The following is a 115,343-nucleotide window of genomic DNA, read 5'->3' as shown; positions in this document are numbered from 1 at the left end:
GTCGCGACTGCGGGCGCGGCGGCTGCGGCTTGGGCGTGTTCGACTACGGACGCCTCCACACGCAGACGTGCGGCATACATTTGACGTGCGACGACTGCTTTGCTGTCGCGTGCGTCCATGAGCTGCCCGAGTTGGTCGAGGATCTCCTCCGACGAGGTCTCTCGGGAGAGGGAATCGCGGCCACCCCGCCGCCGCACTTTCGCGGTCACTGCGTCCATGACCTTCTCGGTCATGGGTGCTGCGGTCAAATCTCTTCCCCGCCAGGGAACTTCGGTGATCGTCCCGGTTTCGGGATGGGGAAACCACAGCTGTGATAGGTCGTTGGCGTCGACGAAGAACGGCATCGCACGATCCTCGGGCCGGAACTGCCCAGTGTGGGTTGACCCGTACTGACGCACCAGTTCTGAGCTGTATACGAGATTCTTGTGCTCTACCCCGGTGGGGGTGGGTGTCAGCCACACCACCGGAAGGAACTGGTAGAGCAGGTCGTGACGTTGGGGAACGTCGATGCGCCCAGTGGCTTCGAGCGCACAGTCAAACATCTCCAGCGGAGAGAGCTTCACGTCGGGGGCTTCGGGGAGGGTCAGTCCCGAATGCGGATCACGGTGATAGGACAGTGCTATCCAGCGGCGCAGCGTGGTTTCGAGCTGGCTCGCGGTCAGCAGCGGCTCGTCGGCTGCCAGAAGGCCTCGTTGACTGGGGTTCCTTCCCTTATATCCCGGGATCTGCTGGACCGCAGCTTGTATTGTCTCCCACCAGCGTTCAATGTGCGCGTTGTCGTTGCTCTTGCCTCCACGATTGGGAAGTAGGTCAACTCCGAGCTGTTGTAGCAGCAGTTGTGTCTGCTTGGAGACGTTGATAGATCCGCGGTCCACACGCACGCCATCAGGCATGACTGAAGGGATCGTGTGAATGCCGTCGAGTGGTCGGCCTTTCACAGTCCGTCGGCCGCGGCCACGTCCGGGGAACACTGCGTGGGAATCGCTGAGGTCGATCGCCCCGGGCAGGCCCGCCCATCTCCAGTGGTCGACGGTCGTTCCCTCGACGAGCATGTGGAATGGTCTCAATATGTCGTAGAGCAGCATCGCGAGGTCGGTGTTGTTCGCGTCCATTGGACACACTCTGCATGCGAGCACTACGCGGGTTTTCACGTCAATTGCCGACAGGATTTGAACGCTGCGGGCGGTGCCGTCGAATTCGTCGTAGACGAGGTTGTCGCAGCGGGTGGCGTCGATTGCGACGACTTGCCCCGGCCGGATAGCGGGGTACCACTTGTCGCCCGCCACTTCGCGTAGTCGCCGCGAGCGGTGCGCACGGGGTGTCTTGCCATTGGCTCGCATGAGTTCGCTGAGGTAGCGGTCGGTGGCTCGCGCGGGCGTGCAGTCATCTTGGCCGCGCTTCTTGAGGTCCACGCGTATTCGGCGGTCCAGTTCACGTTGGCTCACCGCACTCAGGTCTCCTTGAAGAGCGGCTATTTGACGGTCTGCGGCCGCACGATAGAGCGGTGACACGCGGTCGAAGTCTGCTGTGGCGCGGTCGCTTCGGTGATCGACGAGCCCAGCGATACCTTCTCTTTTCCATTTCCGAACCCACCGTTTCACCGTCGCGACACTCACGTTTGTCGACTTGATGTCGCCGTAAGCTTGGCGGTGGAGCTTCTTGGAATCGAGACCTGCCGCTCTGCTGAGTGTGTCTGCCGCGTGTTGAGCCTTGGTGTTCAGTGACTGGTTTTCGCACGGGTCGTATGGCCACTGCGGTTCGTCGGCTCGTGCGAGTTCCACGAATCCGTCCCGAAACCCGGTCTCGATCAGTTGCACCACTTCGAGCCGGAGCAGGGCATTCTCTCGCGTGCTCTCAGGTAGCGAATCCCACCACGGCAGCAGCGCCTGGTGCATTCCAGCGAACTTCCCGTTGTCGACGCGGCGCGCAGTCTGGAACTCTTCCCACGGGACTGTGTACTGGGCTCCCGTGGCGTCACGCACCGTGTAGTTGCGTGCGGTGATCGCCGTGAGCAGTCCCATGCCGTTGGGCATGAGCACGCGTGCACCGATTTCGAGGGTCTCCCTGGTCATGCTGCACACACCCTGCTGGCACCAGTGATCTGCGAGCACAGGTCGATCGCGACGTCCCCACGCCAGATCATGTGCCACAGGGCAGACTTCAGTTCACCCGATCCGTCGTCGAGATCGAATAGCGCGTGCATCGACGTACCCGCTGCGGCTGCTGCGCGAATGACGTCGACATACTTGTGAGTCCATTCGCATGGCCGACGGAACCCGTTGAGCTGTATCAGATTCAATCGTTCGCACACCGACATTCCGGTGAATACGCGGTAGTCCCACCCCACTCCAGCGGCCGCATCCGCCGTCTCGGCCGACTTCTTCAGAAACGCGCCGTCTTGGTCGTCGTCCGATCGGCAATCCCAGACAGTGACGCCCAGAGGTGAGATCTGCAGAAGATCAGGCGTGTGGAGACCTGCCGTTGGCAGAGAGATCCGAAACGGTTGGGGTAGCAGTCGGCTCGACACCGTCGGGCGATCGAGCCGTCGGTGCAGGTCGTGTTCGAGGCCGGACTCAAGTTCATGGCTGCACGGTTGTCCGTTCGAGCTGTTGACTGCGCACCAAACCTTCACCTTGATGTTCGATGACAGCTTCGACCCACCTACTGCGCGGACCGGCGCCCATACGGATAGTTCACTGTCGGTGACGGTTCGAGGGTCGAACTCGCACAGTTCGCCGTTGGCGTCTCGGTGCTTCCATATCGCCGACATGGCCTGTGGATCGTTTTCGGCAGATCTGTTGCTGGACTTGACAGCGCGCTGAGGGCGCGTTGAAATAGACATACAAAATCCCTCCGTGGGATGTGTAGGTGTGAATCGTCAGATGGTTTGGTGTGGAGCCGTGACCATCTGGCGTTTTCATTCGTGAGGAACGGCGCTGTCGCCGACCAAGGAATTCATCAGCCTTCCTTCATGCCTCCTCTGACGGTCGCTCCGCTAGCGGGATTGCTTGCGTGTGTGCCTATTGAAACACCGTTCGACGACATGACCCGTGTTCGTAACAGTCACACATGTTCTGTGCGACACGGCCAACGTGGTTCCGATCTATCGACCTACCCGCCCAGCCGGGGACCTCGAGCACACCGAAAACCTCAGTCTCCGGCACAGGTTTTTGCTCATCTCGTCCGCACAATCCGCGTGAGTCCGTGGGCTTTGGCGTAGCCTCACACCGCCAGAAACCGAGACCGGAGAATTTACACAAATTAACGCTGAGACCCCCATACTCGCCCCTGTCAAGGGCCGCAGACTCACCGATCCCAATCATGCGATCGGGACGTCAGGCGGTTTGGCTCACCTCATATGAACAGCGGGCTACGTCGACCTGCTGTCGCTGCAGGTCAGCGATTTGATCCGGCCTCACGCGTAGTCTCAGCTCATGCGAGGTTTCGGTTTCGGGGTGGTGTCAGTTCTCGCTGCGGCGTTAGCGTTCGGCGAGATCGTTCATTGGTGAATCGCCCCGGGTTTGCTGGAGGCTCGGTTAGTTGGTTCCGGCCTCTGCTGGGACCGGGTTCTCACGGTAGCTGGTGACCGTGTGGGCCGCCCAGTAGGCGGCCTCGTACTCGACCGGCGGGACGTGTCCGATCTCGCCGTGCAGACGGCGGTGGTTGAACCACTCGATGTACTCGGCGACCGCGATCTCGACGTCGCCGACACCGCCCCGCCCGCTCTTCGGGCGCATGATCGGGTTGCGGATACATTCCGCCTTGAATAACGAGTTGAACGCCTCGGCCATCGCGTTGTCATACGAATCACCCTTGGAGCCAACCGAAGTCACCGCTTCAGCTTCGGCGAGACGCTCGGTGTAACGAATCGCTCGATACTGCACTCCGCGGTCCGAGTGGTGAATCAGTCCGGCCACATCCTGGCCGGCACGATCACGCGCCCACAATCCCATGTCTAAGTGGCTTTCATCAATCGTTCGACGGTGCAGCGCGCCACGTCGATATCCTTTCTGCGTAGTTCGGCGTGGACCTTGCGGGCACCGTAGACGCCGAGATTGTCGGCGTGCACGGTGCGGATCTCGCCGAGCATCTCCCGGTCACGCACCGTGCGTGGCGCCTCGGTCTTCTGGGGGCTCAGGTGGGCTCGTACCGTGGACGGAGCGATCTGGGCGGCCGTGTCGCGTAGGGCCGCGCAGATCGGATCGACTCCGTGTTCGTCGCGAGAAGCGGCGACGAACTCCACGATCAGCGCTGTGGGCGGTCGATGAAAGTCGGCCCGGGGCGCGGTGAATGCCTTGCGGCATTCCCGTCTCCCCGGACCGCTTCCCGAACCCGGCGTGCACCTTTCAATGCACCGGGCTCTCCACGAGAGCCGTTGTCGCCTCGGCGTTCACCGTGTCGACAGGTTCTGGCCAGGGTGAAGGGATCACCGAACCGCGGTAGCGGTATCGGGTGGTGCCGATCTTCTCCAGATCGATCAGTTCCCGTTCCTCCCCAGCGGGCCACCATCCGCCGCCGCAATAGCGGCGGCGGAGTTGCGTCCAAGTCGTTTTCGGGTGTTTGCGGCGTAACCATCTCCACACCGTCTGCCACAGGTAGTGGCTGATGTACGAGAAGACCGCCGAGGACACCCCGGCCCGGAAATATCCCGCCCATCCCCGCACACTCGCGTTCACGCGGCGTAACAGGACATCGAGCGGTTGGCCGACCCCGATCTGTCTGCACAACGTCTTGATCTTCCGGCACGCGGCCACCACGGCCTTCTTGGACGGATAGACATACACGTAGTGCCGGTTGGTTCCTCGTTTGCGATGTCGCTGGATGCGCCACCCGAGGAAATCCAACCCGTCGTCGATGTGGGTGATCAGGGTTTTGTCCGGTGACAGACGCAGCCCCATCGTCGCCAGCACGGCGGCGATGTCCTCTCGGAACTGCTCGGCATCGGCCCTGGTGCCCCGAATCATCAGGCACCAGTCATCGGCGTAGCGGACGAGCTTGAAATTCGGCAGGCCGTGGCGCAGGCGTGCCGCCCGCTCGGCCTTGCCGGTATTCGGCCCGCCCGCGAGCCCGGCGATGTACTCGTCGAGCACCGACAAGGCGATATTCGCCAGCAGCGGTGAGAGAATCCCACCCTGCGGGGTACCGGCGGTGGTGTCTTCCAGCAACTTGTCCTCGGTGAGGATGCCCGCCTTCAGAAATGCCTTCACCACGGCCAGGACGCGTTTGTCGCCGACACGTCGACGCACCCGGCCCATCAGGGCCGTGTGGTCGATCTCGTCGAAACATGCCTTGATGTCTCCCTCAACAACCCACTCGTAACAGCGAGGTCGGGTCGCGAGGTAACGCACCTCGGCCACCGCGTCATGAGCCCGGCGCTTCGGACGGAACCCGTAAGAACACGGCAGAAAATCCGCTTCGAAGATCGGCTCCAACACCAGCTTCAACGATGCCTGGACCACCCGGTCAGCGATCGTGGGGATACCCAGTCGGCGCAACTTACCGCCACTCTTGGGGATCATCCGCTCACGGACCGGCACCGGCCGGAAACTGCGGTCCTTCAGACCAGACCGCAATCCGTCAAGGAACTCCTCAACGCCCTGCACCTGCGCGACGCTGGACGCGGTACGCCCATCCACCCCAGCAGTTGCGGCACCCTTGTTCCCGCTCACCCGATCCCACGCCACCAACAGAAACGCGCGATCGGCAACAACATTGAACAGATCGTCGAACCTGCGATGCGGGTCATCGCGTGCCCAACGATGCAGTTTGGTCTGGATCTTCAGTACCCGGCGTTCCGCCTGCACCAGCGCGGACTCCAGTTCGTCGGTATTCACCGTCGACCACTCCTCCTGACATTCCAGTACTGCCACTGCGTCTTTCGCTGGTCCCTTTCGCCCTGTAGCCGTCTCTCACGGCCGCCGAGACGGGCACGTCACCACCCGCGACTACTACGAGACCTCTGCCCCAACCTGCACCTGTCAGCCGGACACGGGCCTTCCACCACGACGAGCCGGATGCTCGCCACGACGGGCCACACACAGGTCGGTTCCCACGTTCACCAGGAAATCGATCGGTCAGGGAGGCACCCAGCTTTACCCCGGCAGCATCGCCACGGCTACGCCGCAGACCTTCACCGTGGCCTCCTCACCGCCCGAAATACACGGCCTCGGAGACGAAACCCTCGGAGATAGAGGATGTCGAGCACTGCAGACCGGCCCAGATCCGCCAGGTTGGAGCCGGCTTCGCGGTTACGGGGCGTCCATCACTGGTTCGCTCACGCTGTACCTTCTGACCTTGCTCGACGAGCCCGCACCGTCTGGCAGTACCAGCACGACTCGCCTTTGTCGGGGCCGCTTGCCACCCTTCCCGGCGCTCCCCGGATCAGGCTGCCCCCAGCTTCATCAGGCCGCTGCGACGACCCGAAAGAGACGGTCTCTCACCACCTCTCGATATACCCAGCGCCTCGTGGCGCACATCTCCGCGGCAAAAAAGCCGACGCCTGCTTCAAGATCGTGTTCGCCCGCCGCAGCTCGCGGTTCTCCCGCTCGAGCTGCGCGATCCGCTCGGAATCGCTGCTCGTGGTCCCCGGCCGCTGCCCGCCATCGATTTCGGCTTGCTTGACCCAGGTGCGTAGCGCCTCCGGGTGCACACCGAGTTGATCGCCGATCCGTTTGAACGCTCCCGGCCGTGTGGCCGGGTCCTTGCGGGCTTCCACCGCCATCCGCGTCGCTCGCTCCTTCAGCTCAATGCTGTACTTCCGAGGTGCTGCCATGCTCTCCATCCTTCACAGGTTCGAGAGCCTCCGACGAACCCGGGGCGGTTCATTGGCGTGGCAGCCACCGTGGGGTGTGTGAGCGGCGTGCAGGCGTCACTTCGGAAGCCGTAGTGGTCCTTGGCTATAAGAACGCAGGGGTGCGTGTCAATCGAGTGAATCAAAGCTAACCCCCGCTAGCTAGTGTGATCTTTCGCCCACCGAAAGCCCGCGGAGTGGTTAATCTCAAGAAGCTCTCGCCCAAGGAGGTCACCGTTGCGGGTAATCATCGGGATCATCGCAGTGCTGATCGTGCTCGGCTTTCTCGTTGCACACTGGCAGGTCGCCCTGCTCCTCGCCGTGGTTGCTCTGTCAGCGTTTGTCCTTCCCGGTGTGATCCGAACGATTCGCAAGAACCGCTACTTCGCGAGCGACGAGTTCCTAACGCACAGGCAGCGGCTCGCGGCGATCGTGGCCGAACACAACGAAATCGCCAGTTACGCGGCAGAAATTCGCAACCGAGGGTCATTCGAGCTCGGAAGGTCGGCGACGGGGAACCAATCACATCTCGCTTTGTTTCAAAACACAAGTAACCACAACTACCGGCGTGATCGAAACATCGCGAACTATCAGGCACCCAACGTGCACAACTGCTCACTACAAGTGGTGCGCAACGCCAGCGGCGACCCACTCAAGTATCTGATGAAGTACTTCGGCATCAAGGCCGACGAAACACATCTAGCCGACGTGGAGAGTCTCGGCGACGACATCGCCCGCCTCGAAGGTGCGGTCGCGAACCTGCACGAACGGGAAGCAGGGATCACCACATCGTTCAATCCTCCCGCGTTCATTCTCAAGCACTACGCCGACGAATTCATGGCCCAAGCCGGTGTGACCCTGTCACCGATCGAGGTGCCTTACCCCGTGTACACCTTCGAGTACGTCAGCGCAGGCGGCAACAGCTCACAACGAACCACAGTCACCCTCGATACCCCAACAATCGACGCGCTCATCGAGACGCTGTCCCAGAAGATTCGATTCCGAAAAAGTGCAGACGGCCAGCGGGCGCTCATGACCGCCCGACTGCGCGAATCAATCAAGGTCCGAGACAACTACGCCTGCCGACAATGCTCCATCTCAGGAGCCGCCGAACCCCACCTGCTGCTCGAAGTCGACCACATCGTTCCCGTATCACGTGGCGGTCTATCTACCATGGAGAACCTTCAGACGCTGTGCTGGAAGTGCAACCGTTCAAAGTCGAACAAGATGCCGGCCGCATAGACCCACCGATCGCCCACGTTCGTCCGGAAGCAGCGACGGCCGCCGCCTGCGGGAGAGCATTCGTTGCTATCCCGGAGCCACTGAGGTCGTCCTCATCAGTCGATTCGACTCGGCCCGACGAAGGAACAGCACTGCAAACACATCTGACCCAGTTACACACATACTTGACCCAGCCATAAATCGGGAAATTCCTGGTCAACCACATCTCTCGCTGGGTCATATTGGTGTCGCACTGGTTCATCTTCCCTGCAAATCAACAACCGAATGGCACACTCGTACCGAGCCGATGCCCAGGTGTCGACGTGGCTACATCGCATCGTCGTCAACGCATGTCTGGACAGGATACGGCGAGATAAGTTGCGCCCCACGGTTTCTCTTCCCGAGTTCGACGTCCCGGCGATGGCCAGTCGGGAGGACCGATACGCTGCAGTCGACTTGTCGATGAGCATCGGAGCAGCTCTGGACAAGCTGCCGGCAGAGCAACGCGCCGTGGTCATCGCCCTCGATGTCGAGGGTCTCAGTATCGCCGAGACCGCACAGCGCTTGGGTGTCGCAGAGGGAACTGTCAAGAGTCGCTCGTCGCGAGGGCGGCTTCGGCTGGCCAAACTGCTCGGACATCTACGGGATGGCTCGTGAATGACGGACGCAGAGAATCCGACGGGAACGGATCGGGGCCGGCCAACGTCCTATGTGGCAATGACGTCGTATATGGCAATGAGACAGCCCCGCCACGATGTCAGCCATCGGCGCACGGAGAGGAGGACCTTGCCACGATGAGCACTTCCTACCCGGAACCCGCTTCCTACCCGGAGCCTCCGTATTCCGACGAGCTCCTCGCCGACTTGCATGCCGGCGCGCTACCAGACGATGTCGCCGCCCACGTGCGCAGGCGGATCGTCGACGACCCCGCGGCGGCGCAGGTACTGGACGCGCTCGACCGCACCGGTGAGTCACTACGTGAGCTTCCACTAGATTCGACACCCGTTCCGCCAGAGGTTGATTCACGGATCGCAGCGACGCTCTGGGCTATCCGGGCCGAGTCACAGCAGTCAGCAGGACGCCAGCCCGATGAGCATGCTGGGTCCGAAACCGTCACCGATCTCACCGAGCACAGACGACGTTCGACGCCGCGCGCCCCGCGGACACGAACCGTTGCGTTCATCCTCGGCGCTGCAGCAGCCGTGGCGGTTGTCGTGGGAGTAGTGGCGGTGATCGCCACCGGACACAACGACGATCAGAGTGCCGGGGTGCAGGCGCAACCCTCGACCTCTGCCGAGACGACTCGCCTCGGCGATGCCGACCTCGACGGCGTCGAGAAGGCCGCAGCGCTGTCGGTGCTGGGAAGAACGACCCACGCACCGTTTGAGTCCGATGCAGCACTGCGACGCTGCACCGCGGCCAACGGCATACCGGCATCCACACCGGTGCTCGGCTCCGGAGAGGTCACCGTCGGAGGGTCCGACCGGGTGGTCATCCTGCTCGGAACCGGGCAGGCCGGACGATTCGACGCGCTCGTCGTCGAACCCAGCTGCGATACCGACAACCCCGCGACTGTCTCCAAGACCAGGCTCGGAGGCTGAGAATCACTGCACCACCAGCGGCGGGAACATCTGCCCTTAGGCTTGTGTTGAATGAGCCGACAACGCGCACCGGGGATCCGGCACGACAATGCGCGTCGCCACAAGCACGGAGGATGGATGAGCACCACAGACAGCGACCAGATCCACGACCTGATCATCATCGGGTCCGGGCCGGCCGGATACACCGCTGCCGTGTATGCGGCACGAGCCGAGCTCTCTCCCATCGTGTTCGAGGGCACCCAGTTCGGTGGTGCACTGATGACCACCACCGAGGTGGAGAACTATCCCGGGTTCCAAAGCGGCATCCAGGGGCCCGCCCTCATGGACGAGATGCGTGAGCAGGCCCTCCGCTTCGGTGCCGACCTCCGCATGGAAGACGTCGAGGCCGTTCGGCTGACCGGAACAGTCAAGGAGGTCGACGCCGGAGGCGAGACCTACCGCGCCAACGCTGTCATCCTGGCGATGGGCGCCGCGGCCCGATACCTGGAGATCACCGGTGAGCAGGAACTGCTCGGCAGGGGAGTCTCCGCATGTGCCACGTGCGACGGCTTCTTCTTCAAGGACCAAGACATCGCGGTCATCGGCGGCGGCGACTCGGCAATGGAAGAGGCAACATTCCTGACCAAGTTCGCGCGCAGCGTGAAGCTGATCCACCGACGCGATGAGTTCCGGGCGTCGAAGATCATGCTCGAACGTGCCCGTGCAAACGACAAGATCGAGTTCGTCACCAATGCTGCGGTCACGGGCGTGATCGGTAGCAACTCGGTCACAGGGCTCGAACTGACCGACACACGCTCCGGCGACAAGCGCACCATCGACGTCACCGGCATGTTCGTCGCGATCGGCCACGACCCACGCAGTCAGCTCGTTCGCGGACAGGTCGATCTCGACGACGACGGCTACGTCAAAGTACAGGGCCGAACCACCTACACATCGATCCCCGGCGTGTTCGCGGCGGGCGACCTCGTCGACCACACCTACCGGCAGGCCATCACCGCCGCAGGGAGCGGCTGTTCGGCGGCGATCGACGCAGAACGGTGGCTCGCCGAGCAAGGCGACATCGAGCCGATGCCCATCGAGGGCGACGTGGTCGCGACAGCGGCGCCGACCGCCTGACCTGCACATCTCGAGCTTTTTGACACTTGTCACCACGTCCAGAGGAGGACACATCATGGGAGCAAACACCGTGGCCGTCACCGACGCCACCTTCAAAGACCAGGTACTCGAGTCCAACGGACCCGTCCTCGTCGACTTCTGGGCAACCTGGTGCGGTCCGTGCCGCATGATCGCGCCGGTTCTCGAGGAGATCGCCCGAGACCACAGCGACAAGCTGACAGTCGCGAAGGTTGACGTCGACGAGAACCCTGGCGTTGCCCGCGACTACAAGATCATGTCGATTCCGACGATGATGCTGTTCGAGAACGGGAAACCGACCAAGACCATCGTCGGGGTCAAGGGCAAGGCCGCACTGATGCGCGATCTCGACTCCGTTTTGGGGACCAACGCCTGATCCGAATTCCAGCAGTGAGACCGCTCATGTGCTGTTGTGGTTCGGCTCCGACCACCGTCGAGCGCCTCACCAGGCGATCGACGGTGGTCTGTACCGTTGATTTGACATCCGCAACTCGCTGCTGCGTATCGTCTCCCGCGACCGGTAGCCTCGGTTTCGCGGCACAGAACGGCCCACCCGATCGCGTGGATGAGTTTTGTTCACATGCTGCGACCTGAGACAATTCACTTTGGTTCACTGTCGTCCTGTTCCCAACAGGTGACATGTCCAATTGAGGAGATGAGATGGCAACGTTCCGACTGGGAGATCGTGGGTCGGCAGTAGCCGAGATTCGATCGATCCTCTCCGGACAGGGCCTCCTCACCTCGACCCCCGGGCGCCATGCAGCACCCGACGAGGAAGCAGCACCAGCGTCCGCTCCGAACGGCGCAATCCTCCACAGCACCGAGGACGCGCTCTTCGACACCGATGTCGACCACGCAGTGCGCGCATTTCAACAGCAACGCGGTCTGATCGTCGACGGCATCGTCGGGCAGGCGACCTACCGCGCGCTGCGCGAGGCGTCGTATCAACTCGGTGCGCGGGTGCTCCTCTACCGGCTGTCTGCTCCGATGGTCGGCGACGACGTCGCCACCTTGCAGAGCCGACTCCAGAATCTCGGCTATTACACCGGACTCGTCGACGGTGTCTTCGGTGAGAGCACCCACAACGCTGTATGTCTGTACCAGAGCGAATACGGACTCTCGGCCGACGGCATCTGTGGTCCAGCGACGCTGCGCGCCCTTGATCGACTCGGTACTCGTGTGACCGGCGGATCTCCCTACGCAATCCGTCAAGAAGAACACGTACGACGCTCCGGCCCCCAGTTGTCGGGCAAACGCATCGTCATCGACCCGGGAACCGCTGGGCTGCACGCACTCTCGACTGGATCGGTCGCCGAGATCGAATCCCGCGTGCTGTGGGATCTTGCCGCACGACTCGAGGGGAGAATGGCCGCCGCCGGCATGGAGACGTTCTTATCCCATGACGGCCGAGGCCACGCATCCGACGACGAGCGCGCTCGGGTCGCCAATCTCGTCGATGCCGACATGATGATCTCGCTGCGCTGCGGACACCACGACACCCCTGCAGCCAATGGTGTGGCCTCGTTCTACTTCGGCAACAACCGCGGATCGTATTCGACGATCGGCCGCAACCTCGCCGACTTCATCCAGCGCGAAATCGTCGCGCGCACACCGCTGACCGACTGCCGCGTCCATGAACGCACCTGGGACATCCTGCGGCTCACCCGGATGCCGGTCGCTCTCATCGATGTCGGCTACATCACCAACCCTGACGACGCCAAGGTGCTCGACGACCCGCACTACCGCAATGTCATCACCGAGGCGATACTCGTCGCGGTGAAGCGACTTTACCTACTCGGCGAGAACGACCGGCCAACGGGAACCTACACGTTTGCCGAACTTCTTGCGGCGGAACGTATTTCCGGCTTCTGACTGTCAGGATCGCCCGCACCTTACGGTGCGGGCCAGCTTCTCGACGCCGCGGTGTAGCGGATCAGCCCGATGCGACGTCGCTGTGCGTACTTCGCAATGCTCTGTTCCGGCTCGCCGTCGGCACCGTGAGCCGCTCCCGTCCGACCAGGTCGATCGCGGCCATGACAACGAGCTTTTCCAAGGCGCTCTCCACCTCGAACTTCCAGCCGAGACCCTCGTCCAGCTCGAGACGGAAACGGGGAAACCGTGCGTGCGAAGCCACCACATCGAAGGCCGAATCCTTCAAAAGCTGCGCATCGATCATGCACTGCCCACAGAGGTCCTGACCCGGACCGTCGAGGATCTCGCGTGCTATCTCGACGACAGCGTCGTCCGACCACGTACTCAGGTCTCCGAAATCGGTTGTACGCGAGGTACTTCTGGCATCGACGAATGTCTCACCGCTCAGATCTGCTGCAGCAGAATGTTCCTCGGTGCTGGCCATCCCCGCTCCACCGTCGGGACCACCGTGACGGACGAGGCCGAACGCCTCAACGGCACGAACACCGCGGCGAACCAGATCAGACACGGCGGCGTCGATGAGTAGATCGGCTGCATCCTCAAAACCTGGCTCGGTACGCACCGACGTCAACAGCACTGCATCGGCACTCACCGGCGACGTCGGGAAACTTCGAGAGCGCGGTACCCGACCGGGCGGAGCATACAACGCGGCACCGACTACGACACCGGTCGATGAGTCGATCGCGATCTGGCCGCAGGTGCCCCACTCGAGAAGCACCGATGAAATCCAGGCTTCCTTGTCGAACTCGCTCTCGAAGTTCGTAAAGCGGGTTGCTCCGGCAAGCGGATCGTCGTCGGCAGGGGGAGTGTCGCCCCCACTCGATGTGCGCGGCGGCGCAATGGTGAATGACGGATCGACCTCCCAGAAGACACAGCGACGGGTATGTGGCGGCAGTGACTCGAAGGATTCGAGGTCGAGACCGGAAATCGTGAAGTTCATCGTGAAGTCTCGTTCCGGAGCGTGCACGAAGCGTCGTCGAACGTGAAAAATGATGCCCCGCAGAGTGTTTCGCGGTTCGTGCGGGTGGTGTACTGCTCGACTGTCACTGTGACGAAACTTTCGGATGCGGAGGGTCGCGAATTCTCGTGGTGCCGGCGGCCCTGAGTCAGGGTCCTCAAGGTCGCTCGGCAGTCGAGATCACGTCTTGGGGTCGATCAACCCCACAATACGTTCGAGGTCATCCACGGAGCCGAACTCGACGACAATCTTCCCCTTACGCTTCCCAAGGCTGACCGTCACGCGAGTGTCGAGTCCGTCCGACAGGCGCTCGGCGAGATCTTGCAGACCCGGCATCTGCATCTGCCGACGCTTTGGGGTAGGGGTGGGCGTCGACGCCCCGTCGCCGCGGTTTGCGAGAGTCACCGCCTCCTCTGTGGCCCGCACCGAGAGTCCCTCCGCGACAATGCGCGCCGCAAGTGCTTCCTGCTGATCGCTCCCGGTCTCCAGCGACAACAGGGCGCGAGCGTGTCCGGCCGACAGTACGCCCGCCGCAACTCGTCGCTGCACCGGGATAGGAAGCTTCAGCAACCGGATCATGTTCGTGATCACCGGTCGCGACCGTCCCAAACGGGCGGCGAGTTCCTCGTGGGTGACGTCGAACTCCTCGAGGAGCTGCTGATACGCAGCCGCCTCTTCCAGAGGATTGAGCTGTGCGCGATGAATGTTCTCCAGCAACGCATCGCGCAGCATGTCGCCGTCGGGAGTCTCGCGCACGATCGACGGAATCGCGTCGAGACCGGCTTCCTGGCTGGCTCGCCAGCGGCGTTCTCCCATGACGATCTGGTACTGAACACCGTCGGACGTCGGTTTGGCGAGCTTGCGCACGACGATCGGCTGCATGAGCCCGAACTCTTTGATGGAGTGGATGAGCTCGGCCATCGCCTCTTCATCGAAGACGCTGCGCGGCTGGTGGGGGTTGGGCTGGATGAGCGCGGGCGCGAGTTCTCGGTACACAGCGCCGACCTCATCGGCAGAACCGGCAGCTCCGGTCACAGGTGCGTCACCGGATGCGGGGGAGACCTCGCTCGGCGACTGATCAGCGGATCCCGATGCGGTGCCTGCGGGGGAAACGGGTGCACCGTTACCGCCGTTTCCCTTACCGATCACGACGTCGGCTGCGGCCGAACCCAGCCGGGGGGCCGTCGAATCGTTTTCTGTAGGCCCGGTCGGAATGAGAGCTGCAAGGCCCCGGCCGAGTCCTCCGCGTCGTTGGGCGTCTCGTTGACTCACTGCTGTCCTCTCGAGAGGTCCGTGGGGGAGGGGAATTCATCCTTGGCGCGCATGGCGAGTTCGCGTGCTGCGTCAAGGTAGCTCATTGCTCCACGTGAACCCGGGTCGTACTCGATGATCGTCATTCCGTATCCGGGTGCTTCGGAAACCTTGACGCTACGGGGGATCACCGTGCCGAGCACCTTGTCGCCGAAGTGGCGGCGCACTTCGTCGGCCACCTGATCGGCGAGTTTGGTTCGGCCGTCATACATGGTGAGCAGGATGGTCGAAACGTGGAGATGCGGATTCAGGTGGGCCTGTACTAGTTCGATATTCCGCAGGAGCTGGCCGACACCTTCCAGCGCGTAGTACTCGCACTGGATGGGGATCAACACCTCGCGTGCCGCCACCATCGCGTTCACCGTCAGTAGCCCGAGTGACGGCGGGCAGTCGATGAAGATGTAGTCGAAGCCGAACTCCGCGACCGATGCGTCGTTGAGGGCGTTGCGAAGCCGATTCTCACGAGCAACCAGTGACACCAGTTCGATTTCGGCGCCGGCCAGATCGAGGGTGGCGGGTACGCAGTAGAGGTGGTCGTGGCTCGGGCTCTGCTTGACGGCATCTTTGAGGCTCACCTCTCCGAGGAGCAGTTCATACACCGACGCGATGTCGGGTGCGCGATGGTCGATGCCGAGTGCCGTACTCGCGTTGCCTTGCGGGTCGAGATCGACCACCAGGACACGAAGCCCGTGCAGCGCGAGCCCGGAAGCGAGGTTCACCGCGGTCGTCGTCTTTCCGACGCCGCCCTTCTGATTCGCAACGGTCATGACGCGCGTCTGCGGGGGCCGAGGTAACTGGCCGGCACCGCCAGGAGTCAGGACTTGACTCGCTCGGGCTGCGGCGGCGGCGATGGGGGTGTCGTCAAACTGCTCGGACGTCGACGTGGCCGTCGGAATCGTTTCACGTGAAACATCCGGCTGTTGATCGGTCACGCTGTGGCTCCTCTGCGATATTTCGTAAGCATCGTCGGCGTCCAATGTGTTTCCGCCCCTCCATCGTGCGTCGCGCACGATCCCTCACCCACACCGATGTCCTGGTTCATTTTGCTCCCTCATGCCGCCGCAAACCAACTGCAGTAGTCAGCGACATGGACTTCGACGCCGGTCATCTCACTCGACGTCGTTGTGGAGCACCACGCTTGTCGCCGATCACGAGTGTCGTTGGTTGATCAACAACCGACACCCCCACAGATTGGACGCGAAGATCGACGATTCCGTTCCGCTCCGCCGCCTTCCGATCACGTTCTATCTCGTCTGGAGCAGACGAACCCTTGAGCGCAATCATCCGACCGCCGTCACGGATCAGGGGCGCAGACCACCGACTCAGCCTGTCCAGCGGGGCCAATGCTCTCGACGTGACGACGTCGGCGAGGGGCACCTCTGCACGCACCGCCTTCTCCTCCGCTCGGCCTCGCACCACGCGCACAGCCAGTCCCAGAGACTCGACGGTTCGCGAGAGGAACTCGCTCCGACGGAGCAGTGGCTCGATCAACGTGACCGTAAGGTCCGGACGCGCAATGGCCAACGGGATGCCTGGGAGTCCGGCACCGCTGCCGATATCGACCACGGACTCACCCGACTCAATCACTTCCTCGACGCACGCACAGTTGAGGATGTGCCGATCCCAGAGCCGCGGGACCTCCCGCGGGCCCATCAGGCCGTGATCGATTCCGTCGGTGGCAAGAATTGCGCAGTACTGCTGCGCAACCCCCAATCGATCGCCGAACACCGTCGCCGCTGAAGGGGGAGGGGAGGAGGCAACCATCGCACGCTCCATCCCATCGCCGACCATCTCTTGCGTACGCCTGTCGGTTTCCGCGCCTTCGGATCCGTCGTGTTTCACGTGAAACAGAACCCTTTCCTGTCGAGGTGACGGTCAGCGTGTTTCACGTGAAACACACCGAATAACACGCTTGTTATTCCTACAGGTGAAACGACAAAGTCCCGGCCGTAACCGGGACTTCGTGTAGTGAGCTCCTCCACAATCTAGCGGAGGGCTACTTGTTCAGTTCTTGATGACCACCACGCGCCGCTTCGGCTCGGCACCTTCACTCTCGCTGATCACCCCATCGACCGCGGCGACCGCGTCGTGCACGATCTTCCGCTCGAACGGGGTCATCGGATCGAGCTGCTCGCGCTCACCCGAATCACGCACGCGCTCAGCCACCTCGCGACCCAGACGCGCGAGACGCTCGCGCCGATCCGCACGCCAGCGAGCGACGTCGAGCATCAGCCGACTCCGCTCTCCAGTCGCCTGCTGCACCGCTAACCGGGTCAGTTCCTGGAGCGCATCGAGAACTTCGCCCTTACGCCCAACCAGCTTCGTCAGATCGTCGCCGCCGTCGATGCTGACGATCGCGCGATCCCCATCGACATCGAGATCAATGTCCCCGTCAAAGTCGAGCACGTCCAGCAACTGCTCGAGGTAGTCGCCCGCAATCTCGCCTTCTTCGACGAGGCGCTCTTCTTCGTCGTCCTCATCCTCTTCCTCGTCCTCAGCACTGTCCTCGTCGTCAGCACCTACAGCATCGTCGGATTCGACATCGTCCCCTGCGGGAGCGCTCGTCTCCTTGTCGACGTCGGCGGTCGTCTCGGTAGCCGTCTCTTCCGTACCGGCGTCGTCGCGTTCGGTTGCCTCGGCGTCTGCGTGTGTTGCAGTCTCAGCTGTCATATCAGTTGCACCTCGCTGTGTATTCATCGGTGATGTCTGTGTGGGAGGGGGAGGGGAGCGCGACTCGGTCGGCTCGTGCAGGGGGCTGTGCGCCGGCGGTCGACGCGACCGCCACCACGGCTACCCGAGCCTGCGGCCGATCATCGTCGGCCCTTCTTCCCGCCCCTCTTGTTCCGCGCGTTCGATCCCTGCTTCTTGGGACCCGAACCGGAGTTGCCCGAACTCTTGGATGACGCCGTACCCGAAGGTTTCGCACCGGGTTTCGGTTTGCTTCCGACGACGTGCTGCGTCGACGTACCGTCGTCGACCGCGTTGTCTGCCGTTGCGTCGACCGCCTCCGAACCCGCATCCTTCGTGGGCGACTCGGTGGTCTCGTTCGAATCCGACTTCTCGAGCGCAACAGTCTTCGCCTGACCTGAGCCCTTGTTCCGCTTCGGACGGTCAGGTCGTGCACCCGGCTTGGGCGCGTTGGCCTTGAGCTTCTCCTGCTTGGCCAGACGGGCCGCTTCTTCTTCCTTCGCGATACGGCCGAAGACGATGTGCTGCTGTCCGTACGTCCAGATGTTGTTACTCATCCAGTAGAGGAGGATGGCGACGGGGAAGAACGGGCCGGTGACAAGAATGCCGAGCGGGAAGACGTAAAGCGCCAGCATGTTCATCATGCGGGTCTGCGGATTCTCGAGCGCAGCCTCTGGCTGTCGGGCAACGGACGCACGCGAGTTCATGTGCGTCGCGATCGACGCGATGATCATCATCGGGATCACGACGATCGCGATGTTCGTTCGCGTGAAGTCGATCGCCTGGCCTTTTTCGACGAACGCCTGGAACTCGGTCGTCGGCTCGGTGATGTACGACGACAGCGGCACCCCGAAGAGCCGAGAGTCCAGGAAGTTGCGAACCTGCTCGGCGCTGAAGGCATAGTTGCCCGTACTGCGGGTCTGCTCTGCGGTCATGTGGAGCTGGCCCATGCCGGTCGCCATGCGGTTGAACGACCGCAGTACGTGGAACAGACCGATGAACACCGGGATCTGCAGCAGCATCGGAAGACAACCGAGCAGGGGATTGAACCCGTGTTCCTTCTGGAGCTTCTGCATCTCCTCGGTCATCTTGACCCGGTCTTTGGCGTACTTCTTCCGGATCGCCTGAAGCTGCGGATTGATCTCCTGCATCTTCTTCGTGGTGCGGATCTGCTTCACGAATGGCTTGTACAGAATTGCGCGCAAGGTGAAGACGAGGAAGATCACCGACAACGCCCACGCGATCCCGTTGCCGCCCGGCGTATTCGGCGTGATGTGGTCGAACACCCAGTGCCAGATCCACATGATCCAGGAGACCGGCCAATAGATGAAGTTCAGCACGGGACAGTTACCCCTCACTCTTCGCGGAGACACCCACGCTGTTCGTGGAGTCCTCCGTGATTACACGTCCGCGCACGGCCGGCCCGCCGACGGCGGACCTGTCATGCGTCGATGGAAACTCTTGGTCTTGCTCGCCGTCCGGCTTGTTCGGGTCCGTCCGCGGCATCCACGGCCAGCGGAACGATTCCTCGGGAACCGGGTCGTAGCCCGGCTTGTGCCATGGACCGCACTTCAGAAGTCGAATCAGCGACAGCGCGCCCCCGTAGACGAAACCGTGCCGGGACAACGCCTCGACCGCGTACCCCGAGCAGGTCGGCTCGAATCGACACGTCGGCAGCCTCAGCGGGGACACCCAGGTTCGATACAACTCGATGAGGAAGATGACCACTCGACGTGGCAGCAGATGACAGAAGCGGATCAGCGCCTGAACCGACGGGTTGGCTGACATCAGAATGTCCCGCCGCTGGAGCCACCGGACACGCCGGGCGCTCCTGACCCCAGTGCCCCTGAACCCAGTACCTCTGCGGCGACGCGCCTCACCTTGCCATTACGCAGCGCCTTACGGAGCTGTGCAGCAAGCTCGACGCTCGACGCCTCGGCCGCGCTCGGAAGTGCACGTACGACAATGGACGTTTCGGTCGTCGGGCAGTCACCACGCACCTCGTCGAATGCCGCTCGAATCCGGCGTGCCACTCGGTGTCGTATCACGGCGTTGCCCACAGACTTGCTGACGATCAGCCCCAGCCACGGGCCACCGGAGGAGGCAACCCCGACTCGACCTCCCGTGTCATCAGGCCACTGCGTTGGAAGAACCAGCACTGTGAGCAGAAGATCGCGCGACGATACCCGCACGCCCTTCTTGAGCGTGCGGGAAAAGTCGGATCGTGTGGAGATCCGGTGGATTGACGCCATCACCGACCCAATCGCCACCGGAGCGATCCGACGGCGAAAAACTTCGCCGCCGGCACTCGCGGTGTTGTGCAGATCAGGCCGAGAGCTTTGCGCGGCCCTTGCTGCGACGGGTGTTGATGATCGAACGACCCGCGCGGGTACGCATGCGCAACCGGAAACCATGCACGCGCGCACGACGACGGTTGTTCGGCTGGAAAGTCCGCTTGCCCTTGGCCACGGCTGGTACTCCTTGTGCTCGTACGTGGGAACGCCGACTATGCGCGCACCCACGATCTTCGTCAGTGGTCTGCTTATCAAGGCAGCGGTGCCGGACTCGTGCCGGTTGGGTGACCCTGTTCCCACCGAACGAACCGCACGCAGTCCGTTCATCGGATGACAGGGGTGCCACCACGCAAATCCGCATACCTGGATGACCAGTCGAGACTACTGGACCGGGTACCCCCAAATCAAACGAGCGGATCCTCTCCAACGCCGTGACCAGCGGTGACGCTCACCACGTCGTGCATAGTGCCTGGTGTTCGACGACCCGGATCACGCTCGTCACGTCGGCTTTGCGCTCTCCACGAGCAAATTCGACGCTTGCGTTGTCGGTCTCGGCGTCGTTCTGTTAGCGTCGTTTCCCAGTGACGGTGGCCGATCCGCCACTCACATCACCACGACGCGTATGCGGCGTCTCACCCATCCCGCCTTAGTTGTACACAACTGTGGATAAGTGTGTGGACAAGTCGGCTCCCGTTCCGGCATCGTGAGTCCCCGATGACTGATCCTGGTAATTTTCTCGGGGTGGGAAGGCCTGACCGTGACTTCTGATCGCGACTCGTTCGGCGAGGTCTGGCAACAGGTCGTCGCAGAACTCAACGACGATTCCGCCGGCGGCGACCACGAACCTCTCACCCGGCAACAAAAGGCATGGCTGTCGCTCGTGCAGCCTCTGACACTTGCCGAGGGCTTCGCCCTCCTCACCGTTCCGACGCCGCTCGTCCAGGAACAGATCGAGCGCACGCTCCGCGACACGATCCGCAGCGCGCTCTCCCGTCATCTCGGGCAGCCCGTCGACCTCGGTGTCCGCATCGCCACCCCGACGCCGATCACCGAGTCCGAGCCTGCCACCCAGGTCGGATCACCGACGTCGATGCCCTCGACCACAGGCGTCGGTACAGCAGAGTTCGGTGCTCCCGGGCACACAGTGGCGTCGGATACCGCACAGTTCGGTGCCGCGCGACGCCCGCTCAACCAACCCGGTGATCCCCTCGGCAGTGACTCGTTCGGCACACAGCTGTCGACCCCGGGCGGGAACGGAACGGGTCCCGACAGCGGTACCCGCGGCGGGCCGGCCAACTGGCCGTCGTATTTCGCCGAGCGACCGACCGCAGCCCCCACTCCCTCGGGGGCCAATCTGAACCCCAAGTACACCTTCGACACCTTCGTCATCGGAGCATCGAATCGCTTCGCCCACGCGTCGGCCGTCGCCGTGGCCGAGGCGCCCGCCCGTGCCTACAATCCGCTGTTCATCTGGGGCGAGTCCGGTCTGGGTAAGACACACCTCCTGCACGCCGCCGGGCACTACGCACAGCGCCTGTTCCCCGGTATGCGCGTCAAATACGTCTCGACCGAAGAGTTCACCAACGACTTCATCAATTCGCTGCGTGACGACCGTCGAGTCGCCTTCAAGCGCCGCTACCGCGATGTCGACGTGCTCCTCGTCGACGACATCCAGTTCCTGATCGGCAAGGAAGGTATCCAGGAAGAGTTCTTCCACACCTTCAACACGCTGCACAACGCGAGCAAACAGATCGTCGTCTCCTCTGACCGTCCGCCGAAACAGCTTGCAACACTTGAGGATCGGCTGCGCACCAGGTTCGAATGGGGCCTGATCACCGACGTTCAGCCGCCCGATCTCGAGACTCGCATCGCGATCCTGCGCAAAAAGGCCCAGATGGACAGCATCGCCGTCCCCGACGACGTCCTCGAACTGATCGCGTCGAAGATCGAGCGCAACATCCGTGAGCTCGAGGGCGCCCTCATCCGTGTCACGGCCTTCGCATCCCTGAACAACACCGACCTCGACAAATCCCTCGCTGAGGTGGTTCTCCAAGCGCTGCTGCCCAACTCGGGCACGCTCGAGGTGAGCGCGGCGTCGATTCTCGCGATCACCGCGGAGTACTTCGACATCTCGGTCGACGAGCTGCGCGGTCCCGGCAAGACCAGGGCCATCGCCCAGGCACGCCAGATCTCGATGTACCTCTGCCGCGAGCTCACCGACCTCTCACTGCCGAAGATCGGCGAAACCTTCGACCGTGACCACACCACGGTGATGTACGCCGAACGCAAGATCCGCAAAGAGATGGCCGAACGCCGCAAGGTCTACGACCACGTCCAGGAGCTCACCGCGCGCATCAAACAGCGCGCCGTCGGCTGACCTCCGCCCCGTGATCCTCCGCTGCCCGTGGGCCAGCGGAGGCCTTGTCGTTTCCCTCGACTCCTCATCCATCGCAGAGGACAAGTCTCAACCACAACACAAGGGTCGTCGACACGTCGTGCCGACCGGATTCCGGCCGTCGACAGCCGGCGAGCGCGCCGCCCTCTGGTCTCCGCAGCTCTGTGGACGGACTGTGAGTAACAGCCCCGCTGATGTGTACAGAACGTGGACGATCCTCGAACAGAATCCGACATGTGCACAACCGGTCCGACGCTCCCAGGATCCCTCCACGATCGATCCACAGCGCCCTCGACGCCCTGACATGGGATCCGACGCGTTATCCACAGATTTCACAGCGCCTACGACTGTTATGGATCCCTCTCTAAAGAGAACTTCTTCTAAGAAGGTGTTGTGCACACATCGTGCTGAACTCAGCGTCGACGGCTCGTCGAGATCGACAGCGCGACGATGACCGCGGCGTGGCGACTTGACCCCAACGACTCCCCGCCACGCGATCGCGCTCTAGAGTGGGAACTCCTGGCGAATACCGAGAGAAGGGCAACCACCGAGCATGAAGTTCCGTGTCGCGCGTGACGAGTTCGCCGATGCCGTCGCCTGGGTAGCGCGCAGTCTGCCGTCTCGTCCGCCCGTTCCCGTGCTCGGTTGTGTGGTTCTCCTCGCAGACGACAACGGGCTGACCGTCTCCGGCTTCGACTACGAGGTCTCCGCGCAGCAGCAGATCGCGGCCGAGGTCGCCGAACCCGGGCAGGTCCTGGTGTCCGGGCGACTGCTGGCCGACATCACCAAGGCGCTGCCGAACAAGCCGGTCGACGTCTCGCTCGACGGCTCCCGTGTCGCCATCACGTGTGGCAGCGCGAAGTTCTCGCTGCCGACGATGCCGGTCGAAGATTATCCCCAGCTCCCCGACGTCCCTGCGGTTACGGGCACCATCCCGGCGCAGGTGTTCGCCGAGGCCATCTCCCAGGTCGCTGTCGCTGCCGGCCGCGACGACACATTGCCGATGCTCACCGGCGTACGCGTGGAGATCGACGGCAAGACCGTTGTGCTTGCCGCCACCGACCGGTTCCGCCTTGCTGTTCGCGAATTGGAATGGGACCCAGCAGATCCCAGCGCTTCGGGTGCTGTCCTCGTTCCGGCGAAGACACTCTCCGACAGCGCACGCACCGCGAGTTCGGATTCCGGCGATGTGAAGCTCGCGTTCGGCAGCGGCACCTCGCTCGGCGGCGAGGGGATCCTCGGAATCGTCGGCGAGACCAAGCAGACGACGACACGTCTGCTCGACGCGGAGTTCCCCAAGTTCCGCCAGCTCCTGCCCGCCAGTCACACCGCGATCGCGACCATCGAGAGCGCTCCGCTCATCGAGGCGATCAAGCGCGTGGCGCTGGTGGCCGAGCGCGGTGCCCAGGTCCGGATGGAGTTCCGCGACGGATCCGTCCTGCTCACTGCCGGTGGCGACGAGGCAGGGCGCGCCGAGGAAGAACTACCTGTGCAGTTCTACGGTGAGCCGCTGACCATCGCCTTCAACCCGACGTACCTGCAGGACGGCTTGTCGGCGATCGGCGTGGCAACAGTCGACTTCGGATTCACGACGCCGAGCCGCCCCGCAGTGCTGCGTCCATCGACCGGAGATGAACCCGTCGCCGACGAGTCGGGAGCGTTTGTCGCGCCGGACAGCGTGTTCACCTACCTGTTGATGCCGGTTCGACTGCCCGGATAGACCACGAAACACCCGGCGGGCACTGATCTTTCACGCACACCAGCGAAGGGAAGCCATGCAGCTCGGATTGATCGGCCTCGGCAAGATGGGCGCCAACATGCGCACCCGTATCGAGCGCGGTGGCCACACGGTCGTCGGCTACGACCCTCGCCCCGAGGTGTCCGACGTCGCATCGATGGCCGACATGGTTTCTGCGCTCGAGGCACCGCGCGCTGTGTGGATCATGGTGCCCTCTGGTGAGCCCACCCAGCAGTGTGTTGCCCAGCTCGCCGAGTTGCTCGCGCCGGGCGACGTCGTCGTCGACGGTGGTAATTCGCGCTACACCGACGATGCTCCTCACGCGAAAATGCTGGGCGACAAGGGAATCGGCTATCTCGACTGCGGCGTCTCCGGCGGCGTCTGGGGTCTGGAGAATGGCTATGGACTGATGGTCGGCGGATCCGACGCCGACGTCGACCGGTTGATGCCGATTTTCGATGCGCTGCGCCCGGAGGGCGAACGTGCGGACGGATTCGTGCACGCCGGACCCGTCGGCGCCGGTCATTACGCGAAGATGGTGCACAACGGCATCGAGTACGGGCTCATGCACGCCTACGGGGAAGGTTATGCGCTGCTCACCGCAGAGCCGCTCATCGCCGACGTCGAGGGCACGATGCGTGCCTGGACCCACGGCACTGTCATCCGCTCGTGGTTGCTCGATCTCCTGGTCCGGGCTCTGCAGGAGGATCCGGGACTCACCGAGATCTCCGATTACACACCGGATTCCGGCGAAGGTCGGTGGACAGTGGAGGAGGCAATCCGCCACGCCGTCCCGGCCAACGTCATCTCCGCGGCTCTCTTCGCGCGTTTCGCGTCTCGCGAGAAGGACGGCTCGCCCGCTCTCAAAGCCGTCTCAGCACTGCGTAACCAGTTCGGTGGCCACGCCATGCACAACACCGCGGGCAAAAATGTCGGCGAGACCGGGACACCGACACCGAACTCACCGAAATCCGCCCCGCCCAACTGATTTCGACGATTTCGTGTTTGTTCGTGAACTGCATCTGCGTGACTATCGGTCGTGGCCGTCGGTCGATGTGACGCTCGCCCCAGAACCGACGATCTTCACCGGCCGCAATGGTTTCGGCAAGACCAACCTGCTCGAGGCACTGTTCTATGTCGCGACGCTCCGGTCGCACCGGGTGAGTTCCGACGGTCCGCTGGTCCGTTCCGGAGCAGCGTCGGCGTCGGTCGGGGCGACAGTCGAGAATGCCGGACGAGAGCTCTCGGTGAGTCTGCAGATCGCAGCTGAGGGGTCGAACAAGGCCTGGCTCAACGGATCCGCGTGTCGACGCCCGCGCGAGATCCTCGGTGTGTTGCGTGCGGTCTTGTTCGCCCCGGAGGATCTGTTGCTGATCCGGGGTGATCCGGGTGATCGTCGTCGATTCATTGACGAGCTCGTCGCGCAGCGCGGACCACGTTGGGCCGCAGCACGTTCGGACTACGATCGGGTGCTGCGCCAACGCTCGGCGCTGCTGAAGACGGCAGGCGCGGCGTTGCGTCGAGGAGGATCCGATGCCGACTCCGTGATCAGCACTCTCGACGTCTGGGACGCTCAGTTGGCCGATCTCGGCGGACAGGTGATGGCCGCTCGGATCGAGGTCTTGCGTGATCTCGAACCACATTTCGTCGAGTCGTACTCGTCGATCGCTCCGCATTCCCGCCCCGCCGCGTTGGGCTATCGCGCATCGGGTGGACCCGAAATGGTCCCGTCGCGAGACGCCGACCCCGATCCACACACGATTGCGTCGCAACTCCTCGAGACGTTGACGCAGACGCGCAGCAAGGAGATCGAACGGGGTGTGAGTCTCGTCGGGCCCCACCGCGACGACATCGACATCGTGCTCGGCTCGGAGACGGCCAAGGGATTCGCATCCCATGGGGAGTCGTGGTCGCTCGCGCTGGCACTGCGGCTTGGCTCGGTCGAACTCGTCCGCAGTGAGGGCGTCGAGCCGGTCATCATGCTCGACGACGTGTTCGCCGAGCTCGACGCCGCACGGCGTCGGAAACTGGTCGAGTTCACCAAGGGTGCCGAGCAGTTGTTGATCACGGCTGCCGTTGCCGAGGACATCCCCGACGACGTGGGCGGCCGGCGGATCGGCGTCGACGTCGTGGACGATCCGGACGGCACGCGGCATTCTCAGCTGATGTCCGACACGCCTGAGAGCATAGAGTCATGAGCAGCACCTCTGAGGATCCGTCGGGCGCCGACGTGCCCGGCGGCGAGGCGTCGAGCGGATACGAGCGGGCGCGTCGAGCACTGGAGGAGGCCAGGGCGTCAGCACGCGCGGCAGGGAAGTCGGTGGGGCACGGCCGGGCGTCGCCCATCCGTCGTCCGCGGGGGTCGTCGAGCCGCCGCCGCTGGTCGGGGGCCGGCCCTGATTCGCGTGATCCCCAGCCGTTCGGCCGTCTCGTCGGAAGTCTCGCACGTGATCGCGGGTGGGAACCGCAGATCGCCGAGGGCACGCTGTTCGGCCAGTGGCTGCAGATCGTCGGACCCGACATCGCTGCGCATGCCAAGCCAGAAGCGTTGCACGACAAGGTTCTTCATGTCCAGGCAGAGTCGACGGCGTGGGCCACGCAGCTTCGCTACGTCCAGCGTCAGATTCTCGCGAAGATCGCCGCGGCGGTGGGCGACGACATTGTGACGTCGTTGCGGATCTCCGGGCCGAAGGCGCCGTCGTGGCAGAAGGGTCGGCGGCACGTGCCTGGTCGGGGACCGCGCGACACCTACGGCTGATGCCATATATGGCCGGGCGCCGGGGGAGCCATACCCGGCTGCACCGACAAATCTCGTTCGACGCCGCTCTGAGCCGAGTTTTATCCCCAGACCACCGCCGATCGCGCAAGGTGTGCAGAAAATCGATCTGAGCGCGCGTTAGCGGCCCCGGATGGTCCTTCCTGAGCGGATGAGGCAGTACACTGGAGTCAGTTGTCCCGGCAGGGGAGATCAGCGGCCGTGGCCGGCGGTCACAGACGAGAGCGGGCATATGCCCCCGATCTCGTCGTGTGCTCGTGGTCGGTGACCGATCGGGTCCCCCTGCACACCGTCATCGACTGGCAGTCCAGCCGTGAACGAGACAGCGCGCACAAACGCCAGCGCAGTCGAGAGCAGAAGAGGAGCGGACGCACCCCGTGGCCGACACGAATGACAAGAAGAGCCGGAAGAAGCCGGGTGAGTACGGTGCCGAGTCGATCAGCATCCTCGAAGGGCTCGAAGCGGTCCGCAAGAGACCGGGTATGTACATCGGTTCCACCGGTGAGCGGGGTTTGCACCATCTGATCTGGGAGGTCGTCGACAACTCCGTCGACGAAGCCATGGCCGGCTACGCGAGCAAGGTCGACGTGACCCTGCTCGAGGATGGCGGCGTCGAGGTTGTCGACGACGGTCGCGGTATTCCCACCAGCATGCACGCAACCGGAGTACCCACCGTCGAGGTCGTCATGACCCAGTTGCACGCCGGTGGCAAGTTCGACTCCGACGCCTACGCGGTCTCGGGCGGTCTGCACGGTGTCGGTATCTCCGTGGTCAACGCACTGTCGACGAAGGTCGAGTTGGAGATCAACTACGGCGGCTACCACTGGGAGCAGACGTACGACTACGCCAAACCGGGCCCGCTGGTCCAGGGCGCGGCCACGCGAAAGACCGGCACGACGGTCCGCTTCTGGGCGGATCCGGAGATCTTCGAGACCACCACATACAGCGCGGAGACCGTCGCACGACGTCTGCAGGAGATGGCGTTCCTCAACAAGGGCCTGACCATCACGCTGACCGACCGTCGGCCGCAAACCGCGGCTGCCGACGCCGTCGTCGAAGGAGACGACGACACTGCGGAGAAGCCGAAGAACGCCGAGGAAGAGGCGTCGACTCCGGCCGTGACTCAGCCGCGGACGCGCACCTATCACTATCCGGACGGCCTCGTCGACTACATCAAGCACCTCAACCGCACGAAGACGCCGATCCACCAGTCGGTCATCGGCTTCACCGCCAAGGGCACCGGTCACGAGGTCGAGATCGCGATGCAGTGGAACTCGGGCTATTCCGAGTCGGTACACACCTTCGCCAACACGATCAACACGCACGAGGGCGGCACGCACGAAGAAGGTTTCCGCGCGGCACTGACCTCGACGGTCAACAAGTACGCGCTCGACAAGAAGCTGCTCAAGGAGAAAGACGGCAAGCTCAGCGGTGACGACATCCGCGAGGGCCTGGCCGCCGTCATCTCGGTGAAGGTCGCCGACCCACAGTTCGAGGGTCAGACGAAGACCAAGCTCGGTAATACCGAGGTCAAGAGCTTCGTCCAGAAGACGTGCAACGAGCACCTCAGCCACTGGTTCGAGGCGAATCCCGCCGAGGCCAAGATCATCGTCAAGAAGGCCGTCGATTCGGCCCAGGCCCGGTTGGCCGCGCGCAGGGCTCGAGAGCTGGTGCGGCGCAAGACCGCAACCGATATCGGTGGTCTTCCCGGCAAGCTCGCCGACTGCCGCAGCAACGATCCCACCAAGTGTGAGGTCTACATCGTCGAGGGCGACTCCGCCGGTGGCTCGGCGAAGTCGGGACGCGACTCGATGTATCAGGCGATCCTCCCGATCCGCGGCAAGATCATCAACGTCGAGAAGGCCCGGATCGATCGCGTCCTGAAGAACACCGAGGTCCAATCGATCATCACCGCCTTCGGTACCGGCATCCACGACGAGTTCGACCTCGCCAAGCTGCGCTATCACAAGATCGTGCTCATGGCCGACGCCGACGTCGACGGCCAGCACATCTCGACGCTGCTGCTCACGCTGCTGTTCCGCTTCATGAAGCCGCTGATCGAGAACGGTCACGTGTACCTGGCGCAGCCGCCGCTCTACAAGCTCAAGTGGCAGAAGCGCGAACCCGAGTTCGCCTACTCCGACCGTGAACGCGACGGTCTGCTCGAGGCGGGCAAGGAAAAGGGCTGGAAGATCAACACCGACGACGGCATCCAGCGCTACAAGGGTCTCGGCGAGATGAACGCCAAGGAACTCTGGGAGACGACGATGGATCCGTCCGTACGCGTGCTCCGGCAGGTGACTCTCGACGACGCCGCCGCAGCAGACGAACTCTTCTCCGTGTTGATGGGCGAGGACGTCGCGGCCCGCCGCAGCTTCATTGCCCGCAACGCGAAAGATGTTCGCTTCCTTGACGTCTGACGTATGAGCCGGTGGTTGACGTAGGAGATCGGTTCTCCGACACCACCCTCTGAACTGGAAAAGGATCACAGATGACAGACACCACACTCCCGCCCAGCGGGGGAGCGGGCGATCGCATCGAGCCGGTCGATCTCGGCCAGGAGATGCAGAACAGCTACATCGACTACGCGATGAGCGTCATCGTCGGTCGTGCGCTACCCGAGGTGCGCGACGGACTCAAGCCGGTACACCGTCGGCTGCTCTACGCGTCCTACGACGCCGGTTTCCGCCCCGACCGCGGATACGTGAAGTCGGCGAAACCCGTTGCGGAGACGATGGGTAACTATCACCCGCACGGTGACAGCGCTATCTACGACGCCCTGGTGCGTCTCGCACAGCCCTGGTCCATGCGGTACCCGCTCATCGATGGGCAGGGAAACTTCGGTTCACGTGGCAACGACGGCGCCGCCGCCATGCGTTACACCGAGGCTCGGCTCACGCCGCTCGCGATGGAGATGTTGCGCGACATCGACGAGGAGACAGTCGATTTCACGCCGAACTACGACGGCAAGACCAACGAGCCGACGGTTCTGCCCGCGCGTATCCCGAACCTGTTGATCAACGGGTCGGGCGGTATCGCGGTGGGTATGGCCACCAACATCCCGCCGCACAACCTCAATGAGGTCGCCGACGCCGTCTTCTGGGCTCTCGAGAATCCCGAGGCAGACGAGGAGACCACCCTCGCCGCGTGCATGGAGGTCATCAAGGGACCCGACTTCCCCACGGCAGCATTGATTGTCGGCAGCCAGGGCATTCGCGACGCGTATACGACGGGCCGCGGCAGCATCCGGATGCGCAGCGTCGTCGACATCGAGGAGAACAAGGGAACCACCACCCTCGTCGTCACCGAGCTGCCGTACCAGGTCAACCCCGACAACCTGATCGCGTCGATCGCCGAACAGGTCAACGAGGGAAAACTCAAGGGAATCAGTCGGATCGAAGACCAGTCGTCGGATCGCGACGGCATGCGCATCGTCGTCACACTCCGCCGCGACGCCGTCGCGAAGGTCGTGCTGAACAACCTCTACAAGCACAGCCAGTTGCAGACCAGTTTCGGTGCCAACATGTTGTCGATCGTCGACGGTGTGCCCCGCACCCTGCGTCTCGACCAGATGATCCGCTACTACGTGGCGCACCAGATCGACGTCATCGTGCGGCGTACGAGGTACCGCCTGCGCAAGGCCGAAGAGCGTGCGCACATCTTGCGCGGACTGGTGAAAGCCCTTGACGCTCTTGACGAAGTGATCGCGTTGATTCGTGCGTCTGCCAACACCGACGCGGCACGGCAGGGCTTGATCGGGCTCCTCGAGATCGATGAGATCCAGGCCGACGCGATCCTTGCGATGCAGTTGCGTCGACTGTCTGCCCTCGAGCGACAGAAGATCATCGACGAATTGGCCGAGATCGAGCTCGAGATCGCCGACCTCAAGGACATCCTCGAAAAGCCCGAGCGTCAGCGCGCGATCGTGCGCGACGAGCTCAAGGTGGTCGTCGAGAAGTTCGGCGATGAGCGTCGAACCAAGATCATCGCCGCCGACGGGGACGTCACCGATGAGGATCTGATCGCTCGCGAGGACGTCGTCGTGACGATCACCGAGACCGGATATGCCAAGCGCACCAAGACCGACCTCTACCGCAGCCAGCGGCGCGGCGGCAAGGGTGTGCAGGGCGCAGGTCTCAAGCAGGACGACATCGTCAAGCACTTCTTCGTCAGCTCCACCCACGACTGGATTCTGTTCTTCACCACCAAGGGCCGCGTCTACCGGGCGAAGGCCTATGAGCTGCCCGAGGCCAACCGCACCGCACGTGGCCAGCACGTGGCCAACCTTCTCGCGTTCCAGCCCGAAGAACGGATCGCGCAGGTCATCCAGCTCAAGACCTATCAGGATGCGCCGTACCTGGTGCTCGCCACCCGCAACGGTCTGGTGAAGAAGTCCAAGCTCGAAGACTTCGATTCCAACCGCTCCGGTGGTATCGCCGCGATCAACCTGCGCGGCGAGGACGAACTGGTCGGCGCGCAGCTGTGTAGTTCCGACGACGACCTGCTGCTTGTCTCCCAGAAGGGACAGTCGATCCGGTTCCACGCCGATGACGAGACGCTGCGTCCCATGGGTCGCCAGACCTCGGGCGTGCAGGGTATGCGTTTCAACGGCGACGACGAGTTGCTCTCGCTGAACGTCGTGCGGGAAGGCACCTATCTGCTCGTCGCGACGTCGGGCGGCTACGCGAAGCGAACACCAATGGACGACTATCCGGTTCAGGGCCGCGGCGGTAAGGGCGTGTTGACCATCCAACACGACCGCAGGCGCGGCGAGCTGATCGGCGCGATCATCGTCGACGATGACTCCGAGTTGTATGCGATCACCTCCGGTGGCGGTGTCATCCGCACGGCGGCCAAGCAGGTACGCAAGGCCGGGCGCCAGACCAAGGGTGTTCGCTTGATGAATCTCGACGAGGGAACCACCGTGATCGCGATTGCGCGCAATGCGGACGAACCCGAAACCGAGGACTCCGAGTAGGCCTGCCGTCGCAACTCCGCGGTGAGAGGTTCAGCCGGGGAGTGCGGTTCACCCGTTAGTGTGGTGTGCAACGCCGGCCCGTGTCGTTGTGGCTGGAAGTGCACGCGTATGGAGTGAGGAACACGAGTGAGCACACCGAAAGACCCGGACGACAACAAGTCGACGACCGGCCGGCCCTCGGGGCCTACCGATTCCGGTAACCCCGGCGGCCCGGCGCGATCGTCGGGTCCGGGTCCTTCTGGTGCACAGTCGTCGGCTGCGGATTCGACGAATCACCCCTCGATGCCGCCGAAGGGACAGACGCCTGTCGGTGCACCGAAGCAGGGTGGTCTGGTACCTCCGTGGCAGCGCGGTGGCGTGCCACCACAGGCGCCCAACGGCAAGGGCGGTCCGCCCCCGGTCAATGGCCAGAACGGTGCACCGCAGAACGGGCAGAGTGGGCCTCCGTCGAAAGGTACCGGTGGCCCGCCGCCGCGCGGCGCCGTGACGTCCGAACCGGCCGGGGGACAGGCACCCGTCACAAAACTCGACAGTTCACCGCGTGGTGGCACCGGGCCGAGTCAACCGGGCGGTGGCCAAGGTGCGCGTCCGGGCTTCGTGGAGTCGCCGACGCGCACGATCGTGCGTGATCCGTCCGAGGATGAGCAGCTTCCCGATCTCGACCAGATTCACCACACTTCCGAGGTTCGCCCAGCCGCCGAAACCGCTGCGGTGTCGGCTCCGCGGTCGGCGCCTGCACAGGTCGGGCCGGCGACAGCGCTGCGTGCTGCGGTGCAGATCCGACGCATCGATCCGTGGGCCACGTTCAAGATCTCCGCGGTGTTGGCGGTTGTCGGATTCTTCATCTGGATGATCGCGGTTGCCGTGCTGTACCTGATCCTCGACGGCATGGGCGTCTGGGACCAGATCAACAGTTCGTTCGGCACGTTGGTCACCGCCGACGGATCGTCGAGCGAGGGCGACATCCTCGGTGCGGGCACGATCTTCGGCTACGCGGTGCTGCTGGGCGCGATCAACGCCATCCTGCTCACCGCTCTGGCGACCGTCGGTGCCTATATCTACAACCTCTGTGCCGATCTCGTCGGCGGCGCCGAGGTGACGCTGGCCGACCTGGACTAGCCCTCCTTCTGGCTGGTGGCCGGCTGGCTCGCGCAGATAGTTACCTCTTGCGGACGCTTGGTTCGTACCGGTACCGGTCAGCAACCGGAGACGCGTGGTTTTCCGCGCAGCCGGGCGACGGGGCGAGGCTACTTGACCAGCAGTTTTGGTTGTTGGTGACCTCGTCGGGTAACCTCAATCCTCGGTTCACGGGCCTATAGCTCAGGCGGTTAGAGCGCTTCGCTGATAACGAAGAGGTCGGAGGTTCAAGTCCTCCTAGGCCCACTGCGAGTGGCTGATTCAGCCCGTTTCGCAACCCACGTCGGGAACTCCCGGCACGGGGCCTTAGCTCAGTTGGTAGAGCGCTGCCTTTGCAAGGCAGATGTCAGGAGTTCGAATCTCCTAGGCTCCACAAACCCCAGGTCAGAGGCCCTTTCCGGACAACGGAGAGGGCCTCTGGCATGTCGTGGTCGAGGTTGCCGCTCACCCCTGGAGCGGTAGCGAATCGGTACTCCGGGGTAATAATCCGTGTGGGTTCAGGTGTGCCCCGCGTGCCCGTGAAACCCCTGGAACGACGCGTAGGCGGTCCGGCCGATCTGGCTGGATGTGCCCCGAATGTGCCCCTGGAACCAAGCCTGATTCACGTCACCATGGATCGAATGTGAGTACATGATTCGTTTGGAATACGAAGAAAAAAACGTACAAATCGGTAACGCGGCATGCGGATGGGTGCGATACACGTCATAAGGGGCCGCGACGACAGGTCCCTGTTCCCACACCGGCAATGAAGGAGCTTTCGTGCTTATCGAGAACATCATCTACACCATCACCTCCGGCGCAGTCTCTCCGGAACAGGCTCATGAGATGGTGGTCAATGGTCTCAATGCGATTGAGCCGGCGCTGAACTTCCTCTACAGCATCGGCGGTGTGAACATCCACTGAGTCGATGACTGCGGGGCTTGGACCCGACGACCTTTCGGTACTCGATCCTCAGGGTCTTCGACCCGGCAACGCCGATCCGCGTGATCGACGAGGCCGAGAGTCACTTCAAGCTTGCCCTGGACACACGTAAGCACGGGCTGAACAGGAACTGATCGACTCTCGCTCGAAATAGCAATCGGTGGGCGGCTTAAAAGGTCTATCCAGGCCGCACTGCCTCCAGAAAGGCTTTGCGCACAGGCTTGAGCTTCCTGACCTACCTCGACCCGCACCGGGCCGAGGACGTGGTCGTTGGGCACCCGTTACCTGTCCTCATCCATGATCAGCGGCGTCCAGCCGCCGAGGGCTTCGGGTGAGAGACACGTCGCGCAGCAGCACAGGCCCTCGTCGAGGCAGGTGAGCAGCTCATCGCGACTGTGCCCCGTGTTCCAATCCCCCGACCGCGTGGTCAGGGCCCGGGATCGCTCCGCAGTAGGGGATGAGGTCCTGCCACGCTCGACACCACCGAAATCGAGATCTGGGCCTCCCGACCGGGCGTCAGCGCAGAGTCCCGCAAGAAGCGCGTGGAGATGCTGCGGGCTGCGATCAAGCGAGGTATCCGCGACAAGCTCGTCAACGAGGCCGACCCCACCGAGGGCATCGTCGTCTCGCTCGCCCATAAGGAACGTCCCTCGTACTCGTCCGAAGAGCTCAGGGCCATCCTCGACGCTGCCAGCAGCGACTTCGACCGTGCTCTGCTCGGTGTCCTCGGGCTGATGGGTCTGCGCGGCGGGGAGGCCCGCTCGCTCCTGGTCGGCGACCTGGTGGACGGGCACCTCAAGGTGAAGAACGGCGGGGCCGGGACCGATACGACCAAAACCCGCGCCAGCCTGCGACGTCTTCCGGTTACGGCAACGGTGCTGCCCTGGCTGACCGAGCTGGCCGGTGACCGCAGCAAGAGCGCGTGGATGTTCTCCAGCTCCCGGTCCCACGGGTCCCCGGTCGCCCAGCAGTACCCCCAACCAAGCACTGACGCACGCTGTCGCCCGAGCCAACGCTGACCGCGACGAGCAGGTCCCGCGGCTGACGGCACATGCGCTGCGTCATACCTTCGCGGCGATCTCGCTGTCGGAGGCCAACGCCGACATCCTCTCCGTCTCGCGTGCCATGGGCCATGCTCGGCCGTCGATCACTCTCGACCGTTACGGGCATCTGGCTCCGGCAGGGCTCGGCCCGCTCATGGCGAAGATCGACGATCTCGTCAACCCGATGAGGGAGGCCAGCTAGCGTGAGCAGGATGCACGAGCCGTTGATCTGCGTCGTGGTGTCGATCTTCCCGCCGGGCGAGGACCCCGATAGCGAGTCGATCCGCGCTTTCACCGCCCGCTTCACGATCGTCGATGAGGACGCTGGCTTCGACGATGAGTCCGACCTCGGGACGATCGCCGGTTGGATCGCGTGGGCCGTCGACGGCCGCGAGCTGTTGCTCGCCTCGGACGTCATCAGCTCGGACGCAGCCGCACTTGGCGCAGCGGCCAGCAGGCTGATCGACTCCGACGACAATGAGGAGTTCATCTCCAACGCGCTGCTCATCGACCGCGTGGAGATCGAGAAGGTCCACCGCGGCAGGAGCCTCGTCGGCCCCATGATCGACAAGCTCGCGGCCTTCCTCAGGCTCGACGCCGCAGGGGCGTACCTGGTGGCTATGCCGCTGCACGACGCGGTGTCGGGGGAGCCGATCCCGGGCCTCGTCCGCACGCTCACGAACGCCGGCTTCGAGCGCGCTGAAGAGTCCAACGTCTACTCGCGGGAGGCATGATGTGCCCGAGATGTGCCCCGAGCCATTCGCAGACCCCGTCTGACCAGGCGTGATGCGATCTACTGACTTGCTTTGCAAGGCAGATGTCAGGAGTTCGAAGCTCCTAGGCTCCACAAATGGCATGTTTGCCTATTTCATAGTCTCTAGTTTGGATAAGTCGTAGAAATACGACGAAATTCCGGACAGCGGCCTACTAATGACATCAATTTGAGATAGCGCTTCTGAACTCGAGATCCGATCGGCTGAGAAGATCCGCGGACGCACCCAATTAGCGCAGGATTTCGGTCTCCGGGCAGCATCGGACTCTGGAAGTTTCGTGGAGAGATGTGTGCGTCCGTAAGATGGCCCCGAGAGGCAGATCAGCCGCCTGGTGGTGGTCGGTCACCCTTGCTGAACTTGCCGCGCTTCGCTGAGGTCTCGTGCGCCGGTAATTTCGGGGGCGCCATCTTCGTGATCGGGTACGCGGCTGGTATGGCTAGTCTGCGTGTGCGGAAGTGGTTAGTGATGCACTCGTGGTTGTACGCAAAGAGTGTGAAGCCGAGCAGGAAGGCGTTTTTCACCCGCCCGAAGACCCGGGTGTAGCCGCGGTCCATTCGAAACTCGGTACGTAGGGCGCTGTTGGCTGCTTCGACAGCATTGCGCCGGTGATAGTCCTGGTTCCAATCGGTCGTGCCATAGAGGTTGCGTTGGCGAATATTTGGGAAGTAGTCGTCGCGTAGGGTGACCGATAGGGAGCATCCGCACTTTTCGTCGTTGCATTCGGTTACAGGTCGGGTCAGCCGCTCTTTCATTGAGACTTGATTGTTGGGGCAGCAGATCTTGGACGGTGCATCGGTTCTGACCGGGCCACGGAAGCGTTGCTTACCATCGGTCTTCTTCCCCATTGATCGGAACGCGTAGGCTGTGCGGTCGTCATAGAGCGACATCAGTGCTGTGCGGTCCGATGATGTCATGCCCACGGTGAATGTGGGGAGTTCTCGCAGGTGCTTGGGTAGCGCGTCAGTGAACAGCGTTCCGTCGACGATGATGGTGCCGGGCTCGGGTCCGGGGCGTTGGCGCCGCTGATTTTGGGTCAGGTCGAAGACGGGCGCAATGCCGAGCTTGCGCAGTGGGCCTGTCCAGAATTCTGTCTTTGCATTGTTGTAGGCGCGGTCAGCGGTGACGTCGGTGATGTTATGGCCGGTGGCATGGAGCTTCTCGATGATCCCGATTGCCGCTCGGGCGTGGTGACTGCCATCGGGTGTGAGGTTGGCAGCAGCGATGAAACCTGGGGCTTCGTCCTGGCCGCGCCACGGCCGTGCGTTGACTGCAAGCGTGAGGTCGTAGCCGACGAACGCTCCGGCGGGCTTGTTGTTGTGCGCTGAGCGGTGTCCATCGCGCGCATCGGGGTCGGCGGTTCGTTGCAGGCGGTTATCCGAGCGGAGTACTGGCCAGGTGCCCCTTTTGCGGATCGCTTTGGGATCCGCGTCTGGTTCGCTGTCGGTCTCGTGGCTGGTAGGTGCTTGGTCGCTGGTGCGATTCCAGAAGGCGCGAATCCTGGCGAATGACTCGTAGTCGGTGGAGTCGACTGCCAGGGACATAACGGGCGGCTGCGGCACCGTGTGCTGAAAGACGCCGTTCATTAGCTCGACGACGTCGACTCTGTCGGCGTCGACCAGGACCTTCACGCGTGCGGCAAAGTCAGTTGTCTGGCTATAAGACAGGGATTTGAGGCCGAGCTGGCGTCTTTGATCCGACGTAAGGCCGAGGAAGGTGTCGTAGATGTTGGTGAACAGCATCCGCCGCTTCTCGATGGCATTAATGAAGGCGAGTGCGAAGAACTGGAAAGGCGTGAACTCCCGGGGCCGACCGTTGTTGTCTTCCACCATGATCGCGTGAAGGTGATGGCGCGCGGGCGCGCGGAGCGCACTGTCGAATGCGATCTCGAAAACCTTCGTGCCACAGCCTGGGCCGTCGCCGAGGTCCTTCGTTCTATAGCGCGGGATCTTCCCCATGAGTCAGAAGTCGTAGAGTCGTGTGTCCGAAATGATGTCTGCAGACGCAGCCATCTCGGTAAGCCGAGCGAACACCGCATCGGTGAATGTGAGCGATCTGCACCCGTACGCGGCCATCACCGATGGCAGCGGTGCAGATGAGGCCAATGCGTCAAGAGCCCAGGTTTGGCGGAGTCGAGACATGGTCAGCGGTCGAAGGCCCTCTGGAAGATCACAACGAGCGAGCAGGTTGGAGATCGTCTCCACCCGCGGCAGTGGCTTGTCACGAACGAGTACTGCACCAGGGGCCAAAGTATCGATGAGACCCTCAAGAAGAGGAGCGTAGCGCGATCGGACGGGAACAACCCGACCTGGCAGGCTAATCCTCATCCTGCCGGACGCTGCGTTGATAACGCTGTCTGTTGTGAGAAAGGCGACCTCCTCGGGTGTCAGCCCGGCCCCGAGACCCAGGCCGAGAAGTGATTGAAGTACACGGCGTCGAGAGGGGCTGGATTGGGAGTCAACGCATTTGACCAGCCACCGGCACTGTTCGTTTGTGTAAGGCGGCCGGCTCTTGGACGTCGGATACACCGGTGCGGTTGAGTCCCAGCGAGCTCTCCGAGTGACGCGCCGTCCAACCGTCCGGAGGACCGAACGACGCGTTCCGCGACTGACGGGTGAGAGATGTTCACACGCCGTGGCCACATAGTGTTCGACGACCTCGGGTACGAAGAGGCGCTCACGCTCACGGGAGCGCTGCTGATCGACCGCCCAGGCGAGGAAGTGGGTGACTGCCAGCATGTGATGATCGGCGGACGTTCCTGTAGCGGGCTGAGAGTCGCGGACGATTTGACGCACTTCGTCTTCGATCACGCGCCATGTCGTTTTTGGTATCTGTCGAGGCACGTAGCCGTCGATCGCGACGTCGATCGGCAGATTCCTCATGGCTTGGTCACCACCAGGACGGAACGTGTCGAGATCGACACGCATATGTTGCGAGTGGGGGCGTGCGGAAAGACAACAGGTAGCATCAATGGGACTCCGTGCAGGGGTTTGATGAAGCAGCGGCGCCAACCGCTGTGAGATGTCAGGCGCTGGTCAGCAGATCGGCGTCTGATGTCGTTTCTGTGACTTAGGTTTATGCCTCTACGTCATCGACCTCTTCCAGCCCGCGTTCTAATGCGTCGGCGCCCGCACGCGATACCGACTGTCCATTCGCCTGGGCCATCCGATAAAGGCGGGCAGCAAGTGGAGTCGGCAGACGCAGCTCGACGCGCGTTACCTCGCCGGGCTTGTTGATACGCGGCGAACCGAAGTGTGCGGCCGGAACATGGGCGTCCTTCATCAGTGCCTCCTACCGGGTAGTTCCGGGGACTTCCGGGATCAATGCCACCACACTCCGAGGCGTTGGTCGGGATGCATCCTGGCCTCGTCATGGCCGCATCGCGCGCGTAGTGCGCACACCACGCGTAGTGCGCACGGTGCGCGATATGCGCATCAAGGGCAGCCGAAAGTGCAGGTAGGGGCTGTGCAGCTACCTGCTGGCTCGCTTTTGTGGAGCATTTGGCGTGAACGGCGGACGACGACTCACGTCCTCGGGGCGCGCATCACAAGTCAAAGGTTGCGTTTGCCGTTGGGCGTGTCGCACCAAGGTCGTCCGCGAATTGTCTGAGAGGCGCGCTATACAGTTCTGTTCGGGTTCACCACGACTGTTTGGGAGTACGCGAGAGTGATCACGGGAGAACAGAAGAGCAAGGTCGACGCCGTCTGGGACGCATTCTGGTCGGGCGGCATATCCAACCCTTTGGAGGTGATGGAGCAGATCACCTACCTGCTGTTCATCCGCCGACTGGACGACGAGCAACAACTCGCCCTCAATCGCGCCAATCTCACCAAGAAGCCGGTCACCGGCAATCCATTTCCGGTCGAGCGGACCGAGCTGTCCTGGTCGGAGTTCAAGAACTACGGCCCCGAGGACATGTTCCGCACCGTGGACGAGGAGGTGTTCCCGTTCATCCGCACCATGCGTGACGAGGACTCCACCTACGCCCACTTCATGAAGGACGCCCGCCTATCGATCCCCAATCCGGGCATGCTCACCAAGGTCGTCGACCTCCTGGACAAGATCGAAATGCGCGACCTCGATACCAAGGGCGACGTCTACGAGTACATGCTCGCCAAGATCGCTAGCTCCGGCCAGAACGGCCAGTTCAGAACGCCCCGCCACATCATCAAACTGATGGTTGAGATGATGGCCCCCGAACCCGGCGACACCATCGTCGACCCCGCGTCGGGCACCTGTGGCTTCCTCGTCGCGGCTACCGAATACATGCGCGAACACCACGCCGCCGACATCAACTCCGGCACAGGCGCCAAACACTTCCACCACGACATGTTCCACGGCTTCGACTTCGACAACACCATGCTGCGCATCGGATCGATGAACATGCTGCTGCACGGCGTCGAACAACCCGACATCCGCTACCGAGACTCCCTCGCCGAAGCCAACACCGGAGACGCCGGTGCCTACTCCTTGGTGCTCGCAAACCCGCCCTTCGCTGGCAGCCTGGACTACGAGAACACCGCCAAAGACCTCCAGCAGATCGTCAAGACCAAGAAGACCGAACTCCTGTTCCTCGCCCTGTTCCTGCGGCTGCTGAAGCCTGGCGGCCGCGCAGCCGTCGTCGTGCCCGACGGGGTGCTATTCGGCTCGTCCAAGGCCCACAAGACCCTCCGCAAGATGCTCGTCGACGACCACAAACTCGACGCCGTCGTGAAGTTGCCGTCGGGTGTGTTCAAGCCCTATGCGGGTGTGTCCACCGCGATCCTGTTCTTCACCAAAACCAACTCGGGCGGCACCGACCACGTCTGGTTCTACGACGTCCAGGCCGACGGATTCTCGCTCGATGACAAGCGAACCGCGTTGCTCGATGGCGACAAGCTCGGGCCGGTGGCCGAACTCAGCGACGAGGAGCACGCCAAGAACAACCTGCCTGACGTCCTCGCCCGCTGGGCCGAACGCGATGGCGCAGAGCGCAAGCGCGAGCGGACTGAGCAGTCGTTCTGCGTTCCGCGGAACGCCATCGAAGAGCAGGGCTACGACCTCAGCCTCAACCGCTACAAGGAGATCGTCCACGACGAAGTTGAACACCGCGCACCCGAAGAGATCCTCGACGAACTCGACAAACTCGAACTCGACATCCAATCCGGCCTCGCCGAACTCCGCCAGATGCTCGCAGGTAGTGCCGAATGAGCAGCTCTACGGCCCGACTCGACGAAGTTTGCAGTTTCATAAATGGCGGTACTCCAAGTAAGAATCAGCCCGAATACTATGGCGGCGAGATTCCCTGGATCACCGGTGCAGATATTGTTGATGGACGAATTGCGCCGGCACGGTCCTTCATCACTGATTTGGGGTTGAGTCGATCCGCGGCGAACCTCGCTCGTCCAGGAAATTTGCTCTTGGTAACACGGACTAGCGTCGGCAAGGTTGCGGTTGCCACTGAGGACATCTCGTTCAGTCAGGATATAACTGCGCTTGTCGTGGACCGTGAAAGTGCAGATGTTGGCTACCTCAAGCACTTTCTTCGGTCTAGCGCCGAGGGCCTCGCAGCGATGGCCCGGGGTGCCACGATCAAGGGGGTAACGCGCGAAAACGTGGCGTCGCTGCGATTGCCGCTTCCTCCCCTCCCCGAACAACGCCGCATCGCAGCCATCCTCGACCACGCCGACACCCTCCGCGCAAAGCGAAAATGTGTAGTCGGGCGCATCGATGAGTTGCTACTCTCGGAATTCGTATCTCGGTTCGGTATGCCGACCACGAACCCAAAGCGGTTACCCTCCGAGCCTATTGGGAAATTAGGAACAGTAACAACTGGGAATACCCCTCCCAGGGCGCAAACCGCGCTCTACGGGGACGACATTGAATGGATCAAGTCCGACAATATCGATCCCGAGACGCCGTTCCTTCGCCGTGCCTCCGAGGGGTTATCAGCGGCCGGCATGGCCCGGTCCAGAATCGCGGCCCGCCGCTCGTTGCTCGTGACATGTATTGCGGGGAGCCCGAATTCAATTGGAAACGTGGCGATAGCGGATCGCGACGTCTCTTTCAATCAGCAGATCACCGCTTTCACTCCCTTTGAACTACCGACCGAATTTTGGTACTACCAGATGCGAGTCGCAAAGCGACTTATCCAAGATGCTTCGACCGGAGGTATGAAGGGATTGGTCAGTAAGTCGGCATTCTCCGAAATTACTCTGTTAGTTCCGTCCGTCGATGCGTGTGAGGAATACGCAGGTTTTGTCAAGAGAGTCTGGGGCCTCAGGATGCGAAGTGTGAGGGCAGCGGATGCCAGCACGGAGCTGTTTTCGTCCCTACAGTACGCATCATTTCGGGGTGAACTGTGACTGCAGGAGCCAGAGTGTCGGATCTGCCTGTCTGGCAGGGATTCCTGCGTCCGACCCTTCAGGTCATGGCTGATCGCAAGACTCGGTCACGTCGTGAACTGGTGGCGGATGTCCTCGCATACATGCAGCTCACCGCCGAGCAGCTGGGTGAGCAGGTTGCGACAGGCGGGAATCGGGCCGAGGGGCGTTGTGGTTGGGCGCTGTCGGATTTGGTGCGTGCTGAGTTGGTTGACCGGCCTCGTCGTGCGACGTATCAGATCACCGATGCTGGCATCGCGTTCCTCGCCGAGCACACCGGGGATATCAGCGATGCTCATCTGAAGCTGATCCCTGCTTATCAGGCGTACGCGCCGTCGGCTTCCCCGAACCCGGTCAGGCCGCCCGTCGTGCACGAATCAACGGTCGAACCGCTAGAGCAGATCATCGAGGGCGTTGCCCGCCTGCACGATGAGGTCAAGACCGACCTGATCAAACGTATCCGCGAACAGACACCGGACTTCCTCGAAACAGCTGTCCTCGAGTTGCTAGTTGCGATGGGATACGGCGGCACCGAACAGAAGGCAACCAGACTTGGCGGGACGGGCGATGGCGGCGTCGATGGCGTCATCGATCAGGACGCACTTGGCCTCGACCAGATCTACGTGCAGGCGAAGCGGTACGGGCAGGGGAACACCGTGGGCCGCCCCGACATCCAGGCATTCGTCGGCGCGCTGCACGGCATGGGCGCATCGCGCGGAATCTTTATCACGACAAGCTCGTTCTCACCTGGTGCCCGCGAGTACGCCAGCAGCGTGAGCACACGCGTCATCCTGATCGATGGCGAGCGGCTTGCTGGCTTGATGATCAAGTACGGCATCGGGGTTCAGACGCGAGATATATTCACCGTCGTCGAAGTCGATGAGGACTTCTTCGACTGATTTCGCGATTGACCGTACTACCGCACGATCCCGAGGATTGCGTTTACCAGAATGGGATTGTGTGATTTTCCTGTTCTTCCCGGGTTTGGCCTTTCGCATGAGATGTAGGGCTGCGATCGCGGCCGCGCGGGTGACTGCGGTGTCATCGAGAAGATCAGCGACCGATTCGAGGTCTGGTGCCCAGAGCATCAGATTGAAGGGGCCGGCAGCCTGATAGGGGGATTGCGTGACGCTCACACCGGGGTGTTGACGCATGAACCTGACCAAGGCGTCGTCGGACATGTGGTCGTCGAGGAGTCCGATGCCGTTGACGTGCAGCATCCCGCTCAGGTGTCCGTCTTTGCCGATCATTGTCCTGAAGGCTTCAGTCCAGCCGATGTCGAGGTTCGACAGCGTGCGATGGCGTGGGATGACCTGGGGCGAGCTGAGTACCCAGTGCAGGTATTCAGTGTGCAGCGGAAGCGGCAGGCAGCGCGCCATGTATGTCCGAAATAGCGACCGCACGGCGTCGGCGTGCTCTCCTGTCCGTTCAAGCCAGCGCTTGTACGCGGCCTCCCCGGCCGCCAGCTGGTCCGCGCTTGGTGTGAGGGCCCGCCCAGCTTCTCGGTCACTCCGGTTGCAGCTGATGGGATCGTAGAGCCAGTCTGCAGCCGTCGTTCCGATCGACTCAAAGATCTCGTCGATCGGAAGGCCGTCGCCGGTCAGGTAGGTCATCTGCGCCTTGTTACGTGCAGGCAGCCCAGCGGTTTGGAGGCTGTGGATCAGGCTTGTCTCGCGGTCGAGAAGATGCCTGAGCGGATTCACGAGGCTTCGTGCGGCGGGGTCGGGCAGCAGGCGAACGCTGCGGATGTCCTTGTGCACCGTGCGATGCCCTTTGAGTCGGTCAGCGATCGAGATCGACTGGCCTAGATAGCAATCCCCGTTTGTGAACTCGAGGAGGTAGTAGCCGACGGTTCCGGCATCGAGCTTGTCGAGGGCTCCCTGGACATTCGCGGGTTTCGCCGGTTCAATCGCCGGCCCGAAATCGTTGTTCCATGCCCACGTGTCCACTGCTTCCCGGCGCTCGTCGATCTCGGCTGGCGTGTTCGGCGGCGTGTTTGGCGGCTGGATGAGGGCAGAGGCCTTCATTGGGCTTCCCGCGGCGTGGCGCTGGATTGGGGCATCAATTCCAGCGTGGAGAGTCCACATCGGTGCGCTGCTGACCGCATAGGTCTGCACAGCGTTGATCCTCACGAGGTGGGCTCGCCGGTTGCGGCAATTGCCACGAGCGAGTCGTCAGAGAACCCCCACCGCGCTGTGTCAGTCACGTCTTGCGGTGCGTACGTCGCCTCCAGTCGAGAGAAGTCCGCTCGTAGACGCAGTGCACGGAGCGCCGTCGCCGCGCGGCCCGCGTCGGTGTCTTGGACTCCCGCGTCGAGGCGGATCTGAGCCGTGCCAGTCGCGGCATCCTTTGAATCGACGAAGTTCACCCTCACAAGCCAGCCGCTCGCAACTAGCGTTGTGAACAGGGCTACCAGCTCAGCAAGTGCCTTCGCGGTGGCGATGAACTGGTCGGGGCGCGCATCCTCGTCGGACGGATCAATCTCCGGGACTTCGTCGGGAACCAATGGAGCCCAAGGCATGCCCGTGGACGAGTGGGCGTCACTTTCGACAGCAGGATCGTCGTCCACCCAGTGCTCACCGTCGCACGTCACGACGATCTGTCGTCATCATCGAGCGAGTCGGCGGTCAACTGCAATCCCGTCGGGCCGGGCTTGAGTGTGATCGTGAAGTCAAGGCCGAGGAGCGGCATTGCCACGAGTTCGTAGAGTTGGTCTGCGATGAACGCGGTTCTGTTCGCCTCGAGTGACATCGGGCCTCCTTCGCGTGGGTGATCGAGCGAGTCGATTGTGCCCGGCGGTACCGACACTGTCCTGGCGAAGTCTGCAAATTCAACCTGTCAGAGGAGCGACGTAGTCTGGCCGGCTTACGTCAGTCGGCACAAGTTGTGTGCCAAGATCGGACAGGTTGGAAAGGAGGCACGGTGCCCGGCAACTTCGACTTCCTGCAGGCCGAGTGGCCGCAGGTCTACGGCTCGGCGAAGAACGCCGAACGTGATGCGCTGTTCGACAGCCGTTCGACCTGCTTCTATGCGCGGCGGACGGTTGAGGCGGTCGTCAAGTGGCTCTACACCGTCAATGGCCTGGACAAGCCGTACAAGGATGATCTGTCGGCCCGCATCCACGACCCGGCGTTCCAGGCGCTCGTGCCGGGCCCGGTGCAGTCGAAACTGGACCTGATTCGGCGGGCGGGCAACCACGCCGTTCACGACGATCGTCCGATCGGGCAGGAATCCGGCGTCCGCCTGCTTGAAGAACTGTTCCACGTTCTGTCGTGGCTGGCCCGCACCTATGCCACCCAGCCCGAATCGAAGCCGACACCAGGGCAGAAGCTCGACCGAGCCGCACTCCCGAAGCCGGGCGGCGGAGCTGCCGTCGCCAAAACGATGGCCCAGCTGCAGAAACTCGGTGCCGAGCTCGAGGCGAAGGACGCCCAACTCGAAGAAGCCGCCAATGTGCGCGCAGACCTCACCGAGCAGCTGCTGGCGCGCGACGAACAACTGAAAGCAGCGGACGCCACCCACACCAGCCTTGAAGAGCTGGTCGCCCAGCTGCGTGCCCAGGTCGCCGCCGCACACGCTGCGGCAGCCAAGCATGCCGACACCCACGACTACGACGAAGCCCGCACCCGCACCGACATCATCGACCTGCTGCTGCGTGAAGCCGGATGGGATGTCGACGCCCCGCGGGTGCGGGAATACCCGGTGACCGGGATGCCCGACGGCAAGAACGGTTTCGTCGACTACGTGTTGTGGGGCACCGACGGAAGGCCCCTGGCGGTGGTAGAAGCGAAACGCACCTCCAAGGACGCCACCGTCGGACAACATCAAGCCAAGCTCTATGCCGACTGCCTCCAGCAGATGCACGGCCTGCGACCGATCATCTTCTACACCAACGGGTTCGATACCTGGCTGTGGGACGACGAGAACTACCCACCACGGGAAGTCGAGGGCTTCTACACCCGCGACGAGCTCGCCCTGGAGATCCAGCGCCGCACCACCCGAAAGAAACTCGCCGACATCGACATCAACACCACGATCGTGGAACGGCCCTACCAGACGAGGGCGATCCGCAACGTCACCGAAGGCTTCGAGATCAACCGCCAACGCGCCGCGCTGCTGGTGATGGCCACCGGATCCGGCAAGACGCGCACGGTGATCGCCCTGTCGGACATGCTGATGCGAGCGAACTGGGCCAAACGCATCCTGTTCCTCGCCGACCGCAAAGCTCTGGTCAAACAGGCGGTCAACGCCTACAAGACGTTCCTGCCGGATACCTCACCGGTCAACCTGCTCACCGAAAAGAACACCGACGGCCGCGTCTACGTGTCCACCTACCCGACGATGATGGGGCTGATCAACGACCTCGACAACGGCCGACGCCGCTTCGGCCCCGGGCATTTCGATCTGGTCGTCATCGACGAAGCCCACCGGTCGGTGTACCAAAAGTATCGGCGGATCTTCGAATACTTCGATTCCTACCTCCTCGGGCTGACCGCCACTCCCAAAGACGAAGTCGACTACAACACTTACCAGCTGTTCAACCTCGAAACCGGTGTCCCCACAGACGATTACAGCCTCGACGAAGCCATCAAAGATGGCTTTCTTGTCCCACCACGCGCCGTGACCGTGCCACTGGCCTTCCCGCGATCGGGCATCAAGTACGACGATCTGTCCGACGAGGAGAAGAAGCGTTGGGAGGGCGAGGATTGGGGCGAAGATGTCGACCCGGACGAGTACCCCGACGAGGTCTCGTCTGAAGCGGTCAACAAATGGCTGTTCAACACCGACACCGTCGACAAAGCACTCGAAGTGCTCATGACCCGAGGTCACCGCGTCGCCGGCGGTGACCGCCTCGGCAAGACCATCATCTTCGCCAAGAACCAGAAACACGCCGACTTCATCGCGCAGCGCTTCGACCGCAACTACCCGCAATACAACGGGCAGTTCGCTGCCGTCATCACCCACGCCGTATCTCACGGCCAAGACCTCATAGACAAGTTCTCTCAAGCGGATACGAGCCCGCACATCGCGATCTCCGTCGACATGCTCGACACCGGCATCGACGTCCCCGACGTCTGCAACCTGGTGTTCTTCAAACCCGTGCGGTCGAAGACCAAGTTCTGGCAGATGGTCGGCCGCGGCACCCGCCTGCGGCCTGACCTGTACGGGCCGGGACAAGACAAGACAGACTTCTTCATCTTCGACCTTTGCGGCAACGTCGAGTTCTTCAACGCGCACCCGGCACCGGCCGAAGCACGCCTGCCGGCGTCACTGTCGGAGCGACTGTTCACCGCCCGCACCGACGTCGTGTGGGCACTTGACCGCTCGCGCACGAACATCGACCTGCGTGAACAGATCACCGATGTTCTGCACACCCAGGTCGCGGGAATGAACCTCGAGAACTTTCTGGTCCGGCCGCGCCGCAAGCAGGTCGAGGTCTACCGTGACCGCGCCGAGTGGGAGTCGCTGACCGAACAGAAGGTCCGCGACATCGTTGACAACCTTGCCTACCTCCCCACCACCATCCGCGATACGGACGAAATGGCCAAACGCTTCGACCTCATCGTCCTGCGCGGACAACTCGCCGTCATCGAAGCCGACGACAGTACCCTCGAACTTCAAGAAGACAAAGTCCGCACCATCGCCGACGGACTCCTCGAGCAACTCACCATCCCCAAGATCAAAGCTAAGGAAGAACTGCTGAGAGAAGTCGCATCCGAGGAGTGGTGGGACGACGTCACCCCAGAGATGCTTGAAGAGGCACGTAAAGAGTTGCGCTCCCTCGTCGGGCTACTCGAGAAGACGAAGCAGCCGATCGTCTATACCGATATCCAGGACACCTTCACCGGCGACATCACCGAGGTCGACATGCCGCACACGGCGACCGGCACAGACAAGGAACGCTTCAACGCCAAGATGCGCGACTACCTGCGCCGGCAACCGGATAACCTCGCGCTGCAGAAGCTGAGGACCGGGAAGCCGTTGACGCAGAACGACATTCACTCACTGCAGGAGCTTCTTGCGCGCAGTGGCGCTGGGTCAGAGGATGAACTTCAACAAGCGATCGACGACGCACACGGCCTCGGACGTTTTATCCGATCGCTCGTAGGGCTGGATCGTCAGTCGGTCAACGAGTCATTTGCTGAGTTCATAAAGGACAGCAGCGCTACTGCAGACCAGATTCACTTTGTAGGACTCGTAGTTGACTGCCTAACGCGGAATGGTGCGATGGACGGTGGTCAACTGTTCGAACCTCCCTTCACCGACAGCGCACCACAGGGACCGACTCAGGTTTTTCCTTTGTCCAGAGTCCAGCAGCTGGTCACCTTGATCGAAGCGATAGACGCAACGTCGAAGCTGCATGGGACCTAAAGTATGGAAGGAGACATCTGAATGCCAACCGCGTTCGCCACTCACACTGCGAATTTGAAAGCGCTAATGGCAAGTAGTCGCTTTGAGATCCCACGCTTTCAGCGCAACTATAGTTGGCGCGTTGATCACGAACTGGACGACTTCTGGAATGACTTGGCGACGAACAGTAAGAGTGAATCTTACTTCATGGGGATTATGATAGTGACCGAGAACACGGAAGATGCGGTTCTATCCATCGTGGACGGGCAACAAAGGACAATATCTCTCAGCCTACTAGCCAATGCTATTAGAATTCTTGCATTAGATGCGGGAAAGACGCTGATCGCGCGCAGTATGCGGGATGGTGTTCTGTATGGTCCTGACTATGAGAACGACACCTACGTCCCCCGGCTACAGCTTAGCGCTGACAGGGACAGTGAAGTCTTCAGAAGGCTTATCGACTCGGATGAGCCCGAGAGCCTGAATCTAGACGGTACAGTCTGGGAAGCCCAGATGTTCCTAGTAGCTAAGCTCCGCGCTGACGTTCAACAAGCGTCTCCACGTAGATTAGGAGAGTGGGCGTCTTTCCTTACGGAGAAGATATTCCTGTCAGTCTTTGTTAATCAAGACGTGGGTTCCGCTTACAAGGTCTACGAGGTGGTAAATGCGCGAGGCAAGAGCCTCACTCCATCGGAGATGATAAAGGCCTACATTATAGGTTCTGTTTCGAGTTCGAAGGCACGTGATCAAGTCTATGCGCGCTGGGCAAAACTGGAGGATAGGTTTGAGCGTGCGGACGCAGTGGGTCAGTTTACGCAATTCATCAGACACGCGCTAACGCTCCGCCACGGCTACGTCATTCCTAGAGATCTGTACCAGCTGGTGACCAAGAAGTATCAAGACGATGAGGTCACTGAGCTACTGAGTTTCCTTGAAAGCAACCTAGATCTGTACATGTCATTGGTAGAACCGGCCGGTACTTCAGACGATCTTCCAAGCGACTTTGCAAAGACTGCGACGGTCATCGACCTGTTGGGACTTTCCACAGTGCGCCCGATATTCATGGCTGCAGCAGGTCTGAGGGAAGCTAATTTAGTCATGGCGAAGCTCGTCGGCCTAATAGTGCCGCGTATTGTTGTCGGCACTTTCGGCACGGGTGCAATCGAAGCACGATTTGCAGCAGCAGCATCACTAATATATCGAACTCAAGATTGGCAAGCGGCTCTGTCAGAACTTGAGCCCCTCAGGCCCGACCAAGATGACTTCGAGGAAAAGGTCGCCAATAGAAGGCTTAATCGCGCCATCTTGTGCGTAATTAGATTCTCCGTCATTCAGTCAAGTGTACTGCCAGAAATTGAGGGCTACCTTCACTACATCCGGCAAAACCGTCTCAGCGACTGGCCCGGATTCTCTGACGAGGATTTCGACAGCATCGGGAGGACTGTTGGAAATTCGATTCTGTTGGAGACTGAATCCCGACCGTATGGGACGACTTCTCCTTACCTCGTTGCGGAAAAGTTCGGACCTGTCATCGTGGAGGGAGAGGCTGTATCGTCCGAGGAACTCCAAGTCTGGGATGCTGAGATCGCACGTGCAAAAGGTTCACAGATCGCGCAGCGAGCCGGAGAAATCTGGTTTGAATGACATGGTCAGCGAAAATGACGCGCTCCTTCAGCAGCGTTTGTTAGCTCGCTTGGCGGCAGGTCCGTCTATGCAAGATATTCGCGAGGTTCAGAGGCGGCCGGACGCTTTAGGGGATCTCGCAGCTACGGTGGAGGAAATACAGACAGTCGAACTAGCGAAGTTGCGCATTATAGTTGGATTTGACACGAATAGTCTAAAGAGATACCGCGAAGAGAGGCTAGAACTAGATGAGGTAGTGACCCAGATTGGCGATCAAGTCAAGGTGATTATTCCGGGACAATCGTATGTCGAATACTACAACAATCACGAGGCCTTTTCAAAGACTCAACTCGAACAGCTGACTAGTAGGCTGTCGGCATTTTCGAAGGATTTGGACGGGCCGCTGCTTGAGCTGAATCGCAGGGGAATTATCGCGGCCGAGGATTTACACTCTCTCGCGGCAAGTGTTTCTGATTTCAAGGAGCGATACAACCCGGGTAGTACTAGAGATAATATTAACCGAACACTCGAGGTCCTTGCATCACTGATCGACGCTGGAGTCGAGGTTCCCTTTTGTGATCGGCAGCTGTTCTCCGATGTTGCCAATATCAGGTTGGCAACAAAGACCCCACCCGGTTGGGCAGATGTCAAGTCGAAGGGAAGCCAAGCTCTCGGAGATTTTTACTGTTGGACGGAGTTTCTCCTTGGTCTTCTACAGTCGCAGGAAGTCGCATCGACCGATGATGCAAAGCGGCTCGCTATCTTCGTCTCGGGGGATAGGAAGAGTGATTGGAACATGAGCGATTTTGCGCATCCGTATCTTGCTGCGGAGTGTCTTTCCGCGACGGGGTTCAGGCTCAGCAAGCTGGAGCCGCACGAGCTGCGTAAAGTACTAAAAGTGATTAGTGAGCTGGATATAGGATCGCCTTGATACTTGACCAGCGCCGCCTCAGTCATACAGTTTCTCCACAGCGCGTCGTGCCACGACCTTGCGGGTCATCAACGTCCTCCTCACGGAAGCCAAACCGACTCTGGTCGCCACGTGTTGTACACGCCTGAAGTCGACGGTGACCGACTCGCCATGCCGGACGAGCCGGGCAACGGTCTCGCCGTCGAGCAGTGTGCCAAGCGGGCGGAAGTGCTGTGCCAGTGCCCAGCAAGACCACGCTCGGCTGCTGGCAGAGGTCATATCCAAACATGCCCAAATCACATCACTGAACTCCCGGGTGTGCCGAGATGCGGCCTGTATGTGCCGTGGCCGACCGGTTCCATTCTCAAACCAGCCCAGCCAGGCCGTCCCGACGTACTCTCGTCCCATGAAATCCGAGGATGTCTTCACCGGCGTGGCCGTGGCGTTCGAGGCGATCGGCGCGTTGACGATGGTCCTCGGGTTCATCATGTCGCTGGTGCTCGCCGCGAGGGCGCTGCGCCGAGGCGAGGGTGGTCAGATTGCGTACTCGACGCTGCGCAACACCCTGGGTGCGGCGATTTTGCTCGGTCTCGAGGTGCTCGTGGCCGCAGATCTGATCCGGACCATCACCTCGAAGCCCTCCATCGAGGATGCGGCGATCCTCGGAATCATCGTGCTCATCCGCACGGTGCTGTCGATGTCGATTCAGATCGAGATCGAGGGTGTCGTCCCGTGGAAGCGCGCACTGCTCACCAGCGGGGCCGCGATCGCAGGCCGTGAGGTGGCACGCGACGCCGCTGCACAGGCCGCGTCGCGTGCCACTACGGACTAGAGGCGTGCTGCCGCGTACTGGGCGGCTTGGACGTTCATGCCGTTGACCCCGTACAGGACGTGCAGCGCGTTCGGCTGACCGACGGGCGCGCCGTCGCACACCACGTCGCCTGCGATGCAGTACGTGACGGTCTTGGGGCGATAACGAGGTCCGACGTTCATCTCGGGTGCGCCGATGTCACGAATCCAGCGATCTGACGGCGGCGCGAACAGCACTACAGCCTTGACGTGGGGTTCGACGTCGGCAGGCATCGCCTTGGGAGCCTGGGAGGCGTATTCGGCATAGCGCGCCGGAACGGCGATACCGCTGTTCGCCGCATAGGCGGCAACGGCGCCGCCCTGCGAATAACCGCCCAGCACGATGCCTGTCTTCGGGCAGCGCGACGCGGTGGCCTTGATGTGGTCCTGCGCGGTGGTGATGCCGTCGACGACGTTGCGGACGAATGCCACCCGGTTGTTGAAGTTGTTGCTCGCCGGATAGTTGACGCCGTACACCGAGACCGATTTCCCGGGCAGCTGTGACCTCAGCGCCTGCGCAAACGACAGTCCGGTCAATCCGACGGGTGGTGCTGTCTCCGAGGTGCCTCGCGCGAACACCACCTCGACGTCGGGGCAGGACGCCGCCGAGGCGTGTGGGACAGCGGCGAGAACACCGCCGACCGCGACGGCGAGCGACCCTGTCAGAATCGCCAGCCGGCGGGCAGTCCTGGTCGCAGAGAAGACAGGTCGGCGGCGCTCGCGGTGCGAGCGTGGACGCGGAAAGGCGAGCTTCGGCATGGAGATCCTTCGCGGAGTCGGGCGTCGGCAGGGCATCGATCAGAGCCGACCGTGGACGACAGTACGCACGGTATTCGCCCGACGCGCCGTTCCGGATGGCACCGACCCTCGCAAGAAGCTGATTCGACAGTGCAGTCCGGTGCGCAGCAGCACTCAGAACACGAACACTCAGAACACGAAGATGAACAGATATACGAGGATCGCGACTACCGCGACTGCCACCCACGTCCAGCCGAGCCGGATTGCCACCATCGCAAACGGGGCCCCGTACTGGCGTCGGGAGACGATCTCGTCACGAGCGCGGTAACCGAGATAGATGCCGACCGGCGACGTGATGCCCAGAAGCGACAACACAAACGCCCAGATCGCTGTGCGGTTCATTGTTTTCGACGACGATGACGCCTGTGTTGCGGTCCGAGGCGGGGCCACGGGCTCCTCCTGGTCTTCGACACGGGAACCGATTCCCTGCCGGTTCGACGGCTCTTTCACAGCCGAGTATGCCTGCACCGACGAACTACCCTCCGTGGCCACCGGTCGACCATCGCGCGGTGGCGCGGGAGGGGATTCGCTTCGCCGCGGCGGCACGAACACACGCTCACCGGGTTTCGCGTGATCGCTTGTGCTGGAGAGCTTCTCGGTGGGAGGCGGGGATGCGGGCCTGCCGGGCGGGCCGGAGCGATCGCCCGGCCGCGCAGGCGGAGGACCGCCCGGTGTGCCCAGCGGTGGTCGGCGCCCCGGGGGTGGTACCGGGGCTCCAGGCCGTCGGGGTGGTTGTCCACCCGGGCCCTGAACTGGTGGCCTCCCTGTCGGTTGGCCTGCCCCGGGCCGGGAGCCGGGCGCGGGTTGGGTGCCGCGTGGTGGCTGGCGTTGCGACGGGGGACCGACCTGCCATCCCGGCCGCGGGCCGGTGGTGGGCGGGGCGGGTCGATTGGCCTGTGGCGCCGGTCCGCTTCCGGTGGGTGGCCGAGACGAGCTAGGCGGCGGGGTCGGGCGCGGTGCACCCGGCCCGTTCGCGCGTTCCCACGGAGCGGACGTCGACGGCGCCACGTCGGACGTCAGGCGCGGAGTCCGGCCGCTACTCGGTGGCGCAGGCCTGTCGGTGGCCTGTGCATCATCACTCGACGCGGGAGCAGACCACCCCGATCCTCGGGTCACGCCTGACTCGCTGTCGGCGTCGTCGGCTCGGGTGTCGTCGGAGTTCACGGGTCCAAATTACCTGCACCGCTGTGTCCGGACCGCACGGACCGCCGACAACCCGACCGCCACGCGCACCTAGTGAGCGTCGGGACCAGCACTGACACTCGGTGGCAACTCGTCGATCCGAGGGACGGTGGCCGAGATCGGTGGCGGCTCCTGTCGGCTGCGGCGCAGCACGACGACGATGACCGCTGTGAGGGTCGAGAGCAGCGCGAGTCCCCCCGCGACGGCAAGCACCTGCTTCTTCTGCATGTGCACAGCGTGCCAGTTCGCCGTGGGCGGATGCCACTTCTGACACCTACCGCTGCTGAGGTGGTTGTATGGAGGGCGTGAGTATTGAAACGCAGACCGCGACCATCCACACCAACCGCGGTGACATCGTTGTCGACCTGTTCGGAAATCACGCGCCCAAGACCGTTGCCAACTTCACCGGCCTCGCCGATGGCAGCAAGGAGTACTCCGAGCCCAACGCCTCCGGGGGCAACTCCGGACCGTTCTTCGACGGCTCGGTGTTCCACCGCGTCATCGAGGGCTTCATGATCCAGGGCGGCGACCCCACGGGCACCGGCCGTGGTGGTCCGGGCTACCGGTTCGAGGACGAGTTCCACCCGGAGCTCTCCTTCGACCGCCCGTATCTTCTCGCAATGGCCAACGCAGGCCCGGGTACCAACGGATCGCAGTTCTTCATCACCGTCGGCCCGACGCCCCACCTCAACCGTCGCCACACGATCTTCGGCGAGGTGACAGATCCCGCATCACAGCAGGTCGTCGACGCGATCGCGACGACGTCGACCGACCGCGCCGACCGTCCACTCGAGCCGGTCGTCATCGAGAAGATCGAGATCAACTGAGCGCACCGCAGCAACCGCCGCACACCACTCAGGTCTGTTACCGGCACCCCGACCGCCCGACCTTGCTGTCCTGCAGCAGGTGCGGGCGGTCGGCGTGTCCGGAGTGCCTGCAACCTGCAGCGGTGGGACAGCACTGCGTCGACTGTCGTCGCGGCGACGGTACGCAGCGAGCGTCGTCGGCGAATGTCGGCGCGCAGACGATGTCCTCGCCCGTGGTCGCCAGGAGAACACCGATCGGCACCTATGCGCTGATCGCCGTGAACGTGGTCATCTTCGCGCTGTGCGTGATCCAGGCGAAATCATTCGACGCCGGACTCGCCCCGCTCTTCCAACACGGCGACCTGGTCCGAGCCGACGTCGCGAACGGCGAGTACTGGCGTCTCCTCACGGCGGGTTTTCTCCACTTCACCGTCGCCCACATCGCGCTCAACATGATCTCGCTCTACATCCTGGGCCGCGATCTCGAAGCCGCACTCGGCCTGGGCAGATACCTGATGGTCTACTTCGTCGCCCTGTTCGGCGGGAGCGCGGCGGTGATGCTGTTCGAAGCGGGCAACGTCCGCAGCGCGGGTGCATCCGGTGCCATCTACGGGTTGATGGGCGCGGTGCTGGTGGTGGTTCTCAAGGCCAGGGTCTCACCGACCGGGGTCATCACGATCATCGTCATCAACCTGGTGTTCTCGGTGACCATGCCCGGGATCTCGCTGGCAGCCCACGTCGGAGGGCTGGTCTTCGGTGCCGCCGCAACCGCGGCGATCATCTACCTACCTGGTGTTGTGCTGCACCGTGGGTCGCGCACCCAACAGAACGCCTCACGCGTCGGGTGGGTCGCCCTCGTGGTGCTTCTCGTCATCGCGATCGGCCTCGGCGTGGTTGCCGGAAGCTCGGCGTCGGGCCTGGTCTGAGCCCTTTTCCTGAACGTCGATAACCCCTGTGGACAAGTTGTCCACAGGGGTTATTCACAGTGGGGATGAATGACACACATGTAATTCGACGTCCCGCCGGGGACCGATAACCCTCAGCGTGTCCCTTCGAGTCCGTCGTCGACCTCGAAGCCTGCGGCTTGCAGCGCGTCGGCGACGGCTCTCGGATCGGTGCCTAGATCCCATCTGCCGAAGACGTGGAGCTTGGTGTCCACACGCAGCGCCGGATCGTTCGGGGTGCGCGGGGGAGCGTCGTCGGGAATGACGTCGATCTCGAGCTGGCCGCTGCGTCGCCCGATGCGACGGATTTTGAGTACGCGAATCCGGTCGATCCGGTCGTGCGGGTACGTATACGATCCGCCCAACGTGCGGATCGTCAGAGCGGGCCCTGGGCCGACGGCCAGGCGTGGGCGGATCATCAACGCGTACGCCCCGAACGCCAGCAGCAGTGCACCTGCGAGGCACATCAGCACCATTCCCGCAGGATCCGACGCCGCGATCACACCCAGGACCACAAGAAGAAGGCCGCCGACCAGCAGCGCAGCGGCGGCTGGGCGCGGCGTCGACCATTCACCTGTGGACAAGTCGGCTCGGTTATCCACAGCAGTTACTCATGGGGATGAATTACACACATGTGATTAACGGCTGTGGAAGCTCGTAGAAACCGGTTTACGCTGGTCAGCGCCATCTCATCGTCATCAGCAGACCTGCGACCATCAGGGCGAAACCGATGAGGAAGTTCCACGATCCGAGGTTGGCCATCCAGTGGAGAACCTGGCCTTCGCCGCCGTACGTCGTCGAACTCGCGGCGAGGTAGTAGACGATCAGCCAGGCGAGGCCGAGGAGCATCAGCCCGAGCATGACGCCCACGTAGATGCTGCTGGAGGGCCCGGTCTTGACCTTCACCGGCGTGCGCGACGCCGGGTTGATCGTGTAGTCGGTCTTCTTCCGGACTTTTGACTTCGGCATGACTTCCTCTGTTGGGTGCAGATCACTCGCCTTCTACGGTATCTCACCTGGTCTCTGGGGCCGTCAGTGTCTCCACGGGTAATCTGTCGTCTGTGAATCAGCCGCAGACATCCGCGGGCCGCGTCCTCGTCATCGACAACTACGACAGCTTCGTCTACAACCTCGTCCAGTACTTGGGTCAACTGGGCGGCTCCGCCGCGGGTCAATTAGGCGGCTCCGCCGCGGGCCAGTTAGGCGGCTCCGCTGGGAGCCGGTCAGCCGGTCTCGACGTCACCGTCTGGCGCAACGACGATCCGGTCCTCTCCGACGATGCGGGCCAGTTCACGCCGGAGTCCCTGCGACGTGCCGTCGAGGGATTCGACGCCGTGCTGCTCAGTCCCGGCCCCGGTACCCCGCAGCGCGCAGGTGCGACGATCCCGCTCGTGCGGCTCGCCGCGTCGGACGAGATCCCGCTGCTCGGCGTGTGTCTTGGCCACCAGGCGATCGGTGCGGCGTTCGGCGCGACAGTCGACCGCGCACCAGAACTGTTGCACGGCAAGACATCTCAGGTCATCCACGACGACGACGGTGTGTTGGCCGGGCTCCCGGATCCGTTCACCGCGACCCGGTATCACTCGCTGACCGTGCTTCCCGAGACCATTCCCGACGAGCTCGTCGTGACCGGCCGCACCGACACCGGCATCGTCATGGCGATGCGTCACCGCGAGCTGCCCATCCACGGTGTGCAGTTCCATCCCGAGAGCGTGCTGACCCAGGGCGGGCACCGCATGCTGGCCAACTGGCTGGCTGTCGCGGGCATCAGCGTCGACGCCGGTCTGGTCGACGAACTCGAGAACGAGATGGCCGCCGCGCTCGGCTGAATGCGCGGTTGGGCCACGACAACCGGCGCGTGGCTGCCCCGGGGCTAGTTCGGCAGCAGGCTCAGCTGTCCGACGGTCACCGACACGGCGTCGTCGCGGCTGGCCCGTGAGCCGGCAGCGGGCTGCTGGTCGACGATCTTGCCGATGTCCGGGCTGCCGAGCGGTACGCCCTTCGTCGACTGCGTGAGCGTCGAATCCGACCACCCGCGCGACTGCAGCGTTGCCCGTGCCTGCTCGGGAGTCTGTCCGCGTAGGTCGGGCATCGTGAACTGATTGCCCCGTGAGACCGTCACCTGAACGGTGGAATCCTCGTCGACCGACGTCCCGGCGGGAGGCGACGAACTGATGATCTCGCCGACGGGTCGATCCGAATCACCCTGCACGACGACCATCTTCAGATTCGACTGATCGAGCAGTGTGCGAGCCTGGTCCTCACGCATACCGACGACGTCGCGCACGGTGACCTGGCGTGGCCCCGAACCGACGTGCAGCACAACCGGACCGTTGACCGCGGCGTCGGTGCCCGACGCCGGTGTCGTGCTCACGACCTTCCCATCGAGAGCAGCCGTCGAATCGACCTCGTCGGTGCGGATGTTGGTGAACCCGAGCACCTTGAGCGCCTCGGTGGCTTCTTCGGGCGTCTTGCCCTGCATCGGGGGTACCTGATGTCGCGGCGGACCCGAAGAGACATACAGCGTGACCTCGGAGCCGTCCGGTGCCAGCACGTTCGCTCCCGGCGCCGACCGGGTAGCGGTACCCGCCTTCACGTCGAGGCTCGGCTCCTGAAGCTGTTTGACCTTGAACCCCGCGCGCAGCAGGTTGTTCTCGGCGTCCTGCGACGACAGTCCGCTCACCGACGGCACCGCGATCTGTCGCGCGCTCTCCGACGCCCAGGGCGCCCACCACAGCAGCAGCCCGGCGAGCAGTAGCACGACGACGGCGACCGATCCCAGGATCAGTCCACGCGAGCGGCGTCGAACCGGGGTGTTGTCGGAGGCGCGTCGGGGATCGCTGCCGTCGGATCCGCCGGAGCCATCGTCGCCGGTGCCCCCGGTACCGCCGCCATCGGACCCGCGTGCGGCGCGGCGCGGACCGGTGTCGAGAAACTCCGTGCGGTCCTCGTCGGTGAGCAGCAGCGGCGCAGATGGCCTACCGCCCGCGAGGACGCGGATCAGATCGGCGCGCAGGTCGGCGGCCGACTGATACCGGTTCTCCTTGTTCTTGCTCATCGCCTTGAGCACAACGGAGTCGAGTTCGCGGGGAATCTCCGCACGGATCGACGACGGCCAAGGCGGATCTTCGTGGACGTGTTGGTGCGCGACGGCAACGGGGGAGTCGCCGGTGAACGGCGGCTCACCGGTCATCAGCTCGAACAGCACGCAGCCCATCGAATAGATGTCGCTACGCGGATCGACCTTGATGCCGCGAGCCTGCTCGGGCGAGAGGTACTGAGCGGTGCCCATCACGGTCGACGTCTGGGTCATCGTCGACGTCGAGTCGCTGATGGCACGGGCGATGCCGAAATCCATCACCTTGACCGCGCCGGCCTTGTCGATCATGACGTTGGCGGGTTTCATGTCGCGGTGGACGATGCCGTTGCGGTGGCTGAAGTCCATCGCGGCCGCGACGTCGGCCATCCACGTCATGGCCTGGCGCGGAGAGACCGGACCGTTGGCCCGCAACACGTCGCGCAGTGTCTCGCCCTCGACGTACTCCATCACGATGAACGGCAGCGGTCCGTCGGGAGTCTCGGCCTCGCCGGTGTCGAAGACCTGCACGATCGTCGGGTGGTTGAGCTTCGCCGCATTCTGCGCCTCGCGTCGGAAGCGCAGATAGAACGACGGGTCGCGCGCGAGGTCGGCACGTAAGACCTTGATCGCGACGTCCCTGTTGAGCAGCAGATCACGAGCGAAGTGGACCTCCGACATGCCACCGAAACCGAGCGTCTCGCCCAGTTCGTAGCGGTCGGAGAGATGATGCGGCGTCGCGGTCATTGGCTCGGCAGACAGAAGGGCGGACAGAATCGTCCGGTCACGGTGGGTGCACCGGAGTCGCCGGCCGTCGTGGTCGGTTCCTCCGGCTCCGGTTGCGTCGTCTGTTCCTCGGTCGTCTGTTCTTCGGTGGTCGTCGGGCGGCGCGTCGTCGTGGTGCGTTCACGCGTCGTCGTCTCGGTCGTCTGTTGCTCAGTGGTCGTCGGCACCGCGGTGGTGGTCTGCGTGACCGTCGTTGACGGCGTCGGCGTCTCCGCCGATCCCGAATCGAGGTTGGCGAGCCAGAAGCCGATGAGCCCGATCGCGCCGAGGAGCAGTACTCCCGCGACGCCCGCCAGAACCTTCTGGCCGGTGGTCCATCCGTTGTTGTTCGACGGAGGAGGCGTCGACTGGGTGTAGGACGTGGGGGTCTGCGTGTAGGAGGTCGGGGTGCGTCCCGTTCCCTGCGCGACGCTGTTGGTGCGAGCGGTGCCGGTGGGTGGAACGCCACCTGTCATCGCGCGAGTCGCGCCGGTTCCGCGCGCAAGTGCGGCACCTCCGACGGCTCCCGCGGCAGCGGCTCCCGCAGCGCCTGCCGGGCCGAGCCCTCCGGGCGCGGGAGGTCGACGTCCGGCACGCACTGCGGCAACGGCGTCAGCGAACTCGCCACCGTTTGCGTATCGCTGCTTGGGATCCTTCGACAGCGTGATGTCGATCAGCTCGCGCACCGACGCGGGCAGATTGGCGGGCAGCGGCGGCGGGGTCTCCCGAATGTGCTTCATCGCGACAGTGATCGCACCGTCACCGAGGAATGGCCGACGCCCGGTCAGCGCCTCGTAGCCCACGACACCGAGCGAATAGACATCCGACGCCGCGGTCGCCTCATCACCGGTCGCCTGCTCGGGCGAGATGTACTGTGCGGTGCCCATCACCATGCCCGTCTGGGTCACCGGCGCGGCGTCGACCGCCTTGGCGATACCGAAGTCGGTGATCTTCACCTGACCCGCGGGGGTGATGAGGATGTTGCCGGGCTTCACGTCGCGGTGCACGAGGCCCGCGCTGTGCGCGGCCTGCAGTGCGCGGCCGGTCTGCTCGAGCATGTCGAGTGTGTTGGTCAGCGACAGGCGTCCCAGCCGCGAGATGACCGAGTTCAGGGGTTCGCCGTCGACGAGCTCCATCACCAGGTAGGCCAGTGGCCCGCCGCCAGCACGGTCGGGTGTCTCGCCGTAGTCGAAGACGTTCGCGATGCCCGGGTTGTTCAGCTTGGCCGTGGTCTGCGCCTCGGTGCGGAACCTGGCGGTGAACTCCGGGTCGTCAGAGTATTCGGCCTTGAGTACCTTGACGGCGACACGACGGTTGAGCCGCGTGTCGATGGCCTCCCACACCTGTCCCATACCACCGGTCGCGATGAGCCTGATCAGGCGATACCGGTCGGCGATGACCGTGCCGTTCTGCAGGCTCATCGTCCACCTCCCACCAGTGAGTTGATCACTGCTCGTCCTATCGGTGCCGCAACGGTTCCGCCGACCGAGTTCACACCGTAGTCGCCGTTCTCGACGATCACGGCGACGGCGATCTGTGGATTCGACGACGGTCCGAACGCGATGTACCAGGAGTACGGGGTCTCCGAGTCGCCACCTGCGCTCGTGTCGGAGTGTTCGGCGGTGCCGGTCTTCGACGCGATCGACACCGGGCCGCCCGCTCCAGCGGTTGCCCGTTCCGACTCGACCATCATGCTGGTGAGCGTGGCCGCCTGGTCGGAGGTGATCGGTTCGTTGATCGTCGTCGGCTGAGTTGTGCTCAGCGTGCGCAGATCTGCTGATTGCAGTTTATCCACCAGGTAGGGCTGCATCCGCACCCCACCGTTGGCGACGGTCGCCGCGATCATCGCGTTCTCCAACGGGGTCAGGCGCACGTCACGCTGGCCGATCGACGACTGCGCGAGCGCCGGCCGGTCGGGGATCGCCCCGACGGTCGACTTGGCGACGGGCATCGGGATCTCGGGGCCTGCTTCGTCGAGGCCGAAGCGTCGGGCGGTGTCTTTGAAGTTCGACGTCGCGTCGGGCATCTTGTTCGTCACGAGATCGGCGAAAGCGGTGTTGCACGAGTACTTCAACGCCGTGACCATCGAGACGGTGCCGCCTGAGGATCCCGGGCAGGTCTCGCCGCCATAGTTGGGTAGCGAGATGGTGGTGTCGGGCAGCGGGAACTGCGACGCCGCCGTCAGCCGTACGTCCGGCGACACCCCGGCGCGCAACGCCGACGCCGAGGTCACGACCTTGAAGGTCGAGCCGGGCGGGTAGAGCTGGTCGATCGCGCGATTGAGCATCGGCTCCGCACCGTTCGGGTCGTTCCACGACGCCCAGGCCGTCTCACGCACCGACTGGTCGTGACTGGCCAGCTTGTTCGGGTCATAGCTCGGCGTCGAGACCATCGCGAGGATCTTGCCGGTGTTCGGTGCGATCGCCACGACGGCGCCACGGCAACCACCGTTGCAGCCGTTGCGCATCTGGTTATAGGCAACGCGCTGCAGGCGCGGATTGATGGTCGTCACCACGTTGCCGCCACGCGGATCGCGCCCGGAGAACATGTCGGTGAAGCGCTGCCCGAAGAGCCGGTCGTCGCTGCCGGAGAGAAACGAGTTCTCGTAGCGCTCGACGTCGGTGCTGCCGTACTGGTACGAGAAGTAGCCGGTCACGGGCGCGAAGGCCTCGGCACCCTCGGGCGGATAGCTGCGCAAGAACTTGAGCCTGCTGTCGGTGGGCACCGACACCGCGATCACCTCGCCGCCGGCGGTGATCGCACCACGCTGACGCGAGTACTCGTCGAGGAGCACCCGGTTGTTGCGCGGATCGGATTTGAGTGCGTCGGCCTTGAAGACCTGGACGTAGGTGGAGTTGGCGAGCAGGACGACGATCATTGCGATGACCACCATCGACACCCGGCGGATCGGTGTGTTCATGCCTGTCGCACCGCCTGTGTCGGCAACGACTCGATGGGCTTCGGCGTCGGTCGACGCTTCGTCGGATCGGGCTCGCGCGCCGCGTTGGAGACGCGGATCAGCAGGGCGAGCAGGATGTAGTTCGCCAGCAACGACGACCCGCCGTACGAGATGAACGGAGTGGTCAGGCCTGTCAGCGGGATGAGCTTGGTGACGCCGCCGACCACCACGAAAATCTGGACGGCCATGGTGAACGAGAGGCCGGTCGCGAGCAGTTTGCCGAAGCTGTCGCGGACCGCGACGCCGGTACGCAGCCCGCGCATCACGAAGATCAGGTAGAGCATCATCACGGCCGTCAGCCCGACGAGGCCGAGCTCCTCACCAATCGTCGCGATGATGAAGTCGGTGTTGGCGAACGGCACGATGTTGGGGCGGCCCGAGCCGAGCCCCGTGCCGAACAACCCACCGGTGGCGAGACCGAAGAGACTCTGTCCCACTTGGTAACCGGTGGTGTCGAAGGTCGCGAAAGGGTCCTGCCACACCTGGACGCGAACCTGCAGATGCGGGAACAATTGGTACGCCAGTACCGCTCCTGCGGCGAAGAGCGTGACACCGATGGCGACCCAGCCCGCTCGGCCGGTGGCCACGTAGAGCATTGCGAGAATCGTCGAGAAGATCAGCAGCGGCCCGCCGAGATCATTCTCGAGAGCGAAGATGCCGATGGTCACGATCCACGCGATGAGCAGTGGTCCGAGATCGCGGGCACGAGGTAGATCCATGCCCAGGAAGTGCTTGCCCGCCGTCGTGAACAGATCGCGCTTGGAGACCAGCAGCGCGGCGGTGAAGATAATGATGAGGATCTTGGAGAACTCACCCGGCTGGATGTTGAAGATCGGCGTGCGGATCCAGTTCTTCGAGCCGTTGATCTCCGACATCGACGCGGGCAGGATCGCCGGGATCGCCAGGAAGATCACGCCACCGAGGCCGAGTGTGTACGCGTACCGCGAGAGCGTGCGGTGATCACGGATGAAGATCAGGATGACCGCGAAGACGATGATCCCCAGCAGCGCCCAGAGCAGCTGCTGGTCGGCGTTGTTGGTCTGCTCCGTCGGGCTGATCTCTTCACCGCGCGGTCCCGATCCGAGGTCGAGTCGATGGATCAACACCAGCCCGATCCCGTTGAGCGCAGCCACAATCGGCAACAAAACGGGGTCGGCGTGGGGTGCGTAGCGCCGCACGACGAGGTGTGCGATCGCGAACAGCGCGGTGTAGGCGACGACGTACTTGAGTAGATCCCCGGTCAGTGACTGGCTCTGGGCTGCCTGCACGATGACCAGCGCGACCGTCACCACACCGATCGCGAAGATCAAGAGGATCATCTCGACGGTGCGGCCGGTCTGGCGGGCCGGTTCGCGCGGCGGCGCGTGCTGGGCTTGCGGATTCGACGGCTGTGACATCTATGGTTCCCGACACGGTCCGTCGTCGAACTGAGGGGCGGCAGGCGTCGAGCCGGAGGGTGCGGACGGCGTCGACGACGCGGGGCTCGAGGGATCGGCAACTGGGGGCAGCGTGAACCTCGCGGGCAGTGCGGTGTTGGGGGCCGGGCCGGCGGGCGGTGGTGTGCCCGGTGTCGGAGACCCGGGGGCAGGCGCGGGCTCGGTGGTGGTCGGCGCGGCATGGCAGAGGGGGAGGAACGTGAGTCGACGCACCCTGTTTCGAGCGTCGTCGAGGTCGACCTTGCTCACTCCGAAGGTGCGTACCGTGTTGACGCTGGCCGAGTCGAGGTCGGACAGTGCGAGTGGCCTGCACTCGTCCTTGCTCTCGACCGACTGGAAGCCGACCGTCGGGGCGTCGGTCGCGGCGTTGGTGACACAGACCTTCTCGGCGGCCTTGCTCGAGGAGAAGAACAAGATCTTGTCGGGGGAGCCCTGGAAGATCATCACTTTGCCGTTGTTCTCGCCGACGTAGTACGTGCTGCGCAACAGTCCGCGCGTGAGAAAGAAGCCCGCAATCAATGCAGCGATCACCAATGCTGCGATGCCCGCGAAAATCCAACGCCCCCAACGGCTTCGATGCTGACCCGGCTCGTCTTCGTCGGTCAGGATCGTCGGACGTTGTGGTGCTGCAGCTGGTGGTCGCAGCGCGGCAGCCCTACCGGCCGCGGTAGCGGGGTCGGGCGTGTAGTTCTGCTCTGAGTCGTCGCCGGCCGCACCGCCGACGATGGGGCGTGACTCGCCGTACTGCGTGTCGACGACGTCGGCGAGTACGACGCTGACGTTGTCGGGGCCGCCACCGCGGAGCGCGAGTTCGATGAGGCGGTCGGCGCACTGCTTCTCGTCGTCGATGGAGCCGAGGGTCTCGGCGATCGTCTCCTCGCTCACCACGTCCGAGAGTCCGTCGCTGCACAGCAGGTAACGGTCGCCGGCGCGCGCCTCACGGATTGTGAGTGTCGGCTCCACCTCGGTGCCGGTCAGTGCGCGCATGATCAGCGAGCGCTGCGGATGCGTGTGTGCCTGCTCGGCGGTGATGCGGCCCTCGTCGACGAGCGTTTGGACGAAGGTGTCGTCGCGCGTGATCTGGGTCAACTCGCCGTCGCGGAACAGATAGCCGCGCGAGTCGCCGATGTGTGCGAGTCCGATTCGGCTGCCTGCGAAGAGGATCGCGGTGAGGGTGGTCCCCATGCCGTCGAGGTCGGGGGAGCGTTCGACCTGTTCGGCTATCGCCGCGTTGCCGCGGTGCGTGGCGCGGTCGAGCGCGGCGAGCAGATCACCGTCCGGCTCGTCGTCGTCGAGGGTGCGCAGCGCCTGGATCACCAGCTGGCTGGCCACCTCGCCCGCCGCATGGCCACCCATGCCGTCGGCGAGTGCGAGAAGTCGGGGACCGGCGTAGAAGGAGTCCTCGTTGTTCGCACGGACCAACCCACGATCGCTCCGCGCGATATAGCGCAACACCAGTGTCACGGGCGCAACTCGATCACGGTCTTACCGATGCGGATCGGTGTGTTCAACGGGACGCGGACGGCTGTGGTGACCTTCGACCGGTCGAGATACGTGCCGTTGGTTGACCCGAGATCTTCGACGTACCAGTCGTCGCCGCGGCGCGAGAGCCGTGCATGGCGCTCGGAGGCGTAGTCGTCGGTGAGGACCAGCGTCGAGTCGTCGGCGCGGCCGATGAGGACCGGCTGCTGGCCCAGCGTGATGCGCGTGTTTGCCAGCGCCCCGTGCGTGACGACCAGATACCGTGCCGATCCCCGGGCGGTCGCCGATTTTCGACGACGCCGGTCGGCGCCGGTGTAGCGCGAGAGCCGTGAACCCGACGCCGTGGCGATATCGGCGCGCAGGGTGCGGATAACCGCGTAGACGAACAACCAGAGGAGGACCAGAAACCCGATACGGGTCAACTGCAGAACCAAGCCCTGCATCTAGTCCTCACCTCCCCATGCCATCTCGTCTGTGAACGTACGTCCGCATGCCCGACGCGTGGCTCGCGACAACGGATCCCGACTGCATCTTATGGGCCAGACCGCTCATCACCGTCATTCGAAAGTGACAGTTGTGTATCGACGCCCGGCGTCTTCAGACGATGCCACGGGCGTCGATCCGGCGAACTGGCAGGTGTAGCCGGTCTTACTGGAAGCGGACGGTGATGTCCGAGTGGCCGATGCGGATGCGGTCGCCGTCGGCGAGTTCCCAGCTGTTGACCTGGACGTCGTTGACGGTGGTGCCGTTGGTGGAGTTCAGATCGGTGAGCATCGCGGTGCTGCCGTCCCAGCGGATCTCGACGTGCCGACGCGAGACGCCGGTGTCGGGGAGGCGGAACTGCGCGTCCTGTCCGCGACCGATCACATTGGAGCCCTCGCGCAGCTGGAAGGTGCGGTTGCTGCCGTCCTCGAGGAGCAGCGTGATGGCTGCGGGCGCGTAGCCGCCGGGGTGTCCGTAGCCCTGGTCGTATCCGTAACCGGGCTGCTGTGCATAGCCCTGGTCGTACCCCTGCTGTGCGTAACCCTGGTCGTATCCCTGCTGGGGATAACCCTGCGCGTAGTCGTAGTCCTGCTGACCGTAGCCGGGCTGCTGTGCATAGCCCTGGTCATAGCCGGGCTGCTGTGCGTACCCCTGCTGCTCGTAGCCCTGGTCGTATCCGTAGCCGGGCTGCTGACCCTGCGCCGGGTAGTAGCCACCCTGCTGGCCGTAACCGGGAGCCTGCTCGTAGCCCTGGCTGTAGCCGCCCTGCTGGTAGTCGTAGCCCTGCTGGGCGTACTCCTGGCCGTAATCCTGCTGACCCTGGCCGTAGCCCCGGGCGTCGTCGTAAGCGGGTTCTGCGCCTCGCCGCTGGTCGTAACCGGGATTCTGCGTCATGGCTGGGACTCCTACTTGTTGTGGTGCGTGTGGTTGTGGGGGCGGACCGGATGTCGGCCGGGCTTGCGGTGCCTGTGGACGACCACGCGCGGACCGCGGCGGTTCGGGAGCATCGCCACGCGCTCCGGGCGACCCGACCGGACGCGGCTGCGCGTCCGGATCGACCCGACCACGGGCACGGAAGATACCGGTGTGCAATGACGGCGACTGATCGAACTCTACGACGACCTTTCCATACGTCTGCCATCCGTTGTCGGCGATGAAGTTTTCCAGATGCTTGGAGAACGTCTTGCGATTCAACTCGTACTCGGCGGCGACGTGGTCATGATCTGTCGGGCTGAACAGCAGGGAATAGCTGTTCGCGGCCAGAATCGTTCCGTCACCGAGTGACTCCAGTGACTCCTCGGCCTCGCGCTGCAGACCGTTCTCGATCTCCTGTGGAGCAACCTGACCACCGAATACACGCGCAAAGCCGTCGTCGACAGCTCCTTCTAATTTGCGCTCGAAGCGTTGCAGGATTCCCACCGTCGACCTCCCTTCGCAGCAGTGGTGGCGTGTCGTCGTGCATGTGACCTTGATTGATGATACCGATACTTACGGCTAACACCGTCTCAGATCAACTGCCACAGCATCAACTACGCCTGCGCCTTCAGTACTGAGCGCGGACGGGTCGCCTCCCGAGGCCGCCGACGCCCTGCTGCGCCGAGTTTTACATCCACGCCGCATTGTTGCTATCGTTCTCCAGTCGTCGAGCATCCCAGTTCGACGGCATGCCCGCCGAGCAATCGGCGGCCACGGGCGAGTGGCGGAATGGCAGACGCGCTGGCTTCAGGTGCCAGTGTCCTTCGGGACGTGGGGGTTCAAGTCCCCCTTCGCCCACCACGAGCGGTTCAGCTCATTTTGGTACATCAGGTCAGGTTGCGGAAATGCGGCCTGACCTCTTGTTTTGTCGCTGAGTTGGCTGGCGATAGTGGACAGCTACGGATCAGGGATCTGCTACTTGAAGTTCCCAATTGATCTACAGCGTCGGCTTCGTCAACTCTCTGTGCCGAGTCGCCAGATCGCCCAACCCGGAAACCCCGCGACGAGGACAAGAACTAGGCCGCAGGCCGACGTGAGCAATGCTGACAAGGTCGGATCGCTCAGGCCGCCTACGCCTTGAACGAGCAGATACGCACCACCGACCAGCATCGCAGCCAATACCAGCACAACGGCTGCAAATATCGCCATATCTACCGCAGGAACAGGCGTTTTCTTGACTGTTTGGGTGCGGCCTTCCGTGTGTTTGCTGAAGTCGCGCACCCTGAATTTCCTGGTGTCACCCTTGAGGAGCCGTCGGGCACGTTCGTTCCTCGCTTCGACCTTGCCCTTGAGGGTGAACGTAAACAGGAAGATCTTGGCCTCGTCGGCGTATCTGATTGCTTCGGGTGAGTAGCCAGTCTTTGCGAAGAAGACCAACCGCCGGTTGCGCCCTTTCGCTCCGCGGTCTGCCCCGCAAAGCCTTTGGAGATCCGCGCGGCAGGCCTGAGCACTGGTCGATTTGACTCGGGCAACCGCCCGCCTTGCCTCGACGTCGATGCCGCCGTCGCGCGATCCTGGAGTCGCGTGAGCGCCTTTGACGCGGAGCTGCTGCATGATGCTGGCAGCAACGTGTTCGGCCTGCCGGTGTTCGGGAACAAGGGGCCGGAATTCCTGCGCTGCTGGTGCGATCTCTTCTATCACGTCAGAAGCTTGGCACCCCGGCCTGACATCGGCTAACGCGACGGCTGCACGGCCTTAAGAACTACCCTGCGCGCAGTCATGAAGCGCCGATGCCACGCGTGGAAGAGTGAGGGTCGTCCGCCGCTGTAGCGTCTCGTCATCATCGAGAGGTGAAGCGTCGGCTGGCGTCGATCGGTGCGCAGTGCCAGATCACGCAAACCTCGATCCGGCTGGCGCGACGCCAAGACCGTCGTCGGCGTGAGATCGTTACACTAGGGCAACTGTGCACCCTCGCGCCCGCGATCTTCACAGCGATCTTGCTGAGCAGCTGCAATTCATCTCGGACTCCGCAGCAGCATTTGATCGGGGTCGGACGTCGGAATCGAAGCGAATCGCGGTAGCGGTGAGAGTGTTGGTCCACGACACAGGCGTGAGTCACAGCCTTCTGGATCAGCTGGGCTTGAAAGCGGGCCTTCAGTGGGCTGACAGTGCGCCCATCATCGATAGGGACCCAATGATTGTTGGACGAAGTCCGGTCTCACCAGCATGGGCCTCGGCGGTGACGGTATTGCGTTCTTCCCTCGAACAATCGATCAAATTGAGCAGTCGGAGCGTTCGCGATACGTGGCCTTTGAGGAATGGTGGACTCGCTCCGTTCTTCTCGATTCGAACGGTGCCGAGTTCTCGCGCAAGAGCCTGGTCCTGGCTTTGGCCAATAAGGACGGCGGGGCCCACATCGACAGGTTCAACGCGGCAACCCACGCTCTTGTCCATGACAATAGCGCCGGGTGGGTGCGTGGCTTCGGTGGACGGAATTCGTCCGAGCCGATGCCAACGCCCATTTACGCCTCTGTGGTGACGATCGGCGAGGAGCTGCTGCTGACGTTGCACCGGCACGGAGTGACCATTCCTAGGTCTGAAGGGAATCGACGGGAGGGCACCATTGATTCATTCGAGATGTCTGATGTAGTTGACCTCCCGCCCCTGGTAGTCGATGACTCCAAGGACGGAGTCTCGCGAGTGGAGTTCCGGTTTGAGTCGCTCCCGGATGTTAGCTTCGAACTAGCTCGCCTTGCTACAGCACAATCAGACTCCAAGCGCAGCGGAAGTCTGCCAGCGGGTTGGATCAAAGTCGTTGCGCGCCAAGAGTCTAGCGGTTCGATTCTGCATCAGTCTGGCTTCGCCGGCCCCACTGTGGCGTCGCTCGCGCAGAGCCCGTCTGACCCCGTACCACTTCCGCCCGCCGGGACTACACCCGCCGAGTTCGTGTTCGACAACCTCGAGGATGCGCGGTTTCGCGCCTATCGATCGGTATCCAGGCAAGCATTTGGTGGCTGGGTTGGGGTTCGCGAAGCGGGATGGGTCGACATCTTTGTCGTCAGTGAAGGAGAAATGCGGCATTGCGGTGGCTTCGCTGGACCGCAGTAGGGGACCAAATGAGGGGCCCGATTGGTGGTCCAGTCGCTATGCGGCTTGGGGGTGGTGGGTAGAGAGCTCCACTGTAGAGCGAACTCCGCGGGCTGAGGTCGCCGTGGGCGCTGTGGGGCCGGGTGGTGTTGTAATCCGGTTCTCCAATCCTCGTGATCAAGCTGGCCTCGAGTAGGGGAGTCGAAACGCCACGAGTTGAGTAGTTCATCGCGCAGACGTGCGTTGTATGATTCGATCCAGCCGTTCTGCCGAGGCGAGCCGAGATCGATGAACAAGGCTCTGGTGCCGGTAAATCGGCACCAGTCACGGACGGCATAAGCGACGAACTCGGGGCCGTTGTCCAACCGCACGTAGACTGGTGTTCCCAGCGTGAGAGCGAGGCGGTCCAAGAGTGCGACCACCTGATCGGCGTCGATGGAATGATCTATCTCGATGGCCAGACATTCACGCGCGTATTCGTCAATAATGCTGAGCAGCTTGATTGTTCGTCCGGCGGCGAGCGTGTCGAATTCGAAATCCGTCGCCCAGATCAGGTTCGGTCGGATCGGCACCATCGCTCCTACAGTGACCCCGATGTCGGTCAACCGCTTCTTCCTGCGGCGCTGGGGAACCCGCAATCATTCCTCACGCCACAACCGTCGGATACGTTTGTCGTTGACCGACCAGCCGGATTTGCGAGTCATATTCGCCGCCCGCCTCCACCCCCATCGGGGTCGATCGGTGGAAAACGTGCGAAGCCAGGCCCGTAGTCGGGTGTCCTCGTCGTCAGCCGCATGGTCGAGCGGTGCAGGCCGACCACTGAACACGCCGGACGCTAAGAAACCCGAACCGCTCGCGCAGCACCGTCACGGCGCGGCGATTGCGGTTCGGGGTTAGAAGGTTTCCTGCCGACAAGTCTTTGAGCGGGTCGATGTCGAGGGCCTGGTTGGTGACAAGCTTCTTCAGGTGGGCGTTTTCGTCTTCGAGTTCCTGGAGGCGTTTCGCATCGTCTGTATTCATGCCTCCATATCGGGACAGCCAACGACGCCGCGTGGATTCCGCGACTTCGAGGTGCCAGCACACCTCGTCGCGTTCCTGACAACAGCCCGGAGCTTTTTGTGTTTGGCGAAATTACAAATGATCTGCTCCGACGTGTGCCGACGCGCTTGTTCCACGCCATAGCGTTGTCGATTCTTCCTGCTCGAATCCTCGAGCAACACAGTCCCACAACGACCGGACGACGCAGCAGGGCTCCTCAATCGCCGAGCCTCGACCTGGGTCTACTCGGCGCGCTCAGACGGAATGAGTTGCGGTTCACTCGCGAGGCAAACGTTTCCGAGTGGCCTTCTTCGCAGCGCGGCGACTTCCCGTCCTACTCCCCCCTGTTGCGGGCTCTGAGGCGGGTTGAATGCCAAAGGCGGCGGCAGCAAAATCGAGCCACGCTGCGGCATCAGCTCCTTTGAGATCATCGGTCCAGATGAGCGTGCCATTCGGCCCTCCGCCCTGGTCATGGGACAGGATGCCGTTATCGGCGTACCAGGACTTCTTCAGTTCCCACTTCCGAGCGTAGTCGGGCATGTCGAGCATACCGGCATGTTCCCAGTAGACGATCTGGCCGTCCCCGAGGGAGATGGTGAAGTCAGGGTGCACGACGCGGCCATCGCCGCCGGTGAGGGGTTCCTCGTACAGCCAGCGTCCTGGTACGAGTCTGTCGAGGAGGCCAGCGATGATGACCTCGTTCTTGGACGCCATAGGCACACCGTTTGCTGAAACATGGATGAGCTTGCGATCGAACCGTTGTTTCTCGCCTCGGATTTCGAGTTGCACCGGGTCTGGTGCAGAGAATAGATCGGTAAGCCGTCGTGCTGTCTCGGAGCGAGCTGGATGTGTGAGTTGCCGAAGGTCGTTTAAGTTTCCGTCGTGGATAATGACCACGCGCTCCTTCTGGCGCGTGAGAGCCGTGTAGAGTAACTCTCGTGAGATGTTGGCTCGTGCTGGAAGCATGAGGAACGTGGTTCCAAACTCGGAGCCCTGGGACTTGTGAACAGTTACAGCCCAAGCGAGTTCGAGCATCGGATCGTCGCTGTTGGTCGGCCAGTAGGTGTAGCTATAGCCAGGCTGTGACGAGAATTCGACTTTGAGGGAAAGCTTGTTCTTTCGGACCTTGTGGTTCGGAACGATGCGACCGATGCCGACCCCGATCTCGCCGTTGGCGACGTAGTTCAACGCTCCTTCTTTTGGCCAGGCTTTGAGGTTTCGGTTGATCGTTTGCATGACCTTGTCGCCGCGGACGATGAGTTCTGGTCCGATGGGTTTAGCGATGTTGCTCTTGAAGTATCCGTGAGCGAACTCCACGTCTTTAGCCCGGTACATTCGCTTGATGTGACGGTTAAGTTCGACTGAGCCGAATGCGCGAGAACGGGTGGGCGACAGTATTTGCCAGTCTTCGCAGCGCTCGCCCGCTCCGGGGTCCCAGTTCAGATATTGGCCGTTGATGACGGCACCATAGGTAAGGGCAAACGCGCGTTCGGGATCCGGATCACCGGTGAGGTCCAGGTTGTGCTCAAGTTCGTCGGTGAGGGCCTTAATCGGGCTGCGGTCGCCCCATTGGACGTAGCGCACAGTGGGCAGATCTGGCTGCTCGGCGAGTTCGGCCCAGATCGACTCGTCGCCGGCGCCTTGGGTGTTGCCGCCGAACCATGCGGCGAGTTCGAGGTCGTGGCGATCGCCATGGCTTCCGTCGGGAAGTTGCCGTCGCGGGACCTGGAGTTCGACGTATCCCGGTGCGACGTGTACCCACGACGCGAATGCTTCCGGCCGGACACTCGTGACAAGGTCAACGAAGGGTCGTCCAGCACCGATCGGTGGGAGCTGACGTGGGTCGCCCACCAATATGATTCGGTTGACGTTCCCGAGTGAGTCGAGGGTGGCGGCGAGCATATCCTCGGTCAGCATGGACGATTCATCGATAACCACCAGGCCGTAGTTGTGGCGTGGCTGTTGCTCAGTCTGCACGATGTAGCGGCCTGTGTCGGGGTCGTACCTGCCAGTTGGGAGCAAATGCGAGGCAAGAGTTTTCGCGGGCAAACCGACTTTAGACTCGAGCTGGACTTTGGCTTTCCCGGTGGGCGCAAGCAATAGGACATCGCCAGGTGGCAAGTCGAGGTACTCGACCAGAGCGCGCAGGAGGGTCGTCTTGCCTGTTCCGGCAGGGCCGATGAGGACCGACAGCGGCGAGTCGTGCAGCACCGATAGTCCCGCCGCTTTCTCAGTTCGTGCCCGGTCTTCGAGCCCATCGATCGCGTCGGCGACTGCCGAGTTGAGGTCCAGAGCGCGATCGAGCACAGCGCGCGCATCTGGGATCTGTCCCAGCGAGGCGCGTCCGCGCTGCTCGCTGATCTGCTCGCGGATGATGTCGGCAGTAGCTTCGAACCGCACGAGTTTGAAGGCAGGGGTGTCGTCGCTCAGTCTCGCTGTGGTCAGCGGTGACCAGATGTCTTGGTCTTCCAAGTTGGTGATGCCGTCGGGATCTAGGTCGAGTCCTGGGAGAATGGTCGTGGTCAGTTTGGGAGGCTGCGATAGTTCTGCCGCGTTAGCTAGTTCGAGTGCCTCTCCGACGGCGAGCAAGGTGTCTCCGCCGGTGCCGGCACGTTCGAGAACGTCGGTGAGAAGGGCTTCGATGCGTCGCCGGTCGAGGTGATCGTCGATCGAGACACGGTCGGGGAGCGACGGCGTCCAAGTGACGTGCGTGGGTGGGAACAGCGCGCGGTCGATGGTCGCGAATGGAACGCGGTCCGGTTGGCCGTAGGTGCAGATGGCTGCGAAGTAGGGATTGTCGAGCAGTTCTGCGACCGACAGTTCGGTATCGGTGTGGCCTCTGAGCAGCATCTCTGCTTGATCGATCGAGATGTCGAACGCTGCGAGCAACTGCAGCGCCTCTTGGTGCTCGCGCGGCAGTTTCTGCCAGACTCGTGCATGCGTCGATTTGATGTGCTGGCGGACGGTCGCACTGGCTGATTCGGGTTCAAGCAGGATTTCCTCAAGAACAGCCCAGGTGTCGACTCGGTTTCCCGCTTCATCGAGGACGGCGCGCGCGGCGACATGGGGCTGCTGCACTCCGAGGATCGATAGGACGCCAGGGAGGCCCGGCGTGGGACCGCGCATCTGCCAAAGGCGCCCGATTTGATCATCGAGCCAATGCAGACCCGCTTCGGGGAGCTCGATTCCGAGTCCACGCATCCCTTGTGTCGCGGCACGGAGAGACGACAGAGCCTCGATGGCGGCATCGTCGGACAGGTGCTCGGTGACGTAGGAGAATTCGGTGAGACGCTCTTCCGGTGCCCACGCGAGCGCGGACTCGATGTTGACGCCGTCGTCGACCAACGGAATCAGGTCTTGGTAGGGGAGCAGAATCCCGTCGGACATCTCCGGTCGAAGCGAATGCTCGACAATCGTCTCCCACATGGACGATGTGAACGGCGGACTGCCGTCGCTACGCCACATGCGTGGTGGGCTTACGGCCGTAATCCGGGCCGCGCCCACGAGGAGGCGACCGGTGCGTTGATCTTGGAGCGGAGAATGCTTGAGATAGGTGAACACCAGCGAGTCTCCGGTGGCGACGGGCTCGAAGAAGGCATCAACGACCGCACGCTGGTTATCGCCGTCCATCACCCATGCCGGCGGCCAGCCCAACGCTTGGTCGACGACCTCTTCGGCCTCCGGGTTGAAGCTCGGTACACGATCGTGCCCGATCTCCTGAGCGAGAGATTGCCGGCTCAGCCACCGAAATGGAACGGCTTCGAAGGAATAACCGGGCACCGATACCGGCGTGTCGAGCAAGGTGCCCTTCAGCGGACCGCTGTTGCGATAGGGGTGTTGCTTGACGACGGTGTATCCATCGGGCGACATGAACGTGGCACGCTCGCTCAGGCACGGAAGCCGACTCGAATCGAGTTCTGCGAACCCGTCGCCAGCGTGCGCATGCTCGAGCGCGTCATCCCGGTTTGCGCCGATTCCCGCGAGAAGCACACAAGATGAATTGTCCAGCGGATCGTCGCAGATGAACTGATCCCATGGTCGGTCTCGCCACGGTACACGCATTGACAGATGCTGGATTCCGGACATGGTTTGTCTCTACCATGCTGAGTTAAAATTTGTCGGAGTTCGACGTTCTGGTCCTCGGTGCTGCCAGATGGTTGCGTCGCCGTGCCACGCCTCGATGCGGATTCCGGGTTCGTTGGCCCACGGAGACGAAAGAACGATCTGTGTGTCGAAGTGCTCGACATCGAAGTGCCGCCACCACCGTTTCTCATCGCCGTGGTACCGGAAGCCTGAGGCCTTAAGTTGACTCCGAACGACATCGAAGTGCTCAACCTGGGCGTTGTAGACACGAAGTTCGACGATGCTCGCAATCGCCGCGCCGAGAGCTACTTGTGGGATGTTGCCCCAAGGGGTGGCTTTGATGCCGGCAGGCATTGCGTCGGTCCAGAAAGGCGATGGATTCTCGCCGAAGATCACGATATCGAGGTGCACTTTCGGTCGGCTTACTCCGACATAGAACAGTCGACGCCCAGCCTCGGTAATCGTTGGAATAGTGTCGCCGAACATGGTAGACAAAAACCAGTGGGGGTGGATTGATGGGTAGTTCCGCTCATCGGCGCTGAGGAGGATGACAGCTTCGGATTCTTGACCTTTGAAACCATGGGTTGAGCTGAAACGCACCGTTCCGGGGGGAAGTTTGAGTACCTTGGAAAGGTACTCGCCATACTTGCCGAACTCGTCGAATGTCTTGGTGATCCCATTAGCTTCGACGACGTGGAATCCCCTCCTGCGCCGCGAGAAAACGGCCACGGATCGGCCAGCTCGGTGGTGCTCGGAGATCAGACGGAGTAGCGCCACATTCCACCTGTAGCCTTCTCCAAAGATTGCCTTCTCCAACGGAGAAGATTCAAAGGACGACATTTCGAGAAGGCGAATATTTCACGTCAGTGGCGAGTAACTTCTGGCTGGGAATCCAAACCCGCGCATAACAGAATTGCCCAGGTCAACAATAGACCTAGCTGACCGACGGTTCGTCTCCAGCCGTAAGGTTTGCGCAGGCGCAAACAGTTGCTCGAAGTCGCGAAAGTAATCGGTTGTGGAGCGGGCGAACTCGTTGATCGCCTGCCAATCGTCGCCCACTGTCATGAGTTGGGCATCCGAAGCATGACCCATCGCTGCACGGAGGAGTTCATAGAACATGAGGGAGAAGTCTTGAAACTCATCGACCACAATGTATTTGAGTGCGACACGGTGGGCATTCTGCTGCGGTAATAAGACGAGTTGCTGGCGTACTGTGCAGAGGCGCCCGCGCGGGCGGAGGCAAGCGTTGCGCCTACAGCACCCGCCCCCTTCGGCTCCCGAGACTAGGAGGCAGCCCTCGTGGCTGATCCTAGTGCTGGCATGTCGCGCATCCGCTCCATGTTGACGGTGACACTCGCAAGGGTGGCGTTGGGGTGCCCGCAAGTGGGGATTCCCCCACCCGATCATTTCCTTGCTCCTCGACCAATTTGTTGCCACCACTCTGCTCTGGCTAGGTGTCGGTAACCTGCTGTCGGTCGCAGCGGCGCTGCGGCAGGAACTGTTGTCCGAGCGGCTCCGCGACGGAACCTGGAAGCCGTACCTGATGTCGTTCGGCATCTCCTACGGAGTGGGGCTCGATGTCAGCCTGATGGTCTACTGGCGACTGTGGGCACGGAGCGTCGCCGCTGAAAACCTCAGTGGCGGTGACTGGTTGGCGTTGTCACTCGTTCTCGTCAGCGCAGCGTTCACCTATCTTCTGCTTACCAGGGCCACCGTGAACCTGGCACGGACGCGGATCTTCCGGCGCGCGCTATCCCGAGAAATGATCGAGTATCGCCCGACAGCCGCGCCCCGACCGCCGGGTTCGGTCGGTGACGGCGACTCCACCATGAAACCTGCACCGGCGCACTAGTTGTCGTGATATCAGGGAGCTGCTACGCGCCACCCACCAACGCCCCCAACACCCGCGCCATGGTGTCGACGGAGAGTACGTGCTCTCCGTCGCGGCCGACGTACTCGAGCGAGAGTCCGTTGATCAACGCAAGCACCACCACGGCGGCGTCGAGCGCGGGCACCTTCAGCCGTAAACCTCTGACGGCAGTGACCTCTTCGATGTTCGCCGCGAGTGACTCGGCGAGTTGTGCGCGCGCCGCGGTGTAGTCCTTCAGCAGCTGCGGGTCGCGGTCGACCTCCGACCGGAACTCGGCGAAGACCACATTCGTGCGATAGGAGTCGCGAATCTGCTTGAGCAGCATGAGTGCGAGAGCGCGCATATCCGACTCTGCGTCGGCGTTGTCCGCTGACGGAACGAGGCCAGGGGCCGTGAACCCAGACGCACGCTCGGTGAACACCGACGAGGTCAGGTCCATGAACAACGCACCCTTGCTCGCAAAGTTCGAGTACACCGCGCCCTTGGAGAAGCCGGCCCGGCCGGCGATCATCTCGAGCGACGCGTTGGCGTACCCGCGTTCGAGAAACACCTCGCGCGCCGCAGCTCGAATGTCGGCCCGCACATCCGCGCGGCTCGGCCTGCGCTTGGGGCCGCTCGCGGGGTCTGCCCCAGCGTCGGACGACGTGGGGCTTGACGGTTCGGTGGTCATCGGGACATTATCGACCACGGCGACCAGTACCAGCGGTATCGAGAAGGTCGAGTTCACACAGGTACGTCGGGGGCGTCGACGTGGTGTCCGGTTCGTACGTCGACGTCATGAGGCCCCTTCTCGATACCGCGGCTGCGCACCCTCGTCGTCCGAGTGGTAGCGACTGCGCTTCTGGACGATGATCCCGGCTCCGATGATGATCACCGCCGAGATCGCGGAGAAGATGATCGCCTGGCGCTGGTCGTTGTCGAAGACCATCAGGATCAGCACCGCCAGGATGAACAGCATCACCACACCGGTCAGGTACGGGAACAGCCACATCCGCACCGGCGGCCGCTGACCCTCGGCGCGCAGCACTCGGCCCAGCCGCCACTGGCTTGCGGCGATGGTCAGGTAGACGAACAGTGCGATCGCACCGCTCGTGGCGAGCAGCCACGCAAAAATCTTGTCCGGCAGCACATAATTGCCGATGACAGCAAGGAATCCGACGACCATCGACATCAGCACCGCGACCCAGGGCACGCCCTTGGGGGTCAGGCTGCGCACCACCTGCGGGGCGTCGTGTCTGGTGCCGAGCGAGAACATCATGCGCGATGCGGTGTAGAGCGCCGAGTTCAGGCACGACGCCACGGCCGTCAGGATCACGATGTCCATGATGATCTTCGAGCCCGGAATGCCGATGGCTTCAAGCACCGACTGGTACGAGCCGTCGTCGAGCTTGTTGTACGGCATCAGCGCGACGACCACGAAGATCGAACCGATGTAGAACAGTGAGATACGCCAGATCACCGAATTGACGGCCTTGGTGATCCCCTTTTCCGGATTGGGCGATTCGGCGGCCGCGATGGTCACGATCTCGGTTCCCATGAACGAGAACATCGTGATGAGCATGCCTGCGATGACCGCCCCGAAACCGTTGGGCATGAAGCCATCCGGCTCCCAGAGATGGTTCACGCCGCTGACCGTCGAATCCGGGATCCAGCCGAAGATCGCGGCGACGCCGACGAGGATGAACGCCACGATCGCCACGACCTTGATGAGCGCGAACCAGAACTCGAACTCGCCGTAGTTGCCGACGCTCGCCAGGTTGGTCACCGTCAGCAACAGCGTGACCGCGAGTGCCCAGATCCACTGTTCGCCGCCGACGAGGTCGGTCAGGATCTTCGCCGCGGCCGTTGCCTCGACGGGGATCACCAGCACCCAGAACCACCAGTACAGCCAGCCGACGGAGAAGCCGGCCCAGCGACCGAGAGCGCGGTCGGCGTAGACGGAGAACGAGCCGGTGTCGGGATTGGCTGTCGCCATCTCGCCGAGCATCCGCATCACGAGCACCACCAGCGTGCCCGCCAGCGCGTAGGAGATCAGGACCGCGGGACCGGCCTTCTCGATGGCGTTCGCCGATCCGACGAACAGACCGGCGCCGATGACACCGGCGATCGAGATCATCGTGATGTGACGGGGTTTCAGATTCGACCCCAGGGAGGTGGGTGCTTCCTCCGTGGATGTGTCCGGCTTGGTGGTTGCCATGTGGTCCGACGGCCTTTCGCTACGGTATCGACCCGATGTGGTGCGGGTGCTTGTTGTCTGGCGGCACGCCCGGTGATGTGGGGCGTCGACGACCTCCCGATGGGTGCGGGTAGGTCAGTTACCGACGGCTAACCCTACGGAACGCCGCGGGACCACGCACAGGAATCCGGCAACGTCGCGAATGTCTGAATCATCGCAGTACTCCCAGGGATTCGAACGCGGTCAACGCGGCGTCGCCGGTGTTCCAGAGCGCCGCGATGTCCGCAGCAGCGGTGTCGCGACTGCGCGGATCCTGCAGTGCGAGGCCATTGCCGAAGGTCAGCACGTTGTATCCGACGTCTGCTGCCCGCAACATCGGCCCGGTCGCCTTTCCGGCGCCGACGAGCCGATCGAGCCCCTCGCCGACGAAGTAGAAGCGAAACGTGGGCCCGAGATCGACGTGATAGATCCGATTTGTTTCACGGACTATCGAATCACCGTGCGCGGCAATGGCATCGACGAGACGGAAGAAGTCCGGGGCATCGTCGGGGATGGTCCGTGCGTCTGCGGTGGCATACGCGAGATCGACGGTGATATGGGCGTTGTAGCCGGTGAGCGCGGCTCGCTCTCCGGAGGCACCGCAGTCCAGCGTCAGCCCGAAGTACCGCGCCCACTGGGGTGGTACGGGTCCGCCGGAGAACTCGGCGTGCACGGCGGCGAAGAATCGGTCGAGCAACCGCAGACTGATCACCGGCGCCCAGCGCGGATTGCGAAACGTTGCGGGCCGTCGCTGCATCGGCATCACGGCGTCGCGTTCGACGGCTGCCAGTCCGAGTGCGAACAACCCGCGCCGGTCGCGATGCGCGGTCAGGATGTCGGTGATCTGCCAGAGCTTTCCGACCTGTCGTTCCAACGTCGGGAGGGCGGACTCGTGACCGTCCGTAGTGTCCGACAACTCGACGATGCGACGAACATCGCCCGCCGACAGCGGGTCGCCACAAGCGTGCGTGACGTCGGGGCGGCCAGGCGGCGCTGCCGACACCGATCCGGGGACCGTGAGGCACACGAGCACACTGACCGCCGTGACCAGCACGAACCTGGGCGAAACCATCAACCGATGGTACTTTCGACGCCGTCCATCGGCAGCGCTTGCAAAGATTCCGCAAGCCGACGTCGAATCTGTGCTCCGAGCACAACCGACCCGCGAAAGTCTGGTGTGCGGGGCCGTTCTCCGCCACATCAAGCACCATTAGTGTTCTAGCTCACATCCACCGAGCAGAGGACACATTCACTGTGAGCGCCACGTCGTATTTTCCCTGGGAACTGGCCCACCGCGGAACCGCACCGTGCGTCCGCGACGACTCCATCGCCCTCGACTATGCGGGTTTCGCCGAGCGGGTCGACGCCGCGGCCGAACAGTTCGAGGCACTGGGCCTGCGACGCGGTGACGTCCTCGCGACCTTCCTGCCCAATCGCGTCGAACTCCTCATCGCCCTCGCCGCCGCGTGGCGCCTCGGCGCCGTCGCCACACCGGTCAACCCGGCGTTCACTGCCGCCGAGGCCGAGTACCAGCTCACCGACTCCGCCGCACGCCTGATCATCGTCGACGACGACGCGCTGACCGCCACTCCCGACCGCGCCGTCTTACACGTCGACGATCTCGCCGCCGACGCCTCGTCCTGGACACCGCCAACGCCCCCGACCATGTCCGACGACGCTCTGCTGATCTACACCTCCGGGTCGACCGGCAGGCCCAAGGGTGTGCGACTGGCCCACGAGAATCTGCACTACATGGCGTCGACGATGAAAGAGCTGCTGTCGCTCACCGCCGCCGACCACGCGCTCCTCGTCCTCCCGCTGTTCCACGTCAACGCGATCTGCGTCAGTTTTCTCGCGCCGGTTCTCGCGGGCGGCCAGCTCAGCATCACCGGAAAGTTCTCCCCCTCACGCTTCTTCACCGACCTGTACACGCTGCGCCCCACCTACTTCTCGGCCGTCCCCACCATCTACGCGCTTCTCGTGTCACACCCCGACGTCAGCGCGGAGGCTTTCACCTCACTGCGTTTCGCGATCTGTGGTGCCGCACCGATCTCGAAGGAACTCCTCGACCACGTCGAGTCGACGTTCGGAATCCCGATCCTGCAGGGCTACGGACTGACCGAGGCCACCTGCGCGTCGGCATGCAATCCGCTTGACGGAGAACGGAAGTCGGGAACCGTCGGACCGGCGCTGCCTGGCCAGACCATCCGTATCGCAGGACCCGACGGCGCCGAGGTACCCACCGGCGAACCGGGCGAGGTGCTCATCTCCGGAGCGAGCGTGATGCGCGGCTATCTCAACCGGCCCGAAGCGACCGCCAGCACCGTCGTCGACGGCTGGCTGCACACCGGCGATGTCGGAACCCTCGACGCCGATGGCTACCTGACTCTGGTCGACCGCATCAAGGACATGATCATCCGGGGCGGAGAGAACCTGTACCCCAAGGAGATCGAGAACGCACTCGCCTCACATCCGGCGGTGCTGGAGTGCGCGGTCGTCGGTGCCCCCGACCCGGTCTACGGGGAGGTGCCGGTCGCCTTCGTCGTCGCCTATCCCGACAAACCCGTCACCGAGACCGAGCTCGCCGACCACGTCGCAGGCATCCTCACAAAGACCAAGCGCCCCAACGAGATCAACCTAGTCGACCAGCTGCCGCGCAATCCGGTGGGCAAGATCGACAAACCCGGTTTACGACGCCGCGTTCGCGAACCCCAGCCGACGTAGAGCCGAGCCGCCAGGTCGGCGCGACCCAGTCCACCGCCGAGCACACGACAACACCGTCAACCACTACCCGACATCACGTCGGGCCGACCCCGCACGCCCACGCGAGCCCGTCCAAAGGAGAAACACCATGGGTCTTGTACAACCCGACTTCCCACCAGTAGACCCGGACACCTTCCTGGAGAAACCGTTCTTCGACCGCATGCGCGTGCTGTCCACGCACTGGGCCGAGTACGGCTTCGGCACCCCGAAGATGCTACAGGTCATCTACCTGGTGAAGATCGTCGTGCTCTATCTGGGAATCGGGCTGACCATCGCAACGTTCACGTCAGGACTCAACGTGCTGCACGTATCGCAGTGGTGGAACGAGCCGATCATCTATCAGAAGGCCATCCTGTGGACGCTGCTGATCGAGGTCCTCGGACTCGGCGGCTCCTGGGGGCCGCTTGCAGGCCACTTCAAACCGATGACCGGCGGGTTGCTGTTCTGGCTGCGCCCACAGACGATCCGGCTCCCACCGTGGCCAGGCAAAGTGCCGCTGACCAAGGGTGATTCGCGCACGGTGTTCGACGTCGCGATCTACGCGCTACTCCTGATCACTACCGTTGTCGCCCTGGTGCTTCCGGGCGTGCAGTCGAGTTGGCTCAACTCTGTGGCACCCACCTCGCACGGCCTGGTCAATCCGGCTCTGATCTATCCGGTGATCGCATTGCTGGTCATCATCGGTTTGCGGGACAAGGTCATCTTCATCGCGGCGCGCGGCGAGCAGTACCTACCGGCCCTGGTCTTCTTCGGCTTCCTACCCTTCGTCGACATGATCCTCGCGCTGAAGCTGCTGATCGTGTCGGTGTGGGTCGGTGCGGGCATCTCCAAACTGGGACACCACTTCTCGATGGTCATCCCGCCGATGATGTCGAATACGCCGTGGCTGACGATCAAGGCCCTCAAGCGCGCGAACTACCGTGACTTCCCCAACGACCTGCGCCCGTCGAAGGTCGCGGGCGGAATCGGTCACGTACTCGGCACCATCGTCGAGATTGCGACACCGTTGGTCCTGCTCTTCTCCACCAACAAGTGGCTCACGCTGGCCGCTGTGGTGTTGATGGTGTGCTTCCACCTGTTCATCTTCTCGACGTTCCCCCTCGCAGTTCCGCTCGAATGGAATCTGCTCTTCGCCTACACCGCGATCTTCCTGTTCTGGGGTTATCCGGCCTGGGACGGCTTCGCACTCACCGACACGACGATGCCGTGGGCGCTGGTCCTCATCGCGATCGCGCTCTGCTTCTTCCCGGTACTGGGCAACCTGAGGCCCGACCTTGTCTCGTTCCTGCCGTCGATGCGTCAGTACGCAGGCAACTGGGCCTCGGCCACCTGGGCATTCGCACCCGGCGCCGAGGAGAAATTGGAACAGCACATCGTGCGGTCGTCGCCCAACACCCGCACCCAGCTGCTGGCGACGTACCCGCCGGAGGTCGCCGACGTCGTGATGCATCAGATGCTCGCGTGGCGGTCGATGCACAGCCAGGGCCGCGCGCTGTATTCGCTGATGAGCCGCCACCTCGGCGACGACATCAACACCTACACCCTGCGTGAAGGCGAGTTCGCCTGTAACTCGTTGGTGGCGTTCAACTTCGGTGACGGTCACCTGCACGACGCGAAGATGATCGCCGCACTGCAGCGACGCTGCAACTTCGCTCCCGGCGAGTTCCTCGTCGTGTGGATAGAGTCGCAGCCGATCCACAAGGGCACCCAGCAGTATCAGGTGATCGACGCCGCGCTCGGTGTCATCGAGCGGGGCTCCTACCGGGTCACCGATGCCATCGCAGAGCAGCCGTGGCTACCCAACGGTCCGATCCCGATCGACGTCGAATGGACGCTCGACGTTGACGCTGCTCGCGCGTTGACTGATCCTGAGGTGATGACCGAACCGAAGATGCGCGGCGCCGACGCGCAGGAGCAGGTGTAGCCGGTGACCTCAGCGGTCGTCGTCGGCGGCGGGCCCAATGGGCTCGCCGCCGCCCTGCACCTTGCTCGCAACGACGTCGAGGTCACCGTGCTCGAAGCCGCCGACACCGTCGGCGGTGGCGCGCGGTCGGGAGAGCTGACGCTGCCCGGCGTCATCCACGACCACTGCTCGGCATTTCATCCGCTCGCCGTCGGCTCGCCGTTCTGGCGGGACGTCGGACTCGAGCAGTACGGACTCGTCTGGCGGTGGCCCGAGATCGATTGCGCCCACCCGCTGGATTCGGGAGACGCTGGCCTGCTCTATCAGTCCATCGACGAGACGGCGGCAGGGCTCGGCGAGGATGGTCGACGCTGGCGATTGCTCTTCGGTGATGTGGCAAGCGGATTCGACGACCTGTCCGCCGACCTGCTCCGCCCGATCATCAACGTCCCTCGACATCCCCTGCGACTGGCGGCATTCGGTCCGCGTGCGCTGCTTCCCGCGTCCGCGGTTGCGCGCGTGTTCCGCTCACCGCGGGCACGCGCGCTCTTCGGAGGTATCGCTGCGCACGCGTTCAACCGCCTCGACCGTCCGATGACGGCGTCTCTCGGCATGATGATCGCCGCGAGCGGCCATCGTTACGGATGGCCCGTGGCAGAAGGCGGTTCGGGCGCGATCATCGACGCCGCCGTGTCGGCGTTGCGCTCGTACGGCGTCAAGATCGAGACCGGTGTCCGGGTCAGTGCGCGCACCGACATCCCGGACGCCGATCTCGTCCTTCTCGACCTCTCGCCCGAGCAGACCCTGGCGATCTACGGCGACGAGATGCCGTCGCGGATCGCGCGGTCGTATCGGCGATACCGCGTCGGATCGTCGGCGTTCAAGGTCGACTACGCAATCGATGGCGATATCCCGTGGACCAATCCAGACTGCGGTCGTGCAGGAACTGTGCATCTCGGCGGCACGTTCGACGAGGTGGCCTCCACCGAAGCCAGTCGCGCCGGCGGCGTCATGGTGCCGAATCCCTTTGTGTTGCTGGGTCAGCAGTACGTCGCCGACCCAACGAGGAGCGCAGGCAACGTCAATCCCGTCTACGCGTACGCCCACGTTCCCAAGGGTTACGACGGTGACGCCACCGACCTCGTCACGCAGCAGATCGAGCGCTTCGCACCGGGCTTCCGCGATCGGATCCTCGCGACGCGCAGCACAGGAACCCGTCAATTACACGACTACAACGCCAATTTCGCCGCAGGCGACATCATCGGCGGCGCCAACGACGGTCTGCAGATGCTCCTGCGCCCGCGTACGGCCATCGACCCGTACAGCCTTGGCGTCGACGGCGTCTACCTGTGCTCGCAGTCGACGCCGCCCGGTGCAGGCGTGCACGGACTCTGCGGGGCCAACGCGGCGAACTCGGCGTTGACGTGGTTGCAGCGGTGACAGGACGCGAGCAGTGAGCACGTCGATACCCGGTCTGCCCCAGCACAATGCGCAGTCGACTGCGGTGGTCACCGACGAGGTTCGCGCTGCGGTGTCCCAGGTGGGCAAGCGGTTGCGTGAGAACGAGTCCGAGATCGTCCGACACCTCACCGCATTGATGGCGCGCGACATCGACCAACTCGACGTCGACCCGGCACTGGTCGAAATGCTCGAGGCCAGCGTGCACGGCAATGTCTCGACCATCCTGCACGTGCTGAGCAACGACATACCCGTCGAGCATCTCCAGCCGACAACTGCTGCGGTCGAGTACGCGTTACGTCTTGCCCAACGCGACGTACCGTCGAACTCCTTGGTACGTGCGTACCATATGGGTCAGAACGAGATGCTGCGCACCATCTTCGGCTACGTCGACGACCTGGAGCTGCCCACCCGGGAAAGCCTTGCGGTGATGCGTCGGATCTCCGATGTGATCTCGCAGTACATCGAGTGGATCACCCTCTACGTGTTCCAGGCGTACGAGGATGAGCGTCGACGCTGGATCGGCGCCGAGGGCAACGTCCTGTCGTCCCGGATCCACGAGATCCTCCGGACCACAGAGGTCGACACCGACTCCTTCGAGCGGGAGTCCGGCTACTCGCTCGAGCAGCATCACGTGGCCGCCATCCTGTGGGTGACCGACGCGGGGGCGCGCGACCTCGCCGTACTCGACCGCGCAGCTCGCTCGATGGCTACGAGACTGTTCGCCGAGGGGCCACCGCTGATCACCGCGATCGACCGCACGACAGCCTGGGTCTGGCTGCCGCTGGGACGTGGTGATCGAAGCGTCCAGACCGCCGAGGTCGCGCGCCAGGTGACGTTGCCCGAGGGTGTGCGCGTGGCGCTGGGGCTCAACGCCTTCGGCGTCACCGGTTTTCGACGCTCCCACGAGCAGGCGCTCGCGGCCTGGGGCCTCGCGACGATGCCCGGCAGTCTCGTCGCCGACGTCGTCGGCTTCGGCGATCGGGGAGTGGCCGTGGTCTCTCGGCTGGCCCGCGACCTGGAGTTCACGCGGGCGTGGGTACACGAGGTCTTGGGCCCCCTCGCCGAGGATTCACCGAATGCGGCTGCATTGCGGGAGACGCTGTCGGTCTTCTTCGCCACCGGGGAAAGTCATCTGCACACCGCCGAGCGTCTCAATCTGCACCGCAACACCGTCAAGTACCGCGTCGACAAGGCGATGCGCGACACCCGCACCACCGATCGCCTCGATCTCGCCCTTGCCCTGACCGTGTGTGAATTCCTGGGCGCGGAGGTCCTGGCTCAGGCCTGACCGCCGACCGTGCGCTCCCAACCGTCGACTGTGCGACTCCCAACCGTCGACCGTGCGCTCCCATCCGTCGACTGTGCGCTCCCATCCGTCGACCGTGCGCGATGAATCAGCCGACAAGGTGGTGGTCGCGGCGCCTGGGGTGGTCCCACGGGTCGTCGACGTGGCTCGTGGCCACCGCCGCGCGGTCGCCGGACTTGAACGCGACAAGGATTCCCAGGCAGACCCCGACCACGCCGGCGACGAGCGCCGCGATCACGACCTGCTCGAGCCGCGGGTAGTACACGGCGATGGTGATCGACGCCGCGACGATCGTGAGACCACACACGGCAAGCCCGACGACCCGGGGGATCGCGGTGGTGGATCCGCGGTGGGGATCGGGCAGCAACACGGCCGCGCCGACGATGAGCAACGTCGAGATGGCCACGTCACTGGGCCGATGCCATCCTGCGGCGACGAGGCCGAAGTCGATGATCGCGGCCCAGGCGCCGCCGAGTGCGGCAACCCACGGCCGCAGCAGTGGGGGAGCGGCCAGAGTAACCGCAACGACCAGCGCGGCGATGGCCGCCGCATGCCCACTGGGTGCCGAGTTGTTGGTTTCCTCGATCCAGTCGTGGAAGTGCGGACGGTAGGTGCCGTCACGAAGGGCACGGATCACGACGATGGTCACCGGCGGAAACAGCAAAAGAGTAGCGGTCGTTGCGATCCGGGAGCCGACGCTGCGGTGACCCCGCTCGGACGGAAGCATTGCACCGAGACAGACGAGCGCGACGACGATGGTCGCACCGATGATCCAGGTCAGCGGATTCGAGACCACGTACATCGACAGCCAATGCGGCACCGCTGTTGCCGCGGGGAGTTCACGCCCGTACTCCAGCAGACGCTGATCGATGACCTGTCCTGCCGATGTCCGCACCGCGAAGACGAAGATTCCGCCTGCCGCAGCGAACGCCAGCAACGCCGCGAGCACTGCGCTGACCACGTAACCGAGAGGTCGGCGACCACGCGTGGGGCGCACCACGGACAAGGAACTCACTGAGCAACCGTATCGAGACAACCTGGGAGAAATCTGGGATGCGAGCGGGGCGAGTCGCGAGTGTTGACCGATTCGTGTCTGTGAATGACGGCCCAGCTCGCCGAACCCGCCTCGGAAGGTTGTGGCGCCGCAGTGAACATCGCCAGCAAATGTCTCACCGCAGTAGACGAAGTGTCACATACGTCAACGCACGCGTCACGCAGCAGAAACACTCGAGCGGTCTCATATAAGGGAACAAAGTCCACTCACATGAATCACCAACCTGTGACGCCATCCGGCGGATCCGAATCGGTGCCAGGTGAAGCGGACGTCCATCCAAGAATAGGAGAGAACATGTCGATCGACAGCACGAGTGCCCTCGAATTCCGCGTCACGCCCGGTGCCTGGGAGAACCTCCCCAAGATGCCCGATGCCGAGTATCCCGGCACCGAGGGCTTCATCGGTGACGTCTACGAGAACCCGGACGGCAGCGAGATGTGCAGCGGCTACTTCGAACTCCGCCACACCGACGCCCCGCTCTACTACGAGTACAAGTACGACGAGATGAAGGTCGTCCTCGAGGGCGAGTTCCTTCTCGAGAACAAAGAAACGGGACAGAAGACCATCGCCAAGGCCAAGGACGCGATCTTCTTCCCCAAGGGTTCCAAGATCTACTTCAGCACCCCTGACTACGCCCTCGCGTTCTACGCCGGCCACCGCGACTCGACACTCCTGTAGCCCCGATGTCGCAGCTCGCATACTCGAGCGTCCCGGCGTGGGCACGCACGCCGGGACGGTCAACACCGACCACCACCGCTCTTCCCGACACGACGGGTCGCTTCTATGTGCTCGTCGGCATGGGCGACCCCCACGCCCCGAAGTCAACGTCCGACGCCCCCTCGGCAGTCGACCTAGCTCGTGACTGGACGCAGACCCTGGACCCCGATGTGGGGCGATCGGTGTTGCTCGGTGATCAAGTCGACACTCTTGCAGCACAACTGCGAGACACGTTGCGCAGCAGTGCAGTCGGTGTCCGTGTGGTGCTTGCCGGACCGGTCGGATCGTGCCTGCGGTTGCGCGCCACCGCGATCGACGCTGGACTCGAGGACGACGAGATCAGTGTTGTCCCCGTCGGTACCGGTCCCGTCGATGTCTTCTGCTCACACTGTCGCACCACGACGCACGCCGTCGCGGCTGTCGACGATGTGATCTGCTGCGACGGCTGCGACCGTGACCTCCTCGTCTACTACCACGTATCCCGACGTACCGGCGCCTTCCTCGGCTTCATGGTCGACGCCGAGACGGCCCCCTCCGGAGGAGCAACGCGATGACCGCACTGGCCGACACCGGCGTCCCGACGACGCCTGCACCTCGGCGGCCGACAACACTGGTGCTGACTGTCACGTCGATAGTCAACAGTGCCAACGGAATACGAACCATCACGCTGTCAGCACCCGACGGCGCTCCGCTACCCGGGTTCGTGCCGGGCAGCCACCTCGTCGTCCAGGCGGGCGAGTACTCGAATGCCTACAGCCTTGTCTCCGACGGAGCGCACCCCACCGAGTACACGATCTCGGTTCTGCGGGTGACCGACGGCAACGGCGGGTCACGGTGGTTGCACGACGTCCTCGCCGAAGGTGACCAGCTCGAGGTGCGGCCACCTCGAAGCGCGTTCGCGCCGGCGGCTCGGGCCGGAAAACACCTGCTGATCGCGGGCGGTATCGGGGTGACACCCATCGTGTCGCATCTGCGAGCAGCCGCGCGATGGCAGCGAAACGTGCAGGTGCTCTATGCGTTTCGGCCCGGATACGCAGCGCACGTCGACGAGGTCACACGTCTGGCCGGCGGCAATGCGGAGCTGTTCACCACCAGGGACGAGTTCGCGATACGTCTCGCCGACACCCTGCTCGAGCAACCCGTAGGCACCCATCTCTACGTCTGCGGCCCTGCAGGTTTCATCGACCACGTTCTCGAGTCCGCGAGTATCGCCGGTTGGCCGCCGTCGAGGTTGCACTCCGAGCGCTTCGGCATCGACGCCCTCGACGCAGGCGACCCGTTCCGGGTGACACTCACGCGCAGTGAACGCACCTTCGACGTCCCGTCGGGGACCAGCCTGCTCGAAGCGCTGGAGACCAACGGGATAGCAGTGCCCAATCTCTGCCGACAGGGCGTGTGCGGCGAATGCCGTATCGACCTGTGCGGCGGTGACGAACCCATTCATCGCGATCTGTTCCTCACCGAGGAGGAAAAGCAGTCGCGCACCGCGATCATGCCCTGCGTCTCACGCGCAGGCGACGGATGCACCCTGGAGGTACCGCTGTGACCACGGCAGCCGCGCGACCAGATCTGATCGCGCACTTCCCCTTTCCCTTCGTCGACGACATCTACCGGTACAGCACCAACGTCGAACCCGCCGGAGCGCAGGTGAGCACACCTGCTGGTCAGTGGGGGGATTCGGCGGTCGTCGTCGACTCCGAATACCACGCAGAGCTTGCCGAGCGCGCTGCGATCCTCGACGCCGACCCGACACGCCGAGCGGTACTGCCGCACATGCGCCCCGCGGCATGGGACGCCATGCTCACCATCCTGCGCGAGCTCGCCCAGGCGTATCCCGAGACGATGCACCTCACCTCACTCGGAGGCGACGAATGGCGCTGGCGCAACGACCTTCTCGGTGAAGAACGTACCTTCCGCTACGGTGACGAGTCGAGCCTCGGCGACGACCCGTTGCACTACATTTCCACCCAGGTGCAAGAAGACATCGCGCTGCTCGACCAACGCGACGGGCAGCTGTTCGTCGATGCCGGCATCATCACCTTCGCAGCCGACTGGAGTTTCGGATTCGACGTCGGGATGAGCTTCCTCGAGATCCACGGGCCTGTTCCGCGTGTGCGCAAGATGGGTGTCATCACCCGCGCACACGAGTTCCTCAAGCGGCTCCAACCACATGAGCCCTACCGTCGTACCAACTGGACGATGACCATCGGACGCCGACTCGATGTCTCCACCGAGCGCTACCCCGAATGGGGACCCGACAGGGAGATGATCCAACACGTCGACGACGCCGAGTTCGGGCGGCTCGTCCATCTGCGGGTCGAGGTCCAGCATCTGATCCGGTTACCCGATTCCGGCGCGGTGATGTTCCTGATTCGCACCTACCTCCTGCCCCTCGAAGCGGTGGCGACCGTAGACCCGTGGCGTGCACGCGCAGCCGAGGTCTTCGCCGAGCTACCCGACGACATGGCCGACTACAAGGGCATCATCAAGTACCGCACGCGCGCCGCGCAGTGGTTGCGTTCGTACGAGGCGCTGCACTCGCCGATCGCGGAACCGCAGATCGACACCGGCACTGCGCCAACCGAACCCGTGCACGGACTGCCCGACTGGCCGTCACGGCCCGCCGAGGTCGACGCCGCAGGATCGGAGTTCCTCATCGTCGCAGTGGGCCCGCACGACGAGACCGCACACGTCGCGCGCGCGTGGGTACGTGTCGCGGAGAGTGTCGGCCCCACGCGCCTGCTCGTCCTCGACTCACTGACACACGACGACGACCGGGCCTTGCTCGACGAAGCGCTCACGGCAACGCACACCGGGGCGAGGATTCTGGTGACCGGGGGCCAGTACGACGTGCTGACGGCTCTCGGTGCTGCCCGCTCGGCAGGAGCGATCGCCGACGAACTGTCGGCGTTCGTGACCGACACCGCCGACCTGCCGGTCTACTGCGCCCACTGCCGCGACACCTTCCGCGCCGTCGGCGCCCCCGGCGGGATCGTCGAATGTCCCGGCTGCACCCGGCGTCTGGAGATCCACGAACATCATTCGGCGTCGCGCGGCAGCTTCCTGGCCTCCGCCGTGGACGCGCGCACCCTCGAGGAACTGTCATGACCGCCGCAGCGCAGGTCGGCGGACACCTGCACGACGGCTATCGGACGGGGTCGCGCACCATGCGAGTCGTGGAGGTCCGCCCACTCACGGACGCGATCACGCATTTCCGTTTCGCGCCACTCGACGGCGCCCTGACTCCCTACCAACCCGGCAGCCACCTCATCGTGCAGGCAGGCGCCACCCGCAACGCCTATTCGTTGGTCGACGACGGCATGTATCCCGACTCGTACGGGATCTCGGTGTTGCGCAAAGACACCGGCGGAGGATCGGAGTGGTTGCACGCCAACCTCGTCGAAGGCGAGCTGATCGAGGTCGAGGGTCCACGACCGATGTTCGCGCCTGTCCTCGACCAGCGGCACGCCCTGCTGGTCGCCGGAGGTATCGGGGTGACCCCGATCCTGTCGCATGCACGCGCCGCGGCACGTGACGGTCTGACCGTCGAGATCGTGTACTCCTACCGTCCCGGTCACAGCGCGCACGTGGAGGATCTGCGGGCACTGGCCGAACAACCCGACATCACGCTGCACGAGGTGACAGGAGTCGACGAGACGATCGCTCTGCTCACGGAGCGGTTTGCAGCGCAACCACTCGGCACGCACGCCTACGCGTGCGGCCCGGCGCCGCTGCTCGACACCTACCAGCGGATCGCTGCGTCGGCGGGCTGGCCGTCGGCGCGGGTACACCTCGAGAGGTTCACCGCGCCAGAACAGGATCCGGGAGACCCGTTCTCGGTGAGTCTTGCCGATGGAACGGTCATCGACGTCCCGCCAGGTGTCTCGCTGCTCGAACGACTCGTCGACAACGGCGTCGAGGTCACCAACATGTGCCGCCAGGGGGTCTGCGGCGAGTGCCGAATCCCGGTGCGTGCCGGACAGATAACGCACCGCGACTACGTCCTGTCCGACGAGGAGAGAGCATCCGGCGACAGCATGCTCTGCTGCGTCTCCCGCGGCGCAGGCGACCTCGTGCTCGACGTCTCCGCTGACTGAGCCAACCGCTCTCACCGCTGATTTAAACCCCCTCCGACGACATCCGAACGCTTTCGAGGTGACCACATGACACTCACCACCGACCAGTCAGCCACGCATACACCGACAGGTGCGGCCGCTGAATTCCTCGCCCAGCCCGTCGACCACCTGTCGAACATCCCATGGCCGTTCCCCGACGAGCTCGCAGAATTCAGCTACTCCGTCAACGTCGAACCGGCCCGGATTCCCCACCGCACCCGGGGCGGCGAGTGGGGCCGCAACCTCGTCGACCTCGGCGGAGCCGAGTACCCGTCGATCATGGCCGAGCGCAGGCGGATTCTCGACGCCGATCCCTCCCGCGTGCGGATCCGCCCCGGCATGGAGATCGCATGCTGGGATCTGCTGCTCTACTACCTGCGCGACCTCGCGCTGGCCTACCCGCAGTTCATGCGACTCGATGAACTCGGTGCAGGCCGATTCCATTGGCGTAACGACCTTCTCGGCACCGATGCCGCGTTCACACTCGGCGACAGCGACACGCTGCCCGGCGGCCCCATGGAGTTCCTTGCGCGTGAGGTTCCCGACGATCTGCTCCTTGTCGTCGAACGCGACGGGAGGCTCTACTTCGACGCCGGTGTGGTGACCTTCGCCGCCGCGTGGTCGGTGTCGTTCGACGTCGGCATGGACATGTACGAGATCCACGCTCCGGTCCCCGGCCTCATCCGCGACGGGATCGTGGCACGTGCCGAGCAGTTCCTGCGTAGGCTCCCGGCCGATCAGGTCTACCGGCGCGTGAACTGGACGCTGTCAGCGTCGGACTCGCACAAGCTCGACGTCAGTCTCGAAGAGCTTCCCGAGTGGGGACGCGACATCCCGGCCATGGTGCGGGACAACGACTTCGGCTCCGCGCGTCTGCGTATCGAACTCGAGCATTTCATCCGCCTGCCGATGTCAGGGGCCGTCACCTTCAACATCCGCACGTTCATGGCGTCGCTCGACGAGGTGCGACGAATCCCCGAGTGGTCGGCTCAGCTGGCCACGGTGATCGAGACCCTCGACGAACGCATCGCCACGTACAAGGGGTTCTTCGACTACCGCGACGACGTCGTCGCATATCTCCGCCAACCCATTTCCGACTAGCCCACGTCTCCAGCCCTCGTCCACGCTTCCAGCCCTCGTCTCCGCCCGCCCTGTCCGTCCCGCTGATCGAACTCGTCACCAACTCAAGGAACACCCATGGAACAACTCGCCGCACATGCGGACCTGTCGTGGATGCTTGCCGCATTCGTCTTCGTTCTGCTCATGTTCCCCGGACTCGCCTTCTACTACGGGGGCATGCTGGGGTCACGCAATGTACTCAACATGATGACGATGGTGCTCATCACCCTCGGCATCACCAGCGTGCTCTACGTTCTGTACGGATACGGACTCGTGTCGGGCCCGTCGGTCAAGGGCTGGGGGCTGATCGGTAATCCGACCGACTACATCGGACTCATCAACCACCAGACCGACGACGGATCGGGCGGCACCCAGGTCCTGTACTACGCAGCATGGTTCATTCTGTTCGCCGCCATCACCGTCGCGATCGTCGCGAGTGGTGCTGCCAGTCGGATGAAGTTCTCTGCGTGGCTCGTCTTCGTGCCGATCTGGCTGACGCTCGTGTACTTCCCGGTCGCGCACTGGGTGTTCACCGCAGACACCGACGACGCCAGAGGCGGCTTCCTGCTCAACAGGATCGGCATCCATGATTTCGCGGGAGGCACTGCGGTGCACATGAATTCAGGTGTCGCAGCGCTCGCCCTCGCGTTGGTGCTCGGTGCACGACGCAAGCGCATGGAGCGCCCGCACAATCTGCCGATGGTGCTGCTCGGCGGCGGAATCCTCTGGTTCGGCTGGTTCGGGTTCAACGGTAGCTGCGCGTTCGGCGCCACCTTCCTCACCCAGTTCGTCATTCTCAACACGTTGCTGGCCGGCAGCGCGGGCATGATCGGCTTCGCGATCATAGAGAAGATCCGAGAGGGCCACGTCACCTCGCTCGGCGTCATCACCGGCGTCGTTGCGGGTCTGGTCGGCATCACGCCGTCGGCCAACGCGGTCAGCTCGCTGGGCGCGCTCGGTGTCGGACTTCTGTCGTCGGCGGTCGTGGCGTTCCTGATGAGCATCAAGTCGCGTTTCAAGGTCGACGACAGTCTCGACGCGTTCATCGTCCACGGCATCGGAGGCATCGTCGGCACCCTGTGCATCGTGTTGTTCGCGGCGTCGTCGGCACCGGCCGGCATCCAGGGAATCCTGTTCGGCGGAGACATCGATCTCCTGTGGCGCGAACTGGCGGGCATCGTGATCACGTGCGTCTTCTCGTTCGTCATGACGTGGCTCATCGCGACAGCGATCGACAAGACAATGGGTCTGCGGGTCGACGCCGAGACCGAGACGCTCGGACTCGACTCCACGATCCACGCCGAGACCGCCTACGAGATTCCCGCAGCAGGCGTCGGACATGCGCCGGGCGGCTTCTCCGGCGTGCACCCGGAGCGCGCCGCAGAGAACCTCGAACACGAATTGCCCTCCAGCACAGCGGCAGCCGGAGCGAACACCGCTCCACCTGCGGCAGCTCCCGCAACGACGACGTAGTCCTGCAGAATCCGCTACCTGTCCACAGAACGCCCGTGAGTACGCACCGACGCCCGCGCACTCACGGGCGTTCTGCATTCCCGCCGTCGACCGTGCACCTCCTGCCGCCGACCGTGCACCTCCTGCAGCCGACTGTGCATCCGACGCGGCCGATACCACCACCTCACGCGCGCTTAACGGGACCGCAATAAATCGAGCGTCTACTAATACTAGACAACGGTTCATACGAGTAGACATACTGGACTCACTCCCCGAACACCCCGGAGCAACCCATGACTGACACCAAGACCCTCGCGGAACTCTGCGAGACCAACGACACCAAGTTCATCCTCGCCATGTTCGTCGACCTGCGTGGCAAGCCGTGCGCCAAACTCGTCCCGGTCGAAGCCGTCGACGAACTGGCCGACGACGGAGTCGGTTTCGCCGGCTACGCGGTCGGCGCGATCGGGCAGGAGCCCAAGGACCCCGACCTCGTCGCCATCCCCGACGTCTCGTCGTTCCTGCCGGTTCCCTTCATCAAGGAGGGCCTGGCGATCGTCCACTGCGATCCGCACGTCGAGGGCAAGCCGTGGCCGTTCGCCCCGCGGAACATCCTCAAGTCGCTGATCGCGCAGACCGCCGACGCCGGGTTCGAGCCGTGGGTCGGCGCGGAGGTCGAGTACTTCCTGCTCAAGCGGGACGCCAACGGCGCGCTCATCACCGCCGACGCTGCCGACGATTCCGACCGGCCCTGCTACGACGTCCGCGGGCTCACCCGTATGTACGACCACCTCACCACCGTGTCGACGGCGATGAATCAACTCGGTTGGAGCAACTACGCCAACGACCACGAGGACGGCAACGGACAGTTCGAGCAGAACTTCGCCTACTCCGACGCCCTGACCACCGCTGACCGCGTCATCACCCTGCGCTATCTGCTCTCCACCTTCGCGTCCGAGCGCGGCATGGTCGCGACGTTCATGCCCAAGCCGTTCGCCGAACGCACCGGTTCCGGTCTGCACCTGCATCTTTCGCTGACCTCGGCGGGCAATCCGGTCTTCCCGAGCTCGACCGACGAGGACGAACGCGGACTCGGACTCTCGCCCGCCGCATACGGATTCGTCGGCGGCATTCTCGAGCATGCTCCAGCGCTGCAGGCTGTGATGGCGCCGACGGTCAACTCCTACAAGCGAACCGGCGCAACAGCTACCCGTTCCGGAGCATCCTGGGCGCCGCGCGTCCCGACCTACGGCGGCAACGACCGTACCCACTACGTCCGCATCCCCGACGAGCAGCGTGTCGAACTCCGTGGCGGCGACGGTTCGGCCAACCCGTACCTCGCGATCGCTGCGGCACTCGGCGCAGGCCTCGACGGCATCAAGCGCAGCCTCGACCCCGGCGCCCTCGGCACCTGCCCGGGTCACATCTCGTCCCTTCCGCTGACTCTGCTGCACGCCGTCGAGGCACTCGAAGCCGACGCGGTGGTCACCGCAACACTCGACGCCGCGATCCCCGACGAGTGGCCCGACGACGCGCAACGCGTCTCGCAGTATTTCTCGCACCTCAAGCGCGAGGAGTTCTTCGCCTGGCACTCGGCCGTCTCGCCCTGGGAGGTCGAGCAGTACCTCACGGCTTTCTGACCCCCAAAAGATCGAGCTTGCCGCGATCAGCACGACGCGGACCGAGCTCGTCGAGATCACCCCATTTCACGGAAAGGCACACATCATGTGCGGAATCGTCGGGTTGCACCTACGCAACCCAGAGCTGTATCCCCAACTCGGCCAGTTGCTCACGGGCATGCTCGGCGAGATGCAAGACCGCGGAGCCGACTCCGCCGGAATGGCCGTCTACGGCAACGAGGCATGGGCGCCGGCAGGACACGGTTGCGTCAGTCTGCTCGAGATCGACGTCGAACCCGCTGAGGCTGCAACGCGATTGACCGATGCGCTCGGCACCGACGTCGCAGCGCAGCTGGTCGATGACACCCTCGTCCTCTCGGCACCGATCGACGCCGGCGACCTCCTCGACGCCGCGCGGGCCGCATTCCCCTCGGCGCTCGTCGCGGGCTTCGGTTCGGATCTGACAGTCCTCAAGGGCGTGGGTGCGCCGCGCGACCTCGCACAGCAGTGGGGCCTCGCGTCCGCGCAGGGCTGGCAGGGCGTCGGACACACCCGCATGGCGACCGAGTCCGCCGTGACACCGTCGGGTGCACACCCCTTCGCCGTAGGCCCCGAACAGTGCCTCGTCCACAACGGGTCGTTCTCCAACCACGCGACCATCCGACGCGAATTGCGCGCGCAGGGTGTGCACTTCGACAGCGAGAACGACACCGAGGTCGGCGCCCGCTTCGTCGCCCACCAACTCGCGCAGGGCAAGGATGTCGAGACCGCACTCAAGGAGGTCTGTGCGACCTTCGACGGCTTCTACACCCTTGTGGTCTCCAACCGCGACTCCTTCGCCGTGGTCCGTGACGCCATTGCCTGCAAGCCTGCCGTGATCGCCGAGACACCCGACTGGGTCGCCATGGCCAGTGAGTATCGCGCGCTTGCCCATCTTCCCGGCGTCGACGATGCCCGCATCTGGGAACCAGAGCCCGAGGTGGTCTACGCATGGACACGCTGACAGCCACCCCATCCACACCCCCGTCCACGGAGATCCCCATGAGCGACCTGCATTTCGACCTCGACACCACTCCACTGCGTGACGTGAACTCGGTTCTGCACGGCGATGTGTCCGGCGAGGTGGTGATCGACAACCCGCACGGCGCACACAGCGTGGCCGCCGGGGTCAACGCACCCGTCAAGATCACCGTCAACGGTCACGTCGGCTACTACGCCGCAGGCATGAACCAGCAGGCGGAGATCATCATCAACGGCAACGCGGGCACCGGCGTCGCCGAGAACATGATGAGCGGCACCGTCGTCGTCAAGGGCAACGCGTCGCAGTCCGCAGGCGCCACCGCGCACGGTGGGCTGCTCGTCATCGAGGGCGACGCCGCAGCGCGGTGTGGCATCTCGATGAAGGGCGTCGACATCGTCGTGGGCGGCAACGTCGGCCACAACAGTGCGTTCATGGCGCAAGCCGGGCGCATGGTGGTCCGCGGCGACGCAGGCCAGGGGCTTGGCGACTCGATCTACGAAACACGCCTCTACGTACGCGGTTCGGTTGCCTCACTCGGCGCCGACTGCATCGTCAAACCGATGCGGGCCGAACACCTCGAAGAACTCGCCGGACTGCTCAAGGCCGCCGGGTTCAAGGACGACGACCCCGCCGAGTACACCCGCTACGGCTCAGCGCGCGAGCTCTACCACTTCCACGTCGACAACTCTTCGGCCTACTGAGCCGGTCGCGCTGCACGCCCTCGGTGGCGGCTCGACGAGCACAAGGAGAATTCCATGACCAACCTCAGTAACTCCCAGCGCGGCCTGCGCGAGTCGGCGACCTTCGACCGCAACACGATCGCCGCAATCCAGCGCGCCGCAGAAACCGGAATCTACGACATCCGCGGTTGGGGCGCCAAGCGTACACTGCCTCACTTCGACGACCTGCTCTTCCTCGGCGCATCCATGTCGCGCTACCCGCTCGAGGGGTACCGCGAACGCTGCGACACCGACGTCAAGCTGGGTACCCGCAACGCCAAGTTCCCGCTGCACCTGCAGACCCCGGTCACCATCGCCGGAATGAGCTTCGGCGCGTTGTCCGCCGGGGCCAAGGAGGCTCTCGGCCGCGGTGCGTCGGAGGTCGGCACGTCGACCACCACCGGTGACGGCGGCATGACGCCCGAGGAACGCGGGCAGTCGAAGAACCTTGTCTATCAGTATCTTCCGTCGCGCTACGGCATGAACCCCGACGACCTGCGCAAGGCTGACGCCATCGAGGTCGTGCTCGGTCAGGGAGCGAAGCCAGGCGGTGGCGGGATGCTGTTGGGGCAGAAGATCTCCGAGCGTGTGGCCGCCATGCGCACACTGCCCGAGGGCATCGATCAGCGCAGTGCATGCCGTCACCCCGACTGGACCGGCCCCGACGACCTCGCGATCAAGATCAACGAGCTGCGCGAGATCACCGACTGGGAGAAGCCGATCTACGTCAAGGTCGGTGCCACACGCACCTACTACGACGTCAAGCTCGCCGTGCACTCCGGAGCCGACGTCGTCGTCGTCGACGGCATGCAGGGTGGCACCGCCGCGACCCAGGACGTCTTCATCGAACACGTCGGCATCCCGACCCTGGCGGCCATCCCGCAGGCCGTGCAGGCGCTGCAGGAACTCGGTGTGCACCGTGAGGTCCAGCTCATCGTCTCGGGTGGAATCCGCAACGGTGCCGACGTCGCCAAGGCGATGGCACTGGGCGCCGACGCCGTCGCGATCGGAACGGCGGCGCTCATCGCGCTCGGCGACAACGATCCCCGATACTCCGACGAGTACGCCAAGCTGGGATCGGCCGCGGGCTTCTACGACGATTTCCAGGACGGACGCGATCCCGCGGGCATCACCACCCAGGATCCCGAACTGTCGGCACGGTTCGACCCCGTCGAGGGCGGTCGACGCCTCGCCAACTTCCTGCGGGTCATGACCATGGAAGCCCAGACCATCGCGCGTGCCTGCGGTAAGGCGCACCTGCAGCATCTCGAGCCCGAGGACCTGGTCGCCATCACGATAGAGGCGTCGGCGATGGCTCGTGTCCCGCTCGCGGGCACCAGCTGGATTCCGGGAACGGGGGCCGGGCTATGAGCACCCAGACCGCGTCGATCGTCATCATCGGTGGCGGTCTCGAGGGCGTCGCCACGGCATGGGCCCTGGCGCAGCGCGGCATCACCGATGTCGTTGTCTGCGAACGGGACACCGTCGGCGGTGGCATGACCGGCAAGTCGTCGGGCATCGTGCGCTGCCACTACGGGGTCAGTTCCCTGGCGGCGATGGCCGCGACCGGCCTCGAGGTCTTCGAGAAGGCCGAGGAGATCTTCGGCACCGACATCGGCTTTCGGCAGACCGGCTATGTGGTCGGTGTCGGGGAGGCGAACGTCGACAACCTCAGGAGAAGTCTTGCCGCGCAGCGCGAGGTCGGCGTGCAGACCGAGGAGATGGACTTCTCCGAAGTCGCAAAGCTCTGGCCTGCGGCCGATCTCGCACCCTTCGCCGCCTTCGGTTGGGAAGAGCGCGGCGGATACGGAGACGCCTATCAGACGGCACAGGCGTTCGCGGCGTCGGCGCGTGCCGCCGGGGTCACGATCAAACAGGGCATGACGGTGAAGGGGTTGCTGACCGACGGCGACCGCGTCACCGGCGTCGAACTCGCCGATCGCTCGACGATCTCCGCCGACACGGTCGTGGTCGCGACCGGAGTGTGGACCAAGCCGTTCCTGGACGAGTACGGGATCGACGTGCCGATCCGAGTTCATCGCGAGCAGATCGTCATGATCCATCCGGGGATGGAACTCGGTGCCGTACCGGTGTTCTCGGACCTGGTGTCGCTGCAGTACGTCCGGCCGGACGTCCGTGGAGAGATCCTCTTCGGCAACTCCGACCTCGCCGAACTCGAGATCGCCGATCCCGACGGCTACCTCAACCGTGCCGACGAGGCGTTCCTCGACCTGACCGTCGACAAGGTCGGTACGCGCTTCCCCGCATTCACCGACGCATCGATCACCAGCAGCTACGCCGGCTGCTATGACGTGACACCCGACTGGAATCCCGTGATCTCACGCGGACCCCTCGACGGTCTCGTCATCGCCGCAGGCTTCAGCGGTCACGGGTTCAAGATCTCGCCTGCGGTCGGTCGTCTCGTCGCCGACCTGGTCGTCGACGGCCGCAGCAACGACCCCCGCATCCCGGAGTGCGACTTCCGACTGTCCCGCTTCGCCGAGGGAGACCTGCTCACCACGCGGTTCCCCTATGTCGGTGCGGGCGAGATGCGGTAGCCGATGTGTGCACTGCACGGCGGGACACCCGTCGGGGCGGCGTCGTTGCCGCGAATCCCTGCCGGGCCACGGCGTTCACCGGGAGTGAAGTCCGTCTACCGATATGCTGGCGGAGTGACCGACGACGCTCTGATCCGCAACCAGTCGGGGACCGCGCGTGAACGCCCCGTCGACCAGCCGGTCGAAGAACTCGAACTCGAATCGGCAATCGCGCACAACGTCCGTCGGCTACGCAGGCAGGTCGGACTCTCCGTCGGCGACATGGCAGCCAAGGTCGGCATCTCCAAGGCCATGCTCTCCAAGATCGAGAACGCCCAGACCTCATGCAGTCTGAGCACTCTCGCGGCGCTGGCCACAGCGTTCGACGTCTCGGTGACCTCGCTGTTCCGTGGCGCCGATCTCGAACGGTCGGCGGTCTTCGTCAAGGCCGGTGAGGGTTCGCAGATCGTGCGCGAGGGCTCCCGCGAGGGGCACGAGTACGAGATGCTCGGCTCGCTGCGCGGCGAACACAAGCGGCTCGAGTGCCTGCTCGTGACGCTCACCGAGAAGTCCGTGACCCAGCCACTGTTCCAGCATCCCGGCACCGAGTTCATCTACATGCTCGACGGCTCGATGGACTACGCCCACTCGCGGTCGGTGTACCGGCTCAGCCCCGGCGACTCACTACAACTCGACGGTGAGGGGGCCCACGGCCCGGTCGAACTCGTCGAGCTCCCGATCCGCTTCCTCTCGATCATCGCGTTCCCGGACTCGGCCGTCTAGCTTCGTTCCACTCAGTTCGAGTACACCCGGATCCAGTCCAACGTCATGTACGACGGATTGGGCGTCGTCAGATCGGGTGCGCCCGGCCAGTTGCCGCCGACGGCGAGAGTCAGCAGCAGGTACGTCGGCTTGTTGAACACCCATTTCTGGTCTGACCTCAATTGGGAAGCGCGATAACTGCCGACGGTTCGACCGTCGAGCGAGACGGTGATGGAGTTCCTCGACTTGGTGACCGAGTATGTGTGGAAGTCGGTGGAGAGATCGGCGATCGCTCCCGAATTGCCGAGTTGCCACGCCCCTCCCGAGGTCGTCGGTCCGTGCAGACTATTGGTGTATGTCGTTGTCACCGAAGGTGTTTCGATCACGTCGATCTCTCCGCTCCCCGGCCAGCCCGCGGAGTAGATGTCGGTACCCATCAGCCAGAAAGCCGGTAGCAATCCCTTCCCCGCGGGCAGCTTGATCCGCGCCGACACCGTCCCGTAGGTGAACGCGACCTTGCCGAGTGTGTTGAGGCGTGCCGACGTGATCGACGTGCCGTCGGAGCGCGCGGCGATCACCAGCCGGCCGTTGCCGTCGAGGTAGGAATTCTGCCGAGAGTCGGTGTAGGTCTGCCACTCGTTGTTGCCCCAACCGCCGCCCCCGGTCTCGAAGTTCCAGTTCGCCGGCGACGGGGCGCTCCCGGCTGCACCGGTGAACTCATCGGACCACACCAGGGTGGCGGCGTCCGCGCGTGCGGGCTCGACGAATCCCACACCTGCAGACGCTGCGAGCACGGCGCCGAGCATCGGGAAGGCCAGACGGAATGCACGCTTCGTCGTGAGGCGGGAGAGTCGGGGTCTGGGGAGTTGAGGTCTGGGGAGTGTCAGGCGGGGTGCGCGTGTGTGCATCGGGGTTGTTCTCCTGTTCGCGGCGTTCCCCCGGTGATGACGTATCGACCCTATCGGACCTTCGCGACGCCGGAGCAGCGAACAGTCATACCGGGGCCGACAGTGTGATCGGGCGAGCGCCAACGGTATTCAGCGACCTCCCAGTCGACGTCGAGGCCCCCGCAAGTCTCGATCGGCATTCTCGGTGATGTCGAAGAGAGCGCTCACCGAGGAGTGCTCCACCGAGAAGAAAGAAGACATCATGCCCACACCGAACCAGCCCCGTCGTCAGAATCCCGCGCCGGCGCAGCGTCGTCGTCGAGTCCGTCGCTTCGACTCGCGCACCCGTCGGTGGAACTGGGTATGGGTCAACTACTGATCCGACCCCGCCTCTGACGGCTCCTCAGCCGCCCGGCCCTTGCGCAGAGACCCCGCCCCTACACGGCGGGGTCTCTCGCGTCGGGCCCGGGATGACGATAACGGACCGGCCTGGTGTGGTGCGGGGTCGCCGTCCGTCAGCCTCGGTCGGCGGCCCTCGCGGCGGCCGGGGCCATGGCTTTCCTGGTCGGCGTGGCCACACTGCGAAGTGCGAGCGCGATGGTCCCGGTGACCGCCACGTGCGGCGGCAGTTCGGCGTGCACGGTCCGACGATGGCCGGAGGTGTCGACGATGGTGATGTCGGCAAGCCGGGCACCGGCAAGCCCGTAGCCGGGGAATGCAACGTCGACGATCGCTGTGGTCAGCGGCACCGCGGCGTCGACGTGCAGCACTGCGCGGTCTCCGGTCAACTGTGCACTGCTGATCCGGGTGACCAGCGCCGGGAACCACACCGCATCGGGGCACAGCGCCGCACTGACCGGCTCTCCGGACTCGTCGAGGAAGAACGCGACCTTCCGGCGCAGCGATTCCTCGCGGATCGAGACGTCGTTCACGCGGAGGTCGCTCCCGGCGAACCGAATGGGTAAGCGCCACTTCGTCGAATCGAAGGATCTGGCCACGGTGACCCCTTTCAGAGAGGGCAGGATGTCGAACAGTGTCACCACTTCGGTCTACGCCGCAGCACGCGCCGCGCACAGTATGCGCGCCGCTAAGAGTTCGCCGACGGCGCTAAGAGTTCGTCAACGTCACGAGTGATGTGTCGCAGCGGGCCTGCTGTTCGACCGGTCAGGAGTCACGAACCGAGCAGGCCGTGGTGGAGCGGCGAGTACGCTCACCTGCATGTCACGTGCTCCGGTCAAGCGTCGAACCCGGTCACGGGCACGGATCCTCGAGTCGGTGGAGACCGTCCTGGAGTCCGGGGTTCGGTACGCTGACGTCCCGGTCGAGCGCATCCTGACGTCGGCGAACGTGTCCCGGTCGACCTTCTATCAATGGTTCGACGACAAGGGTGACCTGATCGAGAACGCGGCTGAGCCCTTCTTCACCGCATTCTGGGCCGTGTCCGACACATGGTGGATGCGCACGCAGCCATTGGGGCCCGACGACCTCGCCGACATCATCACCCGCATGTTCGAACTCGGGCGAAAGCACGGACCCGTGTGGCGCGCCTTTCTGGAGACGGTCGACGTCGACAGTCGGCTGAGAGCCGAGTTCGACGGATTCCTCAAGGTCTACACCGCGAAGATGGCCGAACGCCTCCGTCGCGACCAGCAGGAGGGACTCGCGCCTGCCGACATGGACCCCGAACAGACCGCCCGCTTCATCACTGTCACCACACGCGGCAGCCTCCTCGACCTGATCAACGCGCCAGAGGAATTCGACGCCCAGTTCGCCGAGGCGTTGGCGGACGGCTTCTGGGCAGCGATGTACGGGACCCTACCGGGGCCGGAAGAACCTGCAGATCAGTCGAATTCGATCGCGACCGACTCCGATGACGGCGTCGCCTGACAGGTGAGGATGTAACCGTCGTCGAGGTCCTCCGGTTCAAGCGCCACCCCGTCGCCGGGTTCGACGTCTCCGGTCACGAGCCGCGCCATGCACGACCCGCAGTCGCCTTCGCGGCACGAGTACGGGGCGTCGACACCGTGTGCCAGCAGCGCGTCGAGCAGTGGGGTTGTCCGTCCGCACGTCACCGAGATCGTCTCTCCGTCAATGGTGGCCTCGAGGTCGACGGACTCGTCGGTATCGGAGCGGTCGAGCGTGAACGGGTCGCCGTCGAGCGACACATACCGCTCGACGTGTACCGCGGAATGGGGAGCGCCCCGCGTGCGGAGTGCCGATTCGACGAGATCCATGAACGGTGCGGGCCCGCAGATGAAGGCTTGATCGTCATCGGTCAGGCCACACAGCTCGTCGATCGCGGCGGTGTCGGGCCGTCCGCTTTCTGATTCCAACCAGTGCACTACCCGTAGCCGGTCAGGATGGCGCTGCGCGAGCTCGGCGAGCAACTCGGCGAATATCACAGAATCCTGATCGCGATTGGCGTAGAACAGTTCGACGCGGCACTGCTGTTGCATCAGAGCATATTTCGCGATCGAGATGACCGGCGTGATACCGCTGCCCGCCGCAAAGAGGCGCAGCGTGCCGCGCCAGTGCGACGGCGTGAATACCCCGGAGGGCGCCAAGAGGTGCAACACCGTCCCCGCTGTGACGTTGTCGCACAACCAGTTGGACCCGTACCCGTCGCGGGTGCGCTTCACCGTGATCGCGGGTCGGTCGTCGACTCCTGGTGCGGTGCTCAGAGAGTAACTGCGCGCGACCGATCCCGTGCGCTCGCTGGGTATCCGGACGGTGACGAACTGACCCGGCCGATAGGAGACGTCGGTAGGGAAACGCAGCACGAAAGTGGACGCCTCAGGAGTCTCCGAACGTACCTCGTCGACCACGACGTCGATGCCGAGTGTCGTCGCCGAGCGCCCGGGTGCGGTGTCGACGGTCATTGCGATACCTCACTGTCGGCGTGCGCGAGAGGCAGTGACCGATACCAGAACTCGCCCAATGCGGTACCCAGCTCGGTGATCTCCTCCGGACGCGGAGTGCTGACGGGCAGGCCGACATGCACGTAGGCCATCTGCTCGGTGGCACATCCCAGCGTCTCGGCGAGCATGTGCGGGTGCGGCTCGTCGATGACGCCCTGCTGGTTCAGACGGTTGAGCCAGCGCTCGGTGCGGCGCACGAAGTCGGCACGCAGGTTGAGCCATAGTTGTTGGAAGCCCTTGTTTTCGCTGGCCGCCGCCGCCTCGCGAAGCAATCTGAGCATGTGGCGATTGCGCGCATACGCCTGCAGATACGTCGTGTTCACCTTGATCAGCGATTCACGTTCGCCGTGCGCGTGATCGGGACGCAGACGCGCGGTGGCCAACTCCTCCAATGAGGGTCGCAGTGCGGCCAGGAAGACGTCGTCGAGACCGGTGAAGTGTCGGTAGAAGTTTCCCTGGGCCGTGTTGGCGCGGTTCGTGATGTCGGAGATGCGCGTGCGGGTGTATCCGTATTCGGTGAAACACTCCACCGCGGCCCGGACGAGCTTCTCGCGGGTTTGCTCCCCGCGCCGATTCGGGCGCTTGGCAGGGAGCGCCGTATCGTCGAGAAGTCCGGCCGCGGTGTACACCGCATCGATACCGTCGCTGCTCATGTCGTCTCCACCTTGTTCCACTGGCTCAGTCACGCAACGCCTGCCGCTGGTGCAGAACGCTCAGGGGATGGTCGTCGGGAAGTGTCTCCGGAAGGAATGACAGTAGTTCATCCAGATGCGGGTCGGTGGCACTCTCGTCACCACGAGCATCTCCGGCGTACACCACACCGTTGGTGCCGTCGACCGTCACCGTCGTACCGGCAAGAGCGGTTGTCACCCCGGCGCCACATCCCACGATGCACGGCAGACCGATCTCTCGACACACCAGCGCGGCGTGACTCGTGGTGCCGCCCACCTCGGTCACCACGGCGACCGAGTCGAACATCGCCGGCACGTCGGCCGGGGAGGTCGACGGCCGGACCAGCACCACGGGAGTCCCCTGTGCTGCAGCGGCCGACGCCTCGTCGGTGTCGGTGAACACCACACCCGACGCCGCGCCCGGTCCCGCGCCCACCCCGCGCGCGAGTTCTTCGGCGCCGCCGGCCACTCCCACCTCATCTGCCAACAGCCGCGCCTGCTCGGCGGTGATCCGTGCACACGCCTCCTCGGGGGTAAGGAGTCCCTCACGGACGAGCTCAACGGCCACGCGCACGGCGGCGCGCGCCGATCGTTTGCCCGAGCGGCACTGCAACATGTACAGGGTGCCGCTCTCCACGGTGAACTCGATGTCGACGAGGTCTCGGTGCTCGCGCTCGAGAACCTCTGCGATACGGGTCAATTCGCGGTGCAGTTCCGGATCGTGCGCGCCGAACTGTGCGATGTTCTCCGGTGTGCGCTCGCCGGAGACGACGTCTTCTCCCTGGGCTCTGGCAAGCCACTCACCGAAGAGTGTCGCCTCCCCGGTGCCCGGGTCACGGCTGAACACCACGCCGGTTCCCGAATGCGCGTCGCGGTTGCCGAAGACCATGGCCTGCACGGTGACCGCTGTGCCGCCTCCCTCGCCGAGTCCGTGGCGCTCGCGGTAGGCGCGTACCCGATCGTTTGTCCAGGAACGGAATACAGCGCCGATCGCCTCGCGCAGTTGGTCGTAAGGGTCGGCGGGCGGCATGAGTGCGGAGTCGCCGAGCACGATGTCACCGTATCCCGTACAGAAGCGCTGCCAGGTGTCCTGGGCCCAGTCGACGTCGCCGGTGACCTCACCGAGTTCTCGCGCGAGTTCCTCGGTCAGTCCGAGGTTGAGAACGGTGTCCATCATGCCGGGCATACTCTGTGCCGCACCGGATCTCACGGAGACCAGCAGCGGGAACGGCCCGACACCGAAGCGCTTACCGGTCGCCCACTCGAGCTCGCGCAGGTGATCGAGCACAGCAGACCAGACGTCGTCGGGCAGCGTGCCGCCCTCGTCGTGAAAGCGTGTGCACACCGCGGTGGTCAGTGCGAAGGCCAGCGGCACCGGGAGGTCGAGGGCACGCATCTTGTTGATGCTGTACGCCTTTCCGCCGAGAAGCTCGCGATCGGCGGGAGCGGTGCCGTCGAGCGTCAGCACCGACAGCGAGGTGCGGGCGGGCAAGGTGGTTCCAGAAGTCATCGGAGTGCTCCCTTCACAGAGGTGCGGGTGTTGTCGGGTGCGATCACGGCAGGCCGCTGGGCGGCGGTGCGGAGTGCGGTCAGACCACCCTCGACCGGGATGTCGATGCCGTTGATCCACGATGCGTCGTCGGAGAGGAGGAACTCGACGGCTGCAGCGGATTCGGCGGCGGTGCCGTGCCTGCCGACGGCTCCTGCCGACCGCGCGATCGCGTCGACGCCCATCGACTGCTCGAAGTCGGAGAGTATCGGCGTCTCGGTCGGGCCGGGGCTCACCGAGTTGACGCGGATGCCTCGGAACAGCAGGTCGGCGCTGAGCAGCACCGTCCAGTCGGTGAGTGCGCGCTTGGATGTGTCATACGCAGCGGGGCCGTCGAGTCGATGCCTGGTGAGCCATCCGCTCAGCCCGGTTCGGTCGGTGACGGCGAGTAACTCGTCGATGGCGTTGGACGGCAGTGTGTTCCGGTGCGCGGCGATCGACGACACGTTGACCACGGACGCGCCGGACTCCATCGAGGCGAGCGCCCGCGCGGTGAGCGCGCGCGGCCCGAGGGTGTTGACCGCGAGGACGAGTTCGGCAGGCGCGGTACCCGGGACGCCTGCGACGTTGGCCAGCCCGTCGATGTGGTCGGGGAGGTCAAGGGATGCAATGGCGTCGAGATCGGAGAGGTCGCAGCGCAGTGAGTGCACTCGCGGGTCAGGGCACTCGGTGAGATCGATGCCGATCAGTCGGAGATCGTTGCGCGACTGCAGTAGTCGGGTCACCAGCGCGAGTCCGATTCCCGACGCCGCGCCGGAGATCACGTACGTTGTCATGCCATCACCGCCTGGATCTCGGTGAACTCGGCCAGTCCGGTTGCGCCGAGCTCGCGTCCGTATCCCGAGAGCTTCATGCCGCCGAACGGCACGGACGGACGTTCCCGGGTGCGGACGCCATTGATCTTGATCTGCCCGACCTCGAGGGCCGCGGCAACATCGCGGGCGGCGTCGGTGTCCGCCGACCAGACCTCGGCGGAGAGCCCGTAGTCACAGTCGTTGGCGATCTCGACAGCCTCATCGACGGTGTCGTAGAACTGGGTGACCAGCACGGGCCCGAAGATCTCCTCACGCACAGCGCGTGCCGCAGGCCCGAGTTCGGTGATGATGGTGGGCTCGATGAACCCGTCGCTCGGGCCGATGCGGCGCGCGTGGCCAGTCCCGGTGAGCAGGTGACCGCCGTCGGCGCGCGCCTTCTCGATGTGGTCGAGGACCCGGTCGGTCTGTAGCCGGGAGGCGAGCGGGCCCATGGTCGTGGACGGATCGGCCGGGTCGCCGAGTACTGACGCGCTCGCGGCGTCGACGAGGAGCCGCTCGATCTCGTCCTGGTGGCGACGGGGGAGCACCAAACGTGTCGTGGCATTGCACGCCTGGCCGGAATTGACGAGTCCGCTCGCGACGACACGGGGGATCACCGCGGCGAGATCGGCGTCGGGCAGGACCACTGCGGGTGATTTGCCGCCGAGCTCGAGTGTGGCGCGAACGAGATTCCCGGCGGCCGAGCGGGCTACGGCGCGTCCGGCGTCGACCGATCCGGTGAAGGAGACGTGTCCGAGCCCCGGGTGGGAGGTCAGCAGGCTGCCGGTCTGTGCTCCGGCACCGTTGACCACTGCGAAGAGACCGGGCGGGAGACCGGCGTCGACGAAGCAGCGGCGCACGTCGAGTGCGTCGAACGGCGTCAGCTCCGACGGCTTGAGCACCACGGCACAGCCTGCTGCGAATGCGGCTGAGATCTTGGCGACGATTTGGTGGACAGGCATGTTCCACGGCGTGATCGCCGCGACAACGCCGACGGGCACGTGCCGCAGTGTCGCGCCGTCGATCGGCTTCTCCCACTCGAAGGTTCCCGCGGCATCGGCCATGGCGCGCAGCACCGTTGCGGGCATCACCTGTTGGGTGGCGGCGGCCAACATCGTCGGCATGCCCATCTCACGGGTCACCGTCGCGGCGAGACCGCGCTGGGGGTCCTCGATGAGTGCTGCGGTACGCCGAAGCGTCGCAGCGCGTTCGGCTACCGCGGTGTCCGCCCACGCGCGTGCCGCGACTGCTGCTGCCGACACCGCCGCGGAGACGGCATCGGCGTCGGCGCACTCGACGGTGCCGACGACGTCACCCCGGTAGGGATCGATGACCTCGACGCGTTCGGTCGAGTGCACCTCGTCGTCGCCGATGATCGCCGCGGGTGCGCTCCTGTGTTCAGCCGGCTGTCGACCGGTCATGATGACGTCCCGATGGAGACCGGAAGGGTCTTGATGCCGCGGAAGAAGTTGCTCTGCAAACGGTTCGGTGCGTCGAGCACGTCGATCCGGAGGCCTCGCTCGATCACTCGGGTGAAGAAGAGTCTGGCCTCCATCTTGGCGAGGTTTGCGCCGAGGCACGCGTGTGCTCCCCAGCCGAATCCGAGGTGCTCATTGGGGAAGCGGTTGCCGATGAACGTCTCGGGGTCGTCGAAAACGCGGTCGTCACGATTGGCCGAGCAGAACCACATGACCACCTTGTCGCCCGCGGCGATGGTCTTCCCGTGCATCTCGACGTCGCGTGTGGCGGTGCGTCGCATCGACAGCACAGGCGAGACCCAGCGCACCATCTCCTCGACCACGACGCGGATCTTCGCCGGGTTCTCGCGCATGAAATCCCACCACTGCGGATTCTCCGCGAGGACATTCACGCCGCCCGACAACAGGTTTCGGGTCGTCTCATTGCCAGCGACCATCAGGATCAGGTAGTACGCATCGAGATAACCCCGCGAGAGCGGGACGCCGTCGAGTTCCGCGGCGGTCAGGACACTCACCAGGTCCTGCGCCGGACATTCGCGTCGTAGCTTCTCGAGGGCGCGGAAGTAGCCGAAGACCTCGTCGCGTGCCTTCACCGCGGTCTCGGGTCCCTCGGAGTAGTCGGGATCCTCGCTGGCCATCTGGTTGGTCCACCGCAGCAGGTTCGGGCAGTCCTCGAGAGGCGCTCCGAGTAGTCGGCCGATCATCACGAGTGGGAGTTGAGAGGACACATTGGCGACGAAGTCGATGTCACCGGCCGCCACAGCCTTGTCCAGAAGATCATCGACAACCGCGGCGATATCGGATTCCAGTGACTTCAGTTTGACCGCGCGCACGTGGGGAGTGACGATCTTGCGCAGCGAATCGTGCTCGGGCGGATCGAGATGGTGAATGCTGCGCGCACCCTCGCCCTCCGCTCGACGACTGGGGATCTGTGTGCCCTCGGTGACCGTGAAAGTCTCGTAGTCCGACGCCACGGTCTTGACGTCGTCGTACCTGGTGACCGACCAGAAGCCGGGCCCATCGCCCGGCTCGGCGTTCCAGTGGAGCGGATCCTCGTCGCGGAGGTGTGCGAACAGCGCCGCGTCCCTGCCCTCGGCGAAGGGTCGGAGGTCCATCAGGTCAAGGTTCTCGACCGTCGTCATGTCGACTCCCGTAGGTGGTACGAACTCAATTTGGTTTGCGACTGCAATTTCACTAAATCATAGACTATCGTGTGCTGTGAACCACAGCAACAATCAAAAGTGAACCAGCAACCAACCTGATCGCGGGTGTAGAGGTCGCTCACCAGCACCTTTCGCAATGTGATTGGAAGTTCGCAAATTAGGGGAGTTCGTGTATCCACCGACCATCGCTGCCGATCATCCAGACGCCCTCGCCTACGTGATGGCGGCCGCCGGCGACTCGATGACCTACGGGGAGCTGGACGCGGCGTCGAATCAACTCGCCCGCCACTGGCGAGCGCAGGGGGTCCGGCCCGGTGACTCCGTGGTGATCGCCATGGAGAACAACATCGCGTGGCCCGTGGTTGTCGCTGCCGGTATGCGCAGTGGGCTGTACGTGACCCCGGTCAACTGGCACCTGAAACCGAGCGAACTGGCTGCCCTGCTCGCTGAAGCGCAACCGCGTGCCGTCGTCACGAGTGCGATGCTCGTCGACGGCGTCGTTGAAGCGCTCCGGCTCATGGGGCAGGACGGGAATGAAGCGGGTGCGGTCGATGTGCTCGTTGTCGGAGGCTCGGCGCACGGGTATCCGTCGATGGCCGACGCGCTGCGTGATCAGCCGACCACTCCGATCGCGGATGAACGTCTTGGAGCGCGTGTGCTCTACAGCGGCGGAACCACCGGGCGGCCGAAGCGCTTTGCTCAGCAACTGCTCAACGTGCATCCTGCACAGGCGCCACAACGGCATTCGGGCCTCGTCGAGAAGCTCGGCATCGATCGGGACACGGTGCTTCTCTCGCCTGCCCCCAACTACCATGCGGCGCCGTTCACCTTTGGACTCATGACGCTCGCCGCAGGCGGCACCGTGGTGTGCATGGAGCGATTCGACGCGCGCGGGGCGATGGAGGCGATCACACGGCACGGTGTCACGCATTCCCAGTGGGTTCCGACGATGTTGATCCGGTTGCTTCGCCTTCCTGATCGCGCCGACGTCGAACTGTCGGAGACACACCGGACCGCGTTCACCTCGGGCGCACCGTGTCCGCCGGAGGTCAAAGATCAGCTGGAACAGTGGTGGGGTCCGATCCTGCACGAGTACTACGGAGCCTCAGAGGGATACGGACACACGTACATCGATCCGGAGGAGGCGGCGACCCATCCGGGATCCGTCGGACGACCGCTCGGTGCCACGCGGGTCAGCATCGTCGACGACGACGGCAACGACCTGCCCGAGGGCAAGCGGGGCCGCGTCTGCTTCGAGCAGACCACACCGACTGCCTACGACAACGCCGGCCCACGGCCGACACGTCGGCAGATGGGCGACATCGGCTATCTGCGCGACGGGTATCTGTATCTCGTCGGGCGCGCGGGACACATGATCATCTCCGGAGGAGTCAACATCTATCCCGAGGAGGTCGAGGAGGTGGTGCTCTCGCATCCCGAGGTACTCGACGGCGCAGTCCTCGGAGTACCCGACGCGGAGTTCGGCGAAGCCGTCAAGGCGGTTGTCCAGCGCACCAGCGGGTCGGGTCTGACCGCGCAGGAGCTGATCGACTTCTGCCGAGACCGGTTGGCGCACTACAAGGCTCCGCGCATCGTCGACTTCGTCGACGAGCTCCCGAGGCTGCCCACGGGCAAGCTCAACAAGCAAACCCTCGCAGAGACCTACGGCCACAACACGTCCACTCCCGAAGGAGAAAAGGTATGACAACGACAACCGATACGACACTGCTGGAAACGCTGCACGCCCTCGCGGTGAAGGGACTCGCCTCCGACTCGGTGCTGTCGGCGATGACCGGACTCGACGAGGAGGCACTCTCGGCGGTCGTCACCACTGCGCTCGACGACGGACTCGTCCTCCGCCGCGAGGGTCGGGTATCGGGGACGCTCATCACCCCCAAGGGACGTGAACGTTTGGCAGAACTGCGTGCAGCACATCCACTCTCGGCATCCGAACGCGAGGCGATGGACGCGGCGTACGAAGCGTTCCTGCCGATCAACGGTGAGTTCAAGCGGGTGTGCGCCGCCTGGCAGATGAAGGATGACACCACGCCCAACGATCACTCCGACACCACGTACGACGCCGCGGTGATCTCCGATCTGGATCGGGTCCACGATCAGATCGTTGGAGTGCTGACCACCGCCGCCTCCGACGTGGCACGTCTTGCACGCTACGACGATCGGCTGGCCCGGGCGCTGGAGCGTGTGCACGGCGGCGACACCGCGGCGTTCGCCCGACCGATGTACGACAGCTATCACGACATCTGGATGGAACTGCACCAAGATCTCCTGACCACCACGGGGCGTGAGCGCGGGGCCGACGACGAGGGGTGACGGCCTCGGACCGCCGGCCCACGCCGGGCTCTGGTTGACAACCGGGTCCGGCGTGGGCTGCCGTGCGTCAGAGAGTGGTCGGCGTCAGATCGAGGGCGCGGGCGAGTGCCCGGGTATCGGCTTCGGACAGAACGCCATTCGCGTCCGCCACGGTGTTCAGGCTGGTGATCGACACATGGCCATCGACCACTGCGGCGCCGTCGGTGCCGGGCCGGAACCCGCCGTCGCGTTCCTCGCGATGCAGCACGAGATCACTCTCGGAGCGTGAGATCCGCAGGGAGAACAGGCTTTGGGCGGCAAGGGTGGTGATGACGGCACGATCGAGGTCGGCGACATCGACTGCCGGGACGTTGACGTTGAGCGTGAGGCGCGTCGACCCGCGGTCGGACATCCACCGCACCACGGATCGCGCGACTGCCGCGGCGGTGTCGTAACGATGGTTCGGCTCGAACGCGGTACTGACCGCCACGCCGCTCACACCCGTCACGCGTGCCGCGAGAACCGCCCCGACGGTGCTGGAGAACAGAATCGAGCGGCCGGTGTTGTGTCCGGGGTTGATCCCGCTGACGACGAGTTCGGGGGGCGGTCCGAATGCACCGGCACATGCGGCAATGACCGCGAGCGCAGGCGGGCAGTCGACGGCGAACACCGGGGTCGAGCCCAGTTCGTCGATGCGCGTCTCCTGCATGGGGATTCTCGTCCCGTGCTCGATCGAACCGATCGAACTGCCGCTGCCGCTGCGCTCCGTGGTCGGTGCAGCGACCACGACGTCGTGGCCCTCATCGACCAAAGCTGTTGCGAGAACAACCAATCCCTCGGCGTCGACGCCGTCGTCGTTGGTGACCAGCACACGCATGCTGCACTCCTTCCGCGTCGATCCTGATTCGCTTCCCCGGATCGACGACACACAAATAGTGACTCAATGATCACATACATGTCCAGACTGCGAGTCGAATACCGTCGTCGATCTTGCCAATAATCGGCAAACTAACTGCTGAGAGACCGTTGACACAGTGAGCGCCATCACATAATAATGTGACGAAGCGTTCGCTAATCAGTCGCCGCAACATTTGTCGGTGACGACGCCGCCCGATCCGAACCGGAAGGAGGCCACCGGATGACCGACTGGCCACTCATGGACGAGACCTCCAAACTCTTCCCCCTCTACTCCCGTGCCAACGTCGGAGAGATCTTCCCCGATCCGATCACGCCACTGAACGCATCAATCGGTTTCCAGCACTGTCTGGAACCGGGCTGGCGAGACGCATTCGTCGCGTGCCGTGTGTGGGATGACGACCTTTACGACGAGACGGTCCCGTTCAATGTGCTGCCGGCCTTCGGCAGCTATCTGTACATCAACATGTCGCTGATGCGACTGTTCGGTGTCCGCGTCCCGGGGATGTCTGCCGAGGCCGTCGACCTGCAGTACTTCGGCGACATGCCGGGCATCCCGAGCTACGAGAGCGAGAAGCGCGACTTCGACGAGAACCCGGAATACGAGGAGAAGGCGGGCGCCTGGCTCGCCGAGCAGGTACTCGGTGCCACTGATCTCGCCGCCTACGACGCCGACCGCGTCGAGGTCGACCAGATCAGGGCGAGCCGCCCCGACATCAGTGCGCTCACAGACACCGAATTGGTCTCGCGCATGCGCTCTTTCGAGACACTTCTGCGACGCTTGTTCAAACACCACATCGAGGCGAGCCTGAAGAGCGGCGTCGGACTGGGTGCGATCGCTCAGCTCGCCGAGGCAGTCGGGAAGCCGGAGCAGGCGCTCACCCTGGTCGCAGGCCTGGGCAATGTCGATTCCGCAGGGCCATCGCTGCGTATGTGGGAACTCAGCCGAAAAGCACAGGATCCCGACGTCGCAGCGCTGTTCGAGGCTGGCACCAAGGGGCTGTATGCGCGGTTGCAGGCGTCGACGGTTCCGGCGGTCGTCGACTTCACCAAGGCGTTGGACGGATTCCTCGCCGATTGGGACTTCCGTGGCCCCGCGGAGTGGGAGATCAGGGCGATCACCTGGGGAGTCGACCCCGACCTCGCGCTGGCCACCATCGACCGCATGCGTGATGTCGCCGAAAGCGAA

The 115,343-nt window shown here is 63.8% G+C and carries 95 protein-coding genes, 3 tRNA genes and 6 pseudogenes (1 of these 104 running past the window's edge); 54 read left to right on the top strand and 50 right to left on the bottom strand.

The annotated features are described in order from the left end of the window. The 6 genes and pseudogenes from GOACH_RS14620 to GOACH_RS14600 form a co-directional block, all read right to left on the bottom strand. Positions 1-2,072: the 5' portion of a helix-turn-helix domain-containing protein gene (locus GOACH_RS14620; protein ID WP_005176060.1), read on the bottom strand. 97 nt of this gene lie to the left of the window's left edge; 2,072 of the gene's 2,169 nt are visible here — the first part of the coding sequence; it begins with the start codon at positions 2,070-2,072; its stop codon lies off the left edge, out of view. Further along, positions 2,069-2,527: a hypothetical protein gene (locus tag GOACH_RS14615; RefSeq protein ID WP_157227732.1), complete on the bottom strand. Its 459-nt coding sequence runs from the start codon at positions 2,525-2,527 to the stop codon at positions 2,069-2,071. The genes GOACH_RS14620 and GOACH_RS14615 overlap by 4 nt, the downstream gene beginning before the upstream one ends. A 1,009-nt stretch (positions 2,528-3,536) precedes the next feature. Continuing rightward, positions 3,537-3,908: pseudogene (locus GOACH_RS24015) on the bottom strand (integrase core domain-containing protein); the annotation flags it as partial. Between the two features lie 56 nt (positions 3,909-3,964). Continuing rightward, positions 3,965-4,090: pseudogene (locus GOACH_RS24715) on the bottom strand (IS3 family transposase); the annotation flags it as partial. 256 nt (positions 4,091-4,346) lie between these two features. Continuing rightward, complete coding sequence (gene ltrA, locus GOACH_RS14605; RefSeq protein WP_005176048.1) at positions 4,347-5,834, bottom strand: group II intron reverse transcriptase/maturase; 1,488 nt, start codon at positions 5,832-5,834, stop codon at positions 4,347-4,349. 653 nt (positions 5,835-6,487) lie between these two features. Beyond that, positions 6,488-6,721 (bottom strand): annotated as a pseudogene (locus GOACH_RS14600) (transposase); the annotation flags it as partial. 339 nt (positions 6,722-7,060) lie between these two features. Here GOACH_RS14600 and GOACH_RS14595 point away from each other — a divergent pair. From GOACH_RS14595 to GOACH_RS14570, 6 genes and pseudogenes are all read left to right on the top strand, one after another. Further along, on the top strand, positions 7,061-8,032 hold the full coding sequence (locus tag GOACH_RS14595) for an HNH endonuclease (protein ID WP_373279097.1): 972 nt from the start codon (positions 7,061-7,063) through the stop codon (positions 8,030-8,032). A gap of 258 nt (positions 8,033-8,290) precedes the next feature. Beyond that, positions 8,291-8,668: pseudogene (locus GOACH_RS14590) on the top strand (sigma-70 family RNA polymerase sigma factor); the annotation flags it as partial. A gap of 137 nt (positions 8,669-8,805) precedes the next feature. Next, positions 8,806-9,612: an anti-sigma factor family protein gene (locus tag GOACH_RS14585; RefSeq protein WP_005176038.1), complete on the top strand. Its 807-nt coding sequence runs from the start codon at positions 8,806-8,808 to the stop codon at positions 9,610-9,612. Positions 9,613-9,729: 117 nt separating this feature from the next. Beyond that, positions 9,730-10,728, top strand: a complete 999-nt coding sequence (gene trxB / locus GOACH_RS14580) for a thioredoxin-disulfide reductase (RefSeq protein ID WP_005176037.1) — start codon at positions 9,730-9,732, stop codon at positions 10,726-10,728. A 55-nt stretch (positions 10,729-10,783) separates the two neighbouring features. Further along, positions 10,784-11,122: a thioredoxin gene (trxA, locus tag GOACH_RS14575; protein WP_005176036.1), complete on the top strand. Its 339-nt coding sequence runs from the start codon at positions 10,784-10,786 to the stop codon at positions 11,120-11,122. A gap of 284 nt (positions 11,123-11,406) precedes the next feature. After that, entirely contained in the window at positions 11,407-12,618 is a 1,212-nt protein-coding gene (locus GOACH_RS14570) for an N-acetylmuramoyl-L-alanine amidase (RefSeq protein ID WP_005176035.1), read from the top strand. A gap of 61 nt (positions 12,619-12,679) precedes the next feature. Here the strand turns inward: GOACH_RS14570 and GOACH_RS14565 are convergent, their stop codons facing one another. The 9 genes from GOACH_RS14565 to rpmH all read right to left on the bottom strand — a co-directional run bounded on the left by GOACH_RS14565 (position 12,680) and on the right by rpmH (position 20,104). Then, entirely contained in the window at positions 12,680-13,618 is a 939-nt protein-coding gene (locus GOACH_RS14565) for a hypothetical protein (protein ID WP_005176031.1), read from the bottom strand. A 198-nt stretch (positions 13,619-13,816) separates the two neighbouring features. After that, positions 13,817-14,908 (bottom strand): ParB/RepB/Spo0J family partition protein, encoded by a 1,092-nt coding sequence (locus GOACH_RS14560; RefSeq protein WP_005176028.1) that lies wholly within the window; start codon positions 14,906-14,908, stop codon positions 13,817-13,819. Continuing rightward, entirely contained in the window at positions 14,905-15,879 is a 975-nt protein-coding gene (locus tag GOACH_RS14555) for a ParA family protein (RefSeq protein WP_005176026.1), read from the bottom strand. The genes GOACH_RS14560 and GOACH_RS14555 overlap by 4 nt, the downstream gene beginning before the upstream one ends. Before the next feature lie 172 nt (positions 15,880-16,051). Beyond that, a complete protein-coding gene (rsmG, locus tag GOACH_RS14550; RefSeq protein WP_373279096.1) occupies positions 16,052-16,798 on the bottom strand; it encodes a 16S rRNA (guanine(527)-N(7))-methyltransferase RsmG in 747 nt (248 codons plus the stop codon). 153 nt (positions 16,799-16,951) lie between these two features. Further along, a complete protein-coding gene (locus tag GOACH_RS14545; protein ID WP_005176020.1) occupies positions 16,952-17,617 on the bottom strand; it encodes a Jag family protein in 666 nt (221 codons plus the stop codon). A 140-nt stretch (positions 17,618-17,757) separates the two neighbouring features. Continuing rightward, a complete protein-coding gene (yidC, locus tag GOACH_RS14540) occupies positions 17,758-18,975 on the bottom strand; it encodes a membrane protein insertase YidC (RefSeq protein ID WP_005176017.1) in 1,218 nt (405 codons plus the stop codon). A 7-nt stretch (positions 18,976-18,982) separates the two neighbouring features. After that, positions 18,983-19,423: a membrane protein insertion efficiency factor YidD gene (yidD, locus tag GOACH_RS14535; protein WP_005176015.1), complete on the bottom strand. Its 441-nt coding sequence runs from the start codon at positions 19,421-19,423 to the stop codon at positions 18,983-18,985. Next, entirely contained in the window at positions 19,423-19,887 is a 465-nt protein-coding gene (gene rnpA / locus GOACH_RS14530; RefSeq protein WP_005176006.1) for a ribonuclease P protein component, read from the bottom strand. The genes yidD and rnpA overlap by 1 nt, the downstream gene beginning before the upstream one ends. A 73-nt stretch (positions 19,888-19,960) precedes the next feature. After that, a complete protein-coding gene (rpmH, locus tag GOACH_RS14525) occupies positions 19,961-20,104 on the bottom strand; it encodes a 50S ribosomal protein L34 (RefSeq protein WP_005176005.1) in 144 nt (47 codons plus the stop codon). A gap of 582 nt (positions 20,105-20,686) precedes the next feature. On the opposite strand from rpmH, the gene dnaA reads away from it, so the two are divergent. The 11 genes from dnaA (at position 20,687) to GOACH_RS23780 (ending at position 33,856) form a co-directional block, all read left to right on the top strand. After that, complete coding sequence (gene dnaA, locus GOACH_RS14520) at positions 20,687-22,306, top strand: chromosomal replication initiator protein DnaA (protein WP_005176004.1); 1,620 nt, start codon at positions 20,687-20,689, stop codon at positions 22,304-22,306. A gap of 571 nt (positions 22,307-22,877) precedes the next feature. Continuing rightward, positions 22,878-24,044: a DNA polymerase III subunit beta gene (gene dnaN / locus GOACH_RS14515; RefSeq protein WP_005176002.1), complete on the top strand. Its 1,167-nt coding sequence runs from the start codon at positions 22,878-22,880 to the stop codon at positions 24,042-24,044. Between the two features lie 55 nt (positions 24,045-24,099). Beyond that, positions 24,100-25,050, top strand: coding sequence for a phosphogluconate dehydrogenase (NAD(+)-dependent, decarboxylating) (gene gnd / locus GOACH_RS14510; RefSeq protein WP_005176000.1), 951 nt, complete (start codon positions 24,100-24,102; stop codon positions 25,048-25,050). A 13-nt stretch (positions 25,051-25,063) separates the two neighbouring features. Continuing rightward, positions 25,064-26,260 (top strand): DNA replication/repair protein RecF, encoded by a 1,197-nt coding sequence (gene recF / locus GOACH_RS14505; protein WP_005175998.1) that lies wholly within the window; start codon positions 25,064-25,066, stop codon positions 26,258-26,260. Further along, positions 26,257-26,820: a DUF721 family protein gene (locus GOACH_RS14500; RefSeq protein ID WP_005175996.1), complete on the top strand. Its 564-nt coding sequence runs from the start codon at positions 26,257-26,259 to the stop codon at positions 26,818-26,820. The genes recF and GOACH_RS14500 overlap by 4 nt, the downstream gene beginning before the upstream one ends. A 395-nt stretch (positions 26,821-27,215) precedes the next feature. Next, complete coding sequence (gene gyrB, locus GOACH_RS14495; protein WP_005175993.1) at positions 27,216-29,258, top strand: DNA topoisomerase (ATP-hydrolyzing) subunit B; 2,043 nt, start codon at positions 27,216-27,218, stop codon at positions 29,256-29,258. A gap of 71 nt (positions 29,259-29,329) precedes the next feature. Then, positions 29,330-31,816 (top strand): DNA gyrase subunit A, encoded by a 2,487-nt coding sequence (gene gyrA, locus GOACH_RS14490; RefSeq protein ID WP_005175990.1) that lies wholly within the window; start codon positions 29,330-29,332, stop codon positions 31,814-31,816. A gap of 126 nt (positions 31,817-31,942) precedes the next feature. Then, complete coding sequence (locus GOACH_RS14485; protein ID WP_005175988.1) at positions 31,943-32,935, top strand: DUF3566 domain-containing protein; 993 nt, start codon at positions 31,943-31,945, stop codon at positions 32,933-32,935. A 190-nt stretch (positions 32,936-33,125) separates the two neighbouring features. After that, positions 33,126-33,199, top strand: a tRNA-Ile gene (locus GOACH_RS14480). A 54-nt stretch (positions 33,200-33,253) separates the two neighbouring features. Further along, positions 33,254-33,326 (top strand) — tRNA-Ala (locus GOACH_RS14475). Between the two features lie 386 nt (positions 33,327-33,712). After that, entirely contained in the window at positions 33,713-33,856 is a 144-nt protein-coding gene (locus tag GOACH_RS23780) for a hypothetical protein (RefSeq protein ID WP_157227730.1), read from the top strand. Positions 33,857-34,155: 299 nt separating this feature from the next. Here the strand turns inward: GOACH_RS23780 and GOACH_RS24635 are convergent, their stop codons facing one another. Continuing rightward, positions 34,156-34,668: a hypothetical protein gene (locus GOACH_RS24635; protein ID WP_169330873.1), complete on the bottom strand. Its 513-nt coding sequence runs from the start codon at positions 34,666-34,668 to the stop codon at positions 34,156-34,158. A 193-nt stretch (positions 34,669-34,861) separates the two neighbouring features. On the opposite strand from GOACH_RS24635, the pseudogene GOACH_RS24630 reads away from it, so the two are divergent. Beyond that, positions 34,862-34,990: pseudogene (locus GOACH_RS24630) on the top strand (hypothetical protein); the annotation flags it as partial. A gap of 130 nt (positions 34,991-35,120) precedes the next feature. After that, positions 35,121-35,651, top strand: coding sequence for a hypothetical protein (locus tag GOACH_RS14465; protein ID WP_005175979.1), 531 nt, complete (start codon positions 35,121-35,123; stop codon positions 35,649-35,651). Between the two features lie 359 nt (positions 35,652-36,010). On the opposite strand, the gene GOACH_RS14460 is transcribed toward GOACH_RS14465, so the two are convergent. Together GOACH_RS14460 and GOACH_RS23385 are read right to left on the bottom strand one after the other, a co-directional pair. Continuing rightward, positions 36,011-37,645, bottom strand: coding sequence for a hypothetical protein (locus GOACH_RS14460; RefSeq protein WP_005175976.1), 1,635 nt, complete (start codon positions 37,643-37,645; stop codon positions 36,011-36,013). 1,117 nt (positions 37,646-38,762) lie between these two features. Next, positions 38,763-38,969: a hypothetical protein gene (locus GOACH_RS23385; protein WP_005175971.1), complete on the bottom strand. Its 207-nt coding sequence runs from the start codon at positions 38,967-38,969 to the stop codon at positions 38,763-38,765. Positions 38,970-39,353: 384 nt separating this feature from the next. Here GOACH_RS23385 and GOACH_RS14450 point away from each other — a divergent pair, with 384 nt between their 5' ends. The 3 genes from GOACH_RS14450 to GOACH_RS23380 are packed head-to-tail and all read left to right on the top strand — an operon-like array spanning position 39,354 to position 42,948. Continuing rightward, positions 39,354-40,877, top strand: coding sequence for a type I restriction-modification system subunit M (locus GOACH_RS14450; RefSeq protein ID WP_005175970.1), 1,524 nt, complete (start codon positions 39,354-39,356; stop codon positions 40,875-40,877). Continuing rightward, positions 40,874-42,031 carry a restriction endonuclease subunit S gene (locus tag GOACH_RS23130; RefSeq protein WP_005175969.1) on the top strand — a complete coding sequence of 386 codons (1,158 nt, stop codon included), beginning with the start codon at positions 40,874-40,876 and terminating at the stop codon, positions 42,029-42,031. Before GOACH_RS14450 ends, GOACH_RS23130 begins: the two co-directional genes overlap by 4 nt. Next, positions 42,028-42,948 carry a restriction endonuclease gene (locus tag GOACH_RS23380; RefSeq protein WP_306302291.1) on the top strand — a complete coding sequence of 307 codons (921 nt, stop codon included), beginning with the start codon at positions 42,028-42,030 and terminating at the stop codon, positions 42,946-42,948. The genes GOACH_RS23130 and GOACH_RS23380 overlap by 4 nt, the downstream gene beginning before the upstream one ends. 1,229 nt (positions 42,949-44,177) lie before the next feature. On the opposite strand, the gene GOACH_RS14425 is transcribed toward GOACH_RS23380, so the two are convergent. Together GOACH_RS14425 and GOACH_RS14420 are read right to left on the bottom strand one after the other, a co-directional pair. Beyond that, positions 44,178-44,555, bottom strand: coding sequence for a hypothetical protein (locus tag GOACH_RS14425; RefSeq protein ID WP_157227726.1), 378 nt, complete (start codon positions 44,553-44,555; stop codon positions 44,178-44,180). Positions 44,556-44,638: 83 nt separating this feature from the next. Further along, complete coding sequence (locus GOACH_RS14420; protein ID WP_005175945.1) at positions 44,639-44,800, bottom strand: hypothetical protein; 162 nt, start codon at positions 44,798-44,800, stop codon at positions 44,639-44,641. A gap of 171 nt (positions 44,801-44,971) precedes the next feature. Between GOACH_RS14420 and GOACH_RS14415 the strand changes: the two genes are divergently transcribed. The 4 genes from GOACH_RS14415 (at position 44,972) to GOACH_RS14400 (ending at position 51,765) form a co-directional block, all read left to right on the top strand. Beyond that, entirely contained in the window at positions 44,972-48,421 is a 3,450-nt protein-coding gene (locus tag GOACH_RS14415) for a DEAD/DEAH box helicase family protein (protein WP_005175939.1), read from the top strand. 21 nt (positions 48,422-48,442) lie between these two features. Then, complete coding sequence (locus GOACH_RS14410) at positions 48,443-50,044, top strand: DUF262 domain-containing protein (protein ID WP_005175936.1); 1,602 nt, start codon at positions 48,443-48,445, stop codon at positions 50,042-50,044. A gap of 67 nt (positions 50,045-50,111) precedes the next feature. Then, complete coding sequence (locus tag GOACH_RS14405) at positions 50,112-50,954, top strand: PIN-like domain-containing protein (protein WP_157227724.1); 843 nt, start codon at positions 50,112-50,114, stop codon at positions 50,952-50,954. A 385-nt stretch (positions 50,955-51,339) separates the two neighbouring features. Next, complete coding sequence (locus GOACH_RS14400; protein ID WP_005175927.1) at positions 51,340-51,765, top strand: DUF1622 domain-containing protein; 426 nt, start codon at positions 51,340-51,342, stop codon at positions 51,763-51,765. Here GOACH_RS14400 and GOACH_RS14395 read toward each other — a convergent pair. The 3 genes from GOACH_RS14395 to GOACH_RS14375 form a co-directional block, all read right to left on the bottom strand. After that, entirely contained in the window at positions 51,762-52,541 is a 780-nt protein-coding gene (locus GOACH_RS14395; protein WP_005175925.1) for a cutinase family protein, read from the bottom strand. The genes GOACH_RS14400 and GOACH_RS14395 overlap by 4 nt on opposite strands. A gap of 168 nt (positions 52,542-52,709) precedes the next feature. Beyond that, positions 52,710-53,072 (bottom strand): DUF4190 domain-containing protein, encoded by a 363-nt coding sequence (locus tag GOACH_RS14390; protein ID WP_245551903.1) that lies wholly within the window; start codon positions 53,070-53,072, stop codon positions 52,710-52,712. A 741-nt stretch (positions 53,073-53,813) separates the two neighbouring features. Then, positions 53,814-53,990, bottom strand: a complete 177-nt coding sequence (locus tag GOACH_RS14375) for a hypothetical protein (protein WP_245551902.1) — start codon at positions 53,988-53,990, stop codon at positions 53,814-53,816. A 68-nt stretch (positions 53,991-54,058) separates the two neighbouring features. On the opposite strand from GOACH_RS14375, the gene GOACH_RS14370 reads away from it, so the two are divergent. Together GOACH_RS14370 and GOACH_RS14365 are read left to right on the top strand one after the other, a co-directional pair. Further along, positions 54,059-54,589 (top strand): peptidylprolyl isomerase, encoded by a 531-nt coding sequence (locus GOACH_RS14370; RefSeq protein WP_005175915.1) that lies wholly within the window; start codon positions 54,059-54,061, stop codon positions 54,587-54,589. Positions 54,590-54,711: 122 nt separating this feature from the next. Continuing rightward, positions 54,712-55,494: a rhomboid family intramembrane serine protease gene (locus tag GOACH_RS14365; RefSeq protein WP_245551901.1), complete on the top strand. Its 783-nt coding sequence runs from the start codon at positions 54,712-54,714 to the stop codon at positions 55,492-55,494. Between the two features lie 113 nt (positions 55,495-55,607). Here the strand turns inward: GOACH_RS14365 and GOACH_RS14360 are convergent, their stop codons facing one another. Both GOACH_RS14360 and crgA read right to left on the bottom strand, forming a co-directional pair. Further along, a complete protein-coding gene (locus tag GOACH_RS14360; RefSeq protein WP_040518757.1) occupies positions 55,608-56,114 on the bottom strand; it encodes a PH domain-containing protein in 507 nt (168 codons plus the stop codon). A 76-nt stretch (positions 56,115-56,190) separates the two neighbouring features. Further along, a complete protein-coding gene (gene crgA / locus GOACH_RS14355; RefSeq protein WP_005175908.1) occupies positions 56,191-56,481 on the bottom strand; it encodes a cell division protein CrgA in 291 nt (96 codons plus the stop codon). A 92-nt stretch (positions 56,482-56,573) separates the two neighbouring features. On the opposite strand from crgA, the gene GOACH_RS14350 reads away from it, so the two are divergent. Continuing rightward, positions 56,574-57,341 (top strand): aminodeoxychorismate/anthranilate synthase component II, encoded by a 768-nt coding sequence (locus GOACH_RS14350; protein WP_005175906.1) that lies wholly within the window; start codon positions 56,574-56,576, stop codon positions 57,339-57,341. Between the two features lie 44 nt (positions 57,342-57,385). On the opposite strand, the gene pknB is transcribed toward GOACH_RS14350, so the two are convergent. From pknB to GOACH_RS14315, 7 genes are all read right to left on the bottom strand, one after another. Further along, positions 57,386-59,335 (bottom strand): Stk1 family PASTA domain-containing Ser/Thr kinase, encoded by a 1,950-nt coding sequence (gene pknB, locus GOACH_RS14345; protein WP_005175905.1) that lies wholly within the window; start codon positions 59,333-59,335, stop codon positions 57,386-57,388. Further along, positions 59,332-60,774: a protein kinase domain-containing protein gene (locus GOACH_RS14340; RefSeq protein WP_005175900.1), complete on the bottom strand. Its 1,443-nt coding sequence runs from the start codon at positions 60,772-60,774 to the stop codon at positions 59,332-59,334. The genes pknB and GOACH_RS14340 overlap by 4 nt, the downstream gene beginning before the upstream one ends. Beyond that, a complete protein-coding gene (locus tag GOACH_RS14335) occupies positions 60,771-62,273 on the bottom strand; it encodes a peptidoglycan D,D-transpeptidase FtsI family protein (RefSeq protein WP_005175897.1) in 1,503 nt (500 codons plus the stop codon). Before GOACH_RS14335 ends, GOACH_RS14340 begins: the two co-directional genes overlap by 4 nt. Then, entirely contained in the window at positions 62,270-63,709 is a 1,440-nt protein-coding gene (locus GOACH_RS14330) for an FtsW/RodA/SpoVE family cell cycle protein (protein ID WP_005175894.1), read from the bottom strand. The genes GOACH_RS14335 and GOACH_RS14330 overlap by 4 nt, the downstream gene beginning before the upstream one ends. After that, positions 63,710-65,212, bottom strand: a complete 1,503-nt coding sequence (locus GOACH_RS14325) for a PP2C family protein-serine/threonine phosphatase (protein ID WP_005175890.1) — start codon at positions 65,210-65,212, stop codon at positions 63,710-63,712. Beyond that, the gene (locus tag GOACH_RS14320) at positions 65,209-65,673 is read right to left on the bottom strand and encodes an FHA domain-containing protein FhaB/FipA (protein ID WP_005175888.1); all 465 of its coding nucleotides are present in this window, start codon (positions 65,671-65,673) and stop codon (positions 65,209-65,211) included. Before GOACH_RS14320 ends, GOACH_RS14325 begins: the two co-directional genes overlap by 4 nt. Before the next feature lie 205 nt (positions 65,674-65,878). Next, positions 65,879-67,132, bottom strand: a complete 1,254-nt coding sequence (locus GOACH_RS14315) for an FHA domain-containing protein (RefSeq protein WP_005175885.1) — start codon at positions 67,130-67,132, stop codon at positions 65,879-65,881. 271 nt (positions 67,133-67,403) lie between these two features. Here GOACH_RS14315 and GOACH_RS14310 point away from each other — a divergent pair. After that, a tRNA-Leu gene (locus tag GOACH_RS14310) sits at positions 67,404-67,489 on the top strand. A gap of 153 nt (positions 67,490-67,642) precedes the next feature. Here GOACH_RS14310 and GOACH_RS23125 read toward each other — a convergent pair. Continuing rightward, a complete protein-coding gene (locus GOACH_RS23125; protein WP_005175882.1) occupies positions 67,643-68,329 on the bottom strand; it encodes a restriction endonuclease in 687 nt (228 codons plus the stop codon). Positions 68,330-68,854: 525 nt separating this feature from the next. Between GOACH_RS23125 and GOACH_RS23120 the strand changes: the two genes are divergently transcribed. Further along, positions 68,855-69,736, top strand: coding sequence for a hypothetical protein (locus tag GOACH_RS23120; RefSeq protein ID WP_005175879.1), 882 nt, complete (start codon positions 68,855-68,857; stop codon positions 69,734-69,736). 36 nt (positions 69,737-69,772) lie between these two features. Here GOACH_RS23120 and GOACH_RS23375 read toward each other — a convergent pair. From GOACH_RS23375 to GOACH_RS24625, 4 genes and pseudogenes are all read right to left on the bottom strand, one after another. After that, positions 69,773-70,890 (bottom strand): annotated as a pseudogene (locus tag GOACH_RS23375) (IS3 family transposase). Between the two features lie 139 nt (positions 70,891-71,029). Continuing rightward, on the bottom strand, positions 71,030-74,554 hold the full coding sequence (locus GOACH_RS14290) for an ATP-dependent DNA helicase (RefSeq protein WP_245551900.1): 3,525 nt from the start codon (positions 74,552-74,554) through the stop codon (positions 71,030-71,032). A 294-nt stretch (positions 74,555-74,848) separates the two neighbouring features. Further along, positions 74,849-75,565 carry a 3'-5' exonuclease gene (locus GOACH_RS23775; RefSeq protein ID WP_157227722.1) on the bottom strand — a complete coding sequence of 239 codons (717 nt, stop codon included), beginning with the start codon at positions 75,563-75,565 and terminating at the stop codon, positions 74,849-74,851. 129 nt (positions 75,566-75,694) lie between these two features. Next, positions 75,695-76,243, bottom strand: a complete 549-nt coding sequence (locus GOACH_RS24625; protein WP_373279095.1) for a UvrD-helicase domain-containing protein — start codon at positions 76,241-76,243, stop codon at positions 75,695-75,697. Between the two features lie 4 nt (positions 76,244-76,247). Here GOACH_RS24625 and GOACH_RS14275 point away from each other — a divergent pair, with 4 nt between their 5' ends. After that, on the top strand, positions 76,248-76,688 hold the full coding sequence (locus GOACH_RS14275) for a hypothetical protein (protein WP_005175856.1): 441 nt from the start codon (positions 76,248-76,250) through the stop codon (positions 76,686-76,688). 22 nt (positions 76,689-76,710) lie between these two features. Here GOACH_RS14275 and GOACH_RS14270 read toward each other — a convergent pair whose 3' ends face one another. From GOACH_RS14270 to GOACH_RS14260, 3 genes are all read right to left on the bottom strand, one after another. Then, positions 76,711-77,376, bottom strand: coding sequence for a TetR/AcrR family transcriptional regulator (locus tag GOACH_RS14270; protein ID WP_005175852.1), 666 nt, complete (start codon positions 77,374-77,376; stop codon positions 76,711-76,713). 105 nt (positions 77,377-77,481) lie between these two features. Beyond that, positions 77,482-78,903 carry an amino acid permease gene (locus GOACH_RS14265; RefSeq protein ID WP_005175849.1) on the bottom strand — a complete coding sequence of 474 codons (1,422 nt, stop codon included), beginning with the start codon at positions 78,901-78,903 and terminating at the stop codon, positions 77,482-77,484. Between the two features lie 190 nt (positions 78,904-79,093). Then, entirely contained in the window at positions 79,094-79,993 is a 900-nt protein-coding gene (locus tag GOACH_RS14260) for a DUF5995 family protein (RefSeq protein WP_005175846.1), read from the bottom strand. Positions 79,994-80,175: 182 nt separating this feature from the next. Between GOACH_RS14260 and GOACH_RS14255 the strand changes: the two genes are divergently transcribed. The 4 genes from GOACH_RS14255 to GOACH_RS14240 all read left to right on the top strand — a co-directional run bounded on the left by GOACH_RS14255 (position 80,176) and on the right by GOACH_RS14240 (position 86,336). Continuing rightward, the gene (locus GOACH_RS14255) at positions 80,176-81,645 is read left to right on the top strand and encodes a class I adenylate-forming enzyme family protein (protein WP_005175843.1); all 1,470 of its coding nucleotides are present in this window, start codon (positions 80,176-80,178) and stop codon (positions 81,643-81,645) included. A 127-nt stretch (positions 81,646-81,772) separates the two neighbouring features. After that, on the top strand, positions 81,773-83,608 hold the full coding sequence (locus GOACH_RS14250) for a DUF3556 domain-containing protein (protein ID WP_005175841.1): 1,836 nt from the start codon (positions 81,773-81,775) through the stop codon (positions 83,606-83,608). 3 nt (positions 83,609-83,611) lie between these two features. Continuing rightward, entirely contained in the window at positions 83,612-85,027 is a 1,416-nt protein-coding gene (locus GOACH_RS14245) for a phytoene desaturase family protein (protein WP_005175838.1), read from the top strand. Between the two features lie 13 nt (positions 85,028-85,040). After that, positions 85,041-86,336, top strand: coding sequence for a PucR family transcriptional regulator (locus GOACH_RS14240; RefSeq protein WP_005175829.1), 1,296 nt, complete (start codon positions 85,041-85,043; stop codon positions 86,334-86,336). A gap of 106 nt (positions 86,337-86,442) precedes the next feature. On the opposite strand, the gene GOACH_RS14235 is transcribed toward GOACH_RS14240, so the two are convergent. Next, a complete protein-coding gene (locus GOACH_RS14235; RefSeq protein WP_040518752.1) occupies positions 86,443-87,369 on the bottom strand; it encodes a phosphatase PAP2 family protein in 927 nt (308 codons plus the stop codon). A gap of 333 nt (positions 87,370-87,702) precedes the next feature. Between GOACH_RS14235 and GOACH_RS14230 the strand changes: the two genes are divergently transcribed. The 13 genes from GOACH_RS14230 to GOACH_RS14170 all read left to right on the top strand — a co-directional run bounded on the left by GOACH_RS14230 (position 87,703) and on the right by GOACH_RS14170 (position 101,490). After that, a complete protein-coding gene (locus GOACH_RS14230; RefSeq protein WP_005175820.1) occupies positions 87,703-88,086 on the top strand; it encodes a cupin domain-containing protein in 384 nt (127 codons plus the stop codon). A gap of 5 nt (positions 88,087-88,091) precedes the next feature. Then, positions 88,092-88,679: a dimethylamine monooxygenase subunit DmmA family protein gene (locus GOACH_RS14225; protein WP_005175818.1), complete on the top strand. Its 588-nt coding sequence runs from the start codon at positions 88,092-88,094 to the stop codon at positions 88,677-88,679. Next, entirely contained in the window at positions 88,676-89,671 is a 996-nt protein-coding gene (locus GOACH_RS14220; RefSeq protein WP_005175815.1) for a PDR/VanB family oxidoreductase, read from the top strand. The genes GOACH_RS14225 and GOACH_RS14220 overlap by 4 nt, the downstream gene beginning before the upstream one ends. Then, entirely contained in the window at positions 89,668-91,233 is a 1,566-nt protein-coding gene (locus tag GOACH_RS14215; protein WP_005175813.1) for a heme-dependent oxidative N-demethylase family protein, read from the top strand. Before GOACH_RS14220 ends, GOACH_RS14215 begins: the two co-directional genes overlap by 4 nt. Continuing rightward, positions 91,230-92,222 carry a PDR/VanB family oxidoreductase gene (locus GOACH_RS14210; RefSeq protein WP_005175811.1) on the top strand — a complete coding sequence of 331 codons (993 nt, stop codon included), beginning with the start codon at positions 91,230-91,232 and terminating at the stop codon, positions 92,220-92,222. The genes GOACH_RS14215 and GOACH_RS14210 overlap by 4 nt, the downstream gene beginning before the upstream one ends. Positions 92,223-92,288: 66 nt before the next feature. Then, positions 92,289-93,341: a heme-dependent oxidative N-demethylase family protein gene (locus GOACH_RS14205; RefSeq protein ID WP_005175807.1), complete on the top strand. Its 1,053-nt coding sequence runs from the start codon at positions 92,289-92,291 to the stop codon at positions 93,339-93,341. Positions 93,342-93,437: 96 nt separating this feature from the next. Next, positions 93,438-94,832 (top strand): ammonium transporter, encoded by a 1,395-nt coding sequence (locus GOACH_RS14200; protein WP_005175805.1) that lies wholly within the window; start codon positions 93,438-93,440, stop codon positions 94,830-94,832. Positions 94,833-95,104: 272 nt separating this feature from the next. Then, a complete protein-coding gene (gene glnT / locus GOACH_RS14195) occupies positions 95,105-96,451 on the top strand; it encodes a type III glutamate--ammonia ligase (RefSeq protein WP_005175798.1) in 1,347 nt (448 codons plus the stop codon). An 85-nt stretch (positions 96,452-96,536) separates the two neighbouring features. Further along, complete coding sequence (locus GOACH_RS14190) at positions 96,537-97,433, top strand: class II glutamine amidotransferase domain-containing protein (protein WP_005175795.1); 897 nt, start codon at positions 96,537-96,539, stop codon at positions 97,431-97,433. Then, positions 97,421-98,152: a GltB/FmdC/FwdC-like GXGXG domain-containing protein gene (locus GOACH_RS14185; protein WP_005175793.1), complete on the top strand. Its 732-nt coding sequence runs from the start codon at positions 97,421-97,423 to the stop codon at positions 98,150-98,152. The genes GOACH_RS14190 and GOACH_RS14185 overlap by 13 nt, the downstream gene beginning before the upstream one ends. 54 nt (positions 98,153-98,206) lie before the next feature. Further along, positions 98,207-99,541 carry an FMN-binding glutamate synthase family protein gene (locus GOACH_RS14180; protein WP_005175791.1) on the top strand — a complete coding sequence of 445 codons (1,335 nt, stop codon included), beginning with the start codon at positions 98,207-98,209 and terminating at the stop codon, positions 99,539-99,541. Beyond that, on the top strand, positions 99,538-100,728 hold the full coding sequence (locus tag GOACH_RS14175) for an NAD(P)/FAD-dependent oxidoreductase (RefSeq protein ID WP_005175789.1): 1,191 nt from the start codon (positions 99,538-99,540) through the stop codon (positions 100,726-100,728). Before GOACH_RS14180 ends, GOACH_RS14175 begins: the two co-directional genes overlap by 4 nt. Before the next feature lie 114 nt (positions 100,729-100,842). Further along, a complete protein-coding gene (locus GOACH_RS14170) occupies positions 100,843-101,490 on the top strand; it encodes a helix-turn-helix domain-containing protein (RefSeq protein WP_245551899.1) in 648 nt (215 codons plus the stop codon). Positions 101,491-101,501: 11 nt separating this feature from the next. Here the strand turns inward: GOACH_RS14170 and GOACH_RS14165 are convergent, their stop codons facing one another. Beyond that, entirely contained in the window at positions 101,502-102,377 is an 876-nt protein-coding gene (locus GOACH_RS14165; protein ID WP_005175785.1) for a glycoside hydrolase family 16 protein, read from the bottom strand. Positions 102,378-102,564: 187 nt separating this feature from the next. On the opposite strand from GOACH_RS14165, the gene GOACH_RS24005 reads away from it, so the two are divergent. After that, positions 102,565-102,735, top strand: coding sequence for a hypothetical protein (locus tag GOACH_RS24005; RefSeq protein WP_169330871.1), 171 nt, complete (start codon positions 102,565-102,567; stop codon positions 102,733-102,735). A 136-nt stretch (positions 102,736-102,871) separates the two neighbouring features. Here the strand turns inward: GOACH_RS24005 and GOACH_RS14160 are convergent, their stop codons facing one another. Continuing rightward, the gene (locus tag GOACH_RS14160) at positions 102,872-103,399 is read right to left on the bottom strand and encodes a hypothetical protein (RefSeq protein WP_005175782.1); all 528 of its coding nucleotides are present in this window, start codon (positions 103,397-103,399) and stop codon (positions 102,872-102,874) included. A 175-nt stretch (positions 103,400-103,574) separates the two neighbouring features. Here GOACH_RS14160 and GOACH_RS14155 point away from each other — a divergent pair, with 175 nt between their 5' ends. After that, positions 103,575-104,243 carry a TetR/AcrR family transcriptional regulator gene (locus GOACH_RS14155; RefSeq protein WP_005175779.1) on the top strand — a complete coding sequence of 223 codons (669 nt, stop codon included), beginning with the start codon at positions 103,575-103,577 and terminating at the stop codon, positions 104,241-104,243. Here GOACH_RS14155 and GOACH_RS14150 read toward each other — a convergent pair. From GOACH_RS14150 to GOACH_RS14125, 6 genes are read right to left on the bottom strand one after another with little or no spacing between them, the layout of a single operon-like run. Then, positions 104,198-105,235, bottom strand: a complete 1,038-nt coding sequence (locus GOACH_RS14150; protein ID WP_005175776.1) for a ferredoxin--NADP reductase — start codon at positions 105,233-105,235, stop codon at positions 104,198-104,200. The genes GOACH_RS14155 and GOACH_RS14150 overlap by 46 nt on opposite strands. Next, on the bottom strand, positions 105,232-105,927 hold the full coding sequence (locus GOACH_RS14145) for a TetR/AcrR family transcriptional regulator (RefSeq protein WP_005175773.1): 696 nt from the start codon (positions 105,925-105,927) through the stop codon (positions 105,232-105,234). Before GOACH_RS14145 ends, GOACH_RS14150 begins: the two co-directional genes overlap by 4 nt. Positions 105,928-105,952: 25 nt before the next feature. Continuing rightward, positions 105,953-107,455: a pyruvate, phosphate dikinase gene (locus GOACH_RS14140; protein WP_005175771.1), complete on the bottom strand. Its 1,503-nt coding sequence runs from the start codon at positions 107,453-107,455 to the stop codon at positions 105,953-105,955. Beyond that, positions 107,452-108,270 (bottom strand): SDR family oxidoreductase, encoded by an 819-nt coding sequence (locus GOACH_RS14135; RefSeq protein WP_005175767.1) that lies wholly within the window; start codon positions 108,268-108,270, stop codon positions 107,452-107,454. The genes GOACH_RS14140 and GOACH_RS14135 overlap by 4 nt, the downstream gene beginning before the upstream one ends. Further along, positions 108,267-109,709 (bottom strand): aldehyde dehydrogenase family protein, encoded by a 1,443-nt coding sequence (locus tag GOACH_RS14130; RefSeq protein ID WP_005175763.1) that lies wholly within the window; start codon positions 109,707-109,709, stop codon positions 108,267-108,269. Before GOACH_RS14130 ends, GOACH_RS14135 begins: the two co-directional genes overlap by 4 nt. Then, the gene (locus GOACH_RS14125) at positions 109,706-110,908 is read right to left on the bottom strand and encodes a cytochrome P450 (protein WP_005175755.1); all 1,203 of its coding nucleotides are present in this window, start codon (positions 110,906-110,908) and stop codon (positions 109,706-109,708) included. Before GOACH_RS14125 ends, GOACH_RS14130 begins: the two co-directional genes overlap by 4 nt. Positions 110,909-111,098: 190 nt before the next feature. Here GOACH_RS14125 and GOACH_RS14120 point away from each other — a divergent pair, with 190 nt between their 5' ends. Together GOACH_RS14120 and GOACH_RS14115 are read left to right on the top strand one after the other, a co-directional pair. Then, a complete protein-coding gene (locus tag GOACH_RS14120) occupies positions 111,099-112,634 on the top strand; it encodes an AMP-binding protein (protein WP_005175752.1) in 1,536 nt (511 codons plus the stop codon). Then, positions 112,631-113,260 carry a hypothetical protein gene (locus GOACH_RS14115; RefSeq protein ID WP_005175749.1) on the top strand — a complete coding sequence of 210 codons (630 nt, stop codon included), beginning with the start codon at positions 112,631-112,633 and terminating at the stop codon, positions 113,258-113,260. Before GOACH_RS14120 ends, GOACH_RS14115 begins: the two co-directional genes overlap by 4 nt. 67 nt (positions 113,261-113,327) lie before the next feature. Here GOACH_RS14115 and surE read toward each other — a convergent pair whose 3' ends face one another. Beyond that, positions 113,328-114,116 (bottom strand): 5'/3'-nucleotidase SurE, encoded by a 789-nt coding sequence (gene surE, locus GOACH_RS14110; RefSeq protein WP_005175747.1) that lies wholly within the window; start codon positions 114,114-114,116, stop codon positions 113,328-113,330. Positions 114,117-114,377: 261 nt separating this feature from the next. Between surE and GOACH_RS14105 the strand changes: the two genes are divergently transcribed. Beyond that, positions 114,378-115,343, top strand: a 966-nt coding sequence (locus GOACH_RS14105) for a Rossmann-fold NAD(P)-binding domain-containing protein (protein WP_005175745.1), incomplete at its 3' end; no start/stop codon positions are given.

Source organism: Gordonia aichiensis NBRC 108223 (assembly GCF_000332975.1).
Lineage (GTDB): Bacteria > Actinomycetota > Actinomycetes > Mycobacteriales > Mycobacteriaceae > Gordonia > Gordonia aichiensis.
The sequence above is the reverse complement of the archived record's forward strand: the minus strand, read 5'-3'. Positions and strand labels throughout refer to the sequence as shown.

Bases quoted from the DNA above. Each gene is read 5' to 3' on its own strand.
- GOACH_RS14140 (WP_005175771.1), bottom strand. From the start codon at position 107,455: ATGACTTCTGGAACCACCTTGCCCGCCCGCACCTCGCTGTCGGTGCTG.
- crgA (WP_005175908.1), bottom strand. From the start codon at position 56,481: ATGCCGAAGTCAAAAGTCCGGAAGAAGACCGACTACACGATCAACCCG.
- GOACH_RS23130 (WP_005175969.1), top strand. From the start codon at position 40,874: ATGAGCAGCTCTACGGCCCGACTCGACGAAGTTTGCAGTTTCATAAAT.
- GOACH_RS24005 (WP_169330871.1), top strand. From the start codon at position 102,565: ATGTCGAAGAGAGCGCTCACCGAGGAGTGCTCCACCGAGAAGAAAGAA.
- GOACH_RS14205 (WP_005175807.1), top strand. From the start codon at position 92,289: ATGACACTCACCACCGACCAGTCAGCCACGCATACACCGACAGGTGCG.
- GOACH_RS14190 (WP_005175795.1), top strand. From the start codon at position 96,537: ATGTGCGGAATCGTCGGGTTGCACCTACGCAACCCAGAGCTGTATCCC.
- GOACH_RS14250 (WP_005175841.1), top strand. From the start codon at position 81,773: ATGGGTCTTGTACAACCCGACTTCCCACCAGTAGACCCGGACACCTTC.
- GOACH_RS14260 (WP_005175846.1), bottom strand. From the start codon at position 79,993: ATGGTTTCGCCCAGGTTCGTGCTGGTCACGGCGGTCAGTGTGCTCGTG.
- GOACH_RS14420 (WP_005175945.1), bottom strand. From the start codon at position 44,800: ATGTCACTCGAGGCGAACAGAACCGCGTTCATCGCAGACCAACTCTAC.
- GOACH_RS14585 (WP_005176038.1), top strand. From the start codon at position 8,806: ATGAGCACTTCCTACCCGGAACCCGCTTCCTACCCGGAGCCTCCGTAT.
- GOACH_RS14115 (WP_005175749.1), top strand. From the start codon at position 112,631: ATGACAACGACAACCGATACGACACTGCTGGAAACGCTGCACGCCCTC.
- GOACH_RS14230 (WP_005175820.1), top strand. From the start codon at position 87,703: ATGTCGATCGACAGCACGAGTGCCCTCGAATTCCGCGTCACGCCCGGT.
- GOACH_RS14125 (WP_005175755.1), bottom strand. From the start codon at position 110,908: ATGACGACGGTCGAGAACCTTGACCTGATGGACCTCCGACCCTTCGCC.
- glnT (WP_005175798.1), top strand. From the start codon at position 95,105: ATGACTGACACCAAGACCCTCGCGGAACTCTGCGAGACCAACGACACC.
- GOACH_RS14545 (WP_005176020.1), bottom strand. From the start codon at position 17,617: ATGACAGCTGAGACTGCAACACACGCAGACGCCGAGGCAACCGAACGC.
- GOACH_RS14400 (WP_005175927.1), top strand. From the start codon at position 51,340: ATGAAATCCGAGGATGTCTTCACCGGCGTGGCCGTGGCGTTCGAGGCG.
- GOACH_RS14155 (WP_005175779.1), top strand. From the start codon at position 103,575: ATGTCACGTGCTCCGGTCAAGCGTCGAACCCGGTCACGGGCACGGATC.
- GOACH_RS14570 (WP_005176035.1), top strand. From the start codon at position 11,407: ATGGCAACGTTCCGACTGGGAGATCGTGGGTCGGCAGTAGCCGAGATT.
- GOACH_RS14165 (WP_005175785.1), bottom strand. From the start codon at position 102,377: ATGCACACACGCGCACCCCGCCTGACACTCCCCAGACCTCAACTCCCC.
- dnaN (WP_005176002.1), top strand. From the start codon at position 22,878: ATGAAGTTCCGTGTCGCGCGTGACGAGTTCGCCGATGCCGTCGCCTGG.
- GOACH_RS14500 (WP_005175996.1), top strand. From the start codon at position 26,257: ATGAGCAGCACCTCTGAGGATCCGTCGGGCGCCGACGTGCCCGGCGGC.
- rnpA (WP_005176006.1), bottom strand. From the start codon at position 19,887: ATGGCGTCAATCCACCGGATCTCCACACGATCCGACTTTTCCCGCACG.
- GOACH_RS14265 (WP_005175849.1), bottom strand. From the start codon at position 78,903: ATGGCAACCACCAAGCCGGACACATCCACGGAGGAAGCACCCACCTCC.
- GOACH_RS14405 (WP_157227724.1), top strand. From the start codon at position 50,112: ATGCAAGATATTCGCGAGGTTCAGAGGCGGCCGGACGCTTTAGGGGAT.
- GOACH_RS14135 (WP_005175767.1), bottom strand. From the start codon at position 108,270: ATGACAACGTACGTGATCTCCGGCGCGGCGTCGGGAATCGGACTCGCG.
- GOACH_RS14270 (WP_005175852.1), bottom strand. From the start codon at position 77,376: ATGACCACCGAACCGTCAAGCCCCACGTCGTCCGACGCTGGGGCAGAC.
- GOACH_RS14410 (WP_005175936.1), top strand. From the start codon at position 48,443: ATGCCAACCGCGTTCGCCACTCACACTGCGAATTTGAAAGCGCTAATG.
- GOACH_RS14220 (WP_005175815.1), top strand. From the start codon at position 88,676: ATGACCGCACTGGCCGACACCGGCGTCCCGACGACGCCTGCACCTCGG.
- GOACH_RS14130 (WP_005175763.1), bottom strand. From the start codon at position 109,709: ATGACCGGTCGACAGCCGGCTGAACACAGGAGCGCACCCGCGGCGATC.
- GOACH_RS23385 (WP_005175971.1), bottom strand. From the start codon at position 38,969: ATGAAGGACGCCCATGTTCCGGCCGCACACTTCGGTTCGCCGCGTATC.
- GOACH_RS14330 (WP_005175894.1), bottom strand. From the start codon at position 63,709: ATGTCACAGCCGTCGAATCCGCAAGCCCAGCACGCGCCGCCGCGCGAA.
- GOACH_RS14395 (WP_005175925.1), bottom strand. From the start codon at position 52,541: ATGCCGAAGCTCGCCTTTCCGCGTCCACGCTCGCACCGCGAGCGCCGC.
- GOACH_RS14145 (WP_005175773.1), bottom strand. From the start codon at position 105,927: ATGAGCAGCGACGGTATCGATGCGGTGTACACCGCGGCCGGACTTCTC.
- gnd (WP_005176000.1), top strand. From the start codon at position 24,100: ATGCAGCTCGGATTGATCGGCCTCGGCAAGATGGGCGCCAACATGCGC.
- GOACH_RS14175 (WP_005175789.1), top strand. From the start codon at position 99,538: ATGAGCACCCAGACCGCGTCGATCGTCATCATCGGTGGCGGTCTCGAG.
- trxB (WP_005176037.1), top strand. From the start codon at position 9,730: ATGAGCACCACAGACAGCGACCAGATCCACGACCTGATCATCATCGGG.
- surE (WP_005175747.1), bottom strand. From the start codon at position 114,116: ATGCGTGTGCTGGTCACCAACGACGACGGCGTCGACGCCGAGGGATTG.
- GOACH_RS24625 (WP_373279095.1), bottom strand. From the start codon at position 76,243: ATGATCGGGTGGGGGAATCCCCACTTGCGGGCACCCCAACGCCACCCT.
- GOACH_RS14565 (WP_005176031.1), bottom strand. From the start codon at position 13,618: ATGAACTTCACGATTTCCGGTCTCGACCTCGAATCCTTCGAGTCACTG.
- GOACH_RS14210 (WP_005175811.1), top strand. From the start codon at position 91,230: ATGACCGCCGCAGCGCAGGTCGGCGGACACCTGCACGACGGCTATCGG.
- GOACH_RS14150 (WP_005175776.1), bottom strand. From the start codon at position 105,235: ATGACCGTCGACACCGCACCCGGGCGCTCGGCGACGACACTCGGCATC.
- GOACH_RS14375 (WP_245551902.1), bottom strand. From the start codon at position 53,990: ATGCAGAAGAAGCAGGTGCTTGCCGTCGCGGGGGGACTCGCGCTGCTC.
- GOACH_RS14185 (WP_005175793.1), top strand. From the start codon at position 97,421: ATGGACACGCTGACAGCCACCCCATCCACACCCCCGTCCACGGAGATC.
- GOACH_RS14225 (WP_005175818.1), top strand. From the start codon at position 88,092: ATGTCGCAGCTCGCATACTCGAGCGTCCCGGCGTGGGCACGCACGCCG.
- GOACH_RS14335 (WP_005175897.1), bottom strand. From the start codon at position 62,273: ATGAACACACCGATCCGCCGGGTGTCGATGGTGGTCATCGCAATGATC.
- gyrA (WP_005175990.1), top strand. From the start codon at position 29,330: ATGACAGACACCACACTCCCGCCCAGCGGGGGAGCGGGCGATCGCATC.
- pknB (WP_005175905.1), bottom strand. From the start codon at position 59,335: ATGACCGCGACGCCGCATCATCTCTCCGACCGCTACGAACTGGGCGAG.
- yidD (WP_005176015.1), bottom strand. From the start codon at position 19,423: ATGTCAGCCAACCCGTCGGTTCAGGCGCTGATCCGCTTCTGTCATCTG.
- GOACH_RS14460 (WP_005175976.1), bottom strand. From the start codon at position 37,645: ATGGGGAAGATCCCGCGCTATAGAACGAAGGACCTCGGCGACGGCCCA.
- GOACH_RS14340 (WP_005175900.1), bottom strand. From the start codon at position 60,774: ATGAGCCTGCAGAACGGCACGGTCATCGCCGACCGGTATCGCCTGATC.
- GOACH_RS14200 (WP_005175805.1), top strand. From the start codon at position 93,438: ATGGAACAACTCGCCGCACATGCGGACCTGTCGTGGATGCTTGCCGCA.
- GOACH_RS14180 (WP_005175791.1), top strand. From the start codon at position 98,207: ATGACCAACCTCAGTAACTCCCAGCGCGGCCTGCGCGAGTCGGCGACC.
- GOACH_RS23120 (WP_005175879.1), top strand. From the start codon at position 68,855: ATGGGCCTCGGCGGTGACGGTATTGCGTTCTTCCCTCGAACAATCGAT.
- GOACH_RS14320 (WP_005175888.1), bottom strand. From the start codon at position 65,673: ATGCAGGGCTTGGTTCTGCAGTTGACCCGTATCGGGTTTCTGGTCCTC.
- trxA (WP_005176036.1), top strand. From the start codon at position 10,784: ATGGGAGCAAACACCGTGGCCGTCACCGACGCCACCTTCAAAGACCAG.
- GOACH_RS14370 (WP_005175915.1), top strand. From the start codon at position 54,059: ATGGAGGGCGTGAGTATTGAAACGCAGACCGCGACCATCCACACCAAC.